The following is a 115343-nucleotide window of genomic DNA, read 5'->3' on the forward strand; positions in this document are numbered from 1 at the left end:
TCCCGGCCCGCGTCCAGCTCCAGGCGGGCCGCGTCCAGCGCCACCGCCGTCCGCATCCCGGCCGCCCCCGTACGCCGGGCCGCCGCGTCCGCCCGGCCCAGCAGGTCCAGGGCCTCCGAGCCGTTGCCGAGCAGCCCCTCCACCGTCGCCCGGAACACCGGGAGGAAGACCTCCGCCTCGGCGAACCCCAGCTTCCCGGCCAGCCGTTCCGCCTCGGCCAGGCAGCGGTACGCCTCATCGGGCCGCTCCTGGAGCGCGTACAGCACCGCCAGCGGGCAGTTGAGGGTGACCCGGACCGTGGGCCGGCCCGCCCCGTGCGCCGCCAGCAGCGACCGGCAGCGGACCACCGCGGCGGGCACCGGAACCGGCCCCCGCCACAGGGAGACGCCGATCGCGCCGAGCGCCCCGGCCCGCTCCGGCTCCGCACCGGCCAGCACCGCGTGCTCCAGGGCCCGCGCCTGGTCCCGCTCCGCCTCCTCGTGCCGCCCGGACCGCTGGAACTGCTGGGCGAGCCGCAGATGGGCCCGCGCCCGGCCCGCCGAGTCCCCGGCCGCCTCAAACACCGGCAGCACGGCCCGGGCCACGGCGGCGGGACCGGCGCCCGGGCCGCCCGGATCCAGCACCGCGAGCGCGAGGCGGGCATGCGCGGCCTCCACCGGGTCGGACCCCGAGTCCCTTACGAGGCGCAGCAGTTCGGCGCCCTCCCCGGTGCGGCCCAGCGCCACCCGTACCTCGCCGAGCCGCCGTGTCGCCGCCGGGTCCCCGGGGCACAGGTCCACCGCCCGCTCCAGCAGGCCGTGCGCCCAGTGCAGGTCGGACCGGGCGGCGGCCTGCGCCCCGGCCCGGCCCAGCGCGGCGGCGGCCCGCTCGCGCAGCCGCCGGGCCGGATCGTCCAGCAGACCCAGCTCCGCGCGGTAGCGGTAGGCGCGCTCCAGATGGCCGCCGACCGCGCCGTCGCCGCTCCGCAGCACGCTGGGCAGCTCCGCGGCCCAGGCATGGCGTTCCGCCTTGGCCCGCTTGGACAGCGAGGCGTACGCGACCTCGTGCACCAGTCCGCTGCTGAACCGGTACGGTGCCGACTCCCGGGCCCCCGGGGCCCCCGACTCCACCAGGCGGCGCCGGCCCAGCACCGCCAACGCCTCCTCGACGCGCCGCCGGTGCTCCGGGGCCGCCCCGGTCGCCCCGGCGAGCCGGCCGGCGTCGTGGCCCTCCCCGGCCCGTACGGACAGTTCCAGCCGGACCAGCTCCGGCGCGGTGAACTCCCGGCCGATCACCGCGGCCAGGTCCACCACCCCGCGCTCCGCCCGGGCCAGGGCGCCGATGCGCGCGCCCAGCAGGGCCTGGAGCGTGGGCGGCAGATCCTCCTCGGCGGCCGGTTCCCCCGGACGGGCGGCGACCGCCGGGTCCGCCCGGTCGCCGACCAACAGCTGTTCCAGGTAGAGCGGATTGCCCCCGGCCCGCGCCAGGAGCCGGTCGTCCACCGGGGCCGTCCCGGCGTCCGGCCCCGCGAGACCCGCGGCGAGCCGCGCCGCCTCCTCGGGCGGCAGGCCGGTGAGCTGGAGGCGTCCCGCACCGGCGGACGACGACTCGTCCCCCATGACACCCTCGTCCCGTCCGCCCGGCCCGCCCGGCCCGTCCGGCCCGCCCGAAACCTCCGTATCGTCCGAACCCTCCGCACCGTCGGGCCCGTCGGGCCGCCCGGCGCAGAGCACCAGTACCCCCGCGCACCCCGAGCCGTCCGTCAGCCGGCGCACCGTACGGACCAGCAAGGGGGCCGCGGCGTGCCAGTCGTCCAGTACCAGGACGACCGGGCGGGTCCTGGCTGCCCGCTCCAGGGCCGCCGTCAGGGCCGCGCACATGTCCTCGAAGGGCGCGTTCGGCGTACCGTCGCGCAGCAGGCCCCCGGACAGCAGGGCCATCGCGTCGTCGACCGCGAGACCGCCGGCCGCGTCCTTCCCGTCGTCCGCGGGACCCTGGCCGGACGCCGCTGTGGAACCGGACACCGCCCCGGAATCACGTACCGCCCCGGAATCAGGCACCTGCCCGGGATCAGCCTCCCGCCCGGCGGCGGACTGCCCGGTACCCGCCCCGGAAGTGGGCGGGGGCGTGGGCCCCGCCGCCACCAGCGCGCGCACCGCGTCGGCCAGCGGGGCGAGGGTGCCGTGGTCCCCGTAACTGCGGCACCGCCCCGCGCCGTACGTGAGCCCGCCGGACGCCGACCGCCGCGCCAGCCACTCCCGTACCAGCCGGGTCTTGCCGATGCCCGCCTCCCCGGTGACCCGCAGCAGCCCGGCCCCGCCGCCCCGGACGGCCTGCTCCAGAGCCGCGTCCAGCGCCCGCTGTTCGGCGTCGCGGCCGACGAAGGGGACGTCGAAGCGGCGCAGCAGCTCGGGGTCGTCCGCGCCCAGTGCCAGCAGTCGGTGGGCCTCCACGCTGTCCCGCTTGCCCTTCAGCCGCAGCGGGCCGGTGGGTTCGGCCCGTACCGTCGGGCCGGCGGCGAGCAGGGTTTCCGGGCCGATCAGGATCTCGCCGGGGCCCGCGTTCTGCTCCAGCCGGGCGGCGATGTTCACGGTCTCCCCGGAGACCAGGGCCTGCCGGGCGGTCGTGTCCGAACCCGCCACCACTTGACCGGTGTTGACCCCGATCCGGGTGGTCAGCTCGATGCCCAGGGTGGCGCCCAGCTCCTCGTTCAGCCGGGCCAGCGCCCGGCGCATCCCGAGCGCCGCCGCCAGCGCCCGGCGGGCGTCGTCGTCACGGACCACCGGTACGCCGAACACCGCCATCACCGCGTCCCCGATGAACTTCTCCGGGGTGCCGCCCCGCGCCACGATCTCCGCGCTCATCGCCTCGAAGTACCGCAGGGTCACCGCGCGCAGCGTCTCCGGGTCGAGCACCCCCGACAGCGCGGTCGACCCGACGAGATCGCAGAACAGCACGGTCACGGGCTTGCGTTCGTCACCGGGCGGCGCGGCGGGGGCCGGTGCGGCCCCGCCGGCCCCGGTGGTCGCGCACGGCGTCCCGCAGGACGAACAGAACCGGGCCGTCGGCGGCAGATCCTGCTGGCACGAGGAGCAGTTCATGGCGGGTCCTTCTCTCCCGGGGGCCGTGCGGTCGGAGTGCCGTGCGGTCGGAGTGCCGTGCGGTCAGGGGTGGCGGGCGGGCGCACCGGGCGCTGGCGCCCCGGCGGGTACGGCCCCGCCGGCGGTGCACCCGCCGCCGGGCCCGTAACGGTGATCGGTCACCGCCCGCCGGTCAGAACGGGGCGCCGGTCGGAACGGAGCGCGGTCAGAACAGGGCGCCGCCGGCGATCTCGCCGTGTGCCTGGACCTCCGGCCCCACGGCGTCCAGCCGGCCCTTGACGTCCAGCAGCACCGCCAGTTCCTCCGGCGTCAGCCCGCACAGCACCTCGCGCTGCTCCTCGGTGAGCAGATCCACGGGGAAGCCCGCCTCGTACAACGCGGCGGGCAGCACGGGCCGTTCGCCGTTCTCGGGTGGTCCGGTCATGGTGTGACTCCCATCGGTGGGACGAGTCCGGCCCCCCGCAGCGACGGCGCCGGTGCGGAGCGCCCGAGCCGGACGAAGATCCTGGTGAGCGCGTCGAGGGAGTGCAGTGCGCTGACCGCCACCGCCGCTTCCGGCCCCCGGCCGAGCGGCAGCCGGTCCAGCAGCGCGTACAGCTCGTCCAGGTGCGCCGTGTCGATCACCGAGTGTTCCCGTACGGTCCGCAGCGCGGCGGCGGGCAGCCCGGTCAGCCGGGCGATGCGGCCGGTGAGACCGGGGGCGGGGGCGTAGCCCTCCAGTACGGCGATGTAGCCGAGCAGGGCGACCGGGTGGTGGTGCTCGATCCAGTAGTACTGGGACCCGACGAGCGAGGCCACCAGGGGAGAGGGCAGCGGACCGAGCGCGTCCTCGGGCGCGCCGCCCGCCGCCCGGAGGTCCTCCAGCAGCCAGGCGTCATGGCCCTCCTCCTCCCGGATGTGCTCCTCCAGGTACGCGGCGAGCGGCGCCGCCAGCGGATCGCCGGACGCGGCCAGGGCGCGGGCGCGGTGGAGAGCCAGCTCCATCAGCGGGACCGAGGCGCGGATGACGGCGTGCATCGTGCACAGATACGTCCGGTAGCGCGGCAACAGCCCGTCGGCACGCCACATGTGGTGCGTGGCGTCCCGGAACTCCGGCTCCAACAGGAGGAGTTTGACCCGCAGCCGCGCGGAGGCCCCCGCGCGCCCGAGCCGCGTACCGTCGGTCGCCGTGCTCATCGGAGATCCCGCCCGTCGGTCTTCGGCGGCGGCGGCCCGCCCGTGACGACCAGGGGCGCGTACGCCGCGCAGCCGTGACGGCGCACGACGCCCTGCGCGCCCTCCCGGGAGCCGCGCACCGCGGCCGTCAGGTCCAGCAGCGCCCCGGCCGCCCCGCCCGCCACGGCGAGGGCCCCTGCCGCCGCCGCCTCGTCGCCGCCCAGTGCCCGGCAGCCGTCGCAGTAGGAGCCCGCCCCGGGACCGGAGCCGTACCGGGCGGCCAGATGCGTCGGCCCGACCGTGCGGAGCATGCGCAGCACCGGGGACTCCAGCGCCCGGCCGCGTACGGTCGCCCAGTCGTCGACGCCGATGTGCCCGAGGTCCAGATGGGCCGGGACGGGCCGCTTGTCGACGGTGTCCTGGTTGCAGCAGGCCAGCACCCGCCCGTCGAAGGCGACCACCGGCCAGGCGGCCATCGAGCACGGTGACGCCGCCGTCGGGTCGGGGCCGGTGCGGGCGGGCCTGGCCCAGGCGGCGGCCCGGCCGAACGGACGCACCTCGTTGACCAGACAGGGGACCCCGCCGTCGAACTCCCGCTCCACCGCCCGGGTGATGTCGGCCAGATACGGGTCGGACGCGCCGGTCCCGGTGAGGTGGAAGCTCACCGCCACGCCCTCGTCCCGGATCCGGTGCAGGACGCGGAACACGTCGGCGCGCGGGACCTCGCGCTCATGGTGCACGTCGAGGGAGGCCGAGAAGTGGTCGACGGAGCGGATCGCGCGCAGGATCGCGGGGGGAATCGCCGCGCCTCTCCGGCCCCGCCGACTCACGGAGCGGGCGAAGAACATGCCGCTGAGCAGCGCGGTACGGGACCCGGCGCGGCGCGCCAGCGTGCTCAGCCGTTCGGCGAGCACGGGCAGCAGCAGCGGTTCCCCACCGGTGAGCATGACGACATCGGGCCGGTTCTCCGCGCTGAACGAGCCGACGAAGCGCTCCAGTTGACCGCCGTCCGGCTCTTCCCGGGTGAACAGGTCCGACCCGGTCGAGCAGTGCGCGCAGCTCAGCGGACAGCGCCGGGTGAGGCCGAGGAGCAGGCCGGCGGCCGGGAAGGGCCGCCGTGCGACGAGTTCGGCGAGTTCCATGCGGGCCGCCTCCTTCGGGGCCGGGGCGCGTCGGGCGCGTACCCAGGCTGCGCGCCACCGGTTCGGGGACGGTCCGGCGGTGCTTCGGCGGCGGTATGGGCCCAGGCCGGGGCGGGTCCCGGGGCCGCCGCCGAGCGCCGCGAACCGGCCGCCGTCCGCCTTCAACTGGCCCGATACCGGCGGCATACCGTCGCCGAAGCGATCGCCAGGCCCGGCTTCCTAACGTTCTCGGCAACGGCAGGCACCGGCCGGCCGCACCGGACACCAAGGGGCGATCCCCGACGGAACCCGGCCCCGCTGTGACGAGTGGATGGAGACCACCATGTCCGAGAACACCAAGCCCGCAGCCGGCGACGCCGAGGAGACCCCCGAGGTCGAGGCGCACTCCGTCCTGGACCTCCAGGAGACGGCCAACAACCACGACATCATCCAGCCTCCCGGCAACTGCGTCAGCACCGTGAGCCTCGTCCTGGGCTGATCGGACGGACGGTCCGTAGCCGCGTCCGCCGGGGCCCGAGCCCCGCAGTCGCGGCGCCGGCCGAAGCCGGGGCGGCCTCCGCGCACCACGGAGGCCGCCCCGTCCCGCGCGTCCGACGACCGCTGACGACAGGAGCCCCGATGGCTGAGCCGCTCCGTTCCAACCGGGATTTCCGGCTGCTCTGGTTGAGCGGCCTCTTCGCCGCTCTGGGCGGCCAGATGAGCGCCATCGCGCTGCCCCTGCTGATCCTCAAGGAGACCGGCTCCGCCGTGCAGGCCGGCGCCGTGGGAACCGTGGCCGTCTGCGCCGTGCTGATCACGATGCTGCCGGGCGGGGTCATGGCCGACCGGGTCGAACGCCGCCGTCTGATGCGGCTGTGCGACGCGGGCAGCCTGGCGGCCGTCACGGCCCTGGCCGTCGCCGTGTGGAACGGACACGCCCCGATGGTCCTCGTCCTGCTGGTCGCGACCTCCGGGGCCGTACTGAACAGCTTCTACGCCCCCGCCGCCTTCGGTCTGATGCGCGCGGTCGTGCCGCCGGACCAGATGGGCACGGCGACCGCCCGGCTCCAGGCGCGCTCCTCCACGGCCCGGCTGGTCGGCCCGCTCGTCGGCGGCGCGCTGTTCGGCGTGCACCAGGCCCTGCCCTTCACCGCCCAGTTCCTCGGCCTGTTCCTGTCGACCGTCTGTGTGGCGCTCGTGCGGACCCGCTCGGAGGCCAGGACCAGGGCGGGTTCGGTGTTCAGCCGTCGGGAACTCACCGCAGGGCTCTCCTTCCTGTGGGAACTTCCGTACCTGCGGACGGTGTTGCTCGTCTTCGGGCTGGGCATGAACTTCTCCTTCGGCGCCCTCACCTTCACGGCGCTCGCCGTCTTCTCCGACAGCGGGCGCTCCGGCCTCGGGGGCGGCTTCGTCATCACCTGCGTCTCGGCGGGCGCCCTCGCCGGCGCCCTGATCGCGCCCCGGTTCGCGGCGCAGCGCCATGTCCGGACGCTCATCGTCCTCACCTGCTGGAGCTGCGTGGGGACGGCCGCCGTGCTGGCCTGGCTCAGCAGCCCGCTGGTGGCCGGAGTGCTCTGCGCGCTCTGCATGGGACTCTCGACGGTCGCCAGCATCGGCTTCCTCTCGACCCTGCTGGTCGTCACCCCCGAGGACCGGATCGGGCGGGTGCAGAGCGCTGCGGGCTTCCTCTCCTCGGTCGTCCAGCCGTTCGGACCGCTCGTCGGCGGCTTCCTGCTGACCACGCTGGGCAGCAGCGCCGCCTTCGTCGTGATCGGCTGCGTGCTGGCCGTCTCGGCGGCCGTCGTGACGCTCGCCCCCTCCGTCCGCGCCGGGGCGGGCGCGCCCCGGGAGAAGCCGGAGGCGGCGGCCGGGGAGCCGGGGAGGGCCGGGTCAGCTGAGCCGCCGGGACGGGCCGGGACACCTGAGCCGCCGGAGACGGCCGGGTCACCTGAGCCGCCGGCGAGGGCCGGGACACCTGAACCGCCGGGACGGGCCAGGTCACCGAGGCCGCTGGAGAAGGCCGGGACACCGCAGCCGCCGCAGAAGACGCCGACGCGGCCGACGCCCGAAAAACCGGACCACCCACACCCGGCCGGAACCGTCTCCACCCGCCCGGCGACCGCCCCGGAGCGGACCACGGCCGGGTCGGCCCCCGACGCCGCGGGTCCCGGCGCACCCTGAGGAGGAACCCCGTGCCCGGTCTCCACCAGACCCAGCTCTACTGCCTCGCCGACCGTACGTACTACGAGACCCCCGCCCGGCTGAAGGACGCGAGCACCCGCTACCCGCTGGACTCCGAACCGCCGGCCGACGGCTGGCGCCGGGTCGCCGGCGGCCTGTGGACCTCGCTGCTCCCCGAGGACCGCAAACCGGCCGGGCAGGGCTGGAAGATCCATGTCTCCACCGTTCCCGAGGAGGCCGAGGAGACCCTGCTCGACACCGCCCGGATCTGCCGGGACCACGGGGTGCCGTTCAAGTTCCTCCGCAGCGAGCGGGCGCTCCTGCTGATGTCCGGCAAGTACATGTCCCGTGCGGGCGCCGGGAAGTTCATCACCCTCTACCCACCGGACGAGACCGTCTTCCTGCGGGTGCTGGACGCGTTGACCCGCGCCCTCGCCGGCCGCCGCGGGCCCTACATCCTCAGCGACCTGCGGATCGGCGACGCCCCCGTGTACGTCCGGTACGGAGCGTTCGTCTCCCGCTGGTGCCTCGACGAGGACGGCGAACGGGTGCTGGCCCTGCGCCACCCGTCCGGCGAGCTGGTGCCCGACGAGCGCGGGGTGGTGTTCCGGGTGCCGCCGTGGGTCACCGTCCCCGACGAACTGCGCCCGCACCTGGCGGCCCGCGCCGCCGCCGGGGACGCCGCCTTCCCCTACGACGTGTCCGAAGCCCTCCAGTTCTCCAACGCGGGCGGCATCTACCTGGCCCGGCACCGGGAGACCGGCCGTCAGGTGGTGCTCCGCGAGGCCCGGCCGCACAGCGGTCTTGACGAGGCGGGCGACGACGCGGTGACACGGCTGCACCGCGAGCACCGGGCCCTGACCGCGCTGGCCGGGCTGGACTGCGTCCCCGAGGTGTACGGCGTACGGACCGTGTGGGAGCACCACTTCCTGATCGAGGAGCACATCGAGGGGACCACCCTCCTGGAGGAGATCGTCGGCCGCTTCGCCCTGCTCCACAGCACCGGCACCGCCGCCGAACTCGCCCCGTACATCGCCTGGGTGGAGTCGGTGACCGAGCGGCTGACCGAGGCGCTGGCCGCCGTCCACGGGCGCGGGCTGCGCTTCGGCGACCTCCACCCCTCCAACATCATCGTCCGACCCGACGGCCGCGTGGCCCTGATCGACTTCGAGTACGCCACGGCCCTCGATGACCCGGACACCCCGGTGGCGGGCGCCCCGGGGCTCCAGGCGCCCGCCGGGACCGTCGGCGCGGAGGCCGACGCCTACGCCCTCTGGGCGACCTGGCTCTACATGCTGATGCCCATCATGGAGATGGCCGGCCACGACCGGGCCAAGGCCGTGACCCTGGAACGGTGGGCCCGCCGGAGGTACGGCCTCGACGCCGGAGCGGGACCGCGCCGGCCGGCCGCGCTGCGGGCCGCGGAGAGCGCCGACGGCCGCGAGAGGGAGACCGCCGCGCTGCTCGACGGCCCCGAGCCGGACTGGGCCGGGCTGCGGGACCGGCTGCTGCGGGGCATCCACGCGGGGGCGACGCCCGACCGCACCGACCGCCTCTTCCCCGGAGACCCCGAGGTCTTCTCGACCGGCGGGAGCGACGTCGCCCACGGAGCGGCCGGGGTGCTCCACGCCCTGCACCGCACCGGCGCCCCGGTGCCGCGCGCCTGGACCGACTGGGTCGTCGACACGGCCAGGCGACGGGACCCGGCGTCGCCGGGCGGCCTCTACGGCGGACTGCCGGGCACGGCGGTGGTCCTGTCCGCGCTGGGCCGCCGGGAGGAGGGCCGGGAACTCTTCGAGCGGTCCGCCGCCGCGCCCCCGCCCGCCTCGGCCGACCTGATGAACGGCCGCGCGGGCATCGCGCTCGCCGCGCTGCGCCTGGCCCGGCCGGACCGTGCGGGGGACGGATCGCCCGACGCCAAGACCGACCACGACCTCGTCGACGCCGCTGCCCGCACCGCCCACGACCTGGACCGGCTGGTGCGGGGCGAATCCGTGCCGGGGCTGCGCGCGCCCGCGTCGGCGGGGCTGCTGCGCGGGCTGAGCGGTGCGGCCCTGCTCCACCTCGAACTGCACGCCCTGACCGGCGACGAGCAGTTCCTGGCGGCCGCCGGCCGGGCCCTCGCGGCGGAGGCGGCCCACTGCGTGACCATGCCGGACGGCACCGTCCAGGTGAAGGACGGCCGGCGGCACTTCCTCTACCTGGACCAGGGGAGCGGCGGATTCGCCCTGGTGACCCAGGCCTATCTGGCCCGCCGCGCCTCCCCGGAGCCGGTGCCGCGCCGGCCGAGGTTCGCCCCGTCGCACAGCTCGGCCGACGCGGCACTGGCCGCCCTGCTGCCCGGGGTGGCCAAGGGCTGCGCCTTCGAGTTCGTCCGCGAGCCGGGCCTGTTCACCGGCCGGGCGGGGCTCATGGCCGTGGCTGGCGCCCTGTCGCCGGATGGCCCCAATGCCCCCGAGGTCCTGGCCTCCGTACGCAACCTGTCCTGGCACCTGGTCGCCGACGAGGACCGGCTGCTCGTCCCGGGGGCGGGTCTGATGCGCTGCTCCGCCGACCTGGCCACCGGCGCGGCGGGGCTGCTGATGGCCCTGCACCACCTGGCCGGCGCGGAAGCCGGCGACCCCTCCCACAGAGCCCCCGCCGGCGACCGGCCGCACGGTCTGCTGGAGCTGCTCACCCTGGGATGAGCGCGGAGGCCGGTACGCCGGACCGGCGGGGGGCCTCGCGCTCGTCCTGTTCTCCCGGCCGGCCAGGGATCTCCACCCGCCCGGCTGGTACGCCAGGCCGCCCCGGGGCCTCGCGCCCGGCCCCCGCCCCCGGGCGGTCCGAAGCCTCCTCCCGCTCGCGGGCATACAGGCCGAGCAGCCTCGGCACCTCGTACAGCGCGGCGTGCGCGGTGACCTCCCCGGCGGGCGAGGTCACCGCACCGGCGCCGATCAGCGACTCGACGGCCCGGATCGCCGCCCGCTCCCCGCAGCCCAGCGCCGCCGTGGCCCGGTCCAGGGTGAAGCCCCCGTCCTCCGTGAACCCCGCCAGCCGCCCCAGCACCCACCGGTCGCCGTCCGCGAGATCCCGCCAGCCGGACGCGATGCGATCCCGTACGGAGACGTCCCCGGCGACCAGTTCGTCCAGTGCGGCCGACGTTTCGCCGAGCCGGGCCGCGTACTCCGCCAGCGGCAGATGCCGCAGCACCGCGAGACGCATCCCGCTCACCTCCACCGCGAGCGGCAGCGCCCCGCAGGCCCGGACGATCCGCAACGCCGCCCCCGGGTCGGTCCGCAGCCGCCCGGCCCCGATCAGCTTCCCCAGCAGCTCCAGCGCCTCACCGTCCGCCAGCGCGGGCAGCGCGATCCGGTGCACCGGTGCGAGCCCCGCCAACTGCCCCCGGGCGGTGACCAGTACGGAACACTTCCCGGACCGGGGCAGCAGCCCCCGTACGGCCACTTCGTCCGGCACGTCGTCCAGGACGACCAGCGCCCGGTGCCGGGCCAGCCACCCCTGCCAGGCGTCCGCGAGGGCGGCCGTCGCCACGCGGACGTCCGCCGGCCCGCCCTCCGGCCCCGTGAGGGCGCCGCCCGCCACCCCGCACAGCCGCCCCAGCTCCGCCAGGACCTCCGCCCGGCTCCGCGCCGTACCGTCCTCCCGGCGTACCCGGACATGGACGCGGCCGTCGGGGAAGCGGTCGGCGAGCAGGTGCGCCGCCCGGACCGCGAGCGCCGACTTCCCCGCCCCGGCCGGGCCCGATACGACCACCACCCGCTCCTCGCCGCCGCCCAGCACGTCGAGCAGGTCCCGCAGTTCGTCGCGGCGGCCGGTGAAGGCCCCCGTACAGGCGGGCAGCGCCTCCGCGCTCCCCGACTCCCGGGCGGCGGCGGGCCGGCGGGCCTCCCGCCCCCGGCCGAGCATCGAGCGGTACTGCGCCGCCATCGCCGGGCTCGGCTCCAGCCCCAGCTCCCGCGACATCAGCTGCCGGTAGTCGTCGTACACCGCCAGCGCCTCGGCCTGCCGGCCCGACTGGTGCAGGGAGGTCATCCAGGCGGCCCGGAGCCGCTCCCGCAGCGGATGGCGCTCCACCAGATCCCGCAGCCCGTCCACCGCGACGGCGGCCCGGCCCAGCTCGATCTCGGTCTCCGCCCAGTCCTCGAACACCGTCAGACAGCGGGCCTCCAGCCGGTGGGCCTCCTCGGCGACGTCGGCGGAGTCCCGCAGATCGTTCAGCGGCGGCCCCTCCCACAGGTCCAGTGCCTCACGCAGGAGACGGGCCGCGCCCGGCAGATCGCCCCGACCGGCCGCCGCTCGCCCCGCGCGGGCCAGCGCCCCGAACCGCAGGGTGTCCAGCTCGTCCTCGGCGATACGCAGGAGGTAGCCCCCGCAGCCGTGCACCACCCGGTCCCGGCCCCCGTCCCCGGCGGGCCCCAGAAGGGCACGGACGGCACTGACGTAGACCTGGAGGTTCTTGCGGGCGGTACGGGGCGGGTCCTCCGGCCACACCGCGTCGGTCAGCGCGCCCACCGGTACGGGGGTGTTGGGGCGGGCCAGCAGCGTGGCGAGGACCAGGCGCTGCTTTCGCGGGCCGAGCGGCAGCTCACGGCCGTCCAGCCGGGCCGTGAGCGGGCCGAGCAGCGAGACGTACACCGCACCTGCGGAACCGGTACGGGCGGGAGGTCGGGTCATCAGCGGGCCTCCGGAACGGGGACGGGCGGCGGACTGGGCCGTACGTACGCCCCGATCCTGCCGCCGCCCCGGCCCCCGCACATCGGGGCCCCGCACGCATTTTCCGCCCGGCCACCCGACCGAAACCGCCCGGCGCCCCCATGTTGCCCGCCCCGGCCCCCACGTCCCCCGGAGCGGACCCGCGTGGGGCCGGTGCGGGTGGGCCCCGCCTCAAGCCGGTGCGGGTGGGCCTCGCGTCGGGCCGGTTCGCGCGGGCCGGTCTCGGACCGGTTCGGGTGGGCTTTGCGTGGGGCCGGTGCGGGTGGGCCCCGCGTCGGGCCGGCTCGCGCGGGCCGGCCTCGGACCGGTGCGGGTGGGCCGACCTCAGGCCGGTTCGGCGGCGCACTCGGCGGCGAACTCGCACAGGGCGGCCCGGTCCGCGCGCCCGGTCTTGCTCAGCAGACTGGCCATGTGCTTCTCCACCGTGCGGGGCGAGATGGACAGCCGCCGGGCGATCTGCTGGTTCCCCGGCCGCTCGGGGAGCAGCACGAACACCTCGTACTCGCGCGGGGTCACCCCGCCGGCCCGCAGCGGCGACGGGATCCGGTCCCAGCCCCCCCGGTGCTGGCCCACGCTGGCCCCGGCCTGCCGCAGCGCCGCCCGGCACGCGGAGGCGACCGGCTGCACCCCGGCCCCGTAGAAGTACTCCTCGGCGGACCGCAGCCACGCCACCGGCTCGCCCCACCCGTCCGCGCGGGCCGCGTCCGCGACCAGCCGCAGACCCAGGTGGCGGGCGACCGGAAAGGGCGCGGACCGCACATCGAACGACGCCATCAGCCGGGCGGCCCCGGCCGGATCCCCCTCCCGGCCCAGCAGCACCGCGTCCGCCAGCTCCAGGAACTGTCGGTTCCAGGCGAGACACCCCCCGGGAGACGCCCGCGCCTCCGCCAGCTCCGCCCGGTCCGCGTCGCCCGCCAGGACCCGCAGCAGCGGGCGCAGCCCGTACCGCCCGCTCAGGTAGTAGTAGCTCGGGTGGTCCGCCTCCCAGGCCAGCGCCTCGTCGAGCCCCGCCGCCGCCCGCTCCCGGTCCTCCTCCAGGAGCGCCCCGAACGCCCGGCACAGCCCCGACCGGAGCGGCACCAGCAGCGACTGCTCGCCCCCGGCCCGCCGGAACGCGGCCAGCGCCCGGTCCATGTCCCGCCGCCGCCCCCGGTGCGCGGCCATCGTCGCCCCGGCCAGCAGCAGATAGCGGTGGGCGGACCGGTCACCGACCCGGGCACTGGCCTCCGCCGAGCGGTCGATGATCTCCTGCGCCTCCTCCCACCGGGCGCACATCACCGCGTTCATCGCGAGCAGCCCGTCGACCGTACGGGTCAGCAGCAGCGCCCCCAGCTCGGTGGCCGCCGCCCGCGCGGAGAGCAGCCGGCCCGCGTCCCCGGTCCGCATGAAGGCGTTCGCCCCGAGCCGCACCAGCGCCTCCACCCGCCAGACCGGCAGGGCGTGTTCGGCGGAGATCGACAGCATCCGCTCCAGTGCGGCGTCCGCGGCGTCGAAACCCTCCTCGCGCCGCAGCAGCGCCAGCAACTGCCAGGCCTGACAGGCCACCACGGGCAGCCCCTCGGCCTCGGCGGTCTCGGCGGCCTCCCGCACGGCCCGCTCGGAATCCGCCGGATCCCGGGGCTTGCGCCCATGCCCGGGGAGCAGCGCCAGATACCCGTCGACCACCACGAGCGCGGCCCGGCGGCCCGCCGGCGGCGACGGGCCCAGCAGGACGCGGGCCGCCTCGACCTGGAGCGCCGCCTCGGCGGTGCGCTCCGCCATGACCGCCGCCCAGGCGAGCTCGATGTGGATCAGGCCGCGCCGGGCGGCGGCCTCGGAACGCGCCGGAACGGGCGGCAGCGCGTCCGCCAGCGCCAGGGCGCCGTCCAGATCTCCGCCTGCGGCACGGGCGACCGCCAACGACTCGGCGACGGCGGCCCGGTCGTGCTCGGCGGCCAGTGGGAGCGCCCGCTCCAGCAGCACCACGGCGGAGCCGTGCGCCCCCGAAGCGAGCATCCGTCTTCCCGCCTCCGCGAACTGGCGGGCCGCCCCGGTCCGGTTGCCCGCGGCCAGTTGCAGCGCGGCCACGAGCTGCCGGCCGTCCTCGTCCAGCGGCTGCCCCGCGTGCTCGATGGCCCCGGCGGCGCGGCGGGCCAGCGAGGCGCGCTCGGCCGGCGCCAGCGAGGAGATCAGAGCCTCGGCGGTCAGCGAGTGCCGGAAGGTGTAGCGGTCGGGGGCCGCGCCGTCCGGGGCGATGACACCGGCCTCCACCGCCGAGCGCAGATGTGTGAACAGGGCCCGGTCCTCGAAACCGGTGACGGTCTGGAGCACGGTCACCGAGAACTGGCTGCCCAGGGTGGCCGACGCCAGTAAGAGGTCCCGCACCGGCTCGTCCAGCCGCTCCAGCCTGCGGGCCCAGCTGCGGACGATGTCCGAGGGGACCGAACCGCCCGGCTGCTCCACCGCCTCCCACCCGTCGTCCGTCCGCCGGAGCCGGCCGGTGTCCAGCAGGTCCGCCAGCAGCACTTCCAGCAAGTACGGGTTGCCCGCCGCGCGTTCGGCCAGCCGGCGGTGCACCGCCTCGGGTATCTCCTCCGGTCGCGCCTCCAGACACGCGCCCGTCAGCGCCCGCACCCGGTCCTCGCGGAGCGGACCCAGCTCGCGTACGGTCGCGGCCTGCCGGCGCTCGACGGAGCGTACGAGCTCCAGGGCCGCGCCCGGCTCAGGGCGCAGGGTGCCCAGGAACAGGATGGGCAGATCGGCCAGGTTGTCGATGACGTACTCGACGACCGCGACGGTCTCCGTGTCGCAGTCGTGCAGATCCTCCAGCAGGATCGCGCAGCCCGCCTCCCGGCCCAGCACGGACAGCAGCCGCAGCAGGGCCTCGGCCAGCTCCACGACGGTCTCCGGATAGCCGGGGGACCCGTCCTTGCGCCACTCCGGGACCAGCCGGGCCAGCGCCGGGTGGTAGGGCGTGAGCTCCGGATCGGTCGGGGTGCCCGCGGCCCGGAACCGGGACGCCAGCGCCTCCGCGAGCGGACGGAAGGGCACGACGAGCCCGGTCGAGGTGGCCCGGCCGCGCAGCACGGGCATGCCGAGCCCGTACGCCCGGTAGGCGCACTCGCCCACCAGCCGGGACTTGCCGATACCGGCTTCCCCGAGGAGGAACAGCGCGCGCCCCGAACGCCGTCGTACGGCGTCCAGGGCGCTGCTCAGCAGTCCGATCTCCTCGTCCCGCCCGACGATGACCGGCGAAGTGGCTCGCATGGCCGCAGGCTACTGGAGCCCCAACCCCTACGACAGCGGGCCAATTCGACTTATTTACGGCTGAGTTGGCCGGAACCGCTCACCACGGGGCCGTCATGGTGGTCCACGGCAGGTCGTGGCTGTAGCCGCTCTCGCCCTCCGATGCGCTGAGAAGTCTGCCGCGCGCACCGAGGCCTCCGGTGGACCCCAAGGAGATCTGCCCCGCCGGGTGCTCGGGCGTGCCCTCGTGCGCGATCTCGCCGGACGCTTGCAGGGCCGATTCGCCGAACTGCTTCATCTCTGCCTCATCCTCTGGGTGGTGACGGTGACGGTGACGGTGGTGACGGTGGTGACGGTGATGGCGGTGGTGACGGTAGGGGTGCTGGTGGTGATGTGGTCCTCGTCGTCAAAGCGGTGGTTCGGTCAAGGGGCCCCGGAGGGGCGCAGGAGCAGCGCGGACCCGATCCGGTCGGGGAACCCGGCCCGCAGCAGCCCGTGCCCGATCCCCGAGAGCCCGGTGAGCAGCCCCGGGTGCGGTACGCGGCCGGGCGTCCCGCACCGCGGGCCCGCCCGGTCCGCCGAGGCCAGCAGCGTCCCGGCCCGGCGCATCCACGCGGGCCGTGAGGCGGGGAGCGCGCTGTGGCCGAGGAGTTCGAGCAGCCCCGACTCCCCGTGGCACAGGCTGTCGTCGGCGAGCGGGCCGATGCCCGCCAGTTCGCCGGAGCGCGCCGCGAGCCAGCCGGACAGCTCCGGGTCCGCCAGCGCGTCGGGGCTGTCCGCGATCGCCAGCGCGATGCCGGTCACGCCGTCGCACCAGGCCGGCCCGGCGGCCGCTCCGGCTGCCGCTTCGTGGGTCGCCCCGGGGGCCGCACCGTCCGCCGCTCCGGCGGCGGTGGCGAGGGTCACGCGGGCGGCTCCGGCCGTCGCCCGGCGCAGGGCGTTGAGTCCGGCACCCCGGTGGCGGGCGTCGCCCCCGGCCCCGGTGAACCGCAGCAGCGCCCAGCCGATCCCCGCCGCCCCGTCGGCGAAGCCCCCGCTGTCCGGGAGCGGGGCGGCGGCGATCCGCTCGGCGCAGCGCTCGGCGCCACGCCAAGCCTCGGGGCGGCCGGTGGCGCGGTGCACCGCGAGCAGCGAGACGAGCCCGCCCGCCGCCCCGCCGCGCACCCCGTACCCGTCCTCGGCCGCGCTCGCCGCGCAGCTCAGCCGGACGGCCGGACCCACCTGGTCCAGCACCTCCCGGTCGCCCAGCAGCGTGCCCACCTCGGTCAGCGCGTACGCGATGCCGCCGAGGCCCGCGAAGGCGCCGGAGCCCAGGGACCCGAGCTCGTCGGCCCGCCCGTGCAGCGCGTCCAGCAGCCCCGGGACCGGGGCCAGCGCCTCGCGGGCCGCCTCCGCGTACCGGGAGGCGCCGGTGAGCGCGGCCAGTTGCGCCAGGAAGAGCGCGGGCCCCGTGTAACCGCCCGCGAGGTCCGCCGCCATCGGGGTGAGCCGCCAGTAGCGCTCGCCGAGCAGTTCGAGCCCGATCCAGTTGGTGCGGCGCTCGTGCCGGTAGGCGAGGGAGACGAGCTGGTCGCCCACGGACCGCGCGGCGGACAGCAGTTGCTCGGGCTCCGGCGCGGTAGCCGCGCTCCGCGACCGGCCGCCCGGCGCCGCCCGGTGCGGCGGCTCGGGCGAGGTGCTCACCATGGCGGCCCGGATGATCCGCTCCTGGTCCTGGCGGTCCACGGTGTCCATCGCGCGCACCTTCGCCTCGACGCGAGCCAGCCCGGTGGGCCCGCCGGGGCCGCCGCCGGCCGGCCCCGGAACCGTACGGCCGGTGCCGCTCCACAACTCCGTGTCTCCCGGCCGGGTGCCGAACACCGGCACGTCACCGCGCCACAGCTCCGCGACCTCCTCGTCCTCCACGCCGGGCAGCGCGGGCATGCCCAGGAGCGGGGTGCGCAGCAGCGAGAGGACCTGGTGGCGTTCGGTGGCGTCCCGCATCAGGTCGGGGTGGGTCGACTCGTCCAGCAGCGTCGTGTACGTCCAGGTCGGCCGGGGCACGACGCGCACCTCGTCCCGCGCGAAGATCCGCAACAGCCCGTCACCGCCCAGGAGTTCCTGCCGGTGCGCGCTGATCGCGTTGTATCCGGCCCGGAAGCCGCCGCACAGGGCCTCGGTGTACGCGGAGGGGTCGGCCGCCACTCCGCCCAGCCGGGGCCGGTTGGCGGACTCGGTGAACCGGCCGGCCCGCCGCACCAGCCGCATGCGGTCCGTACCGGCGTCCGCCCAGTCGGCGGTCTCGATCGGCGACGACGCGGCCCGGCCCCCGCCGATGGCGGACATGTCGAGCGCGGTGGTGTCCCCGACGAGCAACTGGGGCAGCAGGCCCACCCGGTGGACCGAGTCGTGCAGGGCCCGAGCGGCCGGATCGGCGGACCGGGCGGGTCCCAGCGGCGGGTGGAACAGCGTCTCCACATCGACCAGCACCGGGTGCGGGCCGCAGGCGATCAGGTTCTCGTGGTGCAGATCCGTACCGTCCAGCGTGTGCAGCAGCGCCAGCAGCGCACCCTGGCGCCGGTAGAACTGCCGGGTCTCCGCGGCCGAGGCGCAGGGCCGCTCCTCGACGAACTCGGCCCACCCGTACTCCCCCCGGTCCAGGACCCGCAGCACCCGCAGCTCCGGGGCGCCGGGCAGTGAACCGAACCACTCGGCCAGGGTGTTGAAGTGCCGGTGCGCCGCGAGCGGACGCGGCTTGTAGACCAGCCGGGCGCCGTCGGCGAACCGCAGCAGCATCACCGACCGGCCGCCGCGGTGGCTGTCGCCCGCCCCGGCCTCGACACCGGTGAGCGCCCCGGGCCCGGCGCTCCCGCCGCGCCCGCCCTCCGGGGAACCGGCCCGGTCGCCGAGCACCCCCGAGGGGGTCAGCAGGTGCCGGTCGGCGGCGAGCCGGGCGGCCATCTCCGCGAACGCGTCCCCCGTGTTCAGGCAGGCCGTCGCGAGGAGGCGGGCCAGCACGGGATAGCCGGTGACGAGCAGGGCGAGACCGTCGCGGCGGGCGGTGCGCCGTACGAAGTCCCGGAAGCGTTCCTCGGACCCCTCGCCGCTCAGCCGGCCCAGCCGCCGGGCCTCGTGCAGCTCCGTGACGAGGGTGCGCGCCGCGATCCGGGACAGCCGACGCGTCAGCTGCTGCCGGAAGTCCGCCAGGAGGGGGGAGGAGCCGTCTGCCGCCCGACCGTCTGCCGCCGGGCCGGCCGCTCGGCCGTTCCCCGAGCCGTTGACCGGGCTGCCGTCGACCGGGCCGTCGACCGCCGGGCCGTCCTTCGCGAGCGCGTCCCGGAGCCGCCGGACCGCCGCCTCGACGAACGGTGCGACGACCGGCCCGAAGCCGCTGAGCCCGGGGTACGACCGGTCCGGGACCACCACGTCACGCGGCGCCGAGGCGACGGCCGCCCGGGCGAAGACCGCCCAGTCGGGTTCGTCGGCGGGGCCCCCGCCGACGACGCCGGGGAGCCACCACGGCGCTCCTGCCGTGTCCCTGAACGGGGAGGGGGAGGAGAGCGGGGAGGGTGAGGGGAGGGCGGGTGAGGGCGAGGCGTCGCCGGCCGCGACGGGAGCGCCTTCGCGGGTCACGAGGGCGGCAGCGGGGGCGAGGCGACGATTCGTACCTCTGTCGACCAGATCCTTCTCCGCCATCGCTCCGCACCTCCCCTGTCCCGGGGCCGGCCCGGTCGGGCCGCCCGGGTCCATCGTGGTGGGGGAGCGGCTACGGGCGCATGGGGGAGTCGCCCCCATCTTTCGCCCTCCGGCACGCAGACACCGACAACGGGCCGCCATGACCATCGAATTGGCCATTTCTCGACTGCCCCCCAAGGCCGGGGTGCTGCTTAATAGGGCTCCCGCGAGTGTGGGGTGAGTGACGAGTGCACGGGGGAGCACATGGACACCACAGGGAGCTTCGGGCAGCCGCAGAGACCTACGCCACCACCGTCCGGACGGCTGTCCGGACCACCAACGGCGCGTCCTGCCTCACCCCCGCGGGCTTCAGCGCCACCGCAGTCCTCAGCGCCACCGCAGTCCTCACCGCCACCGCCGCCGGGCCCCCCGGCCGGACCTCAGCTGGAGCAGCCGCCCATACCGCCGATGCCGCGCCCTGGCGGCGTCCTGGAGGTCTCGGTCAACCGCCGGATGCTCTGGATCGGCTCGGCGGCCTTCCCGCTGGAGAATCTCACCCGGGTGGAGGCCACGAAGCTCAGGCCGCAACGAGGGGCGACCTTCCTCAGCCTCGTGAAGTGGCTGGCGCTCACCGCCGTCGTCTATGTGGTGGTGATCGCGGCGAGCGACGGTGACCCGGAGATCAAGGAGAGCGGGAATCCGATGTTCCTCGTCTTCACGATCGGTCTGGCCATCTACTTCATCAAAGAACTCTTCGAACCGGCGAAGCCGATCCTGGCAGTGGAGACGGCCGGCGGCTCGCTGGCGGTCGTGACGCTGCCGACCGTGGACGAGTTGCGGACGATCGCCGGACAGATCGTCCATGCGATCAACCACCCGGAGGCCGAATTCACGGCTTACGTGAACGAGTTGAACAACTACAACGGCCCCGTCTTCAACCAGAACGGCGGGACGAACACGGGGATCAAGCTGTGAACGAACCGACGCACCACACGACCTACAACGGCCCCGTCTTCAACCAGCGGGGAGAGCAGGTGATCGGGATCAACTACGGCATCGTCGGAGCCACCGCCCAGGACCCGGAACTCCGCGCTGCGGTCGAGGAGTTGACCGCCCGGCTCCGCGACCTCACCGCCCACCTCACCCCGGAGCAGGCCCGCACGGTCGAGGAGACCCTGCCCGTGCTCGCCCTGGACCGCGAGGCCATGACCGAGCGCGGCCTGACCCTGGCACGGCTCGGCCAGATCGCGAGCAGCCTGGGCCCGGTGGCCCAGCCGGTCGCGGACGCGCTGGGACGAGTGCTCGGCCTGCTGGGCTAGGCCCTGGGGGCGCTGCTGGGCTAGGCCCTGAGGGAGCCCCGAGGCCGCCCGACCCCCGGGACCCCGCCGGGCCGTCGGCTCACCCCCGAGGCGCGGCCGTGGAACCCCGGATCATCAGCTCGGCCGCGATGGTGGCGATGCCGCCGGGCGGCGGGTTCTCCTTGCCCATCGCCAGCCGCCCGGCCCGGGCGCCCGCCTCGAAGAGCGGCAGCCGCACCGTCGTGAGGGCCGGCACCGCGTCCACCGAGAACGGCAGGTCGTCGAAGCCCGCGACCGAGATGTCCTGGGGGATCCGCATCCCCTGGTCCCGTACGGCCGCGCACGCGCCCAGCGCCACGGTGTCGTTGGCCGCCACGATCGCGGTCACGTCCGGTGCCCTGCGCAGGAGTTCGAGCGTGGCCTCGTAGCCGGAGCGCCGGTCGTAGGGGCCGTGCACGGTGAGCAGCTCCTGGTCGTCGGAGCCTCGGCCCCCGTCGGCCTCGCCCGGGGCGGCGGCCAGGCCGGCGGCGCGCAGCGCCTCCCGGTGGCCCTCCAGCCGGTGCCGGGTGGTGGTGCGCTCCGGGGGCCCGGCGACGTAACCGATCCTGCGGTGGCCGAGCGAGATGAGGTGCTCGGCGAGCCGGCGCCCGCCGCCCCGGTTGTCGAACGTGAGCGCGGCGACGAGCGCGTCGCCCTCGGGCAGCGGGGGTCGCCCGCAGAAGACGATCCGGGTGCCCGCGTCCGCGAGCTTCGCCAGCTTCGCGGACATCGCCGCCTGGTGCGCCGGGTTCTCGACCGCACCGCCGGTGAGGACGACGGCGGCGGCGCGCTGGCGCTGGAGGAGGGTGAGGTAGGTGAGTTCGCGCTCCGGGGAGCCGCCGGTGTTGCAGATGACGGCCAGCTTCTCGCCGCCCGCCCGTCCGGAACCGTCCCCGGGGCCGCCGATCTGTGTCTGGGCCGCCCCCGCCATGATCCCGAAGAACGGGTCGGCGATGTCGTTGACCAGGATGCCGACCAGGTCCGAGGTGGCCGCGGCGAGCGAGCTCGCGGGCCCGTTGAGCACGTAGTCCAGGTCGTCCACCGCGCGCAGGACCCGCTCCCGGGTCGACGCCGCCACCGGGTAGTTGCCGTTCAGCACACGCGAGACGGTGGCCGGGGACACCCGGGCGCGGGCCGCCACATCCGCCAGGGTGACTGTCATCGCTGTCCTCCGTGAGATCACGCGCGGCCCCCTCTTGTCCGGCCGCTGTCGGCAGGCTAGCGTCATCTCCGATAGAAAGCGCTTGCTACGGCTGTATGGAGGGACCTTCGTGACACGCAGGACAGTGCGCATCGCCATGAACGGCGTCACGGGACGCATGGGATACCGGCAGCACCTGGTGCGCTCGATCCTCGCGATCCGCGAGCAGGGAGGCCTGGATCTCGGCGACGGGGAGGTGCTGTGGCCCGAGCCCGTGCTCGTCGGCCGCCGCGCCCACGCCCTGGAGGAGCTCGCCGAGCGCCACGGCCTGACCGAGTGGTCGACCGACCTGGACGCGGTCCTCGCGGACGACACGATCGACGTCTACTTCGACGCCCAGGTCACCTCGGCCCGAGTGGAGGCGATCAAGAAGGCGATCGCGGCGGGCAAGCACGTCTACACCGAGAAGCCGACCGCCACGGACGTCGAGGGGGCCCTCGACCTGGCCCGGCTCGCCCGGGACGCGGGCATCAAGCACGGCGTCGTCCAGGACAAGATCTTCCTGCCGGGCCTGCTGAAGCTGAAGCGCCTGATCGACGGCGGCTTCTTCGGCGAGATCCTGTCCGTGCGCGGGGAGTTCGGCTACTGGGTCTTCGAGGGCGACTGGCAGGAGGCCCAGCGCCCCTCGTGGAACTACCGCGCCGAGGACGGCGGAGGCATCGTCGTCGACATGTTCCCGCACTGGGAGTACGTGCTCCACGAGCTGTTCGGTCAGGTCACCTCCGTAACGGCCCATGTGCAGACGCACGTTCCGCGCCGCTGGGACGAGCAGGGCAAGCCGTACGACGCGACCGCCGACGACGCCGCGTACGGCATCTTCCAACTGGCGGGCGGGGCTGTCGCGCAGATCAACTCCTCCTGGACGGTACGGGTCAACCGCGACGAGCTGGTCGAGTTCCAGGTCGACGGCACCCACGGCTCCGCCGTCGCCGGCCTGCGCAACTGCCGCGTGCAGCACCGCTCGTCGACCCCCAAGCCGGTCTGGAACCCGGACCTCCCGGTCACCGAGTCGTTCCGCGACCAGTGGCAGGAGATTCCCGACAACCAGGAGTTCGACAACGGCTTCAAGGCGCAGTGGGAGCTGTTCCTGCGCCATGTGGTCTTGGACGAGCCGTACGCCTGGGACCTGCTGGCCGGCGCCCGGGGCGTCCAACTGGCAGAGCTGGGGCTGAAGTCGTCCGCCGAGGGCCGCCGCTTCGACATCCCGGAGCTGACCCTGTGACCCGCGCCACCGGTGCGCGGCTCCGGAGGCCGCTGACATGACCATCCACCTCCCGCAGGGCCCTTACACGCCCCGCGCCACACCGCTCGACCTCGCGCCGGGAGCGTCGGCCCCCACCTCCCGTACGGTCTTCTCGGCGGCGCACGTGGTCGCGGACCCGTACGCGGACATCAGCCCGGACGACCCGGCCGCCGTCGACTGGGAGTCCACGCTCGCCTTCCGCCGCCACCTGTGGGCGCACGGCCTGGGCGTCGCGGAGGCCATGGACACCGCGCAGCGCGGCATGGGCCTGGACTGGGCGGGCGCCGCCGAACTGATCCGCCGCTCGGCCGCCGAGGCGAAGGCGGTGGGCGGCCGGATCGCCTGCGGCGTCGGCACCGACCAACTGTCCGCCGACCCGGCGCCCACCCTGGCCGAGGTCACGGCGGCGTACGAGGAGCAGCTGGCCCTGGCCGAGGAGAACGGCGTCCAGCCGATCCTCATGGCCTCCCGCGCGCTGGTCCGCGCCGCGCGGGGCCCCGAGGACTACCTCGCCACGTACGCCCACCTCCTGCGCCAGGCGTCGGAGCCGGTGGTCCTGCACTGGCTGGGTCCGATGTTCGACCCGGCCCTGGAGGGCTACTGGGGCAGCGCCGACCTCGACGAGGCCACGGCCACCTTCCTCAAGGTCATCGCCGAACACCCCGACAAGGTCGACGGGATCAAGATCTCCCTCCTGGACGCGGCGCGCGAGATCGACGTACGCCGCCGCCTCCCGGGAGGGGTGCGCTGCTACACGGGCGACGACTTCAACTACCCGGAACTCATCGCGGGCGACGAACGCGGCTTCAGCCACGCCCTGTTGGGCATCTTCGACCCGCTGGGCCCGCTGGCGGCGCACGCGGTACGGGTGCTGGACACGGGGGACGTGGACGGCTTCCGGGCCCTCCTGGACCCCACGGTCGAGCTCTCCCGCCACCTCTTCCGGCCGCCGACCCGCTTCTACAAGACGGGTGTGGTGTTTTTGGCCTGGCTCTCCGGCCACCAGGACCACTTCACGATGGTGGGCGGACTCCAGTCGGCGCGCTCGCTCCCACATCTGGCGAAGGCGTACGAACTGGCCGACGGCCTGGGCCTGTTCCCGGACCCGGAGCTGGCCGAACACCGGATGCGCTCCCTGCTCGCGGTCCACGGAGGCGCACGATGAGCGACGACCACCTCTCCCGCCTCTCGCTCAACCAGGAGACCCTCAAACAGTGGTCGCTGCCCGAGCTGACCGAGGGCTGCGTCAAGGCGGGCATCGGCAAGGTCGGCCTGTGGCGGGCCCCGGTACAGGCGTACGGCGTCGAGCGCACGGCCAGGCTCCTGGCCGATGCCGGGCTCACCGTCACCAGCCTCTGCCGGGGCGGCTTCTTCACCGCACTCGACCCGGCGGCCCGCGCCCGTGCCCTGGACGACAACCGGGCGGCGATCGACGAGGCGGCGGCCCTGTCCACCGACACCCTGGTCCTGGTCTCCGGCGGCCTCCCGCCCGGCAGCCGCGATCTGCACGGGGCCCGGGAGCGGGTCGCCGACGCGCTGGCGGAACTGGCCCCGTACGCGGCGACGCGCGGCGTCCGCCTGGCGATCGAGCCGCTGCACCCGATGTACGCCTCCGACCGCTGCGTCGTCTCCACGCTCGGTCAGGCCCTGGACCTCGCGGAACGCTTCCCGGCCGAGCAGGTCGGCGTGGTCGTCGACACCTACCACCTCTGGTGGGACGACCGGGCCCCGGCCGAGATCGCCCGCGCGGGTGTGGGCGGCCGCATCCACTCCTTCCAGCTGGCCGACTGGATCACCCCGCTCCCGGCGGGCGTCCTGTTGGGCCGGGGCCAACTGGGCGACGGCAGCGTGGACTTCCGCGCGTTCCGCCGCCATGTGGAGGCCGCCGGCTTCGACGGCCCGATCGAGGTGGAGATCTTCAACGAGGCACTGTGGGCCCGCGACGGGGCGGAGGCCCTGGCGGAAGTCGCGGAGCGCTTCGTGCAACACGCCTGCTGAGAGCCGCGCGCGGGGCCTCGGGTAAAGAGATCGTCAAGGGGTGCAACCTTTGCGTACCCTCCCGTGTCACACATGGCGTCGGGACTTCCGGGGAGGGGTCCGGGGGGAACGGGAAGGCCCGACGGGAGGGGAAAGCGAGGGGGGTCCGGCCGCGAGGCCGGGCCCCATTTCGCTTCCTCGGCCCCGCGTTACCGTTCGGCCATGACGGAGAAGACAGCGGAAGCCATGCCGGAGAGCGCGGCGGAAGCCTGGCCCGAGCCGCCCCTCGCCGGCACCGAGGCGGCAGCCGTCCTCGGCGCCCTGGAGCGGCAGCGGGCCACACTCGCCTGGAAGTGCTCCGGCCTGGACGCCGCCGGACTGAACACCACGGTCGGCGCGTCCGCCGTCACGCTGGGCGGCCTGCTCAAGCACCTGGCCCACGTGGAGGACAGCCACTTCGCCCGCCTGTGGCTCGGAACTCCGGTCGGCGCCCCGTGGGCCGCGGTGGACTGGGACAGTGACCCCGACTGGGCCTACCGCTCCGCCGCCCAGGACACCCCTGAGCAACTGCGCGCGCTCTGGCGGGAATCGGCGGCCCGCTCCCGGGCCGTCGTCGACGCGGCACTGAGCGCGGGCGGCGGCCTGGACCAGCTCGGCGCCCACGTCACGCGCGGCGGCGAACGCCCGAACCTCCGCCGCATCCTCCTGGACCTCATCGAGGAGTACGCCCGCCACGTCGGCCACGCCGACCTCATCCGCGAGTCGGTCGACGGCCTGACGGGTGAGGACCCGCCGAGGTGAGCCGGGCGCGGTGCGGGCGGACCCGGCCGGCGGCGCGCCGCACGGACCGTGGAACCCCCCTCCGCCCGGGCCGGGGCGTCAGCTCCGCAGTTCGGCGAGCCTGGCCAGGGTGTCGGCGGCGGCCTCCTGTTCCTCGGCCCCGAGGCGGATCCCCGCGGCCTCTTCGAGCAGCCCCGCCGCCCGCTCCCCGTCGCCCGTCCGCTGCGCGATGTCCCCGCGCAGGACGAGAAGCCGCAGCCTCTGCACCGGAGTCGGGTGCTCGTCCGTCAGCCCGAGCGCCCGGTCGATGATCTTCGCCGCGCCCGGCAGATCCTGCTTGGAGTCCGCGAAGAGATCCGCCATGTGCAGGGCGCGGGCGAAGGTCTCCTTCGGTGCGGGCCGGTGGCTCTGGTCCTCGCTGATCGGCTGCCCGATCCGGATCGTGTTCCCCGTCGGGTCGGTCACCAGGAACTGGCGCACCCCGTACGACATGTCCTTCAGCGGACCGATGCGCGGCAGCCCCCGCGCCGGGACGCGCCCGTAGGCCTCCTTGAGGCCCGCCCGGAACGCCGCGTGCAGGCCGTCCACGTCCTCGGTGAGGACATAACACCCGGAGTGGGAGGACGCCGGTTCGTACTTCTTCATGCCGTACAGCTGGAGCTCGACCGATCCCCGTTCGACGACGGCGTACGCGTACGGGCTCTTCTGGAGCGACGTCGTCTCGAAGCCCAGGGCGGTGTAGAAGTCGACGGTGGTCTCGATCAGCGAGGTACGGCAGGGCAGCATCGGGATGGTCGTCTCGGTCATGCGTGCAGCGTAGTCAAATTTGAGTACTGGGGGCAAGAGGTGGTCGCCGTCCGGCCCGCGCCTCTGGCTGCCCGGATGCGCCTATGGGGCGGGATCGAGGGCCGGAGGCCTTCAGGAGTGAAACTTCTCGCCGCTGCGACGACGTCTTCGCAGGTGGGCCGTAGCGACACTGGTCTAGACCGCACGACCTCTTTACGCCTTTCTCCACCCGTGCGTTACTCATGTCATGTCCATGGCGTCCGGTAATCGGATGGCAAGCGGATGGCGATGGGATGCCATGGATCTCTTCCCGTCAACGTGCCCGGAGGTGGCTATGCCCGCGTACCGTTCTCCGTCCCGCCGACTCGAGAGATCCAGAGGGGCTCTGCTCGCAGGAGCTCTCGGCAGCGCCGCGGCGCTGATCCTGACCGCCCCGGGCACGGCCGCCGCCGCGCCGCCCGCACCCGACGAGCCGGTCCGGTCCGGCCAGGCGTGGATGGGCGCGGGGACCCGCATCGAGCAGGGCCCGGCGTCCTCGGCGGCGGGCGGCGTGACGCCGATGGACACCAGCGGCGTCCAGGGCATCGACGTGTCCCACTGGCAGGGGGCGATCAACTGGGGCTCGGTGAAGGCCGCGGGCATCGACTTCGCCTACATGAAGGCCACCGAGGGCACGTCCTTCAAGGACAGCCGCTTCAGCGCGAACTACACCGGTTCCTACAACGCCGGCCTGATCCGGGGGACCTACCACTTCGCCCGCCCCGACGTCTCCAACGGCGCGACGCAGGCGGGCTACTTCGCGGGCAACGGCGGAGGATGGTCCAAGGACGGCAAGACCCTCCCCGGGGTGCTGGACATCGAGCACAACCCGTACGGCGCCATGTGCTACGGCCTCTCCACGACCCAGATGCGCACGTGGATCAACGACTTCCACAACACGTACAAGGCGCGCACCACCCGGGACGTCGTCATCTACACGACGGCCAGCTGGTGGAACACCTGCACCGGCAGCTGGACCGGCATGGCCGCCAAGTCGCCTCTCTGGGTGGCCCACTGGGGAACCAGCAGCCCCAGCATCCCCAGCGGCTTCCCCACCTGGACGATCTGGCAGTACACGGCCACCGGCCGGGTCGCCGGGGTCTCCGGCGACGTGGACCGCAACAAGTTCAACGGCTCCATAACCCGGCTCCAGGCGCTCGCCAACAACACGGCGTAAGGGCCCGCCCTCGCGACGGCCGGGTGAGCACGGCGGCTCACCCGGCCGTACCGCCGCCACCCGCCGCAGTCGCCGCCGTTGTCCCTACCTCCTGCCCGCACACGCGAGGAGCCCGCCGTGAACCTTCCGCAGCCGTCCCGCCGCCACGTCCTGCTCGCCGGTGCCGGCGGCCTGGCGGCAGTCGCCCTACCCGGCACGGCCCATGCCCTCGACGCCGTCGAACCGGACATCGACGGCACGTCCCGGTGGAACGCCCGCCCGCCGCGGAGCCCGGTCGAGCTGGTGGGAAAGCGGCCGACCATGATCGTGGTCCACCACACGGTCAGCGCCAACACCTCCGACGTCTCCCGCGCCCAGGCCCACAAACACGCCCACTGGGTCCAGGACCTGCACATGGACAAGAACGGCTGGACCGACACCGGCTACCACTTCCTCGTCAGCCGGGGCGGCTGGATCACCGAGGGCCGCCACCAGAGCCTCAGCACGCTGCGGACCGGCAGGGACTTCGTCCTGGGCGCGCACACCTCCGGCCAGAACGGAGCGGGCGTCGGCATCGCCAACGAAGGCGCGTACCACGACGGCGCACAGCCGCCCCGGGCCCAGTGGGAGGTCCTGGTGGCGCTCTGCGCGTACACCTGCGCCCAGTACGGCATCGCGCCGAGCCGCATCTACGGGCACAAGGACTTCGGCGACACCCTCTGCCCGGGCGTACTCCACGACAAGCTGCCACAGCTCCGCAGCGAGGTCGCGGCGAGCATGGGCTGAGCGGCGGCCCGTGCCGCATCAGGTCTCGTAGACTCGACCGCCTGAGCGATCCGAGCGGCGGCGGCAACAGGGTGGGAACAACATGGACGAGTAGCTGCCGACGCGGAACCGGAACAGCCCGCCCCGCACCTCCCACACCGGACGGAACCGCCATCCATGTATGTCTCCCGCGTGCGCGTCGAGAACATCAAGTCGTTCCACGGCCCGCGCGTCGTCGACCTGACCCTGACCCGCCCGGACGGTTCGCACGCCGGCTGGACGGTCCTCGCGGGACGGAACGGCTCGGGAAAGACGTCGCTGCTCCGGGCGCTGGTCCTGGCCCTCAGCGGGCCGGTCGCGGCACGTGGCCTCGTCCAGGGGTTCGAGAACTGGATGTCGCGGGGGCAGGCCACCGGCTCGGCCCGAGCGAAGATCGTGAGGAACGCGAGCTTCGACAAGTTCAGCTTCTCCGGACGGACCCAGACCAACTTCTGGGCGGGGCTGCGCTGGACCGCCCCGGCGGAAGTCATGAGCAGCCGTAAGAGCGCCCAGCCGGCCCTGGAGGGCATCCGGCAGGACCCCGACACCACCAGCGCCACCCCCGCTCAACGCGGCCCCTGGGCGGACAACCCGGTGGGCTGGTTCTGCGCCGCGTACGGGCCTTTCCGGCGCATGGCCGGGGGCTCGGGAGAGGTCCAGCGGTTGATGCTGGCATCGGGTCCGGTGGCCAGGCAGGCAAGCCTGTTCCACGAGGACGCCTCGCTTGCCGAAGGCGTCGCCTGGCTGATCGAGCAGCACCTGCGCGCGCTGGAGAACCGGGAAGGGGCCGCAGCACTCAAACAGGCAGCGTTGTCGGTCCTCGGCCACGGGCTGCTCCCCGACGGCTACCGGGTGGAGGACGTCGACTCCGAAGGGCTGTGGGTCACCCGCGACGGCCACAGGTATCCGTTGCGGGAGATGAGCGACGGATTCCGTACAGTGGCCGCGCTCGTCGTCGACCTGCTCAAGCAGATCCATGACGCGTTCGGCGACGACGCGTTCGTCGGGGCTGATGGCGGCGACGGCCCCAGCCCTCTCCAGGTGCCCGGTGTCGTGATCATCGACGAGATCGATGCCCACCTCCACGTCTCCTGGCAGCGCCGCATCGGCCCCTGGCTGACCGAGCACTTCCCGAACATCCAGTTCATCGTGACGACCCACAGCCCGTACATCTGCCAGGCCGCTGATCCCGGCGGCCTGATCCGTCTGCCCGGGGTGGAGGAGAACGCCGCGCCCGAGGTCGTGTCGGAAGACCTCTACGAGCGAGTGGTCTACGGCAGCGGCGACGACGCGGTGCTCTCCGACCTCTTCGGGCTCGACACTCCGTACTCCGAGCAGGCCGAGCGCCGACGTGCCGAGTTCATGACGCTGGAGTCCCGCGTGTACGAGGGCGACACCGCACCGGAGACGGTCGAGCGCTACAAGAAGCTCAAGGACCTGCTCACCAGTTCTCCGGCCGCACGTGTCCACGAGGTGTCCGCGCAACTCCACCGGATCGCCGAGGAGATCAGGGACGGAGAGGGCGGCGAGGCGGGGTGATCCGACTGGAGCGGGCCCAACTGCCCCCCGATACGACGGCTCATCTCAAGACCTGCACCGAACAGATCGAGCAGTCGAGCGAAGTCGACCGCAAGGAGAAAGCCGCCGAACTGTGGGCCCACACCACCGTCCGCCGACGGGTACGTGAGGGGCTTCTGGGCACCCTTGCGGACATGGCCCCCGGCCACCAGCGCTGCATGTACTGCGGTGACAGCCAAGGCACGGACATCGACCACTTCGAACCCAAGAGCCTCGCCCCGCTGCGTACCTTCGAGTGGCTCAACCACCTGTTGGCCTGCGCGTACTGCAACAGTAATCAGAAGCGGAACATCTTCCCTCGCTCGGCGGAGAACGGTAGTCCGCTCCTTCTCGACCCCACGCTTCAGGAACCACTGGAGCACCTCCGCCTGGTGCTGCCGATCGGCGAGTACAAGGGGCTGACGCCGCAGGGAGACGCTTCCATAGCGGTGTTCGGGCTCAACACGCGTGGGGTCCTCGTCGAGGGACGTAGAACCGCCTACGAGACTGCCAAGGAGTCGGTGGAAATCTGGCGCACCGCCACGGATCGAGGGCGGCACGACAAGGCGGCGCAGACTGTCAGAACAGCCTGGAACCGTCCGCTCGCCGACGTACTCGCCGCGATGTTCCATCAAGCCGACCATCGATCCGCGGCGTTGTTGTTGACGGCGAGGAAGAGACTCTGAGGCTGTTGCGGGACCGGGATCTGCGAGCGGCGTTCCTGTCCCGGGCGTGACCTCGGCTCGGCGGCCCCGGTCGCGTGGTGCTGGCGGGGCCGCCCGATCAGGCGTGGAGATGCCCACTCTTGAGCGCGGTGACGAAGGACGACCACCCGTCGGCGGAGAAGACGAGGACCGGGCCGGCTGGGGCCTTGCTGTCGCGGACGGGGACGGTGGTGTGGCCGTCGGCGATCTCAAGGCAATCGCCGTTGGCCCCGCCGCTGTGACTGGACTTTCGCCATCCGGTCAGGGCCGCACCGTCAGCGATGGCGGCCTTGGTGCTGTGCATGTTTGTGCTCCTCCGCGATGCTTCTGACGAGCGCCACCGACTCTTCCCGCGGGGCCGCGTCACTCAGGGCGAGAGTGTAGGAGGTGTGGCAAGCATCAACCACGGCCGGATCATCCAACAGGCGCCCGTTGTGAACCCCTTCGACATAGGCCAGAGGAGCCGCTTCTGCGAAGGACAACAGGTAGAGCATGCCTTCCAGAAGCGCGTGCGCCCCGGATGCCAGAGTCAGCACATGCAGGCGTACGCGACCGGAGTCGGCCATGTCCGCCACCTTGTCCAACTGCTCCGCCATCACCTGCGGTCCGCCGACACGGCGCCTGAGCGCACTCTCGTCGAGCAGCATCCAGGTTACGGGCGCTGATGGCTTGTCGAGGATCCGTCCCCGTTTGACGCGGCTGACAACGAGTTCGTCAAGCTCCTCCGTGCGGAAATTCGGGCTGTACGCCTGGAACACGGCGCGAGAGTATGCCTCCGTCTGGAGCAAACCCGGGATGAGCGACGACCCGTAGTGACGGATCTCCGTGGCCAGTCGCTCCCACTCGGCGACCAGTCCGAAGTAGTGAGCGAAATACGGGTCCAAGTCCTCCAGCCAACGAGCGAAGAACCCGTCCGTGTTCAGCGCCCGGTCGATCCGCTGCGCGTCGTCCGGGTTCGGCAGCCGCCGTCCCGCCTCGAAGTGGCTGATGAGCGTCGGCGAGCAGACGACCTGATCGGCCAGTGCCTCCTGCGTCAGCCCCGCCGCGATGCGCCGCAGCTTCAGCTCCTCGCCGTACTTCTCCCGTGCCGTACGCGGCCTGCCATTCGCATTCATCCGCAAGCAACTCCTTGACCTGACCGGTGTGCTGTCATGCCCGACCCCCTGGAAGCGTAGCGATCTTTGACCTCACTCTGTGATGGGTTCGCTACAGAAAGAAGCGGCCTCCGCACTTCGACGCACCCTGAGAAAGCAGGCCCCATGAAGCACTCCCTCACCCGGCTCCTGAAGCCGGTGCTGAGCTTCCTGATCCCCGCATCGCGCAAACGGCACTTCCTGGAGCCGTACCTCTACCCCTACTCCTGCGCCTACGTCGGCGGCCCCACCGTCTACCGCACCGGCGAGCGTCCTCCGCGCGGCGAGGACAGTCCGCTCGTGCGCCCCTACTTCGTGGCGCACGAGCGGCGTGTGGCCGAGGAGCGGGCGGCCGAGGCGAGGCGGCGGCGCATGCGGAGCGGGGCGCTGCTGATCGCAGCCCACGGCGTTCACCTCGGCCGGGTGAGCGGGGTCGTGGCATGAGGCTGAGCAGCGAACACGCCGACCGTGCCGAAGCCCCCGCGATGCGGCTGCTGCCGTGGACGGGCACGGGCGGAAAGCCTTGTTACGTCGTCGGGGACGGCACCGGGCATGTCTCGCGGATGGCCGACGATGTCGAGGGCATCCAACTGGACATGGCGGACGAACTCCTCGGGCACGCCGCCGATCTACTGAACGGCGAGGAGACCGTTACCGGTCAACAGGTCCGGTTCCTCGCCGACCGGCTGACCGAGTCCCTGCGACAGGTCAGGCGCATCGCGGAGAGCCGTGGTTCGCGGCTCGACGCGCTCGCGCCGGACCGGCCCGAAACGGCTGCGGAGGAAGGCGCAACGGCCGAAGACCCTCGGTGACCGGTGACCGGTGACCGGTGACCCGCTCACCGGCGCGCGGCCAGCACCGCCGCAAGGCCCTCCCGCAGATCGGCGACGAAGAGTTCGGGCATCTCCAGCGACGGGAAATGTCCGCCGGCCTCGGGAGACCGCCACCGCACGATGTTCCGGTACCGCTCCTGGGCCCACGGGCGGGGCGTCTTGTCGATGTCGCGGGGGTACATGGTGATGGCCGCCGGGACGTCGACCCGGAGTTCGGGGTCCAGCGAGTTGTGGCTCTCGTAGTAGATGCGGGCCGACGACGCACCCGTCCGCGTCAGCCAGTACAGGGTGACGTTGTCGAGGATGCGGTCCCGGGAGATCGTCTCGAACGGGCTGTCCTCGGTGTCCGACCACTCGGCGAACTTGTCGAGGATCCAGGCGAGCAGCCCGACCGGTGAGTCGACGAGCGCGTAGCCGGTGGTCTGTGGCCGGGTGGCCTGCTGCTTGGCGTAGGCCGCGCGGTGGCGCCAGAAGTGGTGGGTCTCCTCGGTCCACCTTCGTTCGGTCTCCGTCAGGCCGTCCGTGGTGAGGCCGGGTGGGGCCTCCGCGAACGTGGAGTGGACGCCGAGCACCTGATCGGGGAACCTGCCGCCCAGAACCGTGGTGATGTTGCCGCCCCAGTCGCCCCCATGGGCCAGGAACGTGCTGTAGCCGAGCCTTCCCATCAGCTCCACCCACGTGGCCGCGATCTTCTCGGTGCCCCACCCGGTGGTGGCCGGCCGGTCGCTGAACCCGAAGCCCGGCAGCGACGGGGCCACGACGTGGAACGCCGGCGCTTCCGCGTCCTCCGGACCCGCCAACTCATCCATGACGTGCAGGAATTCGACGACGCTGCCCGGCCAGCCGTGCGTCAGGAGCAGCGCGGTGGCGTCCGTGCGCGCGGACCGGCGGTGCAGGAAGTGGATGCCCAGGCCGTCGATGACCGTGCGGAACTGGCCCATGCGGTTGAGGCGCTTCTCGAAGGACCGCCAGTCGTACCCGGTGCGCCAGTACTCCACGACATCGACGAGGTCGGCGAGCGGAACGCCCTGATCCCACCGGCGAGGGCCGGGCGGGGCGCCCTGGACCGTCTCGGCCTCCGGCAGTCGCGCCGCGGCCAGGCGCGCCCGCAGATCGTCGAGGTCGGCGTCGGTCGCGTGGGTCTCGTAGGCGTGGACGTCACTGGTCGGGCGCGGCATGAGGCCTCCTGGCCATGGTGGGGACCGGCGTCGATCCACCGCGGACCCGTGCTGATCCGCCACCGAACCGACGCCGACTCATCGTGAACCGGCTTAGACGGTTCTAACAGCCCCCAGGTGGATGTCGCAACCGGCTAAGGTGGTTCCATGCGTGCTGGCTTTCCTGACTTCCGCCTCGGCAACGTGCTCGCGACGAGCTTCACCGGGACCTTGTCGGAGCGTTTCGGCGACGCCGTGGAGCGCATCCCCGTTCCGCAACGGCTCATCGACTGGCTGGCGGTGTACGGCCTCGCCGTGGACTCCTGCACCCCTGTCCAGCTCGACCTCGCCCGGGAGTTGAGGGAGTCGGTCCATGCCGCCGCGACAGCCGCCGCGCTGCACGAGGCGCTGCCCGCCGCCGCGGTTCAGGTCATCGACGACCGCAGCATCGCGGGGCGGGCCGCGGCGGTCCTGACACCCGGGGGAGAGCGGCGATGGCGGCTCGACTCCTCCTCCGTGGAGGACGCCCTCAGTGTGATCGCCGCCGACGCGGTCGACGTCATCTCGGGCGAGCGGGACGGAAAGCTGGCCCTCTGCGCTTCCCCGACCTGCCGGGCCGCCTTCTTCGACACCAGCCAGAGTCGTACGCGCAAGTGGTGCGACATGAACACGTGCGGCAACCGTCAGAAGAAGGCGCGCTTCAACGCCGGCCGGTGCGGGACTCCCAGCTGAGAGCCTGCTTCGGCCCGTGCTCCGAGCGGATGGGCGAAGGTGATGGCCGCCTACCCCGGCAGGAGATCCAGCGGGTCGAGCAGTTCCTCGGCGGGCTGGGCTCGACCGTGGAGACTCCGCCGACGTACGAGTACCGGGACGGCGACCCGGCCCCCGGTACTCCGTGAACCACCACGACTTCTTCACGAGATGTGAATGCGCTCTCGACCAGAGGTACGCAGACCGATCAGAATCGGCCGACTTCTGAACCCTATTCGCCCCAGAATGGGCCTCATCCGGTCTCTCTCTTGCCCTGCGGCAACTGTTTTAGCGTCAACCAAAGCGGGGCCGAAAGTGAACCCCGGACGACGCCGTTCCGCGCACTCGAACGCATGAACAGTCAAGGTCGGGAAAAGAGACGCATGACGAAGCGGGGGATCATGGAGCAGGACGGACAGGGCGGACCGGAGGAGAGAGCCGGCCTTCGAACGATCGACCACGCCACCCGATGGGCAGGCATTCTGCTGTGCTGGGCCCACGCGGCCGCCATGGTCCTGACCGCCGCCGAGGCCATGCTGGGGTCGACGGCCGGCTGGTGGGTCGTCACCTGGGCGCTGACCGCCGTCCTGTTCGTCGCCTGGGCCCTTCTCCGGACCGCCCAGAAGAGGCTTCACCGCCCGACCGCCGGCGCCGAGTGCGGGGATGCCGACCCCTGCTGCCCCGAAGAACCCCTCCACTACGACCGCGCCGCCTAGGCCCTGTCGTCAAACTCCCGTCTGCCCCGCGGCGCCCTGCACGCACTCTCGCCGCACCGGGCCCACGCCCGAGTACGTCCAGTACGAGGACGTGAGCCCGGCACGCCGAGAGCACGCACCTGACCCCGCAGGGCCGCCCTCCGGGCGACGACGGGAGTTCGACGACAGGGCCTAGCCCACCCCGAAAGACCCGGCGCGCCGCGAGACCTGGGGCGGGCCCGCGACGGGCACGGAACGACCCGCCGGACACACGCCGTCTCCCCGACGGGCCGGTCCCGGTCCGCGAACCGCACTGTCAGCACCACCCGGTAGCGTCGGGTCATGTCCAACATGGCCGTCCTCGAAGGTGTCCTGGAGCGGATCACCTACGCCAACGAGGAGAACGGGTACACGGTCGCCCGCGTCGACACCGGACGCGGAGCCGGGGACCTCCTCACCGTCGTCGGCGCGCTGCTCGGTGCGCAGGTCGGCGAATCGCTGCGGATGGAGGGCCGTTGGGGCTCGCACGCGCAGTACGGCAAGCAGTTCACCGTGGAGAACTACACCACCGTGCTGCCGGCCACCATCCAGGGCATCCGCCGCTATCTCGGCTCCGGGCTGATCAAGGGGATCGGGCCGGTGATGGCCGACCGGATCACCACCCACTTCGGCGTCGACACCCTCGACATCATCGAGCAGCAGCCCAAGCGCCTCGTCGAGGTCCCCGGCCTCGGCCCCAAACGCACGAAGATGATCGCGACCGCCTGGGAGGAGCAGAAGGCGATCAAGGAGGTCATGGTCTTCCTCCAGAGCGTCGAGGTCTCCACCTCCATCGCCGTCCGCATCTACAAGAAGTACGAGGACGCCTCGATCTCCGTCGTGAAGAACCAGCCCTACCGGCTGGCCGCCGACGTCTGGGGCATCGGCTTCCTCACCGCCGACCGGATCGCCCAGGCCGTCGGCATTCCGCACGACAGCCCCGAGCGGGTCAAGGCCGGCCTCCAGTACGCCCTGTCCCAGTCCTCCGACCAGGGGCACTGCTACCTCCCCGAGGAGCGGCTCATCGCGGACGGCGTCAAGCTGCTCCAGGTCGACACCGGGCTGGTCATCGAGTGCCTGGCCGAGCTGGCCGCCGATCCGGAGGGCGTCGTACGGGAGAAGGTGCCGTCCCCCGAGGGCGGCGAACCGGTCACCGCTGTCTACCTCGTCCCCTTCCACCGGGCCGAGCTGTCCCTCGCCGGGCAGGTGCGCCGCCTGCTGAAGACCGGCGAGGACCGCATGCCGGCCTTCCGGGACGTGGACTGGGACAAGGCCCTGGCCTGGCTCGCCACCCGCACGGGGGCCACCCTCGCGCCCGAGCAGGAACAGGCCGTACGGCTCGCGCTCAGCCGGAAGGTGGCCGTCCTGACCGGCGGCCCCGGCTGCGGGAAGTCGTTCACCGTACGGTCCATCGTCGAGCTGGCCCGGGCCAAGAAGGCCAAGGTCGTGCTCGCCGCCCCCACCGGGCGCGCCGCCAAACGCCTCTCGGAGCTGACCGGGGCCGAGGCGTCCACCGTGCACCGGCTCCTGGAGCTGAAGCCGGGCGGGGACGCGGCCTACGACCGGGACCGCCCGCTGGACGCGGACCTGGTCGTCGTGGACGAGGCGTCGATGCTCGACCTGCTGCTCGCCAACAAACTCGTGAAGGCGGTGGCACCCGGTGCCCACCTCCTCCTCGTGGGCGACGTCGACCAACTGCCCTCGGTCGGCGCGGGGGAGGTGCTGGGCGATCTGCTCGCGGAGGGCGGCCCCGTCCCCGCCGTCCGGCTCACCCGCATCTTCCGCCAGGCCCAGCAGTCCGGCGTCGTGACCAACGCCCACCGGATCAACGCCGGGCAGCCGCCGCTCACGGAGGGGCTGAGCGACTTCTTCCTCTTCGTGGAGGACGAGACGGAGGAAGCGGGCAAGCTCGCCGTCGATGTGGCGGCCCGTCGCGTTCCGGCCAAATTCGGCCTCGATCCCCGCCGCGACGTGCAAGTTCTCGCCCCGATGCACCGGGGCCCGGCGGGCGCGGGGAATCTGAACGGGCTGCTCCAACAGGCCATCACCCCGGGCCGCCCCGACCTCCCCGAGAAGCGTTTCGGCGGCCGGGTCTTCCGGGTCGGCGACAAGGTCACCCAGATCCGAAACAACTACGACAAGGGCGAGAACGGCGTCTTCAACGGCACGGTCGGCGTCGTCACCGGTCTTGACCTGGACGAACAGAAGCTCACCGTCCACACCGACGAGGACGAGGAGATCGGGTACGACTTCGACGAGCTGGACGAGCTGGCCCACGCGTACGCCATGACCATCCACCGCTCCCAGGGCAGCGAGTATCCGGCCGTCGTCATCCCCGTCACCACCAGCGCCTGGATGATGCTCCAGCGCAACCTGCTCTACACGGCCGTGACGAGGGCCAAGAAGCTGGTGGTCCTGGTCGGCTCCCGTAAGGCGATCGGCCAGGCGGTCCGCACGGTTTCCGCAGGCAGACGCTGTACGGCACTGGATTTCCGGCTCCGGGGCGGCTCGGGAGAAGACTTCGCGTGAGCCGTGGCAAAAATGATCGATCAAATCGGTGGGAAACATCACGGAGGTCTTCCGGAACCGCAGTCAAGGGGGCAGGATGAGTAAGTTGGCGGCACTCAGTGCCGCCAATGAGTCCAATGGACGACCCCGAGTGCACTCTCCTGAGCCGAATGGGGGAGGGTGGAAGACAGTCAGGGCACCTCGAAGAAGAGGCACTACGTCGGTGAGGGATGACGTGAGCGAGCACACCAACAACGCTGTAGTACTGCGGTACGGCGACGACGAGTACACCTACCCGGTGATCAACAGCACCGTCGGCGACGAGGGCTTCGACATCGGGAAGCTCCGGGCCAATACCGGCCTGGTGACGCTGGACAGCGGATACGGCAACACCGCCGCCTATAAATCCGCCGTCACGTACCTCGACGGTGAGCAGGGCATTCTGCGCTACCGCGGATACCCGATCGAGCAGCTCGCCGAGCGCTCGTCGTTCCTCGAGGTCGCGTACACGCTGATCAACGGCGATCTGCCGAAGGTCGACGAGCTGGCGACCTTCAAGAACGAGATCACCCAGCACACGCTGCTGCACGAGGACGTCAAGCGGTTCTTCGACGGCTTCCCGCGCGACGCGCACCCGATGGCCATGCTGTCCTCGGTCGTCAGCGCGCTGTCCACGTTCTACCAGGACAGTCACAACCCGTTCGACGAGCAGCAGCGTCACCTCTCGACGATCCGCCTCCTGGCGAAGCTTCCGACGATCGCGGCGTACGCCTACAAGAAGTCGATCGGGCACCCCTTCGTCTACCCGCGCAACGACCTCGGGTACGTCGAGAACTTCCTGCGCATGACCTTCTCGGTCCCCGCCCAGGAGTACGAGCTGGACCCGGTCGTCGTCTCGGCGCTGGACAAGCTGCTCATCCTGCACGCGGACCACGAGCAGAACTGCTCGACCTCCACCGTGCGTCTGGTCGGCTCCTCGCAGGCGAACATGTTCGCCTCGATCTCCGCCGGCATCTCGGCGCTGTGGGGCCCCCTGCACGGGGGCGCCAACCAGTCGGTCCTGGAGATGCTGGAAGGCATCCAGGCCAACGGCGGCGACGTCGACTCCTTCATCCGCAAGGTGAAGAACAAGGAGGACGGCGTCCGCCTGATGGGCTTCGGCCACCGGGTGTACAAGTCCTTCGACCCGCGCGCCAAGATCATCAAGGCTGCTGCGCACGACGTGCTGTCCGCGCTCGGCAAGTCCGACGAGCTGCTCGACATCGCGCTCAAGCTGGAGGAGCACGCGCTCTCCGACGAGTACTTCGTCTCGCGCAACCTCTACCCCAACGTGGACTTCTACACCGGTCTGATCTACCGGGCCATGGGCTTCCCGACCGAGATGTTCACCGTGCTCTTCGCGCTCGGCCGGCTTCCCGGCTGGATCGCCCAGTGGCACGAGATGATCAAGGAGCCGGGTTCTCGCATCGGCCGCCCGCGCCAGATCTACACGGGCGAGGTCCTGCGCGACTTCGTCCCGGTCGAGGGTCGCTGACCCGGGCCTCGTAACCCCCTGTAGTGCCCCGGCCTTTTCGGCCGACTGCCTTCGCCCCGCGTACCGCGCTTCGCACAGAGCGCGGTGTCCGGGGCGATTCGGCGTTGTACGGGTCTTGCGCGGGGCGCGTACGGCGGTCGAGCGGGCGCGTACCGGTCTTGCGCGGGGCGCGTACGGCGGTCGAGCGGGCTCATGCGGGCGCGTACGGGGCTTGAGCGGGCTGGAAAGCGAGAAACACCCCGCCGCCGATCCCCCCACGGGTCGACGGTCGGGGCGTTTCCCATATCCCGGAGCGGATTCCCCCCACGGGATCCGGCCGGGCGTCTGTACGGAGCCGAAGCTCCCGTTGTTCTGTTGTGCTGCGGTCCGCCGGGGTACGTACGCACGGGAGGGCCGCTCAAAGCTCCCCGGTGCACGTGCCCCGGCCAACGCTTGCCACAGGAGCGTCCCCCAAGACACTCCATCGGACGTCCCCCAAGACATCCTTGGCTCGCACTCTAAGACTCACGAACCCACCGGATGGTTACCCTGAAACCGGTGTGATCTAAATCTCTTTGTGGAAGTTACGTGAAGGCACGTGACGGTAGGCCGTTCGTGACGACGAACACGGACGAAAACGCCATGGCGGCTCCCGCGATCATAGGGTTGAGCAGGCCAATTGCAGTCAGGGGCGAGGCCGCGACGTGGTACCCGAAGGCCCGGAAGGGGTTGCCCCTGATGGTGGCCAGCGTACGCCTGGAGTGGCGGATCGCGGCAGCCGTCACCTTCAGATCTCCACGAACCGGTGTGAGGTCGCTCGCATCGATCGCCGCATCCGCCCCAGGCTCATCGCCGGCCCCAGCGTGCGCGGCTCGCTCACGGCCGCTGCACTGCTGTCCTCGACCGCGTCCGCCACCCCGAACACGCCCCGGGCCTCCCCGTCCCGGGCCGCCGCGACCGCTGTGCGGCCGAACTCCTGGGAGACGCGGATCGGGCCGCACCCCACCTGTGTCGACTGGTGGGGTGCGGCCCGACGGTGAACGGGGTGGCGGCTGCTCCGGTCGGCCTTCAGGCGGCCGGGCCGAGGAGCTCGTACCCGGCCTCGTCGACGGCGGCACGGACGGCGTCCTCGGTCAGCGGGGCCTTGGACGTGACGGTGACCAGGCCGGTGGCGGCGACGGCCGCGACCGAGGTCACGCCCGCGATCCCGGAGATCTCCTCCGCGACGGAACCCTCGCAGTGGCCGCAGGTCATGCCCTTGACCTGGTACACGGTGGTGACCCCGTCGGCCTGCCCGATCTGCACGTCGGTCGCGCCGTCGTGGCAGGAGCCGGTGGGCGTGCAGCAGGAACCGGTGGACTGGGTGGTCTCTGTCTCGGCGGTCATGGCGTTCTCCTCTTCGCGAACACGTTACGGCGGCGTGGCGGGGCGCGCGGGGGGCCGTGGAGGACCCCCTGGCGATCCGCCGTACTCAACACTATACCCCTAGGGGGTATAAATGCGATCCGGTGGCGCCGCGTGCCGGTCCCGCTGTCGTCCGGGCCGCGTGCGGGTCGCCTATGGCGCCTGCTGGGCCCGGCAGCGCACATCGTCGCCGACCAGGGGGTCCAGGTAGCGGAACATGATCGTCTTCAGCTCCTGGGTGTAGGCCGCGCGCTCCTCGCCCTCGTGGGCCATGATCAGGTCCAGTCCGGCCTTGAAGAGCATGAAGCTCATGTCGGCGATGCGGCGGACCTGGTCGCCCGGTACGTCCGGGAGGTAGCCGGCGAGCACCGATTCGACCCGCGTCAGCATCGTGGCGTGCAGTGTGTCGTGCTCCTCGGTGATCCGGCCGGGGATCTCCGAGCCGTGCATCAGGACGGAGAAGGCCGGGTTCTCGCAGTTGAAGGCGATCAGCGGGTCGAGGATGGCGTCCAGCGTGCGGTCGAGCGGCAGCTCGATGTGGCTCTGGGCGAAGGCGGCGCCGTAGGTGTCCCGCCAGCGGTTGAGCAGCTGGTCGCCCAGCTCGACGGCGATGGCCTCCTTGTTCGGGAAGAACTGGTAGAGCGTGCCCGGTGACACCCCGGCCTCGCGGGCGATGGCGTTGGTGCTCGACGCGGTGTAGCCGCTGGTGCAGAAGACGCTGGCGGCGGCCTGGAGCAGTTGGGCGATACGGGCCTCGCCGCGGGCCTGGCGGCGCCGCGGGCGGGCGGATCCCGGCGCTCCGCCTTCCGCTCCGTCCGCTGCGGCGCCCTTGGTGGCTTTGGCCTCCGACACGGTCAATCCCCGGCTCTCATGATGCGGTTGACAAATACGAGTGCTCGCTCGCATTCTAGTGAAACGCGAGCGACTACTCGTGTTTGCCAGGGTAAGTGGCAACGACCGACCCATGCTGCCCTGTGCTGCCCGGGTCTCGGTGAAGGGGACACCGCACCATGTCCGAAGTCAACCGTTCCGCGCCGCCCTCGATCGGCGGCTGGACCCGGTTCGTCACCGCCCGGCCGCGGCTCGCGCTGTTGGCCGCGCTGGTGATCACCGCGCTCGCCGTCTTCGCGGGGAGCGGGGTGGCGGACCGGATGGGCAGCGGCGGCTGGCAGGCCCCCGACGCCGAGTCGACCTACGCGACCGAGGTGCTGGCGAGGGAGTTCCCCGCCTCCCAGCCCAACCTGCTCCTGCTGGTGGACAGCGGCTCCGCGACCGTCGACGACCCGGCGGTGGCCGCCGAGGCCGCCCGCCTGGTCGAGCGGCTGAAGGCCGAGCCGGGGATCTCGGGCATCGGGTCCTACTGGGAGACCGCGTCCCCCGCCCTGCGCTCCGAGGACGGTCACGAGGCGGTCATCGCCGCCCGGATCGGGGGCGACGAGAAGACCGCGGGCGAGACCCTCGACCGGATCGCCCCGGCCTTCGCGGGGGAGCGGGGGCCGGTGACGGTCTCCCTCGGCGGACCCGTGGCGGTGCAGCACGAGATGCAGACGATCATCCAGGAGGACCTGCTGCGGGCCGAGCTGATCGCCCTGCCGGTGACGCTCGTCCTGCTGGTCATGGTCTTCGGCAGCGCCGTCGCCGCGATGCTGCCGCTGGGCGTCGGCATCGTCGCCATCCTCGGCACCAACGCCGTACTGCGGGGCCTGACGGAGTTCACCGACGTCTCGGTCTTCGCCATGAACCTCACCACGGCGCTCGGCCTCGGACTCGCCATCGACTACGCCCTGTTCATCGTCCGCCGCTTCCGCGAGGAGCTGGCCGGCGGGGCGGACCCCCGGAGCGCGGTCGGCGCGACGCTGCGGACCGCCGGGCGTACGGTGCTGTTCTCGGCGCTGACCGTGGCGGTGTCCCTGTCGGCCATGCTCGTCTTCCCGCAGTACTTCCTGCGGTCCTTCGCCTACGCCGGGATCGCCGTGGTCCTCCTGGCCGCCGCTGCCGCGCTGATCCTGCTGCCCGCCGCACTCGTGCTGCTCGGCCACCGGGTCAACTCGCTGGACCTGCGCCGCCTGTTCCGTCGCCGGAAGAAGGCGACCGCCGACGCCGGGGCGGCGCCCGGCAGGGGGTGGGCGCGGCTGGCCGTGCTGGTGATGCGCAGGGCGCCCGTCTTCGCCGTCGTCACCACCGTCGGGCTCCTGCTGCTCGGACTGCCCTTCCTGGGAGTCAAGTTCGGCACGGCGGACGACCGTCAGCTGCCGGCCGGAGCGGAGTCCCGGGTCGTCCAGGAACACATCCGCGACGGGTTCCCCGGCAGCCCCGGCGGCGGCCTGGAGGTGCTGGCCGAGGGCCAGGGGTCCCCCGCCGAGTACGCGGAGCTGAAGAGCCGCATCGAAGGGCTCCCCGGTGTCCTGCGGGTCGACGGCCCGGTCACCGGGGACTCCGTCGCCTTCTACGGCGTGCTGCCCGAGGGGGAAGCCGTCGGAGAGGAGGCCCAACAGCTCGTACGGGATCTGAGGGCCGTGCCCTCCGCCTCCTCCCTCGACACCTCGGTGACGGGCACGGCCGCGGTCCTCGTCGACTCGAAGGACGCCATAGGCGACCGGCTGCCCTGGGCGGTGGGGATCATCGTGGTGGTCACCCTGCTTCTGGTCTTCCTGCTCACCGGCAGTGTGCTCATCCCGCTCCAGGCGGTCGTGCTCAACGCCCTCAGCCTGACCGCGATGTTCGGAGCGGTGGTCTGGGTCTTCCAGGACGGGAATCTCTCCGGGCTGCTCGCCTTCACCAGTACGGGCGACATCGAGACGACGCTGCCCGTCCTGATGTTCTGCGTCGCCTTCGGACTCTCCATGGACTACGGGGTCTTCCTGATATCCCGGATCAAGGAGGAGCACGACCGCACGGGTGACCACGAGCACTCCGTCACCTTCGGACTCCGGCACACCGGCGGACTGATCACCGCGGCCGCCGTGATCCTCGCGGTCGTCATGGTGGCCATCGGCACCTCGCGGGTCACCAACACCAAGATGCTGGGACTCGGCATCGCCCTGGCCGTCCTGATGGACGCCATGGTGGTGCGAGGCCTGCTGGTCCCCGCGGTGATGAAGCTGATGGGCCGCTCCACCTGGTGGGCCCCCGCGCCCCTGCGCTCCCTCCACCGAAGGTTCGGCCTCAGCGAAGGGGACGGGGAAGCCGTTCGGAAACAGCCCTCGGGGACGCCGGAAACACCCCCGGAGCAGGCCCCGGAGGGCCCGCGGGGCACCGAACCGGGGGAGTCCGGCAGGCCGCCCTCCCCGCCCGCCCCGGAAGACGCCAGGGGCCTGCCCACGGCATCGGCAAAGGGTCGCTGACCTGGGAATTCATGCTCCGACTGCCTAGAATTACCCCATCGGAAAAGGGGGCCCGGATGGACCGGAACATACACACGACGGACGACGTACTGGCGCTGATGGACGGGCTGTTCGCCCCGGAAGCGGACCGCTGGACGGCCGACGGGGCGTCCTGGTGGGACGACTTCTACGCGGACCGTTCGAAGCCGGTGCCGTTCTTCGTGGAGAAGCCCGACGAGAACCTCGACGCCTATCTCCGGCAGGGGCTGATCACCCCGGGCAGAGCACTCGAGCTCGGCTGCGGGCCCGGCCGCAACGCGCTGCACCTGGCCTCGCTCGGCTTCACCGTCGACGCGGTCGACCTCTCCCCGGGAGCGCTCGCCTGGGCTTGGGAGCGGGCAGAAGGGGCGGGGGCCCGCGACATCCGGTTCCACCGCGGTGACGCGTTCGCCCTGACGACGGCGGGGGCAGCCCTGGCCGGCCCCTACGACCTGATCTACGACTCCGGTTGCTTCCACCACCTGCCGCCCCACCGGCGTATCAGCTACCTCGCCCTCCTGGAGCGCTGCCTCGCGCCCGGCGGCCACTTCGCGCTCACCTGCTTCGCCGCCGGGGAGGGCGGGATGGGCTCGGAGCTGCCGGACGCCGAGCTCTACCGGACGGGTGGTCTGCACGGCGGACTCGCCTACTCACCCGAGGCGTTGCGACGGATCTTCTCCGGCCTGACGGAGATCGAGCTGCGCCGGATGAACGACGAGGCTCCCGAATCCCCGCTCTTCGGGGAGCCGTTCCTCTGGACGGCCCTCTTCCGGGCGCCCGCCCGGGGCTGACGGGCCCTCACCGGGGAGGGTGGGGCACTGGGCGGGCGGGGGCGCTGTGCGGACGGAAGTGTCAGCGGCCCCGGTTGCGGGGGCGGGAGGCGACCCACGCGCGGACGGTGTCTCCGTACCAGTACGGCTTCCCGTTCTGCACCTGGTCGGGCGGGGGCAGGAGCCCGTGCTTGCGATAGGAGCGGACGGTGTCCGGCTGGACCTGGATGTGCGCGGCGATGTCCTTGTAGGACCAGAGCGTTCTGTCGGTCATCGGTGACACCTCTCAGCGCTTCTCTGCTCTGCTGCGCTCCGCAGCACAGACTGACGATCATTCAGTCCGTGCTCGGTTGAACGACCCCGGGCGCCAGGCGGCGTGTGGCTGTCGACCGACTGTGACAGAAACCACGCGTAACCGAGATATGTGTTCCGAAACGGTGACTCCTGTGGCAGAACGGATGAACCGGGGCCATTGGTGCGAGGCGGAGCCGTTGTCGGACCCGGGTGCCACGATGGGGACCATGAGCACTTCCGAACGCCCGATGCCCCCTCTGGTCGCCGATGAGCGTGTCTCCCTGGAGAGCTGGCTCGACTTCTACCGCGCCACCCTCGCCCAGAAGTGCGCGGACCTGCCCGAGAAGGGGCTGCGCGAGGCGTCCGCGGCGCCGTCGCCGATCACGCTGCTCGGACTGCTCCAGCACCTGGCGGAGGTCGAGCGCAACTGGTTCCGCCGCGTGCTCGCACAGGAGGACGCCCCGCCGCTCTTCGCGCCTCCGGCCGGCGGCGGGGAGGGAGCCGAGGGGCGTGACGGCGGCTGGGAGATCGCCGAGGACTCCACCCACGAGCGGGCGCTCGCCCAGTGGGAGAGCGAGGTGGCACGAGCCCGGGAGAACTGCGCGGCCCGGGCGCTCGACGACACCAGCCCGTTCATGGGCGCGCAGGTCACCCTGCGGTGGATCTACACCCACATGATCGGTGAGTACGCGCGGCACTGCGGCCACGCCGATCTGATCCGCGAACGCGTCGACGGAAGCACCGGAGTCTGACCCGGCGCACTCGGCGGACCCGGCGCACCCGGGGCGGTACGGGCAGCCGAGGGCCGGAACCCGACGCACCCGGCGGGCTCAGGCCGGGGCGCCGGGCCTTCCGCAGGAGCGGAGGAACTCCCGGGTGCGGCGGGCGATGGGGAACGGCTTGTCCGGCGGGCACGGATACATGTCCTGCTCCACGATCGCGAACAGGTCGACGTCCAGGGCCCGGGCCGCTTCCAGGACCGGCTCCAGGGCGGGCACCCCGCCGGGCGGCTCGCACATCACGCCCCTGGCCACCGCCGGGCCGAACGGCACCTCGTCCGCGACCACCGTCGCCAGGATCTCCGGATCGACCTGCTTGAGGTGGAGGTAGCCGATGCGTTCCCCGTACGTCTCGATGAGCTTGACGCTGTCCCCGCCGCAGTAGGCGTAGTGCCCGGTGTCCAGGCAGAGCGAGACGAGATCCGGATCGGTGGCGTCCAGGAAGCGGTTGACGTTCTCCTCGGTGTCGATGTGGGTGTCGGCGTGCGGGTGGACGACGATGCGCAGCCCGAACCGCTCCCGGACCTCCCGGCCCAGCCGCTCCGTCTGCGCGGTCAGCTCACGCCACTGCGCGGGCGTGAGCACCCGGTCCTCCAGCACCTCGCCCGTCTTGTCGTCGCGCCAGAAGGACGGGATGACGACCAGGTGCTCGGCGCCCATGGCCCGGGTCAGTCCGGCGATGTCCGCGACATGCGCCCATGTCCGGTCCCAGACGTCCGGGCCGTGGTGCAGTCCGGTGAAGACGGTCCCGGCGGAGACGGTGAGCCCCCGCTCGCGGGTCTCGTCGGCCAGCCGCGCCGGGTCGGTGGGCAGATAGCCGTACGGGCCGAGTTCGATCCACGCGTACCCGGCCTCGGCCACCTCGTCGAGGAAGCGCCGCCACGGCACCTGACGCGGGTCGTCGGGGAACCAGACACCCCAGGAGTCGGGGGCCGAGCCGATACGGATGCGGGCCGGGGGACGGACGGAGGGGGTCATACCGCCCAGCCTTGAGGCCCATGCCGAAGAGTGTCAAGGCTTCGTCCGAATGTCCGGACAAAATGTTGACAGGGTTCCGGGGAGGGGACTAGACCTGGGACCAGCCGGCCACCGGTGGTCGAAGGGATGGGCATGTCTGAGCCGTACGACGTGATCACCATGGGGCGGATCGGGGTGGACCTCTACCCCCTGGAGGTCGGGGTACCGCTCGCCCGGGTCGAGACGTTCGGCAAGTTCCTCGGCGGCTCCCCGACGAACGTCGCGGTGGCGGCGGCCCGGCTGGGGCGGCGGACGGCCGTGATCACCCGGACCGGGCAGGACGCCTTCGGCGCCTATCTCCACCAGGAGCTGGAACGGTTCGGGGTGGACGCCCGCTGGGCGACGGCCGTGGCGGAGTATCCGACCCCGGTCACCTTCTGCGAGATCTTCCCGCCGGACCACTTCCCGCTCTACTTCTACCGGCACCCCAAGGCCCCCGATCTGGAGATCCACGCGCCGGAGCTGGACCTGGACGCGGTGCGCGAGGCCCGGATCTTCTGGATGACCGGCACCGGACTGTGCGCCGAGCCCAGCCGCTCCGCCACCCTGGCCGCCCTCGCGGCACGCGGCGCGAGGACGGCCGACGCCCGCCCGGCCGGTGCGCCGCGCACGGCGACCGTCTTCGACCTCGACTGGCGGCCCATGTTCTGGGACGGCGGCGACGACAGCGCTGAGGCTCCCGCGCGGTACCGCGAGGCGCTGGCCCACGCCACGGTCGCCGTCGGCAACATCGACGAGTGCCGCATCGCGACCGGCGAACGCGAACCGTACGCCGCGGCCCGGGCCCTGCTCGCGGCCGGGGTGGAGCTCGCCGTCGTCAAACAGGGCCCCAAGGGCGTGCTCGCCGTCCACCGCGACGGCACCACCGCCGACTGCCCGCCCCTGCCCGTGGACGTGGTCAACGGACTCGGCGCGGGGGACGCGTTCGGCGGCGCGCTCTGCCACGGGCTGCTCGCCGGATGGCCGCTGGACCGCCTCGTGCGGTACGCGAACGCGGCCGGCGCCATCGTCGCCTCCCGGCTCGCCTGCTCGTCCGCGATGCCCTTCCCACACGAGGTCGAGGGGGCCCTCGCGGCCGGAGCCGTGACGGCCGACCCGGGTGCCCCGGCGGCCCCGCACGCCCCGGCAGCCCCGGATACCCCGGCAGCCCTGGATACCCCGGCCGACCCGGGTGCACCGGTGGCCCCGGGTGCACCGGCCGACCCGGATGCCCCGGATACCCCGGCCGACCCGGGTGCACCGGCGGCCCCGCACGCCCCGGCCGACCCGGATACCCCAGCCGACCCGGCGGCCCCCGGCGGCTCGGCCCCCGATGCCCCGGCCGGAGATGCTCCCACCGGAGACGCCCCCACCGGAGCGGGCTCATGACGCCTCTCGCGCCCTCCCTCGCCGAGCTCGTGCGGCTGCGAGCCGAGCGCCCCGAAGCCATCGCCGAGGCCGCCGCGCGACGCAAGCGGCGGAGTCTGATCCGGTACCCGGGCGACCGGCTGATGATCATCGCGGCGGACCACCCCGCGCGCGGCGCGCTCGCGGTGGGGGACCGGCCCCTCGCCATGGCCAACCGCTTCGAGCTGCTGGAGCGGCTCTGCCTCGCCCTCTCCCGCCCCGGCGTGGACGGAGTGCTGGCCTCCGCCGACGTCCTGGACGACCTTCTCCTGCTGGGAGCCCTGGAGGACAAGGTCGTGATGGGCTCGATGAACCGCGGCGGGCTGGCCGGAGCCGCGTTCGAGCTCGACGACCGGTTCACCGGCCACCGCCCCGAGGACCTGGTCCGCCACGGGTTCGACGCGGGGAAGCTGCTGCTGCGCATCGACCACGACGACCCCGGCTCGCTGGACACCCTGCACACCGCCGCGCGGACCATCGACGCGATGGCGGCGCACCGGCTGCCCGTCTTCGTCGAGCCGTTCCTCTGCCGGCGCCTCGACGGCCGCCTCCGCAACGATCTCGGCGCCGCAGCCGTGGCGACCTCCATCGCCATCGCGTCGGGCCTCGCCGGGACGTCCGCGTACACCTGGCTGAAGGTCCCCGTTACCGACGACCCCGACGCCATGGCCCGGGCGATGGAAGCCTCCACCCTGCCCGCCGTCCTGCTCGGCGGCGAGGTCGGCGACGACCAGGACGCCGCGTACGGGAAATGGCGCGACGCGCTGCGGCTGCCCACCGTGCGGGGGCTGGTCGTGGGCCGCTCGTTGCTCTACCCGGTCGACGGGGACGTGGCGTGTGCCGTCGACACCGCCGTATCGCTGCTCGGCACGGGTAGGGAAGAGCCATGACGAAGCATCACCCCCCTGAGCGGGACCACCGGTACCACCTGCCGGCCGGCAGCGTCGCGCGCGGGGCGTACGCCGTGGACATCGACCCCGAGCGGGCCGGCTGGGACCGGTCGGCCCTGCGGGTGCTGGAGCTGGAACCGGGAGAAGTTCACACGCTCGACACCGGCGGAAGCGAATGGATCGTCCTGCCGTTGGCCGGTGCATGTACGGTGCTTACGGCAGGCGAGACCTTTGAACTGCTGGGCCGGGAAAGCGTGTTCAGCGGGGTCTCCGACTTCGCCTACGTACCGCGCGACTCCCACGCACAGATCGCCTCCGGCGCAGGTGGCCGCTTCGCCCTGGCAGGAGCGAAGTGCGAGCGACGACTCCCCGCTCGCTACGGCCCCGCGCCGGAGGTACCCGTCGAGCTGCGCGGCTCCGGGACCTGCTCGCGCCAGGTGAACAACTTCGCCGCCGCCGACACCTTCGACTGCGACCGGCTGATCGCCGTCGAGGTGCTCACCCCCGGTGGCAACTGGTCCTCGTACCCGCCCCACAAGCACGACGAGCACGTGCCGGGCGAGGAGTGCGAACTGGAGGAGATCTACTACTTCGAGGTCGCGGACGGCGGGATCGGCTACCACCGGGTCTCCCCGTCGCGCGAGGGCGGTACGGACGTCCTCGCCGAAGTGCGCGGCGGCGACGCCGTCCTCATCCCCGACGGCTGGCACGGGCCGTCCATCGCCCCGCCCGGCCGGACGCTGTACTACCTGAACGTGATGGCCGGGCCGGGGGAGGAGCGCGCCTGGCTGATCCGCGACCACCCCGACCACCGATGGATCCGCGACACCTGGCCAGGCGAGCCGATCGACGCCAGACTCCCGCTGTACACGGCGCATCCGTCGCCCGGCCCGGAGGTAACGCCTTGAGCCCGACGAGTCCCGCGAGCCCGACGAGTCCCGCGCACCCGACGAGTCCCGCGAACCCGACGCGTTCCGCGAGCCCGACGAGCTCCGTGAACCCCCACGGCCCGACCCGCCGGCTGACCACCGCTCAGGCCCTGGTCGCCTTCCTGGCCCGGCAGTACACCGAGCGCGACGGCCGCCGACAGCGGCTCATCAGCGCCACCTGGGGCATCTTCGGGCACGGGAACGTCGCGGGCATCGGCCAGGCACTCGTCGAGGCGGGCGGCGGCCGGAGCGGCAGCGGCGACGGGAGCGGGCCCGCGCACCGCATGCCCTACCTCCAGGGCCGCAACGAACAGGCCATGGTGCACGCGGCCGTCGGATACGCCCGTCAGTCGGGGCGGCTCTCCGCGCACGCGGTGACCACGTCCATCGGCCCGGGGGCCACCAACCTCGTCACCGGGGCCGCCCTCGCGACGATCAACCGCCTGCCCGTCCTCCTCCTGCCCGGCGACACCTTCGCGACCCGCCCCGCCGACCCCGTACTCCAGCAGCTGGAAGTGCCCTACGCGGGCGATGTCTCGGTCAACGACTGTCTGCGCCCCGTCTCGCGCTACTTCGACCGGATCACCCGGCCCGAGGCGCTGATCCCGGCCGCGTTGCAGGCGATGCGCGTCCTCGCCGACCCCGCCGAGACCGGCGCCGTCACGCTCGCGCTGCCGCAGGACGTGCAGGCGGAGGCGTACGACTGGCCGCGGGAGTTCTTCGCCGAGCGCGACTGGCACGTCCGCAGGCCCGCCCCCGACGCGTACGAACTGGAGACCGCGGTACGGGCGGTACGCTCCGCCCGCCGCCCCCTGATCGTCGCCGGCGGCGGGGTCCGGCACAGCGCGGCCGAGGAGACGCTCGCCGCGTTCACCGCCGCGACCCGCATCCCGGTCGCCTCCACCCAGGCGGGCAAGGGCGCGCTCCGCCACGACCACCCGGCCGACGTCGGCGGCATCGGCCACACCGGCACCGCCACCGCCGACCAACTGGCCCGCACCGCCGACCTGGTGATCGGCGTCGGCACCCGCTTCTCCGACTTCACCACCGCCTCCGGCACGCTCTTCGCCGATCCGGCCGTCCGCTTCCTCCACCTCAACATCACTGGCTTCGACGCCCACAAGCTGGCCGCCCTCCCCCTGGTCGCCGACGCCCGCGCGGGCCTGGAGGCGCTCACGGCGGCGCTCGCCGGACGCGGCTACCGGGTCGACCCGGCGTACGAGACGGAGTACACCGGCGCGAAGGAAGCGTGGGAGGCACGGGTCGAGGCATCCTTCGCCACCCCCGACCCCACCGCACGCCCCACCCAGACCCAGGCCCTCGGCCTGCTGGACGCCCTGGTCACCGAGGACGACATCATCGTCAACGCCGCGGGCTCCCTCCCCGGCGACCTGCACAAGCTCTGGCGCACCCGCTCCCGCGACCAGTACCACGTCGAGTACGGCTACTCCTGCATGGGCTACGAGATCCCCGCCGCGATCGGCGTCCTGCTCGCCGACGGAGTCCGTACGCCGCGCCGCCCCGTCTGGGCGCTCGTCGGCGACGGCACGTACCTCATGAACCCCACCGAGATCGTCACCGCCGTCCAGGAGAACCTGCCGCTGAAGCTGCTCATCCTGCAGAACCACGGATACGCCTCCATCGGCGGCCTCTCCGAGACGGTCGGCGCCGAGGGCTTCGGCACGGCCTACCGCCGCCGGGACGCCGACGGCGGCTTCACCGGCCCGCCGCTCCCCGTCGACCTGGCCGCCAACGCGGCCTCCCTCGGCATGCGCGTCCTGCGCGCCACCACCGTCGACGACCTGCGCGCGGCACTCTCCGAGGCCCGTGGCGCGGAGGGCCCCACTTGTGTCTACGTCGAGACCGAAACGCCCGACACAGTGTCGGGCCCCCCTCCGGCACAGGCGTGGTGGGATGTTCCGGTAGCCGAGACCGCGAGCCGCCCGGCGGCGGTCAAGGCCCGGGAGGAGTACGACCGGCAGGTCGCCGCCCGACGCCGCCATCTGTGAAGCCCGCCTGAACCCGCGCGAACCCGCTCGAAGCCACTCGCACCGGCCGGAGCGGCAAGAAGCCTGAAGGAGTACGTCATGACGAAGACCGTCAACCACTGGATCGGCGGCAAGACAGTGGAGGGCACGTCGGGCCAGTACGGTCCCGTCACGGACCCCGCCACCGGCGCCGTCACCACCCAGGTCGCGCTCGCCTCCGTGGAGGAGGTCGACGCGGCCGTGGCGGCGGCGAAGGCCGCGTACGCGACGTGGGGCACCTCCTCGCTCGCCCAGCGCACCACCGTCCTCTTCCGCTACCGCGCCCTGCTCGACGCCCACCGCGACGACATCGCCGCGCTGATCACCGCCGAGCACGGCAAGGTGCACTCGGACGCGCTGGGCGAGGTCGCCCGCGGTCTGGAGATCGTCGAGCTGGCCTGCGGGATCACCACCCAGCTCAAGGGCGAGCTGTCCACCCAGGTGTCCAACCGGGTCGACGTCTCCTCGATCCGCCAGTCGCTGGGCGTCGTCGCGGGCATCACGCCGTTCAACTTCCCGGCCATGGTGCCGATGTGGATGTTCCCGCTGGCCATCGCCTGCGGCAACACGTTCGTGCTGAAGCCCAGCGAGAAGGACCCCTCGGCCGCCAACCTGCTGGCCGAGCTGGCCTCGGAGGCCGGCCTCCCGGACGGCGTCCTCAACGTCCTGCACGGCGACAAGGTCGCCGTCGACGGCCTGCTGAACCACCCCGACGTGGCCGCCGTCTCCTTTGTCGGCTCCACCCCCATCGCCCGCCACATCCACGCCACCGCCTCCGCCAACGGCAAGCGCGTCCAGGCGCTGGGCGGCGCGAAGAACCACATGCTCGTCCTCCCGGACGCCGACCTGGACGCGGCCGCCGACGCGGCGGTCTCGGCGGCGTACGGCTCCGCGGGCGAGCGCTGCATGGCGATCTCCGCCGTCGTCGCGGTCGGCGCGATCGGCGACGAACTGGTCGCGAAGATCCGTGAGCGCGCCGAGAAGATCACGATCGGCCCCGGCAACGACCCCGCCTCCGAGATGGGTCCCCTGATCACGGCCGCCCACCGCGACAAGGTCGCCTCCTACGTCACGGGCGCCGCCGCCCAGGGCGCGGAGGTCGTCCTGGACGGCACCGGCCACACCGTCGAGGGCTTCGAGGACGGCCACTGGATCGGCCTCTCCCTCCTGGACAAGGTCTCCACCGACTCCGACGCGTACAGGGACGAGATCTTCGGCCCGGTGCTGTGCGTGCTCCGCGTGGACACCTACGAGGACGGCGTCGCCCTCATGAACGCCTCCCCGTTCGGCAACGGCACCGCGATCTTCACCCGCGACGGCGGCGCGGCCCGCCGCTTCCAGCTGGAGGTCGAGGCAGGCATGGTCGGCGTCAACGTCCCGATCCCGGTCCCCGTGGGCTACCACTCCTTCGGCGGCTGGAAGGACTCGCTCTTCGGCGACCACCACATCTACGGCAACGACGGCGTGCACTTCTACACGCGCGGCAAGGTCGTCACCACCCGCTGGCCCGACCCGGCCGACGCCCCCGCCGGCGTGGACCTCGGCTTCCCGCGCAACCACTGACCACCCCGGCCCGGGTTCCCGCCCGCTCGTAGCGATGGTGCTACGGGCGGGCGGTTTTGTGTTTGTCATACCCTTTGTGGGCTCGTGGAGTGCGGGGCAGGGGGGAAACACAGGTGATCAGGGTCGTCGTCGTGGATGACGAGCTGTTGGTTCGTTCGGGTTTGCGGGCGATCCTCGACTCGGCGGGGGACATCGGGGTGGTGGCGGACTGCGGCGGGGCGGAGGCGGCGGCGACGGTCGCGCGCCACCGGCCGGACGTGCTGCTGCTGGACATCCGGATGCCCGACGTGGACGGACTGGCCGTGCTGGGGCAGATCGCCGCCCTGTCGCCGGCCCCCGCGATCGCGATGCTGACGACGTTCGACGCGGGGGAGTACGTGGAAGCCGCCCTGACAGCCGGAGCGGCCGGCTTCCTGATGAAGAACTCGTCCCCCGAGCAACTGAAGCACGCCGTAAGGGTGCTGGCGGGCGGCGGCCGCGTCCTCGCCCCCGGGGCCATGGCCCCGGTCGTCGACGGCTGCCGGGCCTCCGCCACCACGCGTGACGCGGCGCGCCGGGTGGCGGTCCTGACCGAACGGGAACGTCATGTGCTCGCCCTGGTGCGCCGCGGCCTCTCCAACGGCGACATCGCCGGGCGGCTGTACCTGGCCCACGGCACGGTGAAGGACCACGTCAGCTCGGTGCTCGCGAAGCTGGGCGGCGTCAACCGGGTCCAGGCCGCCGTCGTCGCCGACCGTGCCGGGTTGGCCGACCCGCCGGTACGGGAGCGATGAGCGCCGACGTACGGCCGGCAGCGGTACGGCGGAGCGCCCCACCGCAACAACCGCCCGAGCAGCAGCAGCAGCACCAGCACCAGCAGCACCAGCAGCACCAGCAGCACCAGCCGACGCCGCAGCGGCCGCCCCGGACCTCCGGAGCGCGGAACCTGCGGCGGCTCAGGTCGGCCGGCCTTCCGGTGGGCGTGGCCGCCCTGGACGGGCTGGTCGTCAACGCCGCCCAGGCGGGCCCGGTGCTGTGGGGCGCTCTCGCCGCCGCCGGGGCGCTCGTCCTGCGGCGGCGGCAGCCCGAACTGGCGCTCGCGGCGGGCCTCCCCGGGTTCTACCTCGGCCATCTGGCGTTCGCGCCGCTGATCGCCCTGTACTTCCTGGCGACCCACCGCCGCAGCCCGATCCCCGGGGCCGTCGGTGCGGTGCTGGTCGCGCTGGCGCAGTTCCTCCCCGTCCCGATCGGGGACATCGCCCTGCTCCGACTCGACCACGACACCGTGCTGGGCACGCTCGACTCCTGCGCGCTCGGCGTCGGCGCCTTCGTGCTGGGCCGGTCGGCCCGGCAGCGGCGGGAGAGGCTGCGCGAGATCACGGAGAGCAGGGAGCGTGAGCACCGGCTGCTGGCGCGCAACACCCTGGCCACCGAACGGGCCAGGCTGGCCCGGGAGATGCACGACGTCGTCGCCCACAAGGTCAGCCTCATCAGCCTGCAGGCGGGGGTGATCCAGGTCGCGGAGGCCGACGCTCCCGGGGTACGGGAAGCGGCGGGAGTGATCCGCGGCCTGTCGGTGGAAACGCTCACCGAGCTCCAGCACCTGGTCGGGGTGTTGCGCGCGGACGGCGGGAACACCCGGGACCTCGCCCCGCAGCCCCGCATCGCCGACCTGGGCACGCTGGTGGAGGAGAGCGCTCTGCCCGTCGAGCTGCACCTGGGGGACCTGGCGGGCCCGCTTCCCGAAGCCGTGGAACGTGCCGCGTACCGGACGGTGCAGGAAGCGCTCACCAACGTACGCAAACACGCTCCCGGCGCCGGGAGCGAGGTGCGGGTGGGGCTCGTCGCCGGGCGACTGCGCGTGGAGGTGCGCAACACCGCCGCCGACGGGACGGCCGCCCCGCCGGGGCTGCCCGCCGGCGGCAACGGCCTCGTCGGCCTGCGGGAACGGGCACACCTGCTGGGAGGCTCGTTCACCGCGGCGCGGCTTCCCGGCGGCGGCTTCCTCGTCCGAGCCGAGTTCCCGGCCTGACGGTCTTCTCCGGCCTGACCGGTTTCTCGGCCTGACCGTCTCTTCCGGCCTGACCGTCTCTTCCGGCCTGACCGGTTTCCCGGTCCGACCGGTTTCCGCCCTGCCGTTCGTTCTTACCGGTCGGTGCGCGGGGCCGGACGGAGAAGCTCCTCCGGCAACCCGGCGCGGGCTCCGACGACCTCGATGCCGAGCAGCCGCCCCGCCTCGTCGAAGTCGAGGTTCAGGTCCGCGCCCCCGCCGGGGGTCTCGACGGTGACCTGCCGGACGGCGGCTCCGTCCGCGATGTGCTCGACGAGGGAGACGTACGCGAGGTCGTTCTCGCGGTCGTACTCGATGTACATGGGTTCCCTTCCGTTCCGCTCCAGGGGAGTGGGGGTCAGTTGCGGCCGACGGACACGACGTTGCCGGCCTTGTTGACCACGACCCAGATCTTTCCGCTGACGTACTTCCAGGTACCGGCCGACTTGCCCTTGGTCTTCTTGCCGTTCTTCACGGTACGCGCGACCATTTCCTCGCTGATGCCCCGCTGGGCCATCCGCTGGGCGGCGTGCTTGGAGATGCTCTTGACGCCGGTGGACAGCAGGAGCCGCCCGGCGACGATGGCGAGCGGGATGAACCACGCGGGGTCGGCGACCACGGGGTACGCGGTGTTCGGCCCGGGACGCACGGTCTGGACGAGCGCACCGCCCTCGACGCGGTACTCGGTGGGCACGTCCTCGCCGTTCGCGTCCTTCGCCCAGGGCACGTCGAAGGCGCCGAGATAGGTGTCACCCTGGCTCACCAGGATGCTGCCGTCCTCCAACTGCTCGGTCACCGCGTCGGCGGGCAGGTCGAGCGGGAAGCTGTACTCGGTCGGCGCCTGTGCGTCCCGCAGCGTGACCAGGGCCCGCACCCCATCCCGGTTCGGCTGCACCGCGAGGTCGAATCCCTCCTCGGCGTCGGCGTACACGATCGTCCCGCCGGTGCTGCGTACGGCGGCGGAGTGAGCGCCGCCGGGCAGGCCGAACCGGACGGTGTCCTCGCCGTAGGCGGACTCCACCGCCCCGTCGGCTGTGGCGGGGGCGGTGATCCGCGCGGGGTGCGCGTCGGTAGGCACCTCGGAGCGGGTGGCACCACCCGCGAGGGCGGTCCCGGGGACGAGGTCGGCGGTCCCCGTGACGCGCTCCACCGCTTCGGCGGCCTGCACGACCCGCTCGGTGGACATGCTGTCGGCCCGTGCGCCCGACGCGGTGAGCAGTACGGCGCCGGCGGTGCAGGCGGCCACGAGTATCCGGGCCGCGCCGCGGTGGGGGAGGAGGGAATGATTGGTGGTGCGAGACATGTGGGTCCTTGCTGCAGGCCAGAGGGCAGGCCCCTGGTGAACGTCAACGCCGAGCAGCCTCGCAGCGCAACGGAGCCGGGGGTATCCGCCGGCCGGGGGCCCGGGCCCCCGCCGATCGGCGGGGGCCCGGGACCGGCTCCCCATGGGCCGGGCTGGGCCGGGGGAAAACGGGATGCCCCGGCGTGGGCGCCTCCCGCATCCTGTGACTCATGAACGCCCCGCTCCTCCCGCCCCGTTACGAGATCCGCGCCCGGCAGACAGCCACCACCGTCACCGTCTACCAGGCGTACCGCCCCGCCATCGGGCTGCCCGCCGCACGCGACGGGCGGTTCCCCGAGGCCTGGAAGCGGGACCGGATGACCTGGATCAAGCCCAGCTTCCTGTGGATGATGTACCGGTGCGGCTGGGGCACGAAGGAGGGGCAGGAGGTCGTCCTCGCCGTCGAGATCGACCGGAACGGCCTGGAATGGGCCCTCGCGCACGCCGAACTCTCCCACTACGCACGCGATGTGCACCCCGACGCCGCGTCCTGGAAGCGGAGCCTGCGCACCGCCCCCGCCCGGGTCCAGTGGGACCCCGAACGCGACCTCGACCTGAACCCGCTCCCGTACCGTTCCCTCCAGCTCGGGCTGAGCGGTGAGGCCGCCCGGCGGTACGCGGACGAGTGGACCGTGTCCGTCCGCGATGTCACCCCGCTCGCGCGCGAGGTGCACGCGGCGGTCCGGGCGGGGGAGCGCGAGAGGGCCGCGGCCCTGCTGCCCGTGGAGACACCGCTCGACCTCGCCGCGCCCCGGCCGGTGCGGGGCGCCTCCGTGGCGTCGGAGATGTGACTTTCGGCAGTGCCGGAAGGCTCCTGGTCTCCGTAGCCTCTCCCTCGTGAACAGCTTCTTCCCCAGGAACAGGACCGCTCGTGGGCCCGGCCCCAGGTGGGCGGATCCAGGAGGCCTGCTGGTGCCCGCCGCGGCGGCCTTCGGCGCGCTGAGCCTGGTCGGTTGGTGGTGGGGCCTGCCGACCGCGCTCGCCGCGTTCGTCGCGGGGCGGGGCCCGGGGCGCGGTCGAACCGTCGTCCTGGTCCTGGCCGGGACGCTCGTGGCCGGAGCGGTGGCGGTGGCGGTGTTTCCGCCCCTGCTCACTCTCGGGACGCAGTTCGTCGCGGTGGTCGTCCTCGCGGTGCTGGTGCCCTGGTTCGTGGGACGGTTCTCCCGTCAGTACCGGGAGCTGGTCCGGGCCGGCTGGGAGAGGGCCGAACAGCTGGAGCGGGAGAAGCAGTTGGTCGCCGAGCAGGCGAGGCTGCTGGAGCGGGCCCGGATCGCCCGGGACATGCACGACGTGCTGGGCCACGACCTCAGCCTGATCGCCCTGTCCGCCGGGGCCCTGAAGCTGGCGCCCGGCCTGGACGAGCGGCATCGGCAGGCCGCCCAGGACATCCGGGGCAGGGCCGGCGCGGCGGTGGAGCGGCTCGGCGAGGTGATCGGCGTCCTCCGCGAGGAGAGCGAGGGCCCGCCGGAGGGGCCGCGGGACTCCGACATCGCCCGGCTCGTCGGCGACGCGGCCGCCTCCGGGCTCGACGTCGAACTGACGGTCGCCGGAGAGGCGGCTGGCCTTCCGCCCGCCGTCGAACGCGCCGCCCACCGGGTCGTGCAGGAAGGCCTGACCAACGCGGCCAAGCACGCGCCGGGCCGGTCCGTGCGCGTCGAGCTCTCGCACACGGCGACCGAGACCCGGGTGGTGGTCCGCGACGGAGATCCGGCGACACCGCCCGGGCCCCCGGGCGAACGGCCGGCCGGGCAGGGGGGTTGGGGGCTCGCCGGGTTCGGGGAGCGTGGCCTGGCCGGGCAGGGAGGCCAAGGGCTCGCCGGGTTCGGGGAGCGTGGACCGGCCGGGCAGGAGGGCTGGGGGCTCGCCGCGTTCGGGGAGCGTGGGCGTGCCGGGCACGAGAGCGGGGGGCTCGCCGGGCATGGGGGCCGAGGCCTCATCGGGCTGGACGAGCGCGTCCGGCTCGTCGGCGGCACCCTCGACCACGGGCCCCGGGACGGCGGCTTCACCGTCGACGCCCGGCTGCCCCACCAAGCCCCGGCCCAGCCCGCGCCCCGGCCCGCCGCCGACGGCGCGGTGCTTGCCGGGCCGGCCGGCTACCGACGGGCGCGGCGGCGGGTCCGCCGCACCCTGCTCACCGCGCTGGCCGTGCCGCTGGCAGCGGGCGCGGTGCTGCTCGCCGGGGTCGGGATGTGGGAGACGGTGGCCGCGTCCCGGTCCGTCCTCGACCCGCGCGACTACGCCCGGCTGCGGGTGGGGCAGGATCGGGCCGACCTACGGAAGGTGCTGCCGGACCGGCAGTCGGTGGAGCGGCCCGCGGGCGCCGGGCCGGAGGAACGAGGGGTGACGTGCGAGTTCTACGCGATGACGGCCGACCGCTTCGACGACCGGTCCGGAGACGCGTACCGGCTCTGCTTCCGGGACGGCAGGCTGGTCTCCCGCGACGCGCTGACACCGTGAGCGCCCGATGAGCCGCCCGGACGCGGCACGCCCGGACGCGGCACGCGCGAACGCGCCCGGGGCGAACGCGCCCGGGGCGAACGCGCCCGGGGCGGACACGACCCCGGCGGCGGACACGCCCCGGGCGAGCGCGACCCATGCCACGGACACGGCCCCCGCGCACCCGACCCGAACGGCGCACACGACCCCCGCGCACCCGGCATCGGCAGCGCACACGGCCCCGGCGGACACGCCCCCGGCCGGAACGATCCGGGTCCTCGTCGCCGACGACGAGCCCATGATCCGGGCCGGTGTCCGCGCCGTCCTCGCCAGCGACCCGGGCATCGAGGTCGTCGCCGAGGCGGCCGACGGGCACGAGGCGGTGGAGCTGGCCCGGGCGTACCGCCCGCACGTGGCCGTCCTCGACGTAAGGATGCCGGGGGCCAACGGGATCGACGCCGCGGCCGAGATCCGCCGCACCCTGCCCGCCACCGGCGTCGTCATGCTGACCACGTTCGGCGAGGACGACTACATCCTGCGGGCGCTGGGGTGTGGGGCCGCCGGATTCCTGATCAAGTCCGGCGAGCCCGAGGAACTCGTCGCCGGGGTGCGGTCGGTGGCCGAGGGCGCCGCCTATCTGTCACCGAAGGTCGCCGCCCGCGTGGTGGCGCACCTCGCGTCCACCGGGGCCGGGGCCCTGGCCGGCCGGCGGGACGCGGCCCGGGAGCGGGTCGCCGGGCTGACTCCCAGGGAACGCGAAGTGCTGTCGCACCTCGGCGGCGGGCTGTCCAACGGGCAGATCGCCCGGCGGCTGCACCTGGTCGAAGGCACGGTCAAGGCGCACGTCAGCTCCGTCCTGGCCCGCCTCGGCGTCGACAACCGGGCCGCGGCCGCCGTCGTCGCCCACGAGGCCGGGATCCTGCCCCCACCCCCACCGCCGGAGCAGCGCTGAGACGAGCAGCTCGGCCGGGCGGCCCAGCACGAGGAGCAAGGAGGCGACGACCGCCCCGCCGAGCAGGACGCCGGCGATCACGTCGTGCGGGTAGTGGACTCCCACCAGGACCCGCAGCAGTGCCGCCGCCACGGCCAACGGCAGCGTCACGGCGGCGAGTCGGGGCCGCCGCACCGCCAGCCCGACCGCGAGGGCGGCGGCCAGGGTGGCGTGGTTGCTCGGGAACGACCAGTCGCCCGGCTCGGGGCACGCGGCGACCGCCCGGGCGCCGTCCAGCGCCCGGCACGGACGCTCCTCGTCGACGATCAGCTTCAGCGCCTCGCTGACGGCGTACGCCACGACCGTCCCGGCGCCGATGAGTACGGCCCCCGCCATCGCGCCCGTGTCCCTCCGGCGTACCGCTGTCCAGGAGACCGCGAGCAGCAGCAGGCCGAGAACGATCAGCGTGGCCTCGGAGGACAGCTCCAGGAGGTGCCCCAGCCACCCCGGACCGTCCTCTACCGCTCCCGTCAGCGACCGGTAGAGGGTTACGGAATCCCCCTCCGTGACCTCGGTCGGCCCGGGCCGCCCCAGGCCCCCGGGCGACAGCATCCCGATCACGGCCGCCGCCGACGCCAGCAGCGCGGGCGAGCCGAAGAGCCGTACTGGCCAGTGGTGTTGATGTGTGTGCTTTGCCATGCTGCGAACGTACGAAGGCACCACCTTCCGGCGCGGGGGCCGAACGGCAGGAGCTGCCCCCGACGAAGGTCAGGGTTGACGCCCGGGAGCGCCCCGGCCGTATCCCGATCCCGCACGAGGTGCACTATTCCTGCGCGGTACCGTCCCCGAACTCCCACGTCAGCATCGTGAACCCGCCGTCGTCCCCCGCCCCCGCCGACCGGTACGTCGCGAGCGCCGCCTCGTTGCCGTCCTCCACGCCGACCCACAGGTCGTAGCACCCCCGCTCCCGGGCGATGTCCACGAGCGCGAGCGTCAGGGCCCTGCCGATGCCCCGGCGTCGGAACGGGTCGTCGACGGCGAGTTCGTACAGGCACATCTCCGTGCCCTTGTCCGGGTGCAGCATCTCGATGCCCGTGACGAAGCCGGCCGGGACGCCGTCCACGTACGCGATCAGCAGCGCATGACCGTCCGCCGCGAGGAAGCGGGCGGCCCATTCCTCGCGGGGCGGTGCGTCGTAGAGGTGGCCGGCGGCCAGGAGTTCCCTGACGGTCGTAGCGCGGCGAATGTCCACAATGGCCTCCCGAGGCAAGGGGTCTGAAGGCATTCTGTACCGCGTCCGGAGTACGGCGGGGGCGCACCGTACCTCTCAGGGAGGCTGCCCGCCTCCCCCCGGGGGCACGCAACCGGCTTGCGTCCTCCGCTTAGGGTCGAGGGATGGAGACCCCTACTGCTCGATGGCGGCGCCTGCTGCCCCGTACACCTGGCCGGTGGGCCGCGGTCGGCGCCGCGCTCGCCGTGCTCGTGGGCGGCGGCACCTGGACCGCCGTCGCCGACGACGGCACGCCCGCCGTGCAGCGCGAGGACCGGACGCTGCGCATGGACGGCGTGCCGATCGACACCTCGTACTTCCGCGCCGAAGGCTCCGGCAAGCGGCCCGCCGTGCTCATCGGACACGGCTTCGGCGGCAGCAAGAGCGACGTGCGGGCCCAGGCCGAGAAACTGGCCGCCGACGGGTACGCCGTGCTGACCTGGTCGGCGCGCGGCTTCGGCAAGTCCGGCGGGGAGATCTCCCTCAACGACCCGGACCACGAGGTCAGGGACGTCTCGCGGCTCATCGACTGGCTCGCGACGCGACCCGAGGTGCAGCTCGACGAGAAGGGCGACCCCCGGGTCGGGCTCACCGGCGCCTCCTACGGCGGGGCCGTCTCGCTGCTCGCCGCCGGCCACGACGAGCGGGTCGACGCCATCGCGCCCGTGATCACCTACTGGAACCTCGCCGACGCCCTCTTCCCCGACGGGGTCTTCAAGAAGCTCTGGGCCGGGATCTTCATCACCACCGGCGGCGGCTGCGAGAAGTTCGAGAAGCGGCTCTGCGAGATGTACGAGCGGGTCGCCGTCAGCGGCAAGCCCGACGCCGAGGCCGTCGACCTCCTCACCGAGCGGTCGCCGTCCGCCGTCGCCGACCGCATCAAGGTCCCCTCGCTCCTCCTCCAGGGGCAGTCCGACTCCCTCTTCCCGCTCGGCCAGGCCGACGCCATGCAGAAGGCCATCAGCGCCAACGGCGCCCCCGTCTCCGTCGACTGGATCTCGGGCGGGCACGACGGCGGCGACAACGAGACCGAGCGGGTCCAGGGCCGGGTCGGCTCCTGGTTCGACCGCTATCTCAAGGAGGACACCGGAGGCGGCACCGGGCCCGCCTTCCGTGTCACCCGCACCGGAGGCGTCGACTCCACCGACGGCGCCGCCCTGCTGCGCGGCGCGAGCGGCGACACCTACCCGGGGCTGCGCAACGGCGGCCGGGACATCGCGCTCGGCGGCGGGACGAAGACGTTCCGCAACCCGGCCGGCGCCGCACCGCCCGCCATCTCCGCCGTCCCCGGCGTCGGCGGCGGACTCGCCCAGCTCTCCTCCCTCGGCGTCGGGCTCTCGCTCGACTTCCCCGGACAGTTCGCCCGCTTCGAGTCCGCCCCGCTGGACACCTCCGTACGCGTCACCGGCACGCCCACCGTGAAGGTGAACGTGAAGGCCGACGGCGACCGGGACGCGGTGCTCTTCGGCAAGGTGTACGACGTGTCGCCGGACGGCAGGCAGCAGGTGCTGCCCCACCAGCTCGTCGCCCCCTACCGCATCACCCCCGACCAGCAGGGCAAGCCGGTCGAGCTGGCGCTGCCCGCCGTGGACCACGAGTTCGACGCCGGACACCGGATGCGACTGGTGTTCTCCGCGACCGACCTCGGCTACGCGTCCCCGGCCGAGCCCGCCACGTACACCGTCACCGCCGACGGACCGCTGACCGTCCCCACCACGCCCGCCGTGAAGACCGCTGCGGCCACCCTCCCGTGGTGGACCTGGGGCCTCCCGGCCGCCGCCCTCGTCATCGCGGCCGGTCTGCTGCTCACCGCCCGCCGCCGGACCGCGACACCCGCGCCGGACCCCGCGCTCACCGACGTACCGCTCCAGATCACCGGTCTCTCGAAGAAGTACGCGAAGGCGGTCGACCGGTACGCCGTGCGCGAGCTGTCCTTCCGCGTCGAGAAGGGCCAGGTCCTCGGGCTTCTCGGACCCAACGGCGCGGGCAAGACGACCACCCTGCGCATGCTCATGGGGCTCATCAGCCCCGACGAGGGCGAGATCCGCGTCTTCGGGCAGGCGATCCGGCCGGGAGCACCGGTGCTGTCCCGGGTCGGGGCGTTCGTGGAGGGGGCCGGATTCCTGCCCCACCTCTCCGGGCGCGCCAACCTCGACCTGTACTGGCAGGCCACCGGCCGGCCCGCCGAGGACGCGCACATCGAGGAGGCCCTGGAGATCGCGGGCCTCGGCGACGCGCTCGCCCGTGCCGTACGGACGTACTCCCAGGGCATGCGGCAGCGGCTCGCCATCGCCCAGGCCATGCTCGGCATGCCGGACCTCCTCATCCTCGACGAGCCGACCAACGGGCTCGACCCGCCGCAGATCCGCGAGATGCGGGACGTGATGATCCGGTACGCGGCCGGCGGCCGGACCGTCATCGTCTCCAGCCACCTCCTCTCCGAGGTCGAACAGTCCTGCACCCACCTGGTCGTCATGGACCGGGGCCGGCTCGTCCAGGCCGGTCCGGTCGCCGAGATCACCGGATCCGGCGACATGATCCTGGTGACCACGGCCGAGGAGGTGTCCGAGCCGCTGGCGGAGAAGGTGGCCGCCCTGCCCGGCATCGGCTCCGCCGCCCGCACCGACGACGGGCGCGGACTCCTCGTCCGCCTCGACGGGGCCACCACCTCCCGGCTGGTATCCGATCTCGTCCGGCTCGACGTCCCGGTCACCGGTGTCGGACCGCACCGCCGCCTGGAGGACGCCTTCCTCACCCTCATCTCCGGAGGAGCAGCATGAGCGCCCCCGTCCAGCCCCCCGAGGCCCGGGTGGAGACCGAACACCCGGAGGCCCCCGGCTACCGCGCCGGGCGCACCCTTCCCCTCCGCGTCGAGGCCATGCGGCAGTTGCGCCGACGGCGCACCCTGCTGATGGGCGGAATCCTCGCCGCCCTCCCCTTCATCCTGATCATCGCCTTCGCGATCGGCGGCACGCCGGACGGCGAGGACGGCGGAGGAGGCGGGGGCGGCGGGGGCGGCGGCCGGATCAACCTGATGGACGTGGCGACCGAGTCCGCCGCGAACTTCGCCGCCACCTCGCTGTTCGTCTCGGCCGGATTCCTGCTGGTGGTGCCGGTGGCCCTGTTCTGCGGGGACACGGTCGCCTCCGAGGCGAGCTGGTCCTCGCTGCGCTATCTGCTCGCCGCGCCCGTGCCGCGCGTCCGGCTGCTCTGGTCCAAGCTCGTCGTCGCCCTCGGCTTCAGCCTGGCCGCGATGGTGCTGCTGCCGCTCGTCGCCCTGGTGGCGGGCACGGCGGCCTACGGGTGGGGGCCGCTGAAACTGCCCACCGGGGGAGCGTTGTCCGCCGGCGACACGGTGCCCCGCCTCGCGATCGTCGTGGCCTTCATCTTCGTCTCCCAACTGGTCACCGCGGGCCTGGCGTTCTGGCTGTCCACGAAGACGGACGCCCCGCTCGGCGCGGTCGGCGGCGCGGTGGGCCTCACCATCGTCGGCAATGTGCTCGACGCGGTCACCGCGCTGGGCTCCTGGCGCGACTTCCTCCCCGCGCACTGGCAGTTCGCCTGGGCCGACGCCCTCCAGCCGCAGTTGGAGTGGGGCGGCATGATCAAGGGCACGGCCGTATCAGTGACCTATGCCCTGATCCTGTTCGCGCTGGCCTTCCGCGGGTTCAGTCGTAAGGACATCGTGTCCTGAACCTGATGTTCCGCCGGTTCCCGGCCGCTTCCTGTCCGCTGTTGCCGCATCGAGATGGTTCCGCAACGCTTTCGTCGACTCCGGTCGGCGACCCCGTACGTCACATTCACAGATGTCGAGGACATCGTGACGACGTGGGGGGCTACACATGCAGCAGGCAGGCCGACGACACGAGAAGCGGGCGGAAGGCAGGACGACAGGCAGGACGGGGGGCCGGGCGGGGGGCCGGGCGGGGGGCCGGGCGGGAGCCATGGCGCTCCTTCTGGCGGGCACCATGGCTCTCACCGCGTGCGGCAGCGGCGACAGCACGTCGGATGGCACGCCCGAACTGAGTTCGGACACGCGCAACGGGCAGGGATCGACCGGCGGCGGGCAGCCCGCCCCCGACGGGGCGGCGCCCGAGAAGGGACGGTCGGCCGCGCCGACGGGCGAGTCCGGGGACGCGGCCGGGCTGGACGTCCCGGCGCCCGACTACCTCTCCACCTTCGCCCTGGACGTGGACACCGCCAGCTACGGCTACGCGCGCCGCACCCTCGGTGACGGCAGGCTGCCCTCTCCCGAGGAGGTGCGCCCCGAGGAGTTCGTCAACAGCTTCCGCCAGGGGTACGAACGGCCGAAGGGCCCCGGCTTCTCGGTGAACGTCGACGGGGCGCGCATCGGCTCCGGGAAGGGCGGGGGCGGGGGAACCGGAGCCTCCGACTGGTCGCTGCTCCGCGTCGGCCTGGCCACTGAGGCCGCCCCCTCGACCGCCGAACGGCCGCCCGCGGCCCTCACGTTCGTCGTCGACATCTCGGGGTCCATGGCCGAGACCGGCCGCCTGGACCTGGTCAGGAAGTCGCTGACCATCCTCGCCGACGAACTGCGCGACGACGACTCCATCTCCCTGGTCACCTTCAGCGACGAGGCCGAGACCCGGCTGCCGATGACCCGCATGAAGGGCAACCGGAACCGGATCAAGGACGTGGTGGAGGAGATGCGGCCGACGCAGTCCACCAACGTCGAGGCGGGCATCACCCTCGGCTACGAGGAGTCGGTCGAGGGCCACCGCAAGGGCGCCACCAACCGGGTCGTGCTCCTCTCCGACGCGCTGGCCAACACCGGCGACACGGAGGCCGACGGGATCCTGGAGAAGATCGAATCCACCCGCCGGGAGTACGGCATCACCCTCTTCGGCGTCGGCGTCGGCAGCGACTACGGCGACGCGTTCATGGAGCGGCTCACCAACAAGGGCGACGGGAACACCACGTACGTCGGTGACGAGGCGCAGGCCCGCAAGGTCTTCGTCGACCAGCTGCCCGCCCACCTGGAGATCCGGGCCCGCGACGCCAAGGCCCAGGTGGCGTTCGACCGGAAGACCGTAAAGAGTTTCCGGCTGATCGGCTACGAGAACCGCAAGGTCGCCGACGAGGACTTCCGCGACGACAGCGTCGACGGCGGCGAGGTGGGCCCCGGCCACACGGTGACCGCTCTGTACGCCGTACGGCTGCGCGAGGGCGCGTCCGGCACCGTGGCCAGGGCCACCGTGCGCTGGCTCGACCCCAAGACCCGCGAGGCCCAGGAGGAGACCGGCACCGCGAGGACCGGGGCGATCGACGGATCGCTGTGGGGCGGCGGGAGCGACCGGCTCCAAGTAGCGGCCGTGGCTGCCTACTTCGCCGACCACCTGCGGGGCGGCGACCTGCCCGGCGCACCCGGCCTCGGTGAACTCGCCTCGCGGGCCACAGGGTTGGCGGAGGCGACCGAGGACAGCTCCGTCACGAAGCTGGCCAAGGCCATCGGGCAGGCAGACCGGATCGAGCGGGGATCCGGAACGGACGACGAGCCGGAACCGAGCGAGGGCGAGATCGGCTGAGGCGGATCGGCCGAGGGGCCGAGGCGCCGAGCGGGCGGGGAGCCGAGCGGGACGAGGAGGACGGGCGGACCGAGGAGGACGTGTGTCCTGGGCGGTCAGCTCGGTCCGCCCGTCTTCCTCGGTCAGCTCGGCCCGGCCGGACTGGGCGGTCAGCTCGGTCCGCCCGTCTTCCTCGGTCAGCTCGGCCCGGCCGGACTGGGCGGCCAGCTCGCTCGCCCGCCCAGCCCGGCCGGGCCGCCACGTCGCAACGGCGCAACCGAGGCCAAGTCCGAGGCCGAGTCCGAGGCCGAAGCTCGTCGCACGGGCATGCGAAAATAGGTCCGATGGATCGCCGTTCCGGGTCATGATGTCCGCCATGACCTCCCTCTTCCTCGTGCTCGCCACGATCGTCAACGGCCTTTACGCGGGCTTCATGCTGACCTTCCTGATCGCGATCATGCCCGGCCTCGCGGACCTGACGGACGAGCAGTTCACGACGGCCATGCGCCGCTTCAACGAGAAGGTCCCCGGCCCGGTCTTCCTGGTCCTGTTCCTCGGCGTCGTCGCCCTGCCCGCCGCCGCGTTCTTCACCGGCCTGGGCGAGCACGGCGAGGCGGCGGGGCCCGCCATCCTGGGGGCGCTGATCTGCGTGGTCGCCGGTCACCTGGTGACCGTGGTCGGGAACATCCCGCTCAACAACGCCCTCGCCGCCTCCGAGGGCGGCGACGACCGTGCGGCCCGCGCGGCCTTCGAATCCCGCTGGAACACCCTCCACCAGGTGCGCACCGCGTTCGCGCTGGTGGCGTGCGTCCTGCTGGCCGTCGCGCTGTAGGGCCAGGGCTCTCCGTACGCGGGGGGCTACCGGTCTCCCGACTCCGCCTCCGCCCGCTGGGGGTGACGGGGGCCGAGCAGCACCACGAGAGCGGCCGCGCCGGGCACGGGCGCGTCGACCCGCTGCCAGCCGGCCCGCTCGTACAGGCGCAGCGCCGCCTCGGCCCGCACGGAGGTCAGCAGCCAGCAACGGCCGTCCGGGGCGGGCCCCGTCACCGCGTGCAGCAGCGCCGCCCCGAGCCCCGCACCGTGCGCCTCCGGCGCCACCGCCAGCTCGTTCACCTCCAGCGCACCGCAGAGCCACGCCCGCGTCCGTCCGGGCCCGAGGGCCTCGGCGACCTGCCCGTAGCTTCGGTCGGCCGGAAAGACCTCCGGGGTGATCCAGGCCGTGGCGAAACCCGCTACCGTCCCCCCGGCCGTCGCCACCGACGCCGTGAAACCGGGCCGGAGCGCGTCCCGTGCGAGCCGCTCCGCATAGGCGTCGGCCTGCGCCGGATCCTCGTTCCAGGGCGGGGCCGCGAACGCCCGCGCGTACACGTCGCGGATCCCGTCGGCGTACCGGTTCAGCTCGTCGGCCGCCACCGTTCGCACCCCGGCCGTCGCCGTCATCGCACCGTCCCTCGGATCTCGTCGGCGATCCATCGGCGGATCACCGGCAGCGCCACCGGCGCAGTGGGGGAACCCTAGTGAACTGCCGTGATCGCCCGCACGGTCCGGCTCCTGCACCCCCGGCGGCGAGCGGGAGGAGCCGGACGCGCCGCGGTCACACGTTGGGCACCTTGAGCCGGTCCCAACTGCTCTTGCCGGGAATGCCGTCCGCGTCGTCGCCCGAGTAGCCCAGCTTGCGCTGCCAGGCGGCGTACGACTTCCGGTCGGCCTCGGACCAGGCCGGGCCGGGGCCCGCCGTGTACCGGCCGCAGCCCTCGGACACCAGACGCTTGCCCATGGCCGTGACGACCGCGCTGTTGCGGCCGACCTTGAAGAACGCGGATCCGGGGAACGGCTCGTACGTCGGCTTCGGCGGCGGATCGGAGGGCCCGTCCGGGGAACCGCCCAGCCGCTTGGCGATCCGCGAGCGCATCGCGTTCATGGTGAACCCGCGCGGATCGACCTTGCCCGGCTGCCACTCCAGGTGCCCGATCACCGACCGCTGCGACCAGCCGTGCGCCCGGCAGACGGCGGCGGCGGCCCGCTCGATCGCCAGCAGCTGGGCCGCCGGCCAGGGATCCTTGCCGTCACCGAGGTTGACGCACTCGAAGCCGTAGAAATGCCGGTTGCCGTCGGTGTTGGCCTCGTTGTCCGGGGGCAGTGCCTTCTCCGCGACGACGGCGCGCAGGACGTCGTCGTCGCCGAGCCCGGCGTGGTTGGCCCGGCCGTTCCCCACGAGGTGGACGGTCCCGTCCTTGGCGATGACCCCGTGGCAGAGCGGGCCGGGCAGGGCGGAGTGGCCGTTGTAGCAGAGTTCGACCGAGGAGGCCGTGCCCGAGGTGACGGTGTGATGGATCATCACGCCGTGCGTCGGACCCCAGGGTCCTTTGTGGTTCCGGTTGTTGGTACGCCAGCTCCGGTGTTCGACGACGTGGAGACCTTCGTCGCGGAGGGCTTTGAGCAGCCTGGCTGCAGACAGCGGCGTCGCCATCGCGGCGCTCCTTTCCCTGATGGTGCGTAGTTCACGCGGGTGCTTCGGTGTGGGGTCGGCGGGACCGGCGGGCGGACGGCGGCGCGGAGCCGCGTACGCGTGCCGGGTGAGGGGACGGTCGGGAGCGCCCTGCGGCGGGGATTCCGCCTTCGGGCCTACCTGATCGATTTGCCCGTTCCCACGGCCTGCCGAACGTCCCGCCGGACGGAAGGTTGCGCCGTGCCCGAACTCCCGCCCGGGTGTGCCCGAACTCCTGCTCGATGCGCACAGCGTCGAGACGCCCGCCACGGTGCCGACACGGGTGGCGGGACGCTCGACGCCGGGCCCGCACGGGCGTCGGGACGCTTGCCGCCGGCCTCGCCCCGGTGCCGGGACGCTTGCCGCCGGCCTCGCCCCGGTGCCGGGACGCTTGCCGCCGGACCCGCCCCGATGTACTCCCGCTGTCGTATGCGGCCCGGCCTCCCGCCTCCTACCGTGAGGGGGTGATGACCTTCGACCGCCTGGCCGCCCGTGCGCGGGCTCTGCCGCCGATCGTCGCGGATCTGCTGGTGGTGGCGGTGGTGGGGGTGCTGACCGCCGCCGACGCGGCCGTCGACGAGCCCGGCTACCGGCAGGCCGACGCGCTGACCTGGGGCCTCCTCGTGGTCTCGCTGGCGGCGCTCGCCTGCCGCCGCCGTTGGCCCGTTCCGGTGGTCTGTGTGACCGGGGCGGCCTGTGCCGGGTGGGCGCTGCACGGGCACATCGGCGAGCTGCTGAACCTCCCGGTGATCGTGGCGCTCTACACCGTGGCGGTGCTGGGCGACCGCCGGCGCACCCTGTGGACCGGGGTGATCGCCGCGACGATCTCGGGTGCGGTGGCGCTGAAGGTCGGCGGGGACGTGGTCAACCCGCAGGGGCTGCCCGTCCTGGAGATGGTCTGGCCGCTCGTCCCGCTCCTCCTGGGCGAGGTGGTGCGTACCCGGCGGGAACTGCTGGCGGAGTACGCGGCGCGCGCCGCGAGGGCCGAGGAGGACCGCGAGCGGGAGGCCGCCCGCCGGGTCCGCCAGGAGCGGGCACGGGTCGCCCGGGAGATCCACGACATCCTCGCGCACACGGTGAGCGCCATGACCGTGCAGGCCGGGGTCGCCCTCGACGCGCTGGACGCCGCGCCGGAGGTGTCGCGGCAGGCGATGACCCAGGTGCGCGCCTCCGGCAAGGAAGCCGTCCGGGAACTGCGCGCCACGCTGTCCGTCCTGCGCGCGACGGAGTCCACGGCGCCGGCGCCCCGCCTCGACCAGCTGACCGAACTGGTCGCGGGGGTCGAGGCGGGCGGGGTGCGGGTCAGCCTGCGGCGGGAGACGGGGGGCGCCGCCCTGCCCGCGGTCGTCGAGGCCACGGCGTACCGGATCGTGCAGGAGGCGCTGACCAACGTGGTGAAGCACTCCGCGGCGCTCCACGCCGCGGTGTCGGTGACCCGCGACGCCACCCGGCTGACCGTCGAGGTCGTGGACGACGGCCCCCCGGCTCCGCCGCCCGCCGGCCCGCCCGCCGAGCGGGGCTTCGGCCTGATCGGCATGCGCGAGCGAGCGGTCGCGGTGGGCGGCGACGTCCGTTACGGTCCGGTGCCGGGCGGCGGATTCCGCGTCCGCGCCGAACTGCCGACGGAGGGAGCGGCCCCATGAACGTGGTGCCGTACGGAACCGGGGGCCCACGGCCACGACGCTTTACGGAACCGGGCCCCATGGGCACGACGACGCACGGAACCGGGAGGGCCTCATGAACGTGGCGCCGTACGGAACCCGGGGAGCGGCCACGTGAGCGAGCGGGCGGAGAGCGCGGCGAGGCAGCCGGGGATCGTCCGCGTGGTCCTCGCCGACGATCAGACCGTCGTACGGGCCGGGTTCCGCGCCCTGCTCGACCTCACCGACGACCTGGTCGTGGTCGCGGAGGCCGCCGACGGGGCCCGGGCCGTCGAGGCGGTCCGGACGACCCGCCCGGACGTCGTGCTGATGGACGTCCGGATGCCCGGCGTCGACGGCCTGGAGGCCACCCGCCGGATCGCCGAGGACCGCTCCCTCGACCGGGTCCGTGTCGTCATGCTCACCACGTACCAGGTCGACGCGTACGTCTTTGAAGCCCTCCGGCACGGCGCGGCGGGCTTCCTGCTGAAGGACATCGAGCCGGACGACCTGCGCGCCGCGATCCGCACGGTCGCGGCGGGCCGGAGTCTGCTCGCCCCCGCCGTGACCCGTCAGGTGATCGAGGAGTTCGCCCGGCTCAAGGCCCCCGAGGCGGCGGGCGCCGAACGGCTCGCCGTGCTCACCGGCAGGGAGCGTGAGGTGATGGCGCTCGTCGCCGCCGGGCTGTCCAACGAGGAGATCGGCAAGGCGCTGATCATGAGCCCGCTGACGGCGAAGACCCATGTCAGCCGGACCATGACGAAGCTCGGCGCCCGCGACCGGGCCCAGCTGGTGGTCCTCGCCTACGAAACGGGCCTGGTCAGGGCAGGAGAAGGAGAACGCTAGAGGTGCCCTACTCCGACGGGAGCAGGCGGCGACTTCCGTCGGAGGATTCGCCGTCGGCCCCCCGCTCGTAGCGTCGGCCGCATGATCCAGGCAACGGAACTCACCAAACGCTACGGCGGGCGAACCGCCGTCGACCGGCTGTCGTTCACGGTCCGGCCGGGCCGGGTGACCGGCTTCCTCGGCCCGAACGGCGCCGGGAAATCGACCACCATGCGCCTGATCCTGGGCCTCGACTCCGCGAGCGCGGGGCGCGTCACCGTGGGCGGCAAGGCCTACGTGGACCTGCCCGTACCGCTACGGGCGGTCGGCTCCCTGCTCGACGCCAAGGGCGTCCACGGCGGCCGGTCCGCCTACCACCATCTGGCCGGACTCGCCGCGAGCAACGGCATCCCGCGCCGCCGCGTGGAGGAGGTGCTCGACCTGGTCGGCCTCCCCGCGGAGACGGCCCGCAGGCGCACCAAGGGCTTCTCGCTCGGCATGAGCCAGCGGCTGGGCATCGCGGCGGCACTGATCGGGGACCCGGAGACACTGATCCTCGACGAGCCGGTCAACGGCCTCGACACCGAAGGCATCCGCTGGATCCGCGAACTCATGAAGTCCCTGGCGGCGGAGGGCCGCACGGTCTTCCTCTCCAGCCACCTCATGAGCGAGATGGAACGGACGGCCGACCACCTCATCGTGATCGGACAGGGCCGGCTCATCGCGGACACGAGCATGCGCGACTTCATCGAGACCAACTCCCGCGCGCACACCCTCGTCAGGTCCCCGGAACCGGAACGGCTGCGCACTCTGCTGGAAGCGACCGGAGCGCGCGTACGGCTGGACGCCCGGGGCGGCTGGCGGGTCGACGGCCCCGACGCCCCGGCCATCGGCGACCTGGCCCGGGACCACGGGGTCGCCGTCCACGAACTCATCCCCGCCCACTCCTCCTTGGAGGAGGTCTACACGACGCTCTCGCGGTCCTCGGTGGAATACCGGGCCGAGGACAGGCGCTCGTCGACGCCCCGAAAGGAGACAACCCGATGACCACGACCACGCCAACGCTGTCCGGCACCCGCCGAAACCGGAACCGAAACCGGACCGGCTTCCGGGAGGCCCTCGCCTACGAATGGATCAAGTTCCGCAGTGTGCGCTCCACGGTGTGGACGACCGCGGCCACCGCCGTACTGCCCGTCATCGGCGCGGTGTTCATCGCCGCCACCGGCAGCCTGCAACCCGACGACACCGTCCTCGGCGGCAGCCTCACGCTCACCGTCGTCGCCCAGATGCCGGCCGCGGTCGTCGGGGCGCTCGTCGCCTCGGGGGAGTACAGCAGCGGCACCATCCGCACGACGTTCGCCGCCTGCCCCCGCCGGGGCACGGTCCTCGCCGCGAAGGCGACGCTGGTGGCGGGCGCGATGTACCTCCTCGCCCTGGTCTCCTGCACGGCCGCCTACCTCGTCGGGGACGCCATGCTGCCGGAGGGCCGGTACGCCCAGGGCGAGCCGCTGCCCGCACTGTTCGGCATCGCCGCGTCCTTCGCGGTGGCCGCCGTCCTCGGCCTCGCCGTCGGCATCCTCGTACGCCACTCCGCCGGCGCGGTCACCACGGTGATCGGTCTGCTGCTCCTGCCGTCCCTGTTCGGCCCCCTCTTCGGCGACGCCGAACGCTGGGTCGCCGGACTCTCCCCGACGGCCGCCCTGGAGAAGCTCACCCAGACTTCGGACGCCGCCGCCGACACGGTGGGCAGCCTGGGACCCTGGCCTTCCCTGCTCCTGGTCGCCGCCTGCACGGCGGCGCTCACGCTCGGGGCGCTGGCGCCGCTCCGCCGGCGGGACGTGTGAGGGGGGAGGGGAGCCTCCCCTCTTTCCCACCCTCGGGAGGCACGCCCGGTAGCTGGAGACCGGCCCCGCTCCGCGCCTGACCGGCTCCGGTGTTCCCGACGAACAGGCCCGGGAGCTGAGCGGCGTCGTGACCGACAGCGCCGGCTCGGTCATCCCGGGCCTCGCGGCGGACCCGCGGACCGCGTCCGCCGCCGACGCCGCACGCCAGGCGATGGCCGGCGCGATCGAGGTGTCCAGCTACGTGTGTGCCGGGCTGCTGCTCCTGGCGCTCGCGGCCACGCTGTTGTCAAGCCCCGCAACCCCGGCGGCGGGGCCGCCGCCGGGGAGAACCGCGAGGTGACGAAACCGGAGCCGAGTGCGTAGAGGGGCCGGGGCGACGATGCGCAGGCATCCCCAGGATGAACCGAACCTTCTTCACCGAAGGCCGACGCGTCCAGGACAGCCTGCGAACGACGCAAGGCCCTCCTGTGCGGAGGGCCTCACGGCCGTGCGAGCGGTGCGCCCCCGGCAGGACTCGAACCTGCGGCCAAGCGCTTAGAAGGCGCCTGCTCTATCCACTGAGCTACGGGGGCCGGGAGTCCTGATCGGGTGGTTCCGTGGCCGTGCCGGGACAAGGATAGGGCTCCGATCCCCTGGACCCGGTTGCTTCACCTGCGTGGCACGATGTGGAGGTTCGGTGAAGCGAACCGATAATCGCAGGTAGGTGCGATTCCTGCATCGGTTTTCGCTCCCCTCGCGCCGGGTGTTGTGCACTCGTTATGCCCCCGCCCCACTCGTCCCCTCTGTCCTGACTCTGTCCAGAGGGTGGAACCGCCGCGCAGAGGGGGCTATACGCTTCAAAAAGGCTCTAAAATTGGGCATTCTTCGCATGTGGTAACCATGGACGTACGGCCTCAGCTCATCGACGCACTTTCCGCCCTGCGCGACCGTGTCGCCGCCGTGCGTCTTCCACTGCCCCTGCCGGGGGCCGAACGCGCCCGGCAGACCAGGGTCGAACTCCTCGCCCAGCTCGACGACTACCTCCTGCCACGCCTCAAGGACCCCGAGGCGCCCCTGCTCGTCGTGATCGGGGGGTCCACCGGGGCCGGGAAGTCCACCCTGGTCAACTCGCTGGTGGGCTGCCGGCTCAGCGAGGCCGGGGTGTTGCGGCCCACCACCCGGACCCCGGTGCTGGTCTGTCACCCGGACGACCACCACTGGTTCGCCGGGGTGCGGGTGCTGCCCCAGCTGACCCGGATCTGGCTGCCGCCGGGTCAGACGCGCGACCCGGACGGGCTGGACGACCTCGCGGCCCGGGGTGAGGACGGGGAGACCGCGCTGCGGGTGGAGACCGCCGTGAGCCTGCCCCGCGGGCTCGCCCTCCTGGACGCCCCCGACATCGACTCGCTCGTCGTACGCAACCGGGTCCTCGCCGCCGAACTCATCTGCGCCGCCGACGTCTGGGTGATGGTCACCACCGCCTCGCGCTACGCCGACGCCGTGCCCTGGCACCTGCTGCGTACCGCGAAGGAGTACGACGCGGCCCTCGTCACCGTCCTCGACCGGGTGCCCCACCAGGTGATCGCCGAGGTGTCCCGGCAGTACGCGGCGCTGCTGACCCGGGCCGGGCTCGGGGACGTACCCCGGTTCACCATCCCGGAGCTGCCCGAGTCCGCGGGCGGCGGCAGCGGGCTGCTCCCCACGACCGCCGTCGCCCCGCTGCGCGCCTGGCTCGCCCACCGGGCCCAGGACCCCGCCGCCCGGCAGCAGGCGGTGGCGCGTACCGCCTCCGGCGTCATCCAGTCGCTCAACGTGCGGATGCCCTCACTGGCCTCCGCCGTCGCCGCCCAGTACGCCGCCTCCGTACGGCTGACCGGGGTAGTCCAGGACGCGTACGGCGCGGAGGCCGCCCGGATCCGGCGCCGCCTCCGGAGTGGCGCCGTGCTCTCCGGGGACGCGCGGACCCGGTGGCGCGGCTACCCGCTCTACAGCTCGCCCGAGGAGCTCCTCGAAGCCCTCGTCGACAACCTGGTGGCCCTGCTCCAGTGCTCGGTCTCCGCCGCCGACGAACAGATCCGCACCCAGTGGCGCCGCGAGCCCGCCGGTGGCCTGTTCCGGTTCGAGGGCGCCGGACGCGAGGCGGGCGGCTGGGGGCCCGCCGAGGACGTCGAAGGCCGGATCTCCGTCGCCGTACGCCGGTGGCGGCGGGTCCTGGAGGAACTGGCCGAGGAGGAGGTGCGCCAGCTCGAACGCAATGTGGCACCCGCCCCCGAGACCGTCGCCGCACTGCTCGCGGCCGCCCTCCTCGGCGGGCGGCGCGCCCGCGCGGCGGGGGAGCAGCTCGCCGAACGCATCGGGGCCCAGGGCGCGCTGCGCCTCCGCGACAAGGGCGGTGAGCTGTTGACGACCTACCTCGACCAGGTACTCGGCGGCGAACGCGACCGCCGCCTCGCCCCGCTCGACACGCTGGACGTCGCCCCCGAACCCCAGGCCGAACTGATCGCCGCGCTTTCCGTACTGCAGAAGGAGAGGTGGCAGCGATGACCGCCGTCACGGACCAGGACAACAGCAACGGCAGTGGTAACGGCAACGGTGGCGGCGGGGGAAAGCCGGACGGGGAGGCGCCGGGCCGGGGCGGGGACGGGCGCTGGGACGACGGGCTCATCGCCCGGCGCGCGGCGGCGGCCGAGGTTCGTGAGGCCGGGGAAGCCGCCCCCCGGACGCCCGCCGAGGACGACGAGGAGCCGCAGGTCGAGGCGTACGTCCCCTCCGGCGGGCCGCTGCCGCCCCGGCTCGACGCCCTGCGCGAGCTCGTCGGGCTCTCCCGCGCCCGGCTCGACCGGGACACCCTCGCCGAGGCGGGACGCGTGCTGGACGAGGCCGCCGCCCGGCAGCGGCTCTCCTCGCGGCACACGGTCATCGCCGTCGCGGGAGCCACCGGCAGCGGGAAGTCGACCCTGTTCAACGCGCTCGCCGGGGCCCCGATCTCCGACACCGGGCTGCGCCGGCCCACCACCTCCCAGCCCATCGCGTGCAGCTGGACCGACGGGGCCGCCGGGCTGCTGGACCGCCTCGCCGTCCCCGGTCGGCTCCGGCGCAGGCCCCACCCCGGGCCCGCCGCCCTCGACGAGGCGCTCCAGGGACTCGTCCTGGTCGACCTGCCCGACCACGACTCGGCGGCCACCGAACACCGCGACCAGGTGGACCGGGTACTGGCCCTGGTCGACGCGGTCATCTGGGTCGTCGACCCGGAGAAGTACGCCGACGCCGCCCTCCACGAGCGGTATCTGCGCCCGCTCGCCGGGCACGCCGAGGTCACCTTCGTCGTCCTCAACCAGACCGACCGCCTCCCCGGCGAGGCGGCCGACCTCGTCCTCGACGACCTGCGCCGCCTCCTCGACGAGGACGGCATCGCGCTCGGCGAGCACGGCGAACCCGGCGCCACCGTCATGTCCCTGTCCGCGCTCACCGGCGACGGGGTACCCGAACTCCGCGAGATGGTCGGCCGCTTCGTCCAGGACCGCACGGCAGCCACTCGCCGCCTCTGGGCCGACGTCGACGCGGCGGCGGCGCGGCTGCGCCCGGTCTACGTGGCCGAGGGCCGGCCCGGACTCGGCGAGCGGGCCCGCGACGAGTTCACCGACCGGCTGGCCGAGGCCGTCGGCGCGGCGGCCGCCGGACAGGCCGCCGAGCGGGAGTGGCGCAGGAACGCCGGGCGGGCCTGCGGGACGCCGTGGCTGAGGCTCTGGCGCTGGTACGAGAACCGGGGCCTGCCCGGCAGCCTGGACCGGATGGGCCAGGCGCTGACCCCGCCCGAAGAGGAGCTGACGGCCCGGCAGCGGGTCGAGCAGGCGGTACGGATCGTCGCGGACGACGCCGCCGACGGGCTCCCGGGGCCCTGGGCGCAGGCGGTGCGCGAGGCCGCGTCCAACGGGGCGAAGGGGCTGTCCGAGGCGCTGGACGAACTGGCGGTCAAGGCCGGGACCCCCGGCGGGGCCAAACGGGGCGGCAGAACGGAGGCGGGGCAGGGCGCCACCGCCGGAACCTCTCTCGCAGCCCCGCTCGCCGGCCGCCCGGCCAAGCCGCCCCGGCCGAAGTGGTGGCCCGCCGCGGTGCTGGCCCAGGTGTCGATGACGCTCCTCCAGATCTTCGGCGGCCTGTGGCTGGCCGGCCAGATCATCGGCGTCCTGGAGCCGGGGCTCGTCACGCCCGCGCTCATCATGCTCGCCGGAGTCGTCGGCGGCCCGCTCGTGGAGTGGTCCTGCGCCGCGGCCATCCGGGGACCGGCCAGGCGGTACGGGCAGGACGCCGAGCGGCGGCTCCGCGAGGCGGCCGCCGGCTGCGGACGGGCCAGGGTCCTGGACCCGGTCGCCGCCGAACTGGTGCGCTACCGGGAAGTACGCGAGAGGTACGTGACGGTGACGGAGTTCTCCACAACCGGCCGGTAGTCCACAGGCCCCGACGCGATTCCCGCCCGGCGTCCACCATGGAGTCCGCACCCCACCGCCGCACGGAGAGGTACGAGCGGCGCGATGCGGTACGAGCGGTGCGATCCGGTACGACAGGGAATGTGGGGGCGGGAAATGAACGAGACCTTGGTGACACTGGTGGGTAACGCCGCGACGGCGGTGGAGTTCCGCGAGACGGCCACCGGTGGAATGGCGCGATTTCGTTTCGCCGTGACTCCGCGGCGCTGGGACCGTGAGAAGCAGCTCTGGGCCGACGGCCGCACCAGCTTCTACACGGTCTGGTCCTGGCGGACACTCGCCGCGAATCTGGCCGGTTCCGTTGCTGTCGGAGAACCTCTGGTCGTGCACGGCCGTTTGAAGGTCCGCGAGGAGGAACAGGCCGGGCAGCGAAGGACGTTCGTCGACGTCGAGGCCGTCGCCGTCGGCCACGACCTGAGCCGGGGAACGACCGCCTTCCGCCGGGCGGCCAGAGCGGAGCCCGTGTCGACGGAGCGTCAGAAGAGTTTTACGGACGGCGATGCGCACGCGTCGCCGAAACAGCGGGAACCCGTCGACGCAATGGCCGCGGTGTCCTGAAAAGGCTCATCGTCGGCAAGCGCGACAGGCCGTCGCGCGATAACGATTCCGATTCGGAATGGTTGTGCAAGGGCAGTACGGGGGACTGCCCTTGCCCCGTTCTTTAGGATTCCCAGTGCTCACGGGTCACTTGGGTCTGCTGGCGAGGCATTCCCCACACGCGCACCATGCGCGAGGGCCTCGCCCGGAGGGGAATTCTGTGTTTTCTGCGTCTTCAGCGTCCGCTGCGCCGTCCGGCACGACAGGGGCGTCCCCGGCCGCGGCACCCGCCGCCCGGTCGCCGCGCTGCTGCTCTCCGGTCTCGTCGCGGCCGCCGCGCTCGTCGGCGCCGGACCGGCGGCGGCCGACGACCCGGGCCGGCACCACGGCGGCGCGGCCGCGGTGCTGGACGGGCTGAAGACCTTCGACAGCGCCGTGCTCCGCGTCGCGGGGAAGGACGGCGCGCCCGACCGGACCCAGGAGCTGCCCGCCGGACTGTTCGAGATGACGGTGGACGGCGGCGGCAAGCTCAAGACCTACTGCATCGACCTCCACAACCCCACCCAGGACCAGGCGAGGTATCTGGAGACGCCCTGGGCCGAGACCTCGCTGAGCACCAACCGGAACGCGGGGAAGATCCGCTGGATCCTCCAGCACTCCTACCCCCAGGTCGACGACCTGGCCGCGCTCGCCGACGCGGCCGGCACCGGCCCGCTCACCGAGCGGACCGCCGCCGCCGGGACCCAGGTCGCCATCTGGCGCTACTCGGACAACGCCGACGTCACGGCGTCGGACAAGCAGGCGGAGAAGCTCGCCGACTGGCTGCACGACAACGCGCGCAAGACGAAGGAGCCCCGGGCCTCGCTGACCCTGGAGCCGGCCGCCGTCTCCGGCCGGGCCGGCGAGCGGCTCGGCCCCGTGACCGTCCGCACCGCCGCGGACCAGGTCTCGGTGTCGCCCCCGGTGGACGCGGCGGTCAGCGGCATCGCGGTCACGGACGAGAAGGGCGCCCCGTCACCGCCGCGGCGGACGGGGACCGGCTCTACTTCGCCGTGCCGAAGGACACCGCCGACGGCACCGCTTCCCTGACCGTCCAGGCCACCACCTCCGTGCCGGTCGGCCGGGCCCTCGTGGGGACCGGCCGCACCCAGACCCAGATCCTGGCCGGCTCCAGCGAGTCCACGGTCTCCGCGCGGGCCGGCGCCACCTGGGCCGAGAAGGGCGCCGCCCCCGCACTGACCGCGCGGAAGAACTGCGCGGCGGGCGGCGTGGACATCACGGCCGCCAACCGGGGCGACGAGCCCTTCACCTTCGAGCTGGCCGGAACCGAGCACACCATCGCCGCCGGGGCCACCCGCACGGTGACGGTCCCCGTCGCCGAGGACCAGGCGTACGACTTCACCATCACCGGGCCCGGTGGGTTCGCCAGGACCTTCACCGGGGTGCTGGACTGCGCCACCAGCGGCAGTGTCCTGGACCGTGAGGGTGCGGGCGACGCCGGCAACGACATCGGCACACGGAGCGCCCAGCAGTCCGTCCCGGCCACGACCGGATCCACCACGTCGGGGATGGCGGGCGACCTCGCCGAGACCGGCGGCTCCAGCGCCACCCCGATGCTCGCCGCGGTCGCCATCGGACTGCTCGTCGTGGGCGGCGGCGCGGTCTTCCTCCTCCGCCGGAAGGCACCGCACTCCGACGGTGAGTGACCGTCCGCACGCGGGAAGCGACGACGTTCCCGTGTCGATCCCCGGACGGGTTTCCGTCCGGGGAGGGCCGTCAGGCAAGATGGGGTGTATCTGCCCACACCTCTATTGCTGCCGGACGGTTTCTCTTGGCTGAGTACATCTACACCATGCGCAAGACGCGCAAAGCGCACGGCGACAAGGTGATTCTCGATGACGTCAACCTGAACTTCCTGCCCGGCGCGAAGATCGGTGTCGTGGGGCCCAACGGCGCCGGTAAGTCCACGGTGCTGAAGATCATGGCGGGCCTGGAGCAGCCGTCCAACGGCGACGCCTTCATCTCGCCCGGCTTCAGCGTCGGCATCCTCATGCAGGAGCCGAAGCTCGACGAGAGCAAGACCGTCCTGGAGAACGTCCAGGACGGCGCCGCCGAGATCATGGGCAAGCTCAAGCGCTTCAACGAGGTCGCCGAGCTGATGGCGACCGACTACTCCGACGCGCTCATGGACGAGATGGGCAAGCTCCAGGAGGACCTGGACCACGCGAACGCGTGGGACCTGGACGCGCAGCTGGAGCAGGCCATGGACGCCCTGGGCTGCCCGCCCGGCGACTGGCCCGTCACCAACCTCTCCGGTGGCGAGAAGCGCCGCGTGGCGCTCTGCAAGCTGCTCATCGAGGCCCCGGACCTGCTCCTCCTCGACGAGCCCACCAACCACCTCGACGCCGAGTCGGTGAACTGGCTGGAGCAGCACCTCTCGAAGTACCCGGGTGCCGTCGTCGCCGTCACCCACGACCGGTACTTCCTGAACAACGTCGCCGAGTGGATCCTGGAGCTCGACCGCGGCCGCGCGATCCCCTACGAGGGCAACTACTCCACGTACCTGGAGCGCAAGGCCACCCGTCTCAAGGTCGAGGGCCGCAAGGACGAGAAGCGCCAGAAGCGGCTCAAGGAGGAGCTGGAGTGGGTCCGCTCCAACGCCAAGGGCCGCCAGACCAAGTCCAAGGCCCGACTCGCCCGGTACGAGGAGATGGCGGCCGAGGCGGACAAGATGCGGAAGCTGGACTTCGAGGAGATCCAGATCCCGCCGGGCCCGCGGCTCGGTTCCATCGTCGTCGAGGTCGAGAACCTCTCGAAGGCCTTCGGCGACAAGGTCCTCATCGACGACCTGTCGTTCACGCTGCCCCGTAACGGCATCGTCGGCGTCATCGGTCCGAACGGCGCGGGCAAGACCACGCTGTTCAAGATGATCCAGGGCCTGGAGACGCCGGACAGCGGCGCCATCAAGGTCGGCGACACGGTCAAGATCTCCTACGTCGACCAGTCCCGCGCCAACATCGACCCGAAGAAGACCCTCTGGGCCGTCGTCTCGGACGAGCTGGACTACATCAACGTCGGCCAGGTCGAGATGCCCTCGCGCGCCTACGTCTCCGCGTTCGGCTTCAAGGGCCCGGACCAGCAGAAGCCGGCCGGCGTCCTGTCCGGTGGTGAGCGCAACCGCCTCAACCTGGCGCTGACGCTCAAGGAGGGCGGCAACCTGCTGCTCCTCGACGAGCCCACCAACGACCTCGACGTCGAGACGCTCTCCTCGCTGGAGAACGCCCTCCTGGAGTTCCCGGGCGCCGCTGTGGTCATCTCCCACGACCGCTGGTTCCTGGACCGCGTCGCCACGCACATCCTCGCCTACGAGGGTGACTCCAAGTGGTACTGGTTCGAGGGCAACTTCGAGTCGTACGAGAAGAACAAGATCGAGCGGCTCGGCGCGGACGCGGCCCGTCCGCACCGTGCCACGTACAAGAAGCTCACGCGAGGCTGATCGTCTTGGCTCGTCACGTCTACAGCTGCCCCCTGCGCTGGTCGGACATGGATGCCTTCGGCCACGTCAACAACGTGGTCTTCCTCCGCTACCTGGAGGAGGCGCGCATCGACTTCATGTTCCGGCTGGCGCCCGGGGACGGTTCGCCGTCGTTCTCGGGCGGGTCCGTCGTGGCCCGTCACGAGATCGACTACGTACGGCCGCTGGTCCACCGGCACGAGCCGGTGACCGTCGAGTCGTGGGTCACGAAGATAGGCGCCGCGTCCCTGACGATCGCCTATGAGATCAAGGACGCCGACCAGGTGTACGTACGCGCCTCGACCGTCGTCGTGCCGTACGACCTGGCGGCGGAGCGGCCTCGGCGGATCTCCGCCGAGGAGAAGCTCTTCCTCCAGCAGTACCTGGCAGAGGAGCCCGCCGCGGCATGACGGTGCCTGTGCAGTCGCTGCGGTTCGCCGACGCGAGGGAGGCGGCGGATCTCGCCGCCTTCCTCGGCCGGCTGCTCCACTACGACCGGGCCGCGGCGGTCCGGTTGCAGGCGGGCGGCGGCGACGCACTGGCCGTGTTCGGCCGCCCGCCCTCCTTCGAGGTCCTCGCCATCCGCACCGCCCGCCTGGCCCGCCCCGAGACGCTCGACGTCACGGTGTCGGCCGGGGAGCTGCTGGAAACCCTCGACGTCCCGGTCCCCGGCGACCCCGCGGGCACCACGGAGCCGGGCGCCGGTGCGCTGCCCGCCGCGGTCACCGGGCCGCCCTGGACCGGTGTCCTGCCGCCCCGGGGGCCCTGGCGGGAGCAGCCGGGGCTGCCCGGGCCGGACGCCCTGCGCGCCGCGCTGGAAGCCGCCGTCACCGACTTCCGCACCCGGGACGAGGCCCTGCCCGAGGAGCGGCGCACCCGTGCCGAGCGGGACCGTATCGGCCGCGAGATCTGGTCCCGGCCGGTCGGGACCACGGATCTTCCGCTCCGGGCCGTCCACGCGGCCCAGTCCCTCGGCTTCCTCCGGGCCGACCCGCGGTTCCCGGTGTCGCTGCTGTCCGCGGGCAGCTGGCTCCGGCTGCGGAGCCCGTACGGCTCGATCGCCCTGCGCCGCGCCACGAGCGGGGAGCTGGGCGCCCTGCCCTTCACCGTCGGCCCCCGCTGACCCGAAGACCCCGGGTCCCTCGAGGTGCGTTGATCGAAGGCCTGGCGCCCCTCGACGTCCGCTGACCCGAAGGCCTGGCGCCCCTCGACGTCCGCTGACCCGAAGGCCTGGCGCCCCTCGACGTCCGCTGACCCGAAGGCCCCGCGCCCCTCGACGTCCGCTGACCCGAAGGCCCCGCGCCCCTCGACGTCCGCTGATCGACGTCACGGGCGCACCCGGTGTCGCCGCCGTGAGTGCCGGCCTACTTGCCCGGCTCCTCCGGGCCCGCCCCGTGCGCGTCCGGCCAGACGCCGATGTGGTCCTGCTCCAGCTCCAGCAGCACCCGGTGTTCCATGCCCAGCGTCCGCGTGTAGTCCGCGGGCAGCTGGAGCCGCCCCGCCCGGTCGAGCATCGCGTACTCCCGGGCCACCTGCGACTCCTGGCCCGTCGCCGCGTCCACCTCCGTGCGGCGCAGCACCTCGGAGGACGTACGGCCGTCGCGGATGGCGACCGTACGCCGCACCTCGCTCGCGACCGCCTGGTCATGGGTGACGATCACGATCGAGGTCCCCAACTCCTCGTTGGCGCGCCGGAACGCGGCGAAGACCTGCTCCCCGGTGGCCGAGTCCAGCTCCCCGGTCGGCTCGTCCGCGAGCAGCACGGACGGGGAGTTGGCCAGCGCCACCGCGATGGCCACCCGCTGCTGCTGCCCACCGGACAGCTGTTGGGGGCGCCGGTCGCGGCAGTCCGCGATGTCGAGCATGGTGAGCAACGACTCGGCGCGGGTGGCCCGTTCGCGCTTGCCGCCGCCACCGCGCAACTGCATGGGCAGGGTGATGTTCTGGATGGCGGTGAGATACGGGAGGAGGTTGCGGGCGGTCTGCTGCCAGACGAAGCCGACCACGTCCCGGCGGTAGCGCAGCCGTTCCTTCGGGCCCATCGACAGCAGATCGCAGCCCGCGACCTTCGCCGACCCCGCCGTCGGCACGTCCAAGCCCGCCAGGATGTTCATCAGCGTCGACTTGCCGCTGCCCGACGCCCCCACCAGAGCCATCAACTCGCCCTCGGTGACCAGCAGGTCGAGGCCCTGGAGGGCCTGCACCTCCACCCCGTCCGTGGTGAAGATCCGCACCACGCGGTCGCAGGCGATCAGCGCGTCATGCCCGTAGGAAGGGCGGTCCCGGCGGGCCGCGGCCCGCTGCTCCAGCTCCGCCAGCGTCGTTTCGGCCGCGCGGGCCGTGCCGTCCGTCTCGGTGGACGAGGTCATCGGGAGTCTCCTGCCCTGAGTTCGGTGATCGATCCGCGGCGGCTCGCCCACCACGCCTGAACGCCCGCGACCGCGGCGGCGAGCGCCACGACCCCGGCGGCCGGCAGCCCCAGCGACCAGAGGTCGGTGCGCAGGGGTACGGGGCTCGTGTCCGATCCGGCGACGCCCGCGAGCGCCAGCGGCACCAGATCGACGCCGGGGGAGAGCAGGGCGATGGTGGCCCAGCCGGTGAATAGTCCACCGCCCGCCGCCAGCAGCGCCTGCGGAGTCGCCTCGAAGGCCAGCAGCCGCCTGCCCTGCCCGGTGGTGAGCCCCATCGTGCGCAGCCGTGCCAGCAGTGTCCTGCGCTCCGGCGCGGTCTGGAGCAGCGACAGCAGGACGGCCAGCAGCGCGTATCCGGCGCCCGCCACGACGGCCGCGAGGTAGATCCGCTCGGCCCCCGCCTGCATCGGGGTGTTCACGTACCGCGCGCGCTCCTCGGAACGCAGATGCGCGGCGTACTCCTTGCCGCTTCCTTCGACCGCCGCGTGCAGTTTCCCGGGATCGGGTGCGCCGGTGAGGAGCAGCGTGGTGGGCGCCTGCTGTTCCAGGGCGGCGGAGTTCACGATCAGGAAGTTCGTGGTGGAGACGGAGGCGACGCGCGGGGCGGTCCCCACGACCTGGACCTTGAAGTTGCCGGACAGCGTGTCGAGCGCCTGCGGCTCCTTGCCCAGGCGGGCCGCCACCGCCGGGGAGGCGATGGCCGGCAGGACGCGGTCCTGGCCGGCTTCCGCGCCCTCGGGCAGGGGGGCCGAGGGGCCGGTGGCCTTCAGCCGGGCGGCCGGGAAGGCCGGCAGCCCGGTCGCGCGGGCCAGTTCGGCGTACCGGGCGGGATCGACGCCCACGATGGCCGCTGCCCCCACGTCCTCGCCGCTGCCGCTGCCCGTAGCCGTACCCGTACCCGTATCCGTACCGGCACCGTCCCCGCTGGCTCCGCCGTCTCCGCCCACGGCCTCCGGCAGGGCCACGCTGTGCTCGATCCGCAGCGGTGCCACGCCCCGTACGCCGTCCAGGTCGCGCACCGTGCGGACCAGCTCGTCCGGCAGCGTCGTCTGCTCGCCCACGCCGCTGACCCTGGCGTCCGCGCCGACGGCCGCCAGCGCCGCGTCGTCCCGCGCGTCCCCGACGCCGGCGATCACCGAGCCGCCGAACGCCGCCGTGGCCAGCGCCAGCAGCAGGGCCAGCAGCGGCAGCGCCCCGCCGGCCGAGGAACGGCCGGCGCGCGCCAGCGAGAGGAAGCCGATCGCCCCGCGCAGCCGGGCCATCGGGCGCGTGGCGAGCCGCAGGGGCAGCGGATAGAGGCGCACCAGCACCAGCGCCGCGATCAGCGCGACCAGCACCGGCGCGGCGCTGACCAGCAGGTCGGTGCCGGTGTCGGACGACGTACCGCGACGGCGCAGCGCCGTCACCGCCCCGGCCGCCAGCACGAGCAGGGTCAGTTCGGCCACGGTCCGCCGGCGCGAGGGCCGGGCGCTCACCATGTCCTCGCGGGCCCCGTGCAGCGTCGGCCGGATGTGCTGGAGCGTCGTCCGCAGCGGCAGGGCGACGCAGACCAGGAGGCCGACGCCGGTGGCCGCCAGCGCTCCCGGCCACCACCGGCCATCGCCCACGGCCAGCACCGCGAGCAGCAGCCCGAGCGCGCTCGCGGGCAGCACGGTCACCGCGGTCTCCGCGAGCAACCGGCCGCCGATGCCGCGCAGCGATCCGCCGCGTGAGCGCATCAGCGCCAGTTCGCCGCGGCGGCGGGCGGCGATCAGGGCCCCCGTCATCAGCAGCACGACGGCGGCCACGGAGCCGATGCCGAGGGCGGCGACCGCGATCACGGGGCTGATCGCGTCGCGCATCCGCGCGTTGGCCTCCACGATGTGGCCGAGTCCGGTGGCGAACACCGCGGTCTCCCCGGCGGTCTCCCGCACCTTCAGCAGCCCGGGGCCGCTCTCCAGCGAGGCGATGACCGACGTGAGCCGGGCGCCGTCGCGGCCGGTCAGCCCGGCCGGGTCGGGCGGAATCCGCCAGTAGAGGACCGGCTCGGCGGCCGTGCTCAGGAGCGCGGGACCGGCGTCCTCGGCCAGCAGGACGGTGCCCGTCCAGTAGTACACCGGGAAGGGGGCCTCGGGGTCCGGCACCAGGGACGGGGTGCGCAGCAGCGGATCGGCGGACCAGTAACCGCCGCGCGGATCGCGCGGGGCCACGATGCCGGTGATGGTCACGGTGATGGGTTCCTGGGCCGCGGTGAGCAGCTCGACGGTCGCGCCGACCTTCACCTTCAGCTCGGCCGCCGTCTCCTCGGTGACCGCGCCCTGCACCTCACGGGAGTCCGATGTGACCTCCCGCGGTGTTGTGGGCCAGGCGCCCGAGGCCAGGGTGGCGTGGTCCTTCAGTCCCGACTGCGCCACGTAGGAGAGCTTCGGCGGAACCGCGTCGGGCCTCGGCAGCCAGGGCTCGTCCGCGAGGGCCGGCTTCGTGGTGCGCACCCCGTACGCGACCGACGACGCGTCGGCGCGCAGCGGTGCGGGCAGCTCCTTCAGGAGCCCGGCCCCGACCCGTCCCAGTTCGGGGCTCCGCACTTCGGCGTCCCGCTGCGCCTGCGGCAGCTCCAGCCCGGGCTGCGGGCGGGCGACCTCCAGAACGCTGCGGCCCGCGTCCGCCGTCCGGACGTCGTGGCGCAGCCCCTTCGTCTCGTACGCGTCCACGGCCCGCGGGAACGCCGCGGCGAGGAACGCCGTCACCAGCACCAGAACCGCGAGTGCCGTCGCCGCACCGGGCGCGGTACGCAGCCGGGTACGGATCCAGGGGGCGGTGGCCGCCCGGTTGTCGTGACGCATGTCAGTGGTCCCCCTGGTGGCGCAGTGTGACCGCCGGGTCCCCGCGGCGGAGCGCCATCGACGCGACGATCACGAGCGGCAGCGCGGCGACCCCGGCCAGCAGCGCGGCGACCTGCCCGGCGGGCAGGTCGACCAGCACCGCCGGAACGGGCCGGTCGGCCTGTCCGGTCAGCACGATGAGCGGAACGACGGCCCGGGTCAGTACCGTGCCGATGCCGAGCCCGATGAGCAGGGCGAGCGCGATCAGTACGCCCTGTTCGGCGGCGATCATGCGGGCCAGCTGGCGGCGCGGCGCGCCGAGCGCCCGCAACACGCCCAGCTCGGCGGAGCGTTCGCGCCGGGACCCCGAGGCGCTGACCGCGAAGCCGACCGCCGCCAGCGCGGCGGCGACCACCGCCACGGCCGGCAGCGCCGACTGCGGCCCCGCCCCCAGCGGATCGTCCATCAGCCGCTGGGCGGCCTCCGCCCGGACCAGCACCTGGGCCGGATCGGTGTCCGGCAGGGCGCGCAGGGCGGCCGCCACCTTCGCGGCGTCGCCCGGGGCGGCGCTCAGCCACCATTCGGTCGCCTCGATCGTGGCCGTCGGCCGGTGGGCCAGGACCTCGGTGACGGCCTTGAGGTCCAGCAGCAGCGCGCCGCCGCCCGCCACCGGCTCCGGGGCGCCGGACGCCCCGTCGGCCTCGGTGGTCGGCAGCCGGCGCACCGCCTCCGCCAGGGTCACCCGGACGGTGTTCCCGGCGAGGGTGACGTCGATCTCGTCGCCCAGCTTCGCGTTGGTGCTCTTCAGATAGGCGTCCGTCACCACCGCCTTGACGGCGGCGGCCTTCGGCCGGGCGGCGGTGACCCTGAGGGTGCCGCTGGTCGGCTCCCAGTTCTCCTCGTTGTCCACGCCGGTGTCGTACGTGAAGTCCGGCAGGCCCGACGCGCCGTTGCGCACCGGCGGTTTGCCCGGCCGGTCCTCGCCGTACTCGGTGAGCGTCATGGCCGCGTCCCAGCGCAGCGACTCGGGTGCCGGCACCGGGCGTTCGGCGCCCGACCCGGCGACCACCCGCACGTCGCTCACCGAGACCCGGTGCTCGCGTGCGTAGTCGGACGGCGCGGGAGCGTCCACCTCGATGCCGATCACGGCCAGACCGCCCGCCGCCGACACCGGGAAGGACACCGGGACCGGCCTGCCGTCCACCGGCACGGGACCGGCCAGGGCGCGGTAGGGGAGACCGTAGCGGTCCTCCAGGAGCACGGTGACCACCGGCGGATCCGGGTCCGGGTACAGGCTGTCCCCGGCGGGCTTCGACACCGAGGTGATCCGCAGGTCCAGCTTCAACCGGGTGCTGTCCTCGGGGAGTACGAGCCCGGGGCGCGGGGCCCGCTCCGGGGCGATGGCCCCGAACAGCTCCCGCGGGCTCCCGTCGGCGAGGTCGGAGCGCATCAGCATCCGCTCGTCGGCGTGCGCGGTGTCCAGGGCGAGGACCTCCGCGGTGCGCCCGCCGGAGACCTCCACGTCGGCCCGGTAGGCGGGGGCCGCCTGCCGCACCCCCTCCAGGGCGCTGTACGAGCCTGCCGTCGCCGGACCGCTCCCGTGCCCGCCCACGAACCGGACCGAGGCGCCGGAGCCGAAGTCCGCCTGGTCGGACTGCGAGCGGTTCCAGGAGGCGCTCTGCCCGATCGCCAGCATGCCCATCGCGACCGACAGGACCAGCAGCAGCACCGGCCCCGCCCCGCGCAACGGACGCCGGCTGAACTGCCAGCCCGCCAGGGCCGCGGGCAGCCCCCGGCCCTTGGCCGCGCGCCGCTCGGCGAGCTTCGCGGCGGGCGGCAGCAGGCGCAGCGTGAGGACGGTCCCGGCGAGCAGTGCCAGCGCGGGGGCGGTGACCAGCAGGGGGTCGATCCCGAGGTTGCCCGCCTGGTCGCCGCTGAGCGCCCCGCTGCCGGACTGCCGGTCCAACTGCCAGTACGCCACCGCCGCGATCAGGAGCAGCCCGAGGTCCGCGCCGGCCCGCACCGGGCCCGGCAGCGAAGCGGCCCGGGTCCCGCGCCCACCCGCCCCGGCCGTCAGGGACGGAGCCACCACGGCCAGGGCGCAGGCCAGCGCGACCGCCGCGGAGACCAGCCACACGGTGCCGGTCGACGCCTCCTGGACCTTCAGCCCGATCCGGGCGAGGGCGCTGCGCTCGGCCAGCAGCCCGGTCAGCGGGCCCGCGAGCAGGGGGGCGACCACCGCGGCGGGCACGGCGAGCAACAGTGCCTCGATCGCGGCGAACGAAGTGATCCGGCCCCGCGAACCGCCCCGGGCCCGCAGCAGTTCGCGCTCCCCGTCACGCTCGTTGTTCAGCAGCCGGGCCACGAGCAGCAGGGCGTACGCGGCGAGCAGCACCAGTTGCACCGCGACGATCATCAGTGTGGAGCGGGAGACCAGCAGCGCCCGGTCGAGCTGGTCGAGCACGGTGGGCAGCGACGTCCGCGCGGTGACCCCGGAGGCGAACACCGGCGCGGCCGTCAGGGCCTTCGGGGCGTCGGCCGACGCCTCGCGCAGCCCCTCCATCGAGCCGGTGGTCAGTTCGGCGAAGTCGGCGGACGCCAGCCAGGACGTCGCGCCCTCGGCGAGCACACCGGAGGCGAGGATCGAGGGAGCGGTGAGCAGCGGGCCGTACGTCGTGAAGGCGAGCTTGCGCACCCCGCGCCCGCCGAGCGGGTCCAGCTGCCAGTACGGGTCGGACTGGTCGGCGGCCTCGTAGACGCCGGTGACCAGGACCCGTTGCTTCTTGTCGTGCAGCCGGTCGGTGAGGGTGAGCCGCGCGCCGGGCTTCAGCTTCAGCGCCTCGGCGGCGACGACGGGCAGCGCGACCTGGACGGGACCCGCGCCGCCGGGGGCCGCGGGCGCCTTGCCCCCGGTGATCCGCACCCGGCTCGGGTCGAGGGCGGCGAAGTGGGTGAGGTCCGGCTCCTTGCCCCGCCGGGCGGCCGGGTCCTGGAGGCTCCGCGGCAGCGCGTACGACCCCGAGCTCTCCAGCTTCCCCACGGTCACGGGCAGCCCGTCGTATGCGTCGCGGGAGGCCTTGCGGACGGCGTCGTCGGCCTCCGCGCGCTGTTCGTGGTCCACGGACGCGGAGACGACGAGGGTGGCGGAGGCGGCCGACCCGTGGGTGAGCGAGTGGCGCAGGGCCGCGTCGCCCACGGAACTGGAGAACGCGGTGAGCGCGGCCAGGACGGAGGTGGTCAGCAGGACGGCCAGGACGGCCGCGGACAGCAGGAGGCGATGAGCCCTCACCCGCAGAAGGACGAAACCCGTCACCTGATCCCCCAGCCCCGGAAACACCGCGTGCGCACGCCCCCCGACGTACCGGTGATGCTTTCAGAGGCGACAGGGTCTGGTAACCGCTTGCAGGCACACCTTGATGCGATCGTGATCGTTATGCGGAGATGGCGTGTCGAATTCCGGAGTTGTCCGGTCACGGATCGTGCACGGGTGATCAGTCGACGCTGCTGTTGGTGCCGACGCCGCGGCTGACGCTGATCAGTCGGCGGTGTTGACCATCGAGGCGGCCGCGTAGGTCAGGTAGTCCCACAGCTGCCGCTCGTGCTCGGGCGCGAGCCCCAGCTCGTCCAGCGCGACCCGCATATGGGCGAGCCAGGCGTCGTGCGCCGCCCGGTCCACCCGGAACGGCGCGTGCCGCATCCGCAGCCGCGGGTGACCCCGGTGGTCGCTGTAGGTGCGCGGGCCGCCCCAGTACTGCATCAGGAACAGCGCGAACCGCTCCTCGGCCGGCCCCAGGTCCTCCTCCGGATACATCGGCCGCAGCAGCTCGTCGCCCGCCACGCCCTCGTAGAAGCGATGGACCAGGCGCCGGAAGGTCGCCTCGCCGCCGACCTGCTCGTAGAAGGTCTGCTCCTGAAGCGTGTCGCGCGGAATCTCAGTCACCCGTCCATGGTCGCAGACGCGCCGTCCGAGGACGGCGGTCCTAGGACCAAGGGCCGAAAAGCCCGTTCGGCCGCTCGCCCGCACGGCCCCGGCGCAGGACAGTGGAGACATGGGTGCACACCGGCAAGGTTCCTCCCCGTCCGACGCCGGGGCCGACGCGGCGCGGGAAGCCCTCGTGCGGGAGATCGCCGCGCGGGGCGAGCTCAACGACCCCGCCTGGCACGCGGCCTTCGCCGAGGTGCCCCGCCATCTGTTCGTGCCGTTCTACTACGTGCACGGAATCCGGGGCTTCGAGCGCCTCTGGGGCGAGGACCCCGATCCCGAACGGCGCTCCCGCTGGCTGCGCGGGGTGTACGCGGACGGAGCGCTGGCCACCCGCCTCAAGGACGGCGAACTCGTCTCGTCCTCCAGCCAGCCGTCCCTGATGGCCCTGATGCTCGACGCCCTCGACGTCCGGGACGGGCACACGGTCCTGGAGATCGGCACCGGCCCCGGCTACAACGCGGCGCTCCTCGCCCACCGGCTCGGCGACTCCGCGGTGACCAGCGTCGACCTGGACCCGGAGATCACGGAGTCCGCCCGGCGCCACCTCGCGGCGGCCGGCTACCACCCCACAGTGGTCACCGGCGACGGGGCACGGGGCTGCCCGCGGCGCGCCCCGTACGACCGGATCATCGCGACCTGCACCCTGCCGTCCGTACCGGGGAGCTGGCCGGAACAGTGCCGCCCGGGCGCGCGCATCCTCGCGCCGCTCGCCACCGGCCTGGTCCTGCTCCAGGTCCGCGCGACGGAGCAAGGGCCGTGCGCCGAGGGGCACTTCCTGCCCACCCCGGCGTACTTCGTGCCGCTGCGCGGCGCGCTCCCGGGGCCCGGCGCGCTGCCGCACCTGAGCGGACTGCCGCGCCGGGTCGCCGGGGACGACCTGTTCCGGTTCCTCCTGACCCTGACCGCGGGCACCCTCGATCCGCACGAGGCACTCTCCCTCTGGGAGCGCGAGGAGCGCCCGCGGCGGCAGAGATACGGCATCACGGTCGGCCAGGGCCGGCAGTGGGCCTGGCTCGACGACCCGCAGGGCCCGTACACCTGGCCGCTCGCCGCCGGGTGAGGCGCCGCGCGTCGACCGGTCCTGTCAGTCCCGGCGCACCGTGATCGTCGTCCACGCCCCGACGTGCACCTGGTCGCCGTCCTGGAGCGGTACGGGGACGTAGGGCTGGATCGGGTCCTCGGCGCCGTTCAGCGTGGTGCCGTTGGTGGAGTTCTGGTCCACGACCGCCCAGCCGCCGTCGGGCTGCTGCACCAGCACCGCGTGCTGGTGCGAGACGCCCGGGTCCTCCGGGGGAACCGACAGATCGACGTCGGGGGACTCGCCGGTGCTGTGCCGGCGACGCCCGATGGTGATCTGGCTCCCGGTGAGCGGAAGGCGCTGCTCCGGGGAGTACGCGGGCAGGTTCAGCCCGGTCGCCTCGGGGCCGCTGCGCTGCATCATCGCGAGGAAGTACGCGCGGTCGGGAGCGATCACGGCGGTCCAGGAGGCGGACTGCTGGGGTCGGCCCTGACCGGGCACCCCGCCGTGCTGCTGACCCTGGTCGTAGCCCTGGTCCTGGCCGTGCTGCGGACCGTGACCCTGCTGGCCCGGCAGGCCCTGCTGGTCGTACCCCTGGTCCTGGCACTGCCCCTGGTCCTGTCCGTGGGGTCGGCCCTGGTGGGGGGCGGACCGCTGGAACGCCTGCGGTGGCTGCGACTGATGGGGCTGCTGGGCCTGGGAGGGCGGCGGCAGCAGCCAGTCATCCCCTCCGGCGGTCGGCCCGGGCGACTGCTGCTGCTGTTGCGGCGGCGCGAAGGGCGAGGCCTGCTGGGGCTCGAACGTCGAGGGAGCCGACTGCTGGGACTCGAACGGCGAGTGCGTCGAGGGAGCCGACTGCTGCGGCTCGAACGGCGGGGGCCCGGACTGCTGCTGCGGCGGAGGGCCCTGCTGGAACGAGACCGGCGGCGGGGGCCCCTGGTGGAACGCCTGCGGCGGAGGCCCGCCCTGACCGCCGTTCCCGCCCTGGCCGCCGTTCCCGTGCGGACCGCCGTTCCCGTGCGGACCGTTCTGCTCGGGGGCGAGCGGCTCGGCGGGACGGTTCATCTGCGAGGGGCGCGAGCCCTGGTAGTCGAACGGGTCGCGCGGCTGGGGCGCACCGGGCGGGCCGCCCTGGCCCCCGGGAGCGCCGGGTCCACCGGGGCCGGGCTGCCCGCCGGGTCCGCCGGAGCCGGGCCCCTGTGCCTGGAATCCGGGCGGCAGGTTGAGGCCGGGCGGAGGCCCGCCGGGTACGCCGTGCTGCGGGGCCAGCGGGGTGTAGGAGGTCGCCGTGTTGGTGAGGAAGTTCCAGCGGCACTCCTCGCAGTACGGCGCCATCGCCTCACGCGGCGTGCGGCACTGCGGGCACAGCTCCGCCTGCATGGTGGGCCGGCCACCGTCCAAACCCTGCTGCGGGTAGCCGTAACCGGGCGCGGGCGGCGGAGGAGGCGGCGGGGGCACCGCGCCCGCGGGCGCACCGCCGGTGGCCATGCGGTGTCCGCAGACCTCGCACCAGTCCTCGGAACCCGACTGGTGTCCGTTCGGGCAGGTCGGCATGTCGGCGCTTCCCCCTCTCCTCTTCCGGCCCCGGAGGCCGTCATGCTGTCGTTCGCGGGCGTTCTTGCCCAACGCATACGTAGGGTTGCTCTGTGCTCACGGCCCGGCGGTCGTCCGACGACCGTGCCGTGCTACTTCTTGACGCGAACGGTCTTGGTGGAGCGCGTTTCGAGGGTCATCTCGTCCGCTTCCGCAACCTTCGCCTTCAGTCGCACAGTACCTGTCGCGGCATCGACGACGTCGACCACCTTCGAAAGCAGTTTCGCAGTGTCCTGGTTCCCGGACGCCGACGCCAGCTGCACCGCCCGGCCCAGTTTCGCTGTCGCGCCGTCGAAGTCGCCGGACTTGCGTGCGTCCAGGCCCTGCTGGATGACCTGTGCCAGTTCCGCCTGACCCGTGTAGTGCGCGACCTGCGGATTGATCGAGGTCGAGGCCACCATGTCGTCCGTCCACACGGCCCGTACGAGCCCCTGCGACAGCGTCTGCGGGGCGCCCGCGCCCGAGGGGTCGGGCAGGACCAGCGAGACCCGGGCGGCCAGCATCTCCTGGCCGATCCCGGCCTCCGGCACCAGGACGCACACGTGGTAGTCGCGCGACTCGTCGCCCCAGGAACCGGTCGGGTAGTCCCCGGCCCGGGGGCCCGCCCCGGTCCGCCGCCCGGTCAGGTCCGCGACGGTCGGCGCGACCTGCTTCACGAACCGGATCTCCACCCCCACCGGCGTCCAGAGCCGCAGCGCCACGTCCGCGACCTCCTTGCCCATGGCGTTCTCCATCATCCGCGTGAAGTCCGCGGCCAGGCCCGCCGGGTCGGCGACGATGTCGGCGGTGCCGAGGAGGGCGGCGGCGATGCCGGTGACCTCCTTCACCTCCCAGTCGGTGCCCACTCCGCGGGCGTCGCAGGTGAACCGGCCCGCGCAGGAGTCCAGCGCCGCCCGCAGGTCCTCGGGCGCCTCGTGCTCGTTGCGGCCGTCGGTCAGCAGGATGCCGTGCCGGATGTCCACCTCGGCGGCGCCCAGCAGCCGGTCGGCCAGCCGCAGCCAGGTGCCGATCGCGGTGCCCCCGCCCGCGCTCAGCTTCCGCAGGGCCTCCTTGGCCTGGGCCCTCGTCTGCCGGTCGGCGACCGCGAGCCGCCCGTCGCCCGGATAGACGTCCTTGGCCACATGGGTCCCGGCGACCACCGCGAACCGGGTGCCCTCGCGCAGGGCGTCGATGGCCGCCGCCGTCGCGTCGCGCGCGTTGCGCATCTTCGTCGGGGGGTAGTCCATCGAGCCCGAGCAGTCGACCATCAGCACCACGGCCGCGTCGGGGCCCCGCCCAGGCTCGTACGCGGGCGCCGGCGCCGAACCCGCCAGCGGTATGCCACCGGTGGTGCCACCGCCGGTCGAGGTCACGGTGACGATCGCGTTGACCTCACGACCGCCCTCGGGCAGGAACGCGTTCTGGTACACCTCGACGGAGAACTGCGGCACGTTCGACTTGGAGAAGTTGGCCATCTGGTCGGCTCCTTGAGGCTCCACAGGGGATCAGGCGAAGAGGGGACGCGAGCGGCTGACACGGGGTCGGGGCAAGGACGGGGAACCGGCTCAAACGGTGTCGCAGGCCGATCCTGCCCCCTGCGGCCGTACGGCGAACGGCAGAAGCGCCACTGTTACGTTGTCGTGGCCCCCGCCGTCGAGAGCGTGCCCGACGAGCATCTGGGCCGCGCGCAACGGCTGTTCCTGAGCGTCGGCCGGGACGGCGGCCGCCATCTCCTCGGCGGATTCCGCGTAGTTCCACAGACCGTCCGTGCACACGACGACCAGGCCGGGCCGGTCCGGCTTGAACGCGGCGGTGTGCGGCTCCAGTTCGTACGCGTCGGCCCCGAGCCAGCCCGTGATGGCGTGGGCGCGCTCGTCCGCGTACGCCTCCGCCTCGTTCATCAGGCCGGCTGCCACCATCTGCGCGGCCCAGGAGTCGTCCTCGGTGAGCCGGGCGGTCGGCCGGGTCCGGTCCTCCGGCACCCAGTAGACCCGGCTGTCGCCGACCCAGCCGACGATCAGCAGACCGCCCGCCATGATCGCGCCGACCAGGGTGCAGGCCGGGGCGTTCTGGTGGCGGTGCGCGTCGTGCTCCCGCGCCCCGGCCGGTTCCTGCGCCAGGGCGTTGACCGCCTCGGACGCGGCGACGATCGCCTCGTGCATCGCCGTCTGCGGATGCGTACCGCGCGGCAGGGACTCCAGCAGCGCCTCGTTGGCGGCGCTCGCGGCGGCGGCCGAGGCCTCGTCGGGACGGCTGGCCGAGGAGACGCCGTCGCAGACGATCGCGACGACGGCGGGCGAGCCGTCCGGCAGCGCGGTGGACGACACGGCGAAGGAGTCCTCGTTGCGGTGGTGGCGCAGGCCCCGGTCGCTGACGGCGGCCACCGCGTCGAGCTCCTGCTCCATGTGGTCGCGCTCACGGGGCTGGGCGTGCCCGCAGTTCTCGCAGTAGCCGTCGGGGTCCACCCGGCCGGAGCGGCAGGCCACACAGACCTTCGCCCCGGGGGCGGCAGCGGCGGCGGGCGCGGCGGTGTGCTCCGCCGTCCGGGGATCGGGCGCGGCCAGCGCGAAGTCCCCGGAGGCCTCCGCACCGCCCGGGTCCGCCCGGTGGTCGTGGCGCGCCCGGGCGGCCGCGGCCTCCGGCCCACCCGCCGACGCCGGCTCGGGCGGCGACGCGGCGCCCCGGCCGGACGCCGTGTCCGGCCCCGTCAGCGGCCTGCCGCCCGAGTCCGTCCCGGGCACGTCCGCCGGACGGACCACGGGCGCGGGCACGTCCGAGCTGTAGGTCTCCTCGGCGGCGGGCCACCGCACCGCACCGGCCGCCGGAGCGGCCGGAGCGGCCGGAGCCGCCGGAGGCACGGTGATGGCCATCGTGGGCCGGTCGTCGGGGCGCGCCGGAACGGCCGAGAGGTCGTAGCCGCACACCCCGCAGAACAGATCGCCCGCAGCCGGCGGTTCCTCGCAGCCCGGGCACTTCGGCAGGGCGGGCTGCTGGTGGCTCTGTGACATCTTCACACCCACGTCCGGGGGCGGAAACGGTTGGCCCGCTCCACCAGTTCGATCCTCTCGTCGCCCCGCTGCGCGAGCCGGGCGAGCATCCGGTACGAGCGTTCCAGCCCGAACCGCAGCCCCCGCTCGCTCAGTTCGGCGCCGAGCAGTTTTCCTGCCCCGGACGAACCGGCGGCCGGTCCGCCCAGCCCCGGGACACCGGGACTACCGGAGAGTACCCAGTCGAGCGCCTTGCCCAGTACCTCGGTCGACAGCTGCTCGTGACGCACCGGGTCCAGACCGAAGGCGGCCAGCGCCGCCACCTGGACGCCGGCGGCCGTCAGGTCGGCCAGCAGCGGCTCCCGGTGCGAGCGCTCGCGCAGCCGCGCCCGGACGGCGGCGACCCGGGCCGCCGTGTAGTGGATCGAGGCCTCCGGCACCGACTCCAGGGTGCTCACCGCCCCGGCCCGCTCACCGGCGGCGATCTGCACCCGGGCCAGGCCGAACGCGGCGCTGACGAACCCCGGGTCGGTCGCCCACACCAGGCGGTAGTACTCGGCGGCGTTGTCCAACTGGCCCAGCACCTCCGCACAGATCCCGAGCGCCAGCTTGGGCGCCATCTCCCCGGGGAACGCGTCGTAGACCGCGTCGAAGGAGAGCGCCGCCGACTCGTGGTCACCGGTGACCAGCGAGGTGACGCCCCGATACCAGACGACCCGCCAGTCGTCCGGGTGTTCACCCTCCAGGGTGGTCAGCGCACGGGCGGCCGAGTCCAGCTCCCGCATCTCCAGCCGGGCCCGCAGCTCCCGCAGCCGGGTCTCCAGCGAAGGGGCCGGCACCGTGCGCAGGGCCGTGATCAGCTCGGCCGGGGCGGAGGCCATGAGACCGGCGAGGAAACCGGCGTTCGGGTCCATCGCGTCGACCCGGGGGACCGGCAGCGCCAGTGCCGTGGCCCGCGTGTCGAACAGGGCGAGCAGGACGCCCCCGGAGGTCGCCCCGAAGGGGCCGTACGGTCCGGTCGCGACGTACGGCCCGGACGTGCCCGGGGCCGGCTCCGCCGCCCGGGGCGCCGGGACCGGAGCCTGCGCCGGGGGAGCGTACGCGAGCGGGGCGCCGCCCTGCGCCGAGCCCCGGACATGGGTCGGCGGCGCCGCCAGCGCGGAGGCCCCCGCCGGACCCGACGGGCGGGCCCCCGCGGGGCCGGGCGGCTGGGCGCCCACCGGCAGCGCCCCGGCCACCGCGGACGTCACGGCCCCCGGAGCGACCGGAGCCGCGCCGCCGTGGGGCTGCCACGTGCCGCCCTGCGCCGGAACTCCGGACGGCGGGCTGCCGCCGCCCTTGCGGCGGCCCCGGAGCCCGCCCCGCCCGGAGCCGGTCTCCCGGCCGCCCAGCCGCGAGACGTCGTCCGTCTGCCGGGCGAACAACTCGGTGTCGATCACGCGTAGTTCCGCACCGAACAGCGTCGACAGAGCGGGACGCGGCCGGCCCGTCTGGAGCGCCACGACCTCCCGCAGCACCCCCGTAAGCTGCTCGGCCATCTCAGCGGCGGAGGCGAACCGGCGGGCCGGGTCCGGGTCCGTGGCGCGCACCAGCAGCCGGTAGAACGACTCGTAGGTGCGCAACACCTCGATGTTGTCCGGGTCCGGCAGCGAGTCCACGAAGACGTTCGTGTACCCCTGGAAGTCGAAGGTGAGGACCGCCAGCGTCCGGGCCACCGTGTAGAGGTCGGAGGCGACCGACGGGCCCACTTCCGCGACCTCGGGGGCCTGGTAGCCGACCGTCCCGTAGATGGCCGACTCCTCGTCGTCCATCCGGCGCACCGCGCCCATGTCGATCAGCTTGAGCTGGTCCTCGGTCTGGATCGCGTTGTCGACCTTGAAGTCGCAGTACAGGAGGTTGCGGCTGTGCAGATGACCGAGCGCCTCCAGCGCCTCGATCCCGTACGCGCAGGCCTGCTCGACCGGCAGCGGGTCGCGCTTCCCGGCCGGGGTGCGGCGCTCGTTGGCGATCTCCTTCAGCGCCTTGCCGCCGACGTACTCCATCACGATGTAGCCGTCGAGCGAGCCGGTCCGCTGGTCCAGGTGCTCGACGAAGTTGTAGATCCGGACGATGTTGGAGTGCTCGATCTCGGCGAGGAAGCGGCGCTCGGAGATCGCGGCGGCCATCGCGTCCTGGTCGCCGGTGTCCAACAGGCCCTTGAGGACCACCCAGCGGTCCGAAACGGCCCGGTCCACCGCCAGGTAGACCCAGCCGAGCCCGCCGTGCGCCAGGCAGCCCACGACCTCGTACTGGCCGTGCACGATGTCGCCGCCGGTCAACTTCGGCACGAAGGAGTACGGGTGGCCGCACTTGGTGCAGAAGCCCTCGGTGCGGCCCGGCCGCTCTCCGCGCGAACGGCCCACCGGCGCACCGCAGTCCGAACGGGAGCAGAACCGCTTGCGCTCGGGCACCTCCGGGTTCTCCATCACCGCCGTGCGCGGATCGGGCCGGGGCACGTCCGGGACCTCCACCAGACCGACGCCGAGCCGCCCCCGGGCCGAGGCCGCCGACGTCGAGCCGGAGGAACGCACCGAGACCGAACGGGAGGTGGACGCACCGGACAGCGAGCGCGACAGCCGGCCGGAGACCGAGCGGCGCGAGGTCGACGAACGGGAGGAGGCACGTCCCGAGGCGCGGGAGCCGGACCGCCCCGACGAACTGTCCCTGTTGCTCGTCCGGCCGCCCCCGGCGATCCCGGTCGGCGGCGAGGAGACCATGCCCGTCGGCGAGACCACCGGAGCCAGACCGCAGGTGTCGCAGTACAGCTCACCGCCGCCCATGTCCTCGTAGTTCCCCTCGCACGCGGGGCGCTGGCACTGCGTACTCATCGTGTCTCCCCCTCTTCGCCGGCGCCGGCGCCTGTGCCCGTGGACCGCCGGTCCTGCGGTCCGTCGGGCCGGCTCGGCGTCAGCGTCTCCGCGACCGCGTGCTGGTAGCGCAGGACGGCCTGCTCGGCGACCCGCAGATCGCACGGCGCGCTCCACAGCATGCGGCGCGCCACGTCGTACCGCTCGATCAGCACCGGATCCTCCGCCAGGCCGTGCCGGGCCACCTTCGCCTTGTACGCGTCGAGCCGGCCGCGCAGCTCCGCGCGGACCGCCAGCGGGGCCGTCACGGAGGTCAGCGACTCACGGGCGCGCAGCAGTTCGTCCTCGGCCTCCTGCTCCAGCGACTCCAGCAGCGGCGACAGCCGGTGCCACTGGGCGTACCTGCGGTGGTCCGACGCCGCCGCCAGCCGCTCCTGGAGGGCCGTGGGCGGGCCGCTGACCGCGGGCACCTCGGAGGCGGCGATCTTGGCCAGCACCTCGCCGCGTGCCGCCCGTGCCTCCGTCAGGGTGCGGTCGGCCCGCGAGAGCACGTCCCGCAGCCGCACCAGCCGCGCCTCGGCGTCCTGCCGGACCGCGAGCACCGCCTCGATCTCCCGCCGTACGTCCTCCAGGGCGCGGGCCGCCCGGTCGTAGCGCGAGGTGTCGGGCCGGCCGCCGCCCGGCGCGGCGCTGCCGGGCCCCGGCAGCCAGAACGCCAGCGGGTCGGAGATCACCTGCACCCGCAGTGTGGCCAGCTCCTCGGTGATCTCCGCCAGGTCGTCCCCGGCGGGATGCTCACCGGGCCGCACTCCCACCGAGTGCGCCAGCGAACGCGTCCGGTGCAGCTCGGCGGCGAGCAGATCGATCCGGGCGGGCAGCGCCGACCACACGGAGTCGGAGGAGACGACCATGTCCAGGGACCTGGCGTACAGCTCGTTCATCCGGGCGACGAGCTCCTGGAGGGAGAACCGCTCGGAGAGCCTGGCAGGACCCGCGGCCGAAGGCGGCGGCACAGCACCCGGGTTGGCGACGGTGACGGCGTCGCCGCGCAGGAGCTCGGTCAGCGCGGTGAGGTCCTCCCGGTTCGGATGGCGCCGCCGCGCACGGATCTCCCGGGCCTCGGACAGGGCGCCGGCGTACGCGTCGAAATAGCCCCACAGCAGGGTGATCGACTGCTCGGTCACGGCCCAGCGCTCCCGGGTGACGCCGGTCAGCTCGGCGCCCTCCAGGAGCCGGCGGCCGGCATGGTCCTGGAGCGCGAGGAGCGAGGTCTCGATGGCCTCGTGCTCCGCACCGAGCCGGGCCAGCGCACGGTCCGCCTCCTCCCGGTCCATGACCGGTCCGGGGGGCCTCCCCGTGAAGCCGGGGAAGGATCCCGCGACGCCCATCGATCACCTCTCCGCTCTCCCCGCCGGGCCGGTGGGCCCGGCGGGATCGGTCTGTCTCGGTCTGCCGGCCCCGTCCCGGTCCGCTCGCCCCGGTCCGCACGCGGGGGTGCGCGCCGGGTCAGTCGCCTCGGTACTTGGGGGCGGGTGGGCCCGCTATGCCGGGCAGCCCGGCCTCCAGCCACTTGCGGTACGACTGCATCCAGGAGCTGTTGTCACCGCCCGCCCGGTAGTCGACGAGGACCTTGTTCACCCGGGCCACCAGGTCGTCGGCGCCCTTCTTCGTCGCGACGCCGTAGTACTCCGTGGTGAACGGGGCCTTCCCCTTGAGCTCCACCGCCGGGTCCTGCGCCGCCTGACCGGCCGCCAGGGCGTTGTCCGTGACGATCGCGTCGACCTCGCCGAGCTGGAGCCGCACCAGGCAGTCCAGCTGGTTGGGCACGGTCAGCAGGTCCCGGTCGCGCTCGGTGCCGTCGAAGTCGTCCTTGTAGAGCGCCCCGAACGACTTCCTCTCCAGCGCCTCGTACGCCGTGGAGCCCTCGGCCGAGCAGACCCGCTTGCCCTTCAGCGACGTGTCGTAGCCGGTGATCGTCGACCCCTTCGGGGCGAGCACCTGCTGCCCGGCCTGGAAGTAGGCGGTGGAGAAGGAAACCTGCTCCAGCCGCTTGCAGTTGATCGTCATCGTCCGGACGACGACGTCGACCCGGTCGTTCTCCAGGGCGGCGATGCGCTGGTTGGTGGGGATCGCGCGGAAGATCACCGCGTCCGGGTCGCCCAGGATGTCCTTGGCGATGGCCCGCACCAGATCGATGTCGAACCCTTCCAGCTCCCGGGCCTCCGGATTGCGGTAGCCCCAGCGGAAGCTGTTCTGGTCGACGCCCGCGATCAGCTTGCCGCGCTCCTTGATCTTCTCGATGCTGGGGCCGTCGGCACCCGACGCGGGCAGGCTCGCCTCCGGTTCGGTGCACTCCTCGGCCCGTGCCCGGTCGGCCGTCACCGCTCCGCCGCCCGGGGTGTCCGCTCCGGCCGCCGCGCCGCTGTGGTGGGCCAGCGGCAGCAGGGTGAGCGCCGCGGTGACCGCGCACGCCGCCGCCATCCCCGCCACGCCGCCCCAGCCGCGCAGGCCGCCGCGTGCGGAACGCTCCTTCGACCTGCTCATCGCTGCCCCTCTCACCGGTACTCCGAGAGCCTGCGGTTGACCCCGACGATCACGGCGGCGGCCCCCAGGACCGCCAGCGCCGCGGCGCCGGTCGGCAGGCCCCGCAAAGCGCCCCGCCCGTCCTCCGCCGCCGCGGTGAACTCGTCCTGCTCATGGGCGAGCGCCTTCTCCAGCGCGGCGTCCACCCGCTGGAAGGACTGCCCGGTGGAGCCCTCGGCCCCGATGATCTGCTCCAGGGCGCCGTCGTAGTCCCCGCGGTCGTCCGTGGCGCGGGCCTCGCGGTGGCGGGCCCGCCACTCGGCCACGCCCTTGGTCGCGTCGAGGACCGGCGCGTTCCCGCTCTCGTCGTCCGCGAGCCGGTCGGCCTTCTCCAACCGGTCCTGCACCGCCTTCATCCCCGTGCCGTAGTCCGCCTCGTACTGGTCGGCGGAGCCGTCGGGGGTCAGCACCGCACCGCGCGCCACCAGGGTGAGGTTCTCGTTGGCGCGCGCCTTCAGGGAGTTGATCCGCGCGTCGTTGAGCACATCCAGGGACGCCTGGCCGTGCACCATCGCCGACCGCAGCTCCGTACGCGCCACCGTGTGCCCCACGGCCAGCCAGAGCAGCACCACCGAGGCGGCGGCCGTGGCCGCCAGCAGACCGTGGTTCAGCACCCGGTTCGTCCGGCGGTAGGTGCGCCGCTGCATCCACCCCAGCGCGCCGAGCACCAGGATCCCGGCGCCGAGCGACAGGAGCGGCCACTGCCGGGCGTCGGCGGAGTCCGTCTCCAGGCGGCCCGTCTCCGCCGCGTACAGCCGCTCGGCGGCCGGCAGCATCTCGCCGGTCATCTTCTGGTTGGCGTACCGGAGATAGGCGCCGCCCAGCGGCAGGCCCTGGCGGTTGTTGGCGCGGGCGCGCTCGATCAGGCCCGTGTAGACCGGGAGCAGCTTGTTGAGGGTGGCTATCTCACGGCTGGACGCGCTGTCGGAGTCGGTGCTCCCCGACGCCTTCACCAGCAGCCGGGCCGCCTCCTCGATGTCCTTCCGATACTGCTCGTGCACGGCCTCGGGCTCCTGCGCACCCGCGAGGAACCCACTGGCCGCCGTCGTGTCCGCGTCCGCCAGGAAACGGTAGATGTCCGCCGCGTCGGCGCTGAGCGGCTGACTGCGGCTGACCACGTCGTCGGCCGACGACGCCCGCGACGAGATCTCCAGGGTGGTCACCGCGCCGAACGCCACGACCAGCAGGGCCAGGACGGCCCCGATGAGCTGGAGCCGGCCGGGCTCGGTCGTCGCCACGGCGCGCAGGCGCTCCGCCTGCCCGGCCCACGTGGTGCGGCGCGGTGCGTCCATGCCGGCGTGCGCGGACACCGGGTCCGGCGTGCGCAGCGTCTGCGTGCCGCCGCTCGGCGGGTGTGTCACTCGACCTCCCCCTCGGTCACTGACGGCGGGCCCCCGCCCCCGGCCCGGGGACGCGCGCCCGGCCAGAAGTATGGCCCCGGCGGCGGACATCCACACCGGGAACGGCTGTTTCCCGTAGCGCCCCCCACACCGGTCCCGACGTAAGTCCCCGCATGAGCCCCCACATGAGTCCCCGCATCAGTCCCCGCATTCGATCAGGACGGACGCGGCCGATCAAGGCAAGCGGGACAACGTGCCCTGATACATCCCCCTAAGACCCGCCGGCGAACGGACTCCCCATCAGGTACACGTTCCAGGCGCCCGATCGGTTCCCTCGCGCCCCGCGCGTGCCCGGCGTTCACCCGTACGAGGAACGTCCCCCCACGCGAACCGCGTGAGGGGACGCCCCCGGTGACGTACGACGTGCTCGGTCCTCAGACGTACTGCGCGCGCAGCCTCCGGTGGACCTGCGGCGCCGCGCCCGTACGGTCCAGGCCCAGCAGCGCCGCGCCCAGCACCGGCGGCTCGGACACGACGCGCACCTCGGCCTTCGGGGCGCGTGCCGCGAGGAGTTCGGTGATCCGGTCGTTCAGCTGCGGATGGCGCGCGGCCAGCACGCTGCCGCCCAGCAGCACCGGAACCTCCTCCGCCAGCAGACCGAGCCGTCCCAGCGCGACCGAGGCCATCGCCACCACCTCCTCGGCCTGCCGCTCCACCAGCGCGAGGGCCACCGGGTCCCCGCCCGCGGCGGTCGCGAACAGCACCGGTGTCAGCTCGTGCCGCCGCGCCGACGGGATCCCGCCCCGGTGCAGCGCCTCGATGAGCGCGTACATCGAGTCGAGCCCGAAGTGGGCGGGCAGCGCACGGGCCAGCTCGGACGGTTCGCCGCGCCCGTCCTCGGCGCGCGCGGCGAACCACAGCGCCCCCTCGGCGAGCCCCGAACCGCCACCCCAGTCACCGGATATGCGCCCGATCGCGGGGAAGCGGGCGGTCCGCCCGTCCGGGGTCATGCCCACGCAGTTGATCCCGGCCCCGCACACCACCGCGACGCCCCGGGGCTCGTCCACCCCGGCGCGCAGGATCGCGAAGGTGTCGTTGCGCACCTCCACCGAGGAGCCCCAGCCGCGGGCCCGGAGGGCCCCGGCCAACTCGGCCTCCTCGACCGGCAGATCGGCGTTGGCCAGGCACGCGGAGACATGGGCGGACGCGCCGAACGGGCCACCGGCGTCCGGCAGCTCCGCGACGGCCCGCTCCAGCGCGGCGGCCAGCCCGTCGATCGCCGCCTCCACCCCGACCACGGGCGGCTGGAAGCCGCCGCCGCGCGCCGTGGACAGCACCGTGCCGTCCTCGCCGACCAGTGCCACGTCGGTCTTGCTGTTGCCCGCGTCGATGGCGACGACCGACACGTTCACGCCCACGCGAGGTGCTCCCGGTTGTGCGCGATCAGCCGGTCGGTGAGGCCCTCGGCGTACGCGTACTGGCCGATCAGCGGGTGGGCGAGGAGCGCCTTGAAGACCCGGTCCCGGCCACCCCGCAGCGCGGCTTCCAGGGCGAGGTCCTCGTACGCCGTCACGTTGGCGATCAGCCCGGCGTACAGCGGGTCCAGCGCCGGTACGGCCAGCGGTGTCGCGCCGTCGTGCCCGACCCGGGCCTGGACCTCGATCACCGCGTCGTCCGGGAGGAAGGGCAGGGTCCCGTTGTTGTACGTGTTGACCACCTGGACCGGGGAGCCGCCGTTGCCCAGCAGGGAGGCCGCCAGGTCCACGGCCGCCTCGGAGTAGAACGCGCCGCCGCGCTTGGCGAGCAGCTCGGGCTTCTCGTCCAGCGTCGGGTCGCCGTACATCGCGAGCAGTTCCTTCTCCATCGCCGCGACCTCGGCGGCCCGGGACGGCTTGGTGCCGAGCTCCCTGACCACCTCGTCGTGGGCGTAGAAGTAGCGCAGGTAGTACGAGGGGACGACGCCGAGCCGGTCGACGATCTGCCGGGGCATGCGGAGGTCGTCGGCGATGGCGTCGCCGTGCTCGGCGAGCAGCTTCGGCAGGACGTTCTCGCCGTCCGGGCCGCCCAGGCGGACGCCCAGCTCCCACGTCAGGTGGTTGAGCCCGACGTGGTCGAGGTGCACCTCGGAGGGGTTCACGTCCAGCAGCCGGGCGAACTTCCGCTGGAAGCCGATCGCCACGTTGCACAGGCCCACGGCCTTGTGCCCGGCCTGGAGCAGGGCGCGGGTGACGATGCCGACCGGGTTGGTGAAGTCGATGATCCAGGCGTCCGGGTTGGCGCGGCGGACCCGCTCGGCGATGTCCAGGACGACGGGCACGGTGCGCAGGGCCTTGGCGAGGCCGCCGGCGCCGGTGGTCTCCTGGCCCACGCAGCCGCACTCCAGCGGCCAGGTCTCGTCCTTGTCGCGCGCGGCCTGTCCGCCGACGCGCAGCTGGAGCAGGACCGCGTCGGCGTCGGCGACGCCCGCGTCGATGTCGGTGGTGGTCGTGATCCTCCCGGCGTGGTCCTGCTTGGCGAAGATCCGCCGGGCGAGACCTCCCACCAGGTCCAGACGGTCGGCCGCCGGATCGACGAGCACCAGCTCCTCGATCGGCAGCGTGTCCCGCAGCCGGGCGAATCCGTCGATCAGTTCAGGGGTGTAGGTGGACCCGCCACCCACTACTGCGAGCTTCATAGTCAGCCCTTTACTCCGGTCAGTGTGACGCCCTCGACGAATGCCTTCTGGGCAAAGAAGAAGACGGCGATCACGGGGGCCATGACCAGAACGGTCGCGGCCATGGTCAGGTTCCAGTCGGTGTGGTGTGCGCCCTTGAAGGATTCGAGGCCGTAACTGAGCGTCCAGGCGGCCGGGTTCTCGGAGGCGTAGATCTGTGGTCCGAAGTAGTCGTTCCAGGCGGCGAAGAACTGGAAGAGGGCGATGGCCGCGATGCCGGGCTTGGCCATCGGCAGGACGACCTTCATCAGCGTACGGAACTCACCGCAGCCGTCGACCTTGGCGGCGTCCAGGTACTCGTTCGGGATGGTCAGCAGGAACTGCCGCAGCAGGAAGATGGAGAACGCGTCGCCGAAGGCCATCGGGATGATCAGCGGCCACAAGGTGCCGGACAGGTCCATCTGCTTCGCCCAGAACAGGTACATCGGGATGATGATGACCTGCGGCGGCAGCATCATCATCGAGATGACGAGCATCAGCGACAGCTTGCGGCCCCGGAAGCGGAACTTCGCCAGCGCGTATGCCACCGGGACGGACGAGACGACGGTGAGGACGGTGCCGACGCCCGCGTACAGCAGGGTGTTGCGCCACCAGGTCAGGAAGCCCGGGGTGTTGAAGACCCGCTCGTAGTTGCCCCACTCCCAGGTGTTCGGGGTGAGGTCGCGGGTCAGCGCCTGCTGGTCGCTCATCAGCGAGGTCAGCACCACGAAGACGAACGGGAGCACGAAGAAGAGCGCGGCGGCGATCCCGAGCGAGTGCACGGCGATCCAGTGCAGCAGCGCCTTGCGCCGGGCGGTGCGCGCGGCGGGGGTCAGCGGGGAGTTCTCCGGGGAGGCGGTGGTGGTCTTGTCGACGGCGTCGAGGAGGTGGGTCATGGCTCAGTCACCGGCCTGGATCAGGTTGTTGCGGCCCCGCATCAGCAGCGCGGTGAAGGCCATGGCCAGGGCGAACAGGACGAGGGCGACGACGCAGGCCGCGCCGTAGTCGAAGCGCTGGAAGCCCAGGTTGTAGACGAGCTGCGGGAGCGTCAGTGTCGACTTGTCGGGATAGCCGGGTTCGAAGGACTGCCCGGAGCCGCCGATGACCCCGGACGCGACCTTCCCGGCGACGAGTGGTTGCGTGTAGTACTGCATCGCCTGGATGACGCCCGTCACCACGGCGAACAGCACGATCGGCGAGATGTTCGGCAGGGTCACGAAGCGGAACTTCTGCCAGGCGGACGCGCCGTCCAGCTCGGCCGCCTCGTACTGCTCGGTCGGCACGTCCAGCAGCGACGCCATGAAGATGACCATCAGGTCCCCGATGCCCCACACCGCGAGCATGGTGAGCGCCGGCTTGGACCAGGTGGCGTCGTTGAACCAGCCCGGCGTCGGCAGCCCCAGCTCCCCGAGGATCGCGTTGACGGGCCCGGTGCCGGGGTTGAGCAGAAAGACGAAGGCGAGCGTCGCGGCGACCGGAGGGGCCAGATAGGGCAGGTAGAACAGGGTCCGGAAGACCCCGGTCCCCGTCTTGATCTTCGTGATCAGCATGCCGATGCCGAGGCCGAAGACGACCCGGCAGGTGACCATGACGAGGACCAGCCACAGCGTGTTGCGTAGAGACGGCCAGAACATCGGGTAGTCGCTGAAGACGTACGTCCAGTTGGTCAGCCCGTTGAAGACCGGAGCCCCGAAGCCGTCGTACTGCGTGAAGGAGAAATAGACGGTCGAGACCATCGGATACGCGAAGAAGACCGAGAACCCGATCAGCCACGGCGACATGAAGGCCGCTGTGCGCAGCGCCGACCTGCGGCGCTTGGAGCGGAGTGTGTGCGTTGTCATCGGTGGCTACTTGGCCTTGGCGATGTCGGTGTCGATCTGCTTCGCGGTCTTCTCCAGACCGGCCTGCAGGTCCTTCACCGCGCCCTTCTCGTACTGGTAGCCGAAGTCCTGGATCGTCTGCTGGTACGTCGAGCCGTTGACGGCCCCGTCGGGAGTGTTGGACTTCGGGTGCTGCGCGATGTCCAGGAAGGTCTTGAAACGCGGGTCGAACTTCAGGTCGGGGGACTTCAGCGCCTCGAAGGTGGAGGGCACGTTGCGGATGCCGTTGGCGAAGGCGACGACCGCCTCGGTGTCGCTGGTCATGTACTTCACCAGCTCCCAGGCGGCGTTCTGCTTCTTGCTGGCCGGGGCGATGCCCACGATGGTGCCGGAGAGGAAGCCCTTGCCGTAGCTGTCGGCCTCGTCGTCGGCGACGGGCATCGGCGCGACGCCGATCTCGAAGCCGGGCTTCGTTTCCTCGGCCATCCCGAGCCGCCACTCGCCGTCCAGCTGCATGGCCACCTGCCCGGTGTGGAACGGGTGCTTGGCGCCCCACTCGTCACCGAAGGTGCCCCGGTACTTCTCCAGCCTGTCGTAGCCGCCGAGGTCCTCGACGAGCTTCTTCTGGTACGTGAACATCTCCGCGAACGCCGGGTCCTTGGCGATGTTGGACTTGCCGTTCTCGTCGAAGTAGGTGTGGTCCCACGAGGACAGGTAGTGGTCGGCGACGGTCTCGTAGCCGTGGAAGGTCGGCATGAAGCCGAGCTGCTCGTAGCTGTCGCCCTTCTCCACCGTCAGCTTCTTGGCGACGCTCGCCAGCTCCGACATCGTCTTCGGCGGGGCCTTGATCCCGGCCTTCTCGAAGGCGTCCTTGTTGTAGTAGAGGCCGTAGGCGTCGGTGAGCAGCGGCAGGGCGCAGCGCCTGCCCTCGAACTGGGTGTAGTCCAGGAGGACCTTCGGGAAGGTCTTCTCCAGGTCGAGCTTCGACTTCTCGATGAACGGCTTCAGGTCCGCGAACGCGCCGGACGAGCAGAACTTGCCGACGTTGGCGGTGGTGAAGGAGGAGACCACGTCGGGCCCGTCCGAACCGCCCGCGCGCAGCGCCTGGTTGAGCTTGTCGTCGTTGATGTTGCCGGAGACCTTCACCGTGATGTTCGGGTGGGCCTTCTCGAACCGGTCGATGTTGTCCTTGACCGCCTTCACCTCGGCGGGCGCGCTCCAGCCGTGCCAGAAGTTGATCGTGGTCTTCGCGTTCGGGTCGTCGGAGGCGCCGGCCTCGGACTGGCCGGTACACGCGGTGGCGAGCACCGATATCGCGGCGACGGCGACGGCGGTGGTGGTGAGACGGCTTGTGCGCATGACAAAACTCCCAGGGACGGGGAAGAGGCAGACGACGGGGAACGGGGGACGGGCGTGGTTCAGCGCGAGGTGTCGAACACTTCGTCGCGGGTGTCGGCGAGCGCCCTCTCCAGGGCGCCGCGCAGTACGGGGGTGCGGTCGATCTCGCCGACCACGAGCCGCGGCCGGGAGGCGGCGAGCTCGGCCAGCTCGGACTGGATCAGGGAGCGCAGGATCTCGCCGCCCGCCGCGACCGCTCGGCCGGAGAGCACGATCAGCCCGGGGTCCAGGACGGCGGTGACGGAGGCGAGCCCGGTGGCGAGCCGCTGGGCGTACTGGCGCAGCAGCTCGGTGAGCGCCTCGTCCCGTTCGTACGCGTCGGCCGCCCGCGCCAGCAGGTCGGCGGCGACCTTCGCGTACGGCTGCTGCGGGGTGTCGACGCCCAGCGCCTTCGCGAGCCGGGGCACCGCCTGGGCGCCCGCCAGCTCCTGGAAGCCGCCGCTGTTGGCCTTGACGACCTGGCGCACGAGCGGGGTGCCCGGCACCGGCAGGAAACCGACCTCGCCCGCGCCGCCGGTGAAGCCGCGGTGCAGCCGGCCGTTGATGACGAGGGCGGCGCCGAGGCCCTCCTCGTTCCACAGCAGGACGAAGTCCTCGTGGCCGCGGGCCACGCCCAGGCGCTGCTCGGCGACGGCGACCAGATTGACGTCGTTCTCGTACTCCACCGGCATCGGCAGGAACGCGGCCAGCTCGTCCAGCAGCGTGGGGGAGTGCCAGCCGGGCAGGTGCGAGGCGTACCGCAGCCGCCCGGTGCCCGGGTCGAAGGCGCCCGGCGTGCCGATGACGACCCGGTGGACGTCGGCGCGGGTGAGCCCGGCGTCCTTCACCGCACCGTCCAGCGCGTCGGCGACCTGGCGCACCACACTGTCGGCACGCCGGCCCGGGGTCGCCAGCTCGAACTCCCCGACGGTCCGGCCGGTCACGTCCGCGACGGCGGCGACGATGCGCCGGCCGTTCACGTCGAGCCCGGCCACATGGGCGGCCCGCGCGTTCACGGTGTAGAGCTGCGCGTTGGGCCCGGGGCGCCCCTCGCTGGTCCCGGTGGCGACGACCAGCCCCGCCGCCTCCAGCCGGGCCAGCAGCTGGGACGCGGTGGGCTTGGAGAGGCCGGTCAGCTTCCCGACCCGGGTCCGGGAGAGCGGCCCGTGCTCCAGCAGCAGATCGAGGGCGGCCCGGTCGTTCATGGCCCGCAGCACCCGTGGTGTGCCCGGGGTGCCGGGTGCGCCGGGAGTGGGTCCCGCCATCGTGGATGCACCGCCCTCTGCTCTCAGGACCTCCGGAGCGGATCCGGGGATACTCTGTTAGGAAAGTTTCCTATTTGGTTGAGAGGACGGTAGGCCGCAGGTCACCGGGGCGTCAATGGGTGACCCCCGTCCGGAAATCAAAGTGTTACCCGGCATGGCGACGCCCCCGGTCGCCACCCTGGGGTCCAGGGGGCGGCCGGGGGCGCTGCGGCGGGGGTCGCTCGTTCGGGTCCGACGGCTACTTGCTCAGGTTCGTCGGCGGCGGTATCGGGGTCGCCGCCAGCGACTGCGGGGAGACGGCCGAGGCGTACGCGGACGGGGCGGCCATCGCGGCCGTCGGGTCCGCCGTGGACGCGCCCTCCGGCTGGAGCGGCACCGTGCCGACCATCCGGATGCCCGCGTCGTCCAGCGCCTGCTTGATGCGCCAGCGCAGCTCGCGCTCCACTCCGAGCGCCTTGCCCGGCATCGTCTTGGCGGTGACGCGGACGGTCATGGAGTCCAGCAGGACCTCGTCCAGACCGAGCACCTCCACCGGGCCCCACAGCCGCTCCGACCAGGGCTCTTCCTTCGTCATCGTCTCGGCGGCCGTGGCGATCGCCTCGCGGACGTGCTCCAGCTTCTCCGTCGGACGCACCGTGACGTCGACCCCGGCCGTGGACCAGCCCTGGCTGAGGTTGCCTATCCGCTTCACCTCGCCGTTGCGGACGTACCAGATCTCGCCGTTGTCGCCGCGCAGCTTGGTGACGCGCAGCCCCACCTCGATGACCTCGCCCGAGGCGACGCCCGCGTCGACGGTGTCGCCGACCCCGTACTGGTCCTCGAGGATCATGAAGACGCCGGAGAGGAAGTCCGTGACCAGGTTGCGGGCGCCGAAGCCCAGAGCCACGCCCGCGACACCGGCGGAGGCGAGGAGTGGCGCCAGGTTGATCTTGAAGGCGCCCAGGACCATCAGGGCGGCCGTGCCCATGATCACGAACGAGGCCACCGACCGCAGCACCGAGCCGATCGCCTCCGAGCGCTGGCGTCTGCGCTCGGCGTTCACCAGCAGCCCGCCCAGCGCCGTGCCCTCGACCGCCTGGGCGCCGCGGTTCATCCGCTCGATCAGATTGGTCAGGGCGCGCCGGATCAGATAACGCAGCGTGATCGCGACCGCCACGATCACCAGGATGCGCAACCCGGTGCTCAGCCAGGTGGACCAGTTCTCCTCGACCCAGCCCGCGGCGTTACCGGCCTGTTCGGCGGCATCGTCCAGCGAGCCGCCCGGCTCGGGAGACGGGGCTGCGGCCAAGAGGGCGGACAGCGACACGACAGGGACCTCCAGGGGGACGACGGCTGGTCGTAACACTAACGAAGCCGGGGGAGTGGATCGTTGCCGTCGTGGGAAGAGAGAGAGGTCTCACCGGGAACACCTCCGCTGTGGCCGATCGCACAGTGCGGACGCCCGCCCAGGTGAAACACCTGTTCGGCACCGCCGAACGGCGCGTGGAGCCCGGAGTGAGAAAAATCCTCTCGGCCCGTTACCCGTACGTGGTGGCGCTTTGACCAGGCATGAGGAGAGACTGAGATCGGATCGTCCCGGCGCGAGCCACGCGCCGCCGGCGTACAAGGAGGCATCCACCGTGCCGCACGTCCTGGTTCTCAACGCGTCGTACGAGCCGCTCGGCGTCGTACCGCTCCGCCGCGCGCTCGTCCTCGTCCTGGAGAACAAGGCCATCTGCCTTGAAGAGTCCGGCTCCTTCCTGCACAGTGCCACCCGTGCCGTGCCCGCACCCAGTGTGGTCCGGCTCAAGCGCTTCGTCCGGGTCCCCTACCGGGGCCCCGTCCCCCTGACGCGGCGGGCGCTGTTCGCCCGGGACGGCGGGCGCTGCATGTACTGCGGGGCCGCCGCGACCAGCGTCGACCACGTCATCCCGCGCAGCCGCGGCGGACAGCACGCCTGGGACAACGTGGTGGCGGCCTGCCGCCGCTGCAACCACGTCAAGGCCGACCGCCATCTGCCCGAGCTCGGCTGGCGGCTGCGCCACCAGCCCGCCCCGCCGACCGGCCTGGCCTGGCGGATCATCGGGACCGGGCACCGCGACCCGCGCTGGCTGCCGTACTTGCAACCGTTCGGCGCGGACGACGTGATGGCCCGGATCGACGGCGTGTCCGCCTGAGATCCGGGTCTTCGCCGTTTCCCCTGGACGTACGGGGTCAGCCCGTACGCACAGGGTCAGCTGGACGTACGCGGTCACTCTGTACGTACGCGGTCAGTCCGTACGCACAGACGGTCAGTCGTCCACGACCGCGTACGCCTCCACCGACCAGAGCGAGTAGCCGTACTCCGTCGCCCGGCCGTCCCCCTGCACCCGGATGAACCGGGTGTCCTTCGCGTCCATCCGGACCGACTCGCGCCCGCCCCGGCCCTCCGTCACCGTCGCGGCGGTGCGCCAGACGCGGCCGTCGGCGGAGACCTGGATCCGGTAGCGGGAGGCGTACGCGTCCTGCCAGTTCAGCACCACCTGGCCCAGGCGCACCGGCTCCGGCAGCTCCGCCCCCCACCAGGCCCCGTCCTCCACCGGCGAGGACCACCGGGTCTCCGGATCGCCGTCGGAGGCCGCCGAGGCGGGAAAGTCCGGGGTCTCGTCGCCGGACGACGAGGCCTTCGCCGTACGCGCCAGATCCGCGCCGCCCGTACGCGGGAAGGCCCGCACGGTCAGCGTGGACTCCTGGCCGCCGAAGGCCAGCGGAACCTCGTACTCGCCCGCCGGGGTGTCCGCCGGGACGGTGATGTCCACGGGCACCTCCGTACGCGATCCGCGCGGCACGGTCGTCTGCTTCGGGACCCGCACCTCGATGCCCTCGGGGGCCTTCGCGGTGAGCTTGCCCTTCACCTCGACCGGACGCCGCCCGGCCAGCCGGGCCTCGACCCGCTGGGGATCGCCGCCGATCTCCGCGTCCGTCTCGCCGCGCGTCAGGTCGAGCGTGGCGGCGGGCTCGTCGCCGAACCACGGCACCAGGGCGCGCACCTGCGGGGACCCCGCCGCGACGGCGGGGGAGGGGGAGGAGGGCAGGGTGGGGCTGAGATACGAGGGCGGGGCGGTCCGGGCGGCCTCCGGCACCGTGACCCGTACGGCGTCCGCGCGCAGCCCCTTCGCGGCGGTCTGGGTCCAGCCGCTCGGCGAGAGCTTCCCGAGCCCCCGCCACCCCTCACCGGGCACGTGGGCCTCCACGACCGCGCCGGCGAGCGCGGATCCGGGCTCGGCGAGCGCCGTCACGGCCGCCACCGGGCGGGGTCCGGCCAGCCGGACCGTATAGCTGTGCGCGTCCTTCGTGACCCGCCCCGAGGCGCGGTCGACGCCGTTCCATCCGGCCGACACCTTCGCCGCCCTGTCCAGGAACGGGTCCAGGACACCCTCGCCGACCGTGGCCCGGCTCGCCTCGATCTCCTCGCGCAGCGGCTCCAGGGCCAGCTGGACGCGCCAGGCGGCGGCGCGCGTCCCCGGCGGCCTGCGCCTGGAGCAGGTCCACCGCGAGCTCACCGGCCCGGCCGTAGCGGGCCAGCTGCTCCGTCCAGGGGCGCACCTCTTCGGTCAGCCGGCCGTCGGCGGGGGTCTTCAGCCGCTCGGGGGCCCCGCGCATCACGGAGAAGGCCGCGCGCAGCTCGGCCGCCGCCCGGTCGCGGCGGGGGGCGTCCGCACGGGTGTTCCAGAACGCGTCGAACAGGGGCTGGAGGTAGGCGGACTCCTCCGCGCCGAGCACCGAGCCCGCGCTGTTCCCGGCCAGCGCCAGCAGCGCGTCCCGGGCGCCCGCGTCCCCGCCCGCCAGATCCTCGACGGCCGCCCGCCACGACTCGTCCGGGCGGTATCCCCTCGGGTTCCAGGCGAAGTCGGCGGCGGTGAACAGCGGGATCCGCGAGGCCGACGCCTGCTCCATCGCGTTGGCCAGCAGCGCCGCCGAACCGCTCGCCACCGCCGGGTCCCGGCCGGTGTACGGGCCGAGGAAGATGCGGTCCTGGGCGTAGTCGTTGACCGGGTAGTTGTCCATCGTCACCAGCG

General features: G+C 73.2%; 89 protein-coding genes, 1 tRNA gene and 5 pseudogenes (2 of these 95 only partly in view). 51 read left to right on the forward strand and 44 right to left on the reverse strand.

Translation table 11 applies throughout. The features are described 5' to 3' along the window. The 4 genes from AC3CH1_RS24435 to AC3CH1_RS24450 all read right to left on the reverse strand — a co-directional run. Positions 1 to 3080 carry the 5' portion of an AAA family ATPase gene (locus tag AC3CH1_RS24435; protein ID WP_488464887.1) on the reverse strand. 367 nt of this gene lie to the left of the window's left edge, so the window shows 3080 of its 3447 coding nt (coding positions 1–3080); it begins with the start codon at positions 3078 to 3080; its stop codon lies off the left edge, out of view. A gap of 205 nt (positions 3081 to 3285) precedes the next feature. Beyond that, positions 3286 to 3504 carry an aroma-sacti cluster domain-containing protein gene (locus tag AC3CH1_RS24440; RefSeq protein WP_488464888.1) on the reverse strand — a complete coding sequence of 73 codons (219 nt, stop codon included), beginning with the start codon at positions 3502 to 3504 and terminating at the stop codon, positions 3286 to 3288. Continuing rightward, the gene (locus AC3CH1_RS24445; protein ID WP_488464889.1) at positions 3501 to 4256 is read right to left on the reverse strand and encodes an iron-containing redox enzyme family protein; all 756 of its coding nucleotides are present in this window, start codon (positions 4254 to 4256) and stop codon (positions 3501 to 3503) included. The genes AC3CH1_RS24440 and AC3CH1_RS24445 overlap by 4 nt, the downstream gene beginning before the upstream one ends. Next, entirely contained in the window at positions 4253 to 5377 is a 1125-nt protein-coding gene (locus tag AC3CH1_RS24450; RefSeq protein WP_488464890.1) for a radical SAM protein, read from the reverse strand. Before AC3CH1_RS24450 ends, AC3CH1_RS24445 begins: the two co-directional genes overlap by 4 nt. 322 nt (positions 5378 to 5699) lie before the next feature. Between AC3CH1_RS24450 and AC3CH1_RS24455 the strand changes: the two genes are divergently transcribed. From AC3CH1_RS24455 to lanKC, 3 genes and pseudogenes are all read left to right on the forward strand, one after another. After that, positions 5700 to 5855, forward strand: a complete 156-nt coding sequence (locus AC3CH1_RS24455; RefSeq protein ID WP_164219961.1) for a hypothetical protein — start codon at positions 5700 to 5702, stop codon at positions 5853 to 5855. 140 nt (positions 5856 to 5995) lie between these two features. Beyond that, positions 5996 to 7324, forward strand: a pseudogene (locus tag AC3CH1_RS24460) (MFS transporter); the annotation flags it as partial. A 224-nt stretch (positions 7325 to 7548) separates the two neighbouring features. Next, positions 7549 to 10224 carry a class III lanthionine synthetase LanKC gene (gene lanKC / locus AC3CH1_RS24465; protein ID WP_488464891.1) on the forward strand — a complete coding sequence of 892 codons (2676 nt, stop codon included), beginning with the start codon at positions 7549 to 7551 and terminating at the stop codon, positions 10222 to 10224. On the opposite strand, the gene AC3CH1_RS24470 is transcribed toward lanKC, so the two are convergent. The 4 genes from AC3CH1_RS24470 to AC3CH1_RS24485 all read right to left on the reverse strand — a co-directional run bounded on the left by AC3CH1_RS24470 (position 10211) and on the right by AC3CH1_RS24485 (position 19150). After that, on the reverse strand, positions 10211 to 12211 hold the full coding sequence (locus AC3CH1_RS24470) for an AfsR/SARP family transcriptional regulator (RefSeq protein ID WP_488464892.1): 2001 nt from the start codon (positions 12209 to 12211) through the stop codon (positions 10211 to 10213). The genes lanKC and AC3CH1_RS24470 overlap by 14 nt on opposite strands. A gap of 363 nt (positions 12212 to 12574) precedes the next feature. Further along, positions 12575 to 15496 carry a helix-turn-helix transcriptional regulator gene (locus AC3CH1_RS24475; RefSeq protein WP_488464893.1) on the reverse strand — a complete coding sequence of 974 codons (2922 nt, stop codon included), beginning with the start codon at positions 15494 to 15496 and terminating at the stop codon, positions 12575 to 12577. A 79-nt stretch (positions 15497 to 15575) separates the two neighbouring features. Further along, positions 15576 to 15773 (reverse strand): hypothetical protein, encoded by a 198-nt coding sequence (locus AC3CH1_RS24480; RefSeq protein WP_003969056.1) that lies wholly within the window; start codon positions 15771 to 15773, stop codon positions 15576 to 15578. Between the two features lie 125 nt (positions 15774 to 15898). Next, complete coding sequence (locus tag AC3CH1_RS24485) at positions 15899 to 19150, reverse strand: type 2 lanthipeptide synthetase LanM family protein (RefSeq protein WP_488464894.1); 3252 nt, start codon at positions 19148 to 19150, stop codon at positions 15899 to 15901. 447 nt (positions 19151 to 19597) lie between these two features. Here AC3CH1_RS24485 and AC3CH1_RS24490 point away from each other — a divergent pair, with 447 nt between their 5' ends. Both AC3CH1_RS24490 and AC3CH1_RS24495 read left to right on the forward strand, forming a co-directional pair. After that, positions 19598 to 20104 carry a DUF6232 family protein gene (locus AC3CH1_RS24490; RefSeq protein WP_488464895.1) on the forward strand — a complete coding sequence of 169 codons (507 nt, stop codon included), beginning with the start codon at positions 19598 to 19600 and terminating at the stop codon, positions 20102 to 20104. Then, positions 20101 to 20448 carry a hypothetical protein gene (locus AC3CH1_RS24495; protein WP_488464896.1) on the forward strand — a complete coding sequence of 116 codons (348 nt, stop codon included), beginning with the start codon at positions 20101 to 20103 and terminating at the stop codon, positions 20446 to 20448. Before AC3CH1_RS24490 ends, AC3CH1_RS24495 begins: the two co-directional genes overlap by 4 nt. 79 nt (positions 20449 to 20527) lie before the next feature. Here the strand turns inward: AC3CH1_RS24495 and AC3CH1_RS24500 are convergent, their stop codons facing one another. Beyond that, entirely contained in the window at positions 20528 to 21628 is a 1101-nt protein-coding gene (locus tag AC3CH1_RS24500; protein WP_488464897.1) for a LacI family DNA-binding transcriptional regulator, read from the reverse strand. Positions 21629 to 21737: 109 nt separating this feature from the next. On the opposite strand from AC3CH1_RS24500, the gene AC3CH1_RS24505 reads away from it, so the two are divergent. From AC3CH1_RS24505 to AC3CH1_RS24520, 4 genes are all read left to right on the forward strand, one after another. Beyond that, a complete protein-coding gene (locus AC3CH1_RS24505; RefSeq protein WP_488464898.1) occupies positions 21738 to 22889 on the forward strand; it encodes a Gfo/Idh/MocA family protein in 1152 nt (383 codons plus the stop codon). Between the two features lie 37 nt (positions 22890 to 22926). Continuing rightward, positions 22927 to 24075 (forward strand): dihydrodipicolinate synthase family protein, encoded by a 1149-nt coding sequence (locus tag AC3CH1_RS24510; protein ID WP_488464899.1) that lies wholly within the window; start codon positions 22927 to 22929, stop codon positions 24073 to 24075. After that, positions 24072 to 24908, forward strand: a complete 837-nt coding sequence (locus tag AC3CH1_RS24515; protein WP_488464900.1) for a sugar phosphate isomerase/epimerase family protein — start codon at positions 24072 to 24074, stop codon at positions 24906 to 24908. The genes AC3CH1_RS24510 and AC3CH1_RS24515 overlap by 4 nt, the downstream gene beginning before the upstream one ends. Before the next feature lie 225 nt (positions 24909 to 25133). After that, positions 25134 to 25688 carry a DinB family protein gene (locus AC3CH1_RS24520; protein WP_488466729.1) on the forward strand — a complete coding sequence of 185 codons (555 nt, stop codon included), beginning with the start codon at positions 25134 to 25136 and terminating at the stop codon, positions 25686 to 25688. 78 nt (positions 25689 to 25766) lie between these two features. Here the strand turns inward: AC3CH1_RS24520 and AC3CH1_RS24525 are convergent, their stop codons facing one another. Next, the gene (locus AC3CH1_RS24525; protein WP_488464901.1) at positions 25767 to 26474 is read right to left on the reverse strand and encodes a bleomycin resistance protein; all 708 of its coding nucleotides are present in this window, start codon (positions 26472 to 26474) and stop codon (positions 25767 to 25769) included. A gap of 313 nt (positions 26475 to 26787) precedes the next feature. On the opposite strand from AC3CH1_RS24525, the gene AC3CH1_RS24530 reads away from it, so the two are divergent. From AC3CH1_RS24530 to AC3CH1_RS24545, 4 genes are all read left to right on the forward strand, one after another. Further along, positions 26788 to 27669 (forward strand): lysozyme, encoded by an 882-nt coding sequence (locus tag AC3CH1_RS24530; protein WP_488464902.1) that lies wholly within the window; start codon positions 26788 to 26790, stop codon positions 27667 to 27669. Between the two features lie 117 nt (positions 27670 to 27786). Continuing rightward, the gene (locus tag AC3CH1_RS24535) at positions 27787 to 28434 is read left to right on the forward strand and encodes a peptidoglycan recognition protein family protein (RefSeq protein ID WP_488464903.1); all 648 of its coding nucleotides are present in this window, start codon (positions 27787 to 27789) and stop codon (positions 28432 to 28434) included. Between the two features lie 156 nt (positions 28435 to 28590). Beyond that, positions 28591 to 29991, forward strand: a complete 1401-nt coding sequence (locus AC3CH1_RS24540; RefSeq protein ID WP_488464904.1) for an AAA family ATPase — start codon at positions 28591 to 28593, stop codon at positions 29989 to 29991. Further along, positions 29988 to 30695: an HNH endonuclease gene (locus tag AC3CH1_RS24545; RefSeq protein WP_488464905.1), complete on the forward strand. Its 708-nt coding sequence runs from the start codon at positions 29988 to 29990 to the stop codon at positions 30693 to 30695. The genes AC3CH1_RS24540 and AC3CH1_RS24545 overlap by 4 nt, the downstream gene beginning before the upstream one ends. 97 nt (positions 30696 to 30792) lie before the next feature. Here AC3CH1_RS24545 and AC3CH1_RS24550 read toward each other — a convergent pair whose 3' ends face one another. Both AC3CH1_RS24550 and AC3CH1_RS24555 read right to left on the reverse strand, forming a co-directional pair. Continuing rightward, on the reverse strand, positions 30793 to 31017 hold the full coding sequence (locus AC3CH1_RS24550) for a DUF397 domain-containing protein (RefSeq protein WP_488464906.1): 225 nt from the start codon (positions 31015 to 31017) through the stop codon (positions 30793 to 30795). Then, complete coding sequence (locus AC3CH1_RS24555) at positions 30989 to 31828, reverse strand: helix-turn-helix domain-containing protein (RefSeq protein ID WP_488464907.1); 840 nt, start codon at positions 31826 to 31828, stop codon at positions 30989 to 30991. The genes AC3CH1_RS24550 and AC3CH1_RS24555 overlap by 29 nt, the downstream gene beginning before the upstream one ends. 144 nt (positions 31829 to 31972) lie before the next feature. Here AC3CH1_RS24555 and AC3CH1_RS24560 point away from each other — a divergent pair, with 144 nt between their 5' ends. Together AC3CH1_RS24560 and AC3CH1_RS24565 are read left to right on the forward strand one after the other, a co-directional pair. Then, positions 31973 to 32290 carry a hypothetical protein gene (locus AC3CH1_RS24560; protein WP_488464908.1) on the forward strand — a complete coding sequence of 106 codons (318 nt, stop codon included), beginning with the start codon at positions 31973 to 31975 and terminating at the stop codon, positions 32288 to 32290. Beyond that, positions 32287 to 32658, forward strand: coding sequence for a hypothetical protein (locus AC3CH1_RS24565; RefSeq protein WP_488464909.1), 372 nt, complete (start codon positions 32287 to 32289; stop codon positions 32656 to 32658). The genes AC3CH1_RS24560 and AC3CH1_RS24565 overlap by 4 nt, the downstream gene beginning before the upstream one ends. A gap of 26 nt (positions 32659 to 32684) precedes the next feature. Here the strand turns inward: AC3CH1_RS24565 and AC3CH1_RS24570 are convergent, their stop codons facing one another. Further along, positions 32685 to 33857 (reverse strand): epoxide hydrolase family protein, encoded by a 1173-nt coding sequence (locus AC3CH1_RS24570; protein ID WP_488464910.1) that lies wholly within the window; start codon positions 33855 to 33857, stop codon positions 32685 to 32687. 147 nt (positions 33858 to 34004) lie between these two features. Between AC3CH1_RS24570 and AC3CH1_RS24575 the strand changes: the two genes are divergently transcribed. The 5 genes from AC3CH1_RS24575 to AC3CH1_RS24595 all read left to right on the forward strand — a co-directional run bounded on the left by AC3CH1_RS24575 (position 34005) and on the right by AC3CH1_RS24595 (position 39362). Then, on the forward strand, positions 34005 to 34568 hold the full coding sequence (locus tag AC3CH1_RS24575) for a CGNR zinc finger domain-containing protein (RefSeq protein WP_488464911.1): 564 nt from the start codon (positions 34005 to 34007) through the stop codon (positions 34566 to 34568). Positions 34569 to 34597: 29 nt separating this feature from the next. Next, entirely contained in the window at positions 34598 to 34735 is a 138-nt protein-coding gene (locus AC3CH1_RS24580; protein ID WP_488464912.1) for a hypothetical protein, read from the forward strand. 234 nt (positions 34736 to 34969) lie between these two features. Then, positions 34970 to 35302: a hypothetical protein gene (locus AC3CH1_RS24585; protein WP_488464913.1), complete on the forward strand. Its 333-nt coding sequence runs from the start codon at positions 34970 to 34972 to the stop codon at positions 35300 to 35302. Positions 35303 to 35623: 321 nt separating this feature from the next. Continuing rightward, positions 35624 to 37849, forward strand: a complete 2226-nt coding sequence (gene recD2, locus AC3CH1_RS24590; RefSeq protein WP_488464914.1) for an SF1B family DNA helicase RecD2 — start codon at positions 35624 to 35626, stop codon at positions 37847 to 37849. Positions 37850 to 38063: 214 nt separating this feature from the next. Next, entirely contained in the window at positions 38064 to 39362 is a 1299-nt protein-coding gene (locus AC3CH1_RS24595) for a citrate synthase (RefSeq protein WP_018959306.1), read from the forward strand. 563 nt (positions 39363 to 39925) lie between these two features. Here AC3CH1_RS24595 and AC3CH1_RS24600 read toward each other — a convergent pair. The 3 genes and pseudogenes from AC3CH1_RS24600 to AC3CH1_RS24610 form a co-directional block, all read right to left on the reverse strand. Further along, a pseudogene (locus AC3CH1_RS24600) lies at positions 39926 to 40311 on the reverse strand (hypothetical protein); the annotation flags it as partial. Positions 40312 to 40409: 98 nt separating this feature from the next. Then, positions 40410 to 40727 carry a heavy-metal-associated domain-containing protein gene (locus tag AC3CH1_RS24605; protein WP_488464915.1) on the reverse strand — a complete coding sequence of 106 codons (318 nt, stop codon included), beginning with the start codon at positions 40725 to 40727 and terminating at the stop codon, positions 40410 to 40412. 171 nt (positions 40728 to 40898) lie between these two features. Continuing rightward, positions 40899 to 41597 (reverse strand): TetR/AcrR family transcriptional regulator, encoded by a 699-nt coding sequence (locus AC3CH1_RS24610; protein ID WP_488464916.1) that lies wholly within the window; start codon positions 41595 to 41597, stop codon positions 40899 to 40901. Positions 41598 to 41755: 158 nt separating this feature from the next. On the opposite strand from AC3CH1_RS24610, the gene AC3CH1_RS24615 reads away from it, so the two are divergent. Further along, entirely contained in the window at positions 41756 to 44089 is a 2334-nt protein-coding gene (locus AC3CH1_RS24615; protein WP_488464917.1) for an MMPL family transporter, read from the forward strand. Positions 44090 to 44145: 56 nt separating this feature from the next. Continuing rightward, positions 44146 to 44898, forward strand: a complete 753-nt coding sequence (locus tag AC3CH1_RS24620) for a class I SAM-dependent methyltransferase (RefSeq protein ID WP_488464918.1) — start codon at positions 44146 to 44148, stop codon at positions 44896 to 44898. A 61-nt stretch (positions 44899 to 44959) separates the two neighbouring features. On the opposite strand, the gene AC3CH1_RS24625 is transcribed toward AC3CH1_RS24620, so the two are convergent. Further along, a complete protein-coding gene (locus tag AC3CH1_RS24625; RefSeq protein ID WP_018487248.1) occupies positions 44960 to 45151 on the reverse strand; it encodes a helix-turn-helix transcriptional regulator in 192 nt (63 codons plus the stop codon). 247 nt (positions 45152 to 45398) lie between these two features. On the opposite strand from AC3CH1_RS24625, the gene AC3CH1_RS24630 reads away from it, so the two are divergent. Further along, complete coding sequence (locus AC3CH1_RS24630; RefSeq protein WP_488464919.1) at positions 45399 to 45923, forward strand: DinB family protein; 525 nt, start codon at positions 45399 to 45401, stop codon at positions 45921 to 45923. A gap of 78 nt (positions 45924 to 46001) precedes the next feature. Here AC3CH1_RS24630 and AC3CH1_RS24635 read toward each other — a convergent pair whose 3' ends face one another. Then, positions 46002 to 46928, reverse strand: a complete 927-nt coding sequence (locus AC3CH1_RS24635; RefSeq protein WP_488464920.1) for a sugar phosphate isomerase/epimerase family protein — start codon at positions 46926 to 46928, stop codon at positions 46002 to 46004. 132 nt (positions 46929 to 47060) lie between these two features. Here AC3CH1_RS24635 and iolC point away from each other — a divergent pair, with 132 nt between their 5' ends. From iolC to AC3CH1_RS24670, 7 genes are all read left to right on the forward strand, one after another. Then, positions 47061 to 48335 (forward strand): 5-dehydro-2-deoxygluconokinase, encoded by a 1275-nt coding sequence (gene iolC / locus AC3CH1_RS24640; RefSeq protein WP_488464921.1) that lies wholly within the window; start codon positions 47061 to 47063, stop codon positions 48333 to 48335. Then, complete coding sequence (locus tag AC3CH1_RS24645) at positions 48332 to 49243, forward strand: Cgl0159 family (beta/alpha)8-fold protein (protein ID WP_488464922.1); 912 nt, start codon at positions 48332 to 48334, stop codon at positions 49241 to 49243. The genes iolC and AC3CH1_RS24645 overlap by 4 nt, the downstream gene beginning before the upstream one ends. After that, positions 49240 to 50151 (forward strand): 5-deoxy-glucuronate isomerase, encoded by a 912-nt coding sequence (gene iolB / locus AC3CH1_RS24650; RefSeq protein WP_488464923.1) that lies wholly within the window; start codon positions 49240 to 49242, stop codon positions 50149 to 50151. Before AC3CH1_RS24645 ends, iolB begins: the two co-directional genes overlap by 4 nt. 86 nt (positions 50152 to 50237) lie before the next feature. Beyond that, on the forward strand, positions 50238 to 52181 hold the full coding sequence (gene iolD / locus AC3CH1_RS24655) for a 3D-(3,5/4)-trihydroxycyclohexane-1,2-dione acylhydrolase (decyclizing) (RefSeq protein WP_488464924.1): 1944 nt from the start codon (positions 50238 to 50240) through the stop codon (positions 52179 to 52181). A 78-nt stretch (positions 52182 to 52259) separates the two neighbouring features. Next, entirely contained in the window at positions 52260 to 53762 is a 1503-nt protein-coding gene (locus AC3CH1_RS24660) for a CoA-acylating methylmalonate-semialdehyde dehydrogenase (RefSeq protein ID WP_274030154.1), read from the forward strand. 113 nt (positions 53763 to 53875) lie between these two features. Beyond that, positions 53876 to 54535, forward strand: a complete 660-nt coding sequence (locus AC3CH1_RS24665) for a response regulator (protein WP_488464925.1) — start codon at positions 53876 to 53878, stop codon at positions 54533 to 54535. Next, entirely contained in the window at positions 54532 to 55773 is a 1242-nt protein-coding gene (locus tag AC3CH1_RS24670) for a sensor histidine kinase (protein WP_488464926.1), read from the forward strand. Before AC3CH1_RS24665 ends, AC3CH1_RS24670 begins: the two co-directional genes overlap by 4 nt. Before the next feature lie 113 nt (positions 55774 to 55886). On the opposite strand, the gene AC3CH1_RS24675 is transcribed toward AC3CH1_RS24670, so the two are convergent. Together AC3CH1_RS24675 and AC3CH1_RS24680 are read right to left on the reverse strand one after the other, a co-directional pair. Beyond that, entirely contained in the window at positions 55887 to 56114 is a 228-nt protein-coding gene (locus AC3CH1_RS24675) for a DUF2283 domain-containing protein (protein ID WP_488464927.1), read from the reverse strand. 35 nt (positions 56115 to 56149) lie between these two features. Beyond that, a complete protein-coding gene (locus AC3CH1_RS24680) occupies positions 56150 to 57094 on the reverse strand; it encodes a DUF4258 domain-containing protein (RefSeq protein ID WP_488464928.1) in 945 nt (314 codons plus the stop codon). 209 nt (positions 57095 to 57303) lie between these two features. On the opposite strand from AC3CH1_RS24680, the gene AC3CH1_RS24685 reads away from it, so the two are divergent. The 3 genes from AC3CH1_RS24685 (at position 57304) to AC3CH1_RS24695 (ending at position 60521) form a co-directional block, all read left to right on the forward strand. Next, on the forward strand, positions 57304 to 57924 hold the full coding sequence (locus AC3CH1_RS24685; protein WP_488464929.1) for a DUF4291 domain-containing protein: 621 nt from the start codon (positions 57304 to 57306) through the stop codon (positions 57922 to 57924). Between the two features lie 121 nt (positions 57925 to 58045). Beyond that, the gene (locus AC3CH1_RS24690; protein WP_488464930.1) at positions 58046 to 59590 is read left to right on the forward strand and encodes a sensor histidine kinase; all 1545 of its coding nucleotides are present in this window, start codon (positions 58046 to 58048) and stop codon (positions 59588 to 59590) included. A 247-nt stretch (positions 59591 to 59837) separates the two neighbouring features. Further along, positions 59838 to 60521 (forward strand): response regulator, encoded by a 684-nt coding sequence (locus AC3CH1_RS24695; RefSeq protein ID WP_488466730.1) that lies wholly within the window; start codon positions 59838 to 59840, stop codon positions 60519 to 60521. Here the strand turns inward: AC3CH1_RS24695 and AC3CH1_RS24700 are convergent. Further along, a pseudogene (locus AC3CH1_RS24700) lies at positions 60438 to 61199 on the reverse strand (phosphatase PAP2 family protein); the annotation flags it as partial. The gene AC3CH1_RS24695 and the pseudogene AC3CH1_RS24700 overlap by 84 nt on opposite strands. Positions 61200 to 61323: 124 nt before the next feature. After that, on the reverse strand, positions 61324 to 61752 hold the full coding sequence (locus AC3CH1_RS24705; protein WP_488464931.1) for a GNAT family N-acetyltransferase: 429 nt from the start codon (positions 61750 to 61752) through the stop codon (positions 61324 to 61326). Positions 61753 to 61895: 143 nt separating this feature from the next. Here AC3CH1_RS24705 and AC3CH1_RS24710 point away from each other — a divergent pair, with 143 nt between their 5' ends. The 4 genes from AC3CH1_RS24710 to AC3CH1_RS24725 all read left to right on the forward strand — a co-directional run bounded on the left by AC3CH1_RS24710 (position 61896) and on the right by AC3CH1_RS24725 (position 68127). Continuing rightward, the gene (locus AC3CH1_RS24710) at positions 61896 to 64550 is read left to right on the forward strand and encodes an alpha/beta fold hydrolase (RefSeq protein ID WP_488464932.1); all 2655 of its coding nucleotides are present in this window, start codon (positions 61896 to 61898) and stop codon (positions 64548 to 64550) included. After that, on the forward strand, positions 64547 to 65464 hold the full coding sequence (locus AC3CH1_RS24715) for an ABC transporter permease (protein WP_488464933.1): 918 nt from the start codon (positions 64547 to 64549) through the stop codon (positions 65462 to 65464). Before AC3CH1_RS24710 ends, AC3CH1_RS24715 begins: the two co-directional genes overlap by 4 nt. Positions 65465 to 65714: 250 nt before the next feature. Further along, positions 65715 to 67316, forward strand: a complete 1602-nt coding sequence (locus AC3CH1_RS24720; protein WP_488464934.1) for a vWA domain-containing protein — start codon at positions 65715 to 65717, stop codon at positions 67314 to 67316. Positions 67317 to 67659: 343 nt separating this feature from the next. Then, complete coding sequence (locus AC3CH1_RS24725) at positions 67660 to 68127, forward strand: anthrone oxygenase family protein (protein WP_397916917.1); 468 nt, start codon at positions 67660 to 67662, stop codon at positions 68125 to 68127. A 26-nt stretch (positions 68128 to 68153) separates the two neighbouring features. On the opposite strand, the gene AC3CH1_RS24730 is transcribed toward AC3CH1_RS24725, so the two are convergent. Then, positions 68154 to 68735 (reverse strand): GNAT family N-acetyltransferase, encoded by a 582-nt coding sequence (locus AC3CH1_RS24730; protein ID WP_488464935.1) that lies wholly within the window; start codon positions 68733 to 68735, stop codon positions 68154 to 68156. A gap of 154 nt (positions 68736 to 68889) precedes the next feature. Further along, the gene (locus AC3CH1_RS24735; RefSeq protein WP_488464936.1) at positions 68890 to 69765 is read right to left on the reverse strand and encodes a peptidoglycan-binding protein; all 876 of its coding nucleotides are present in this window, start codon (positions 69763 to 69765) and stop codon (positions 68890 to 68892) included. A gap of 485 nt (positions 69766 to 70250) precedes the next feature. Here AC3CH1_RS24735 and AC3CH1_RS24740 point away from each other — a divergent pair, with 485 nt between their 5' ends. The 5 genes from AC3CH1_RS24740 (at position 70251) to AC3CH1_RS24760 (ending at position 74432) form a co-directional block, all read left to right on the forward strand. Then, the gene (locus AC3CH1_RS24740) at positions 70251 to 71426 is read left to right on the forward strand and encodes a sensor histidine kinase (RefSeq protein ID WP_488464937.1); all 1176 of its coding nucleotides are present in this window, start codon (positions 70251 to 70253) and stop codon (positions 71424 to 71426) included. Between the two features lie 132 nt (positions 71427 to 71558). Beyond that, complete coding sequence (locus tag AC3CH1_RS24745; RefSeq protein WP_488464938.1) at positions 71559 to 72269, forward strand: response regulator; 711 nt, start codon at positions 71559 to 71561, stop codon at positions 72267 to 72269. Positions 72270 to 72350: 81 nt separating this feature from the next. Continuing rightward, positions 72351 to 73295, forward strand: a complete 945-nt coding sequence (locus tag AC3CH1_RS24750) for an ABC transporter ATP-binding protein (protein ID WP_488464939.1) — start codon at positions 72351 to 72353, stop codon at positions 73293 to 73295. Further along, complete coding sequence (locus AC3CH1_RS24755; RefSeq protein WP_488464940.1) at positions 73292 to 74092, forward strand: ABC-2 transporter permease; 801 nt, start codon at positions 73292 to 73294, stop codon at positions 74090 to 74092. Before AC3CH1_RS24750 ends, AC3CH1_RS24755 begins: the two co-directional genes overlap by 4 nt. Before the next feature lie 127 nt (positions 74093 to 74219). After that, positions 74220 to 74432, forward strand: a complete 213-nt coding sequence (locus AC3CH1_RS24760) for a hypothetical protein (protein WP_488464941.1) — start codon at positions 74220 to 74222, stop codon at positions 74430 to 74432. A 159-nt stretch (positions 74433 to 74591) separates the two neighbouring features. On the opposite strand, the gene AC3CH1_RS24765 is transcribed toward AC3CH1_RS24760, so the two are convergent. Next, positions 74592 to 74664 (reverse strand) — tRNA-Arg (locus tag AC3CH1_RS24765). 307 nt (positions 74665 to 74971) lie between these two features. On the opposite strand from AC3CH1_RS24765, the gene AC3CH1_RS24770 reads away from it, so the two are divergent. From AC3CH1_RS24770 to AC3CH1_RS24800, 7 genes and pseudogenes are all read left to right on the forward strand, one after another. Beyond that, positions 74972 to 76615 carry a dynamin family protein gene (locus AC3CH1_RS24770; RefSeq protein WP_488464942.1) on the forward strand — a complete coding sequence of 548 codons (1644 nt, stop codon included), beginning with the start codon at positions 74972 to 74974 and terminating at the stop codon, positions 76613 to 76615. Then, the gene (locus tag AC3CH1_RS24775; protein WP_488464943.1) at positions 76612 to 78519 is read left to right on the forward strand and encodes a GTPase; all 1908 of its coding nucleotides are present in this window, start codon (positions 76612 to 76614) and stop codon (positions 78517 to 78519) included. Before AC3CH1_RS24770 ends, AC3CH1_RS24775 begins: the two co-directional genes overlap by 4 nt. A 135-nt stretch (positions 78520 to 78654) precedes the next feature. Then, positions 78655 to 79116: a single-stranded DNA-binding protein gene (locus tag AC3CH1_RS24780; protein WP_488466731.1), complete on the forward strand. Its 462-nt coding sequence runs from the start codon at positions 78655 to 78657 to the stop codon at positions 79114 to 79116. Positions 79117 to 79315: 199 nt separating this feature from the next. Next, positions 79316 to 80801 (forward strand): annotated as a pseudogene (locus AC3CH1_RS24785) (Cys-Gln thioester bond-forming surface protein). Positions 80802 to 80926: 125 nt separating this feature from the next. Continuing rightward, positions 80927 to 82591 carry an energy-dependent translational throttle protein EttA gene (gene ettA / locus AC3CH1_RS24790; RefSeq protein WP_488464944.1) on the forward strand — a complete coding sequence of 555 codons (1665 nt, stop codon included), beginning with the start codon at positions 80927 to 80929 and terminating at the stop codon, positions 82589 to 82591. A gap of 5 nt (positions 82592 to 82596) precedes the next feature. Then, positions 82597 to 83019, forward strand: a complete 423-nt coding sequence (locus AC3CH1_RS24795; RefSeq protein WP_469219938.1) for an acyl-CoA thioesterase — start codon at positions 82597 to 82599, stop codon at positions 83017 to 83019. Then, complete coding sequence (locus tag AC3CH1_RS24800) at positions 83016 to 83732, forward strand: DUF8010 domain-containing protein (RefSeq protein WP_488464945.1); 717 nt, start codon at positions 83016 to 83018, stop codon at positions 83730 to 83732. The genes AC3CH1_RS24795 and AC3CH1_RS24800 overlap by 4 nt, the downstream gene beginning before the upstream one ends. A 241-nt stretch (positions 83733 to 83973) precedes the next feature. Here the strand turns inward: AC3CH1_RS24800 and AC3CH1_RS24805 are convergent, their stop codons facing one another. From AC3CH1_RS24805 to AC3CH1_RS24820, 4 genes are all read right to left on the reverse strand, one after another. Then, positions 83974 to 84978, reverse strand: coding sequence for an ABC transporter ATP-binding protein (locus tag AC3CH1_RS24805; protein WP_488464946.1), 1005 nt, complete (start codon positions 84976 to 84978; stop codon positions 83974 to 83976). Continuing rightward, the gene (locus AC3CH1_RS24810; protein WP_488464947.1) at positions 84975 to 87842 is read right to left on the reverse strand and encodes an ABC transporter permease; all 2868 of its coding nucleotides are present in this window, start codon (positions 87840 to 87842) and stop codon (positions 84975 to 84977) included. The genes AC3CH1_RS24805 and AC3CH1_RS24810 overlap by 4 nt, the downstream gene beginning before the upstream one ends. 1 nt (position 87843) lies before the next feature. Further along, complete coding sequence (locus AC3CH1_RS24815; RefSeq protein WP_488464948.1) at positions 87844 to 91134, reverse strand: FtsX-like permease family protein; 3291 nt, start codon at positions 91132 to 91134, stop codon at positions 87844 to 87846. A gap of 222 nt (positions 91135 to 91356) precedes the next feature. Beyond that, positions 91357 to 91761, reverse strand: a complete 405-nt coding sequence (locus tag AC3CH1_RS24820; RefSeq protein WP_003969111.1) for a globin — start codon at positions 91759 to 91761, stop codon at positions 91357 to 91359. Positions 91762 to 91870: 109 nt separating this feature from the next. Here AC3CH1_RS24820 and AC3CH1_RS24825 point away from each other — a divergent pair, with 109 nt between their 5' ends. Beyond that, positions 91871 to 92866, forward strand: coding sequence for a methyltransferase domain-containing protein (locus tag AC3CH1_RS24825; RefSeq protein ID WP_488464949.1), 996 nt, complete (start codon positions 91871 to 91873; stop codon positions 92864 to 92866). 24 nt (positions 92867 to 92890) lie between these two features. On the opposite strand, the gene AC3CH1_RS24830 is transcribed toward AC3CH1_RS24825, so the two are convergent. The 14 genes from AC3CH1_RS24830 to AC3CH1_RS24895 form a co-directional block, all read right to left on the reverse strand. Then, on the reverse strand, positions 92891 to 94378 hold the full coding sequence (locus tag AC3CH1_RS24830) for an FHA domain-containing protein (protein WP_488464950.1): 1488 nt from the start codon (positions 94376 to 94378) through the stop codon (positions 92891 to 92893). Between the two features lie 131 nt (positions 94379 to 94509). Next, positions 94510 to 95871 (reverse strand): vWA domain-containing protein, encoded by a 1362-nt coding sequence (locus AC3CH1_RS24835; protein ID WP_488464951.1) that lies wholly within the window; start codon positions 95869 to 95871, stop codon positions 94510 to 94512. A gap of 90 nt (positions 95872 to 95961) precedes the next feature. Then, positions 95962 to 97404, reverse strand: a complete 1443-nt coding sequence (locus tag AC3CH1_RS24840; RefSeq protein ID WP_488464952.1) for a PP2C family protein-serine/threonine phosphatase — start codon at positions 97402 to 97404, stop codon at positions 95962 to 95964. 2 nt (positions 97405 to 97406) lie between these two features. Then, positions 97407 to 100250: a serine/threonine-protein kinase gene (locus AC3CH1_RS24845; protein WP_488464953.1), complete on the reverse strand. Its 2844-nt coding sequence runs from the start codon at positions 100248 to 100250 to the stop codon at positions 97407 to 97409. Further along, positions 100247 to 101617, reverse strand: coding sequence for a hypothetical protein (locus tag AC3CH1_RS24850; RefSeq protein WP_488464954.1), 1371 nt, complete (start codon positions 101615 to 101617; stop codon positions 100247 to 100249). The genes AC3CH1_RS24845 and AC3CH1_RS24850 overlap by 4 nt, the downstream gene beginning before the upstream one ends. A 118-nt stretch (positions 101618 to 101735) precedes the next feature. Next, positions 101736 to 102773 carry a glutamate ABC transporter substrate-binding protein gene (locus tag AC3CH1_RS24855; protein ID WP_488464955.1) on the reverse strand — a complete coding sequence of 346 codons (1038 nt, stop codon included), beginning with the start codon at positions 102771 to 102773 and terminating at the stop codon, positions 101736 to 101738. An 11-nt stretch (positions 102774 to 102784) separates the two neighbouring features. Beyond that, positions 102785 to 104173, reverse strand: a complete 1389-nt coding sequence (locus tag AC3CH1_RS24860) for a hypothetical protein (protein ID WP_488464956.1) — start codon at positions 104171 to 104173, stop codon at positions 102785 to 102787. A 413-nt stretch (positions 104174 to 104586) separates the two neighbouring features. Next, positions 104587 to 105570 (reverse strand): N-acetylglucosamine kinase, encoded by a 984-nt coding sequence (locus AC3CH1_RS24865; RefSeq protein WP_488464957.1) that lies wholly within the window; start codon positions 105568 to 105570, stop codon positions 104587 to 104589. Beyond that, on the reverse strand, positions 105561 to 106826 hold the full coding sequence (locus AC3CH1_RS24870) for a 6-phospho-beta-glucosidase (protein ID WP_488464958.1): 1266 nt from the start codon (positions 106824 to 106826) through the stop codon (positions 105561 to 105563). The genes AC3CH1_RS24865 and AC3CH1_RS24870 overlap by 10 nt, the downstream gene beginning before the upstream one ends. Positions 106827 to 106828: 2 nt before the next feature. Further along, entirely contained in the window at positions 106829 to 107740 is a 912-nt protein-coding gene (locus tag AC3CH1_RS24875; RefSeq protein WP_488464959.1) for a carbohydrate ABC transporter permease, read from the reverse strand. 3 nt (positions 107741 to 107743) lie between these two features. Further along, complete coding sequence (locus AC3CH1_RS24880; protein ID WP_488464960.1) at positions 107744 to 108685, reverse strand: carbohydrate ABC transporter permease; 942 nt, start codon at positions 108683 to 108685, stop codon at positions 107744 to 107746. A gap of 6 nt (positions 108686 to 108691) precedes the next feature. Then, positions 108692 to 110023: an ABC transporter substrate-binding protein gene (locus AC3CH1_RS24885; RefSeq protein WP_488464961.1), complete on the reverse strand. Its 1332-nt coding sequence runs from the start codon at positions 110021 to 110023 to the stop codon at positions 108692 to 108694. A gap of 59 nt (positions 110024 to 110082) precedes the next feature. Beyond that, the gene (locus tag AC3CH1_RS24890; protein WP_488464962.1) at positions 110083 to 111306 is read right to left on the reverse strand and encodes an ROK family transcriptional regulator; all 1224 of its coding nucleotides are present in this window, start codon (positions 111304 to 111306) and stop codon (positions 110083 to 110085) included. Positions 111307 to 111544: 238 nt separating this feature from the next. Next, on the reverse strand, positions 111545 to 112612 hold the full coding sequence (locus AC3CH1_RS24895; RefSeq protein ID WP_488464963.1) for a mechanosensitive ion channel family protein: 1068 nt from the start codon (positions 112610 to 112612) through the stop codon (positions 111545 to 111547). A 313-nt stretch (positions 112613 to 112925) separates the two neighbouring features. Between AC3CH1_RS24895 and AC3CH1_RS24900 the strand changes: the two genes are divergently transcribed. Continuing rightward, positions 112926 to 113462 carry an HNH endonuclease gene (locus tag AC3CH1_RS24900; protein ID WP_003969129.1) on the forward strand — a complete coding sequence of 179 codons (537 nt, stop codon included), beginning with the start codon at positions 112926 to 112928 and terminating at the stop codon, positions 113460 to 113462. 114 nt (positions 113463 to 113576) lie between these two features. Here AC3CH1_RS24900 and AC3CH1_RS24905 read toward each other — a convergent pair. Next, positions 113577 to 115343, reverse strand: a pseudogene (locus tag AC3CH1_RS24905) (beta-N-acetylglucosaminidase domain-containing protein) (it continues 1231 nt past the right edge of the window).

Source organism: Streptomyces sp. MGP-P1 (genome assembly GCF_057766565.1).

Bases quoted from the DNA above. Each gene is read 5' to 3' on its own strand.
- AC3CH1_RS24440 (WP_488464888.1), bottom strand. From the start codon at position 3,504: ATGACCGGACCACCCGAGAACGGCGAACGGCCCGTGCTGCCCGCCGCG.
- AC3CH1_RS24445 (WP_488464889.1), bottom strand. From the start codon at position 4,256: ATGAGCACGGCGACCGACGGTACGCGGCTCGGGCGCGCGGGGGCCTCC.
- AC3CH1_RS24450 (WP_488464890.1), bottom strand. From the start codon at position 5,377: ATGGAACTCGCCGAACTCGTCGCACGGCGGCCCTTCCCGGCCGCCGGC.
- AC3CH1_RS24455 (WP_164219961.1), top strand. From the start codon at position 5,700: ATGTCCGAGAACACCAAGCCCGCAGCCGGCGACGCCGAGGAGACCCCC.
- AC3CH1_RS24470 (WP_488464892.1), bottom strand. From the start codon at position 12,211: ATGACCCGACCTCCCGCCCGTACCGGTTCCGCAGGTGCGGTGTACGTC.
- AC3CH1_RS24475 (WP_488464893.1), bottom strand. From the start codon at position 15,496: ATGCGAGCCACTTCGCCGGTCATCGTCGGGCGGGACGAGGAGATCGGA.
- AC3CH1_RS24480 (WP_003969056.1), bottom strand. From the start codon at position 15,773: ATGAAGCAGTTCGGCGAATCGGCCCTGCAAGCGTCCGGCGAGATCGCG.
- AC3CH1_RS24485 (WP_488464894.1), bottom strand. From the start codon at position 19,150: ATGGCGGAGAAGGATCTGGTCGACAGAGGTACGAATCGTCGCCTCGCC.
- AC3CH1_RS24490 (WP_488464895.1), top strand. From the start codon at position 19,598: ATGCCGCGCCCTGGCGGCGTCCTGGAGGTCTCGGTCAACCGCCGGATG.
- AC3CH1_RS24500 (WP_488464897.1), bottom strand. From the start codon at position 21,628: ATGACAGTCACCCTGGCGGATGTGGCGGCCCGCGCCCGGGTGTCCCCG.
- AC3CH1_RS24510 (WP_488464899.1), top strand. From the start codon at position 22,927: ATGACCATCCACCTCCCGCAGGGCCCTTACACGCCCCGCGCCACACCG.
- AC3CH1_RS24515 (WP_488464900.1), top strand. From the start codon at position 24,072: ATGAGCGACGACCACCTCTCCCGCCTCTCGCTCAACCAGGAGACCCTC.
- AC3CH1_RS24520 (WP_488466729.1), top strand. From the start codon at position 25,134: ATGCCGGAGAGCGCGGCGGAAGCCTGGCCCGAGCCGCCCCTCGCCGGC.
- AC3CH1_RS24525 (WP_488464901.1), bottom strand. From the start codon at position 26,474: ATGACCGAGACGACCATCCCGATGCTGCCCTGCCGTACCTCGCTGATC.
- AC3CH1_RS24530 (WP_488464902.1), top strand. From the start codon at position 26,788: ATGCCCGCGTACCGTTCTCCGTCCCGCCGACTCGAGAGATCCAGAGGG.
- AC3CH1_RS24540 (WP_488464904.1), top strand. From the start codon at position 28,591: ATGTATGTCTCCCGCGTGCGCGTCGAGAACATCAAGTCGTTCCACGGC.
- AC3CH1_RS24550 (WP_488464906.1), bottom strand. From the start codon at position 31,017: ATGCACAGCACCAAGGCCGCCATCGCTGACGGTGCGGCCCTGACCGGA.
- AC3CH1_RS24555 (WP_488464907.1), bottom strand. From the start codon at position 31,828: ATGAATGCGAATGGCAGGCCGCGTACGGCACGGGAGAAGTACGGCGAG.
- AC3CH1_RS24560 (WP_488464908.1), top strand. From the start codon at position 31,973: ATGAAGCACTCCCTCACCCGGCTCCTGAAGCCGGTGCTGAGCTTCCTG.
- AC3CH1_RS24565 (WP_488464909.1), top strand. From the start codon at position 32,287: ATGAGGCTGAGCAGCGAACACGCCGACCGTGCCGAAGCCCCCGCGATG.
- AC3CH1_RS24570 (WP_488464910.1), bottom strand. From the start codon at position 33,857: ATGCCGCGCCCGACCAGTGACGTCCACGCCTACGAGACCCACGCGACC.
- AC3CH1_RS24575 (WP_488464911.1), top strand. From the start codon at position 34,005: ATGCGTGCTGGCTTTCCTGACTTCCGCCTCGGCAACGTGCTCGCGACG.
- AC3CH1_RS24580 (WP_488464912.1), top strand. From the start codon at position 34,598: ATGGGCGAAGGTGATGGCCGCCTACCCCGGCAGGAGATCCAGCGGGTC.
- AC3CH1_RS24585 (WP_488464913.1), top strand. From the start codon at position 34,970: ATGACGAAGCGGGGGATCATGGAGCAGGACGGACAGGGCGGACCGGAG.
- recD2 (WP_488464914.1), top strand. From the start codon at position 35,624: ATGTCCAACATGGCCGTCCTCGAAGGTGTCCTGGAGCGGATCACCTAC.
- AC3CH1_RS24605 (WP_488464915.1), bottom strand. From the start codon at position 40,727: ATGACCGCCGAGACAGAGACCACCCAGTCCACCGGTTCCTGCTGCACG.
- AC3CH1_RS24615 (WP_488464917.1), top strand. From the start codon at position 41,756: ATGTCCGAAGTCAACCGTTCCGCGCCGCCCTCGATCGGCGGCTGGACC.
- AC3CH1_RS24620 (WP_488464918.1), top strand. From the start codon at position 44,146: ATGGACCGGAACATACACACGACGGACGACGTACTGGCGCTGATGGAC.
- AC3CH1_RS24625 (WP_018487248.1), bottom strand. From the start codon at position 45,151: ATGACCGACAGAACGCTCTGGTCCTACAAGGACATCGCCGCGCACATC.
- AC3CH1_RS24630 (WP_488464919.1), top strand. From the start codon at position 45,399: ATGAGCACTTCCGAACGCCCGATGCCCCCTCTGGTCGCCGATGAGCGT.
- AC3CH1_RS24635 (WP_488464920.1), bottom strand. From the start codon at position 46,928: ATGACCCCCTCCGTCCGTCCCCCGGCCCGCATCCGTATCGGCTCGGCC.
- iolC (WP_488464921.1), top strand. From the start codon at position 47,061: ATGTCTGAGCCGTACGACGTGATCACCATGGGGCGGATCGGGGTGGAC.
- AC3CH1_RS24645 (WP_488464922.1), top strand. From the start codon at position 48,332: ATGACGCCTCTCGCGCCCTCCCTCGCCGAGCTCGTGCGGCTGCGAGCC.
- iolB (WP_488464923.1), top strand. From the start codon at position 49,240: ATGACGAAGCATCACCCCCCTGAGCGGGACCACCGGTACCACCTGCCG.
- AC3CH1_RS24660 (WP_274030154.1), top strand. From the start codon at position 52,260: ATGACGAAGACCGTCAACCACTGGATCGGCGGCAAGACAGTGGAGGGC.
- AC3CH1_RS24670 (WP_488464926.1), top strand. From the start codon at position 54,532: ATGAGCGCCGACGTACGGCCGGCAGCGGTACGGCGGAGCGCCCCACCG.
- AC3CH1_RS24675 (WP_488464927.1), bottom strand. From the start codon at position 56,114: ATGTACATCGAGTACGACCGCGAGAACGACCTCGCGTACGTCTCCCTC.
- AC3CH1_RS24680 (WP_488464928.1), bottom strand. From the start codon at position 57,094: ATGTCTCGCACCACCAATCATTCCCTCCTCCCCCACCGCGGCGCGGCC.
- AC3CH1_RS24685 (WP_488464929.1), top strand. From the start codon at position 57,304: ATGAACGCCCCGCTCCTCCCGCCCCGTTACGAGATCCGCGCCCGGCAG.
- AC3CH1_RS24710 (WP_488464932.1), top strand. From the start codon at position 61,896: ATGGAGACCCCTACTGCTCGATGGCGGCGCCTGCTGCCCCGTACACCT.
- AC3CH1_RS24715 (WP_488464933.1), top strand. From the start codon at position 64,547: ATGAGCGCCCCCGTCCAGCCCCCCGAGGCCCGGGTGGAGACCGAACAC.
- AC3CH1_RS24720 (WP_488464934.1), top strand. From the start codon at position 65,715: ATGGCGCTCCTTCTGGCGGGCACCATGGCTCTCACCGCGTGCGGCAGC.
- AC3CH1_RS24725 (WP_397916917.1), top strand. From the start codon at position 67,660: ATGATGTCCGCCATGACCTCCCTCTTCCTCGTGCTCGCCACGATCGTC.
- AC3CH1_RS24730 (WP_488464935.1), bottom strand. From the start codon at position 68,735: ATGACGGCGACGGCCGGGGTGCGAACGGTGGCGGCCGACGAGCTGAAC.
- AC3CH1_RS24735 (WP_488464936.1), bottom strand. From the start codon at position 69,765: ATGGCGACGCCGCTGTCTGCAGCCAGGCTGCTCAAAGCCCTCCGCGAC.
- AC3CH1_RS24740 (WP_488464937.1), top strand. From the start codon at position 70,251: ATGACCTTCGACCGCCTGGCCGCCCGTGCGCGGGCTCTGCCGCCGATC.
- AC3CH1_RS24750 (WP_488464939.1), top strand. From the start codon at position 72,351: ATGATCCAGGCAACGGAACTCACCAAACGCTACGGCGGGCGAACCGCC.
- AC3CH1_RS24755 (WP_488464940.1), top strand. From the start codon at position 73,292: ATGACCACGACCACGCCAACGCTGTCCGGCACCCGCCGAAACCGGAAC.
- AC3CH1_RS24770 (WP_488464942.1), top strand. From the start codon at position 74,972: ATGGACGTACGGCCTCAGCTCATCGACGCACTTTCCGCCCTGCGCGAC.
- AC3CH1_RS24775 (WP_488464943.1), top strand. From the start codon at position 76,612: ATGACCGCCGTCACGGACCAGGACAACAGCAACGGCAGTGGTAACGGC.
- AC3CH1_RS24780 (WP_488466731.1), top strand. From the start codon at position 78,655: ATGAACGAGACCTTGGTGACACTGGTGGGTAACGCCGCGACGGCGGTG.
- AC3CH1_RS24800 (WP_488464945.1), top strand. From the start codon at position 83,016: ATGACGGTGCCTGTGCAGTCGCTGCGGTTCGCCGACGCGAGGGAGGCG.
- AC3CH1_RS24805 (WP_488464946.1), bottom strand. From the start codon at position 84,978: ATGACCTCGTCCACCGAGACGGACGGCACGGCCCGCGCGGCCGAAACG.
- AC3CH1_RS24810 (WP_488464947.1), bottom strand. From the start codon at position 87,842: ATGCGTCACGACAACCGGGCGGCCACCGCCCCCTGGATCCGTACCCGG.
- AC3CH1_RS24825 (WP_488464949.1), top strand. From the start codon at position 91,871: ATGGGTGCACACCGGCAAGGTTCCTCCCCGTCCGACGCCGGGGCCGAC.
- AC3CH1_RS24830 (WP_488464950.1), bottom strand. From the start codon at position 94,378: ATGCCGACCTGCCCGAACGGACACCAGTCGGGTTCCGAGGACTGGTGC.
- AC3CH1_RS24835 (WP_488464951.1), bottom strand. From the start codon at position 95,871: ATGGCCAACTTCTCCAAGTCGAACGTGCCGCAGTTCTCCGTCGAGGTG.
- AC3CH1_RS24840 (WP_488464952.1), bottom strand. From the start codon at position 97,404: ATGTCACAGAGCCACCAGCAGCCCGCCCTGCCGAAGTGCCCGGGCTGC.
- AC3CH1_RS24845 (WP_488464953.1), bottom strand. From the start codon at position 100,250: ATGAGTACGCAGTGCCAGCGCCCCGCGTGCGAGGGGAACTACGAGGAC.
- AC3CH1_RS24850 (WP_488464954.1), bottom strand. From the start codon at position 101,617: ATGGGCGTCGCGGGATCCTTCCCCGGCTTCACGGGGAGGCCCCCCGGA.
- AC3CH1_RS24855 (WP_488464955.1), bottom strand. From the start codon at position 102,773: ATGAGCAGGTCGAAGGAGCGTTCCGCACGCGGCGGCCTGCGCGGCTGG.
- AC3CH1_RS24870 (WP_488464958.1), bottom strand. From the start codon at position 106,826: ATGAAGCTCGCAGTAGTGGGTGGCGGGTCCACCTACACCCCTGAACTG.
- AC3CH1_RS24875 (WP_488464959.1), bottom strand. From the start codon at position 107,740: ATGACCCACCTCCTCGACGCCGTCGACAAGACCACCACCGCCTCCCCG.
- AC3CH1_RS24880 (WP_488464960.1), bottom strand. From the start codon at position 108,685: ATGACAACGCACACACTCCGCTCCAAGCGCCGCAGGTCGGCGCTGCGC.
- AC3CH1_RS24885 (WP_488464961.1), bottom strand. From the start codon at position 110,023: ATGCGCACAAGCCGTCTCACCACCACCGCCGTCGCCGTCGCCGCGATA.
- AC3CH1_RS24890 (WP_488464962.1), bottom strand. From the start codon at position 111,306: ATGGCGGGACCCACTCCCGGCGCACCCGGCACCCCGGGCACACCACGG.